The following is a 115,343-nucleotide window of genomic DNA, read 5'->3' as shown; positions in this document are numbered from 1 at the left end:
ATCCTTGGGAAGCGGGCGTTGGATATGATCCCGAAGGGACAGCCCTACGATTTTGCCTGCGACCTGTTCGGTCAGCTCCTCTCGCAGGGAGAGCGGCTGGCTGTTTATGAAACGGATGGCTACTGGTGCGACATCGGGGACACCGACAGCTATATGCAGTGCCAATATGACATCCTGCAGGGGAGGGTGCGCCTGGAGGGGGGCATGAAGCCGGGCTCCATCCGCCCACAAGGGCGTTACGAAGCGGCGGGAGAAATCTATTTCGGCGCGGGCGCCGCCGTCGGGGAGGGCGCCGTCATCAGCGGCCCCTGCGTGGTTGGGGAGGGCGCCGTAATCGGTGCCGGGGCCGTGGTCGAGGGCGGCGTCCTGCTAAAGAACGCCAGGATCGGCGAACGCGCGAAGCTCGAGGGGGCGCTGCTCTGCCGGGGTGCCGCGATCAAAGCCGGGGGCCATGCCGCCCCGGGCAGCGTGGTCGGCCCGGACGGGGTGATCGGCCGGGATGCCCGGCTGCTGCCCGGGCGCCGGGTCTGGCCCGGCCGGCGGGTGGCCGACGGGGTCATCCAGGCGGGCGACCTCATCGGCCAGAGCGGGAAGGAAACCTTTTTCGACGACGAAGGGCTGACCGGGGAGATCGGGGTCGAGCTGACCCCCGAGCTGCTGGCGCGACTGGGCTGCGCCGTGGGCACCCTCGCGAAGCGCGGCGCCGTCGCCGTGGCCTGCTGCGAGGGGAAGGGGATGGCGGCGCTCAAGGGCGCGCTGGCTGCGGGGATCCTTTCCACCGGGTCGCGGGTGCTCGACTTCGGCTGCGTCTGGCGCTCCCTCTTTGACTTTTCGGCTTCCTTCACAGCCTGCCCGCTCGGGGTTTACCTCGCGCCGGGAACGGTGCAGGTGGTGGAGGACGGCGCGCTCGGCTGCTGCCGCTCGACCGAGCGTAAGCTCGAAACGCTCCTTTCGCGCGGGGAGTTCCTGCGCGCCCCGGCCGAGGGCTACGGCGAGGCGATGGAGATGCAGGGGATACAGGCCCTCTACTGCTGCGAACTGCTGCGCCATGCGCCGCTGGGGCTCCATGGGTTCTGCGCCCGGGTCAAGAGCGCCAACCGCCAACTCGAAACACTTTTGCGCGGCACGCTGGAAAGGCTCGGCTGCGACACCGGCAGCGGGCCGCTGCTGACGGTGGACCCGTCCGGACGGTCGCTGAAAATCGAGGACGGCGAAGCCGGGGAGCTCGGGGAAGAACATCTGCTCGCGCTGACGGCCCTCACCGAATTCCTCGACCAACATGATATTGCGGTTTCCTCCGATGCGCCGTATATCCTAGAGGAAATGGCCAAAGAATATCATTGTAAGGTTTACCGCTATTACGCCTGCCCGGTGGGACAGGCGGACGGGGAAGCCAGAACGCTGGCCGCTTCCCAGCCCTATTTGCGGGATGCGCTGATGATGGCGGTGCGGCTGCTTGGCTGCTGCAAGCGCAGCGGCCGCACGCTCATCGAGCTCGCCCGGCAGCTGCCCCCCTTCGAGACGGCGCGCTCGGAGTTGCAGACAGAATATTCCCCCGCGCGGCTGATGGGCAGCTTTTTGAAGGAATGCGGGGGAGAGGCCGCCGAGGGGATCCGGGTGGCGCATCCGTTGGGGATGGCGCTGGTACGCCCGAGCAAGCGGGGAGACCGCATCCGGGTCTTCGCCCAGAGTGTCAGCGCCGAAGCGAGCCGGGAGCTTTGCGAGGACATCCTCGAGCGCCTGCGCCGCCTGCAGGAGACACAAGGGTTGACAGAAAAATAAAACAGAGATACAATAATAAATTAGTAGTATTTTCCTGATTATACTATTCGGTTCAGAATATATAATAGAGCTCCATTTCCCGGTGCGGAAATAATACAGTCTGTAGACCATCATACGACTACAATCTTCCACAATCCTGCGGACTGACAGCATGAAACGGCAGAAAAGAAAACAGTGATTCACGCTTTGCGCTCACTCCATCCGGTATACGGACGGGGCGGGTCCGGTTATTGGCGTGAAAAAACATGGGAGGAATCATCGAGTGGCAGAAAATGAAAAGAATCAATCCGCGCGCGCCCCGGCGGCAAAGGGCGGGCAGGGCCGCGCTGCGCGCCCGGCCGAGAATACAAATGGTATAAAACAAAAGGCGCCCGCCGCGCAAAAGCGTCCCTCCGGCACTGCGCAAAAGCAGAACGGCAATAAATCCCAGCCCCAGGCCGGGAAGAAGAAGCCGCAGGAAGCGGCGCAGAAGACCGCGCAGGCTCAGAAAACTGAGCATACGCAGAAGGCTTCGCAAAAGAACCAACAGCCGAAGCAGTCCCGGGGACGCCAGAAGCAGCCCAGCCCGGTCGCCGCGCAGGAGCTTGCGCTCAAGCAGCGCCGCGCCCAGAAGCCGCAAAAGCAGCAGCAAAACCTGGTGCGCAAGACCCCGGTGAGAATCATTTCGCTGGGCGGGCTCAATGAAATCGGCAAGAACATGACGGTGATCGAGTGCGCCAACGACATGTTCCTCATCGATTGCGGGCTCGCCTTCCCGGACGACGACATGCTGGGCGTGGACATCGTCATTCCTGATTTTACTTACATCGAGCGCAACATCGACAAGCTGCGCGGGGTGGTGCTCACCCACGGGCATGAGGATCACATCGGCGCGCTGCCCTATTTCCTGGCGCAGTTCAAGGTGCCGGTCTACGGCACCCGCCTGACGCTGGGCCTGGTCGAGGGCAAGCTCAAGGAGCACAACCTGGTCGGCAAGGTACAGCTCAATGTGGTCAAGCCCCGGCAGACGGTCAAGATGGGCTGCATGTCGGTGGAGTTCATCCACGTCAACCATTCGATCCCCGACGCCTGCGCGCTGGCGGTGCACACCCCGGCGGGGGTGCTCATCCACACTGGGGACTTCAAGGTGGACTATACCCCGATCGAAAACGATATCATCGACCTGCCCCGCTTCGGCGAGCTCGGGAACAAGGGCGTCCTGTTGCTGCTGGGCGAGTCCACCAACGCCGAGCGCCCGGGCAGCACCAAGAGCGAGCGCAGCGTGGGGAATTCGTTCGACACCCTGTTCCAGCAGGCGGCCAACCACAGGATCATCATTGCGACCTTCGCCTCCAACGTGCACCGGGTCCAGCAGATCATGGACGCGGCGCAGAAGTACGGCAAGAAGGTGGCGGTCTCGGGGCGCAGCATGGTAAATGTTGTGACCAAGGCCATCGAGCTCGGATACCTCACCGTGCCGAAGGGGCTGCTCGTGGAGATCGAGAACATCCGCAGCTATGCGGACGGCCAGCTGGTCATCGTGACCACCGGCTCGCAGGGCGAGCCGATGAGCGCTCTGACCCGCATGGCGATGGGGGATCACCGGCAGGTGACCGTCACTCCGAACGACTTTATCATCATTTCGGCCAACCCCATCCCCGGTAATGAAAAGCTGGTGGGGCGGGTGGTCAACGAGCTGATGAAGCTCGGCGCCAAGGTGATCTATGAAAAAATGTACGAGGTGCACGTTTCGGGGCACGCCTGCCAGGACGAGCTGAGGCTGATCCACTCCCTGACCCGGCCGCGCTTTTTCATGCCGGTGCACGGCGAGTATAAGCACCTCTCCAAGCACGCCGACCTGGCGGTGGACATGGGGATGGACCGCAAGAACATCATCATTTCGGACATCGGAAAGATCGTGGAGACCGACGGGGTGGACTTCAAAATCGTCGGCACCGTGCCCGCGGGCGCGGTGATGGTGGACGGGCTGGGCGTCGGGGACGTTGGGAGCATCGTGCTGCGGGACCGCAAGCATCTGGCCCAGGACGGACTCATCGTGGTGGTGACCACCATCGACTCGGCCACCGGCACGGTGGTGGCCGGCCCGGACATCGTCTCGCGCGGGTTCGTCTATGTGCGGGAGGCCGAGGACCTGATGAACGAGGCCAACAAGGTGGTCAAGAAGACGCTGGAGAGCTGCACCTCGGGCGGGGTGCGCGAGTGGGGGAACATCAAGCAGATGGTGCGCGACGACCTGAGCCGCTTCCTCTTCAACAGAACCAAGCGCAGCCCGATGATCCTGCCGATCATCCAGGAGATATAAAAACAGGAAATGGCAAGCCCGCCGCCGGGCGTATCTCCCGGCGGCGGGCTTTTCTTTTCCGGGAAGAAAAACTGTAGAAATTGGGGCTGTTCTCGGGGGCGAAAATATGGTATACTCTACTATATGATTGTACATATGTGTTTTGTCTTATGCGCCGGATATACGGCTTGCAAAGGGGGGCAAAAATGAAAACCTATTCCAGACTGTTTCGGCCTCTGATTCTGATCCTTCTGGCGGCGCTGATCGTCTTCTTCGCCATGGGCGCCTTCGCCAGCCGGACGCTGCTCGTCACCGGGGGCGCGCTGCTCGTGGCCTGCGTGGTATTCACGATCGGCTATTCCATCTATATCAACTACCGGCTGCGCTCCTTTTCTCTGAATGTGAGCAGCATCCTTTCCACCGCCCAGTCCGAGGCGCTGATCAATTTTCCCATGCCGGTCATCGTCACGCTGGACAACGGCGAGATCCTTTGGTGCAACAAGCTCTGCCAGAAGACCATCTTCACCGATGCCGAGGTCTATGGCAGGAATATCTCCGAGGTCTTCGGCGGGATGAGCTTCCACGGAGAGACCCAGGCGGACATCCCGCTGACCTATAAGGACAAGAAATACAGCGGCTTCATCGCCCGCGCCGAGCACGGCGAGACGGCGGTCAACGTCCTCTATCTGGTGGACGACACCGACTTGAAGTTTTATAAGGAGCGCTACTTGCAAAAGCGCGCCACCATCATGCTGATCATGATCGACAACTATGAGGAAATTTTGCAGAACGCCCGCGAGCATGACCGCTCGCAGGTGCTCCCGGCGATCGAGTACGCGATCGAGGATTATATGAAGCAGTACCACGCGGTGCTCTGCCGGATCGAGCGGGATAAATTCCTCGCGGTGGTGGAGGAGAACTATATGCAGGAGATCATCTCCTCGCGCTTCTCCCTGCTCGACGAGGTGCGCAAGATCGAGATTGCCGACCGTGTGCCCGCCACCCTTTCGATCGGCGCCGGGCTGCATGCCGGCTCGCTCGAGGACGGGGAAAACATGGCCCAGCAGGCATTGGATATGTCCCTCGGGCGCGGGGGCGACCAGGCCGCCATCAAGACCCAGAACGGCTATGAGTTTTACGGCGGCGTCTCTAAGGGGATCGAGAAGCGCACCAAGGTCAAGACCCGGATTGTCGCCAACGCCCTGGCTGAGCTGATCCAGAGCAGCAGCGACGTGATCGTGATGGGCCACCGCTTCGCCGACCTGGACTGCGTCGGTTCGGCGGTCGGGATGTGCCGGGCCGTCCAGTTGCTGGGCAAGCAGGCGTGCGTGGCGATCAACCAGGAGCGCAACCTCGCAAAGCCGCTGGTCGCAAAACTTACGGCCGACGGGCTGGGCGAGCTGTTCCGCGACCCCGACGAGTTGCTCGAGAAGGTCACCAAGGAGACCCTGCTCATCGTGGTGGACGTGCACAGCAAGCATTTTCTCGAGTCGGGCGAGCTCTACCGCAAGTGCAAGTCGGTGGTGGTGATCGACCATCACCGCAAGATGGTGGACTACATCGACAACGCGGTGATCTTTTATCACGAGCCCTACGCCTCCTCGGCCTCCGAGATGGTGACCGAGCTGGTACAGTACTTCGATATGAACAAGAAGCTCGGGCGCAGCGAGGCGGAGGCGCTCCTGTCGGGGATCATGCTGGACACCAAGAACTTCGTGATGAAGGCGGGAGTGCGTACCTTTGAGGCGGCGGCCTACCTCAAACGCCTGGGCGCGGACACGGTGGAGGTGCGCAAGCTCTTCTCCTCCCCGATGGAGGACTATCAGCGCAAGGCGCGGCTGGTCTCCTCGGCGACCGTCTACCGTCGCTGCGCGATCGCCATGTCGGTCGGTTTCGTGGAGGACATCAAGCTGGTCGCCCCGCAGGCGGCGGACGAACTGCTGTCGATCAGCGACGTGGACGCCTCGTTCGTTATTTTTGAAAATGGCTCCACCGTGGAGATTTCCGCCCGCTCGATGGGGGCGCTCAACGTCCAGGTGGTGATGGAGGCCCTCGGCGGGGGCGGGCATCTCAACATGGCGGCCTGCCAGCTGCCGGAGGCGGACATCGAGGACGCCCACCAGAGGCTGCTCGCGGCGATCGACGATTATTTTGACAACCTCAATCAGAAATAAGTTCAAAACACGAGAAAGGATGACTCCAATGAAGGTAGTACTCAAAGCGGATGTGCACGGCTCGGGCAAGAAGGGCGACGTTGTAAACGTGGCGGACGGCTACGCCAGGAATTTCCTGATCAAGAAGGGCCTCGCGGTGGAAGCAAGCGCCCAGGCGCTCAACGATATTAAAAACGCCAAGCTCGCGCAGGAGCACCACCAGCAGGAGCTGCACGATGCGGCCGAGGCGACGGCCAAGAAGCTGAATGAAAAGACCGTCAAGCTCACCGCCAAGGCGGGCGCGGGCGGCAAGCTCTTCGGCTCGATCACCGCCAAGGAGATCGCCGCCGAGATCGAAAAGGTCTACGGCGAGAAGGTGGACAAGAAGAAAATTTCGCTGGAAAGCGAGATCAAGGGCTTCGGCACCTTTACCGCCGAAATCAAGCTCCATCCCGGGATCAGCGCGAAGGTCTATGTGGTGGTCAGCGAGGAATAATCAAAAAAACGGGCAGGACGGTGAAAGCAATTGGAAACAGCGGTATTCGATAGTGACCTGATCTCCTCCGAGCTTCCCTATTCGGCAGAGGCGGAGCAGTCGGTGCTGGGCGCCATGCTCATCGAACCGAGCTGCATCTCCACCGTGCTGCAATACATCACCTCGCCCGAATGCTTCTACCGCCCGCAGCACAGGGAGCTCTTCTCCATCATGCTGCAGATGTTCACGGTGGGGGAGAACATCGACTTCATCACGGTGCTGGAGAAGGCGCGCGCCCAGAGCGTGTTCGCCTCGGAGGAGGATGCCAAGGTCTATCTCACCCAGCTCGTGCAGATCGTGCCCTCCATCTCGAACGTGGAGAGCTACGCGGTGATTGTGCAGGAAAAATACTATGTGCGCAGCCTGATGTACGCCGCCAAGGACGTCATCGGGATGGCCCGCGACCCGCAGGTGGATGCCAAGACCCTGCTGGACAACGCCGAGCATAAGATTTTCAGCATCCGCCAGGGGCGCGAGGCCTCGGGATTGGTGCCGATCGAGGAGGTCATCCTGGCGACCTACGACCAGCTGCAGCGGTTGTCGGGGGATGAGAAGGACGAATATACCGGCACCCCCAGCGGCTATTCCCAGCTGGACGCGATCACCACCGGGCTCAACAAGTCCGACCTGATCCTGCTGGCGGCCCGCCCGGCGATGGGCAAGACCGCCTTTGCGCTGAACATCGCCACCAACGTGGCGGCGCGCGCCAAGAAGCCGGTGGCCATCTTCTCGCTGGAAATGAGCCGCGAGCAGCTGGTGATGCGCGTCCTCTCGAGCGAGGCGAGCATCCAGTCGCAGCTGCTGCGCACCGGCTCGCTCTCCTCCTCGGACTGGGAGCGGCTGGCCCTCTCGGCGCAGATGCTCTCCTCCTCGCCGATCTATATCGACGATACGCCGGGCATCACGGTGGCCGAGATGAAGGCCAAGCTGCGCCGGGTGCGGGACCTCGGGCTGGTGGTCATCGACTATTTGCAGCTGATGTCCTCGGGGCGGCGGATCGACAACCGCGTGCAGGAGGTCTCGGAGATCACCCGCTCGCTCAAGATCATGGCCAAGGAGCTCAATGTGCCGATCATCACCCTGTCCCAGCTCTCCCGCGGACCGGACTCCCGTTCGGATCACAGGCCCATGCTCTCCGACCTGCGCGAATCCGGGTCGATCGAGCAGGACGCGGACATCGTGATGTTCCTCTACCGCGACGCCTACTATGACCGGGACAGCACGGAGCAGAACGTGGCCGAGTGTATCGTGGCCAAGAACCGCCACGGCGAGACGGATACCGTCCAACTCGGCTGGGAGGGGCAGTTCACCCGATTCACGACCCTGGAGCGTTTTCGCAATGAACCATGACCTGACCCTTTGCCGCAAGGCATTTGAGACGATAGAATCCTATGATATGTTAAAACGGGGCGACAACGTGGTGCTCGGATTGTCGGGCGGCGCGGATTCTGTCGCCCTGCTCGATTTTCTCTGCTCCCTGCGCCAGGAGTGGGGGCTCGTGGTCCATGCCTGCCATATCAATCATGGAATCCGCGGGCAGGAAGCGGACCGGGACCAGGCCTTCTGTGAGGAATTGTGTCAAAAATATACTGTTAAGCTATATTGCTTTACAGAGGATATCCCCGCTCTGGCGGTCGCTTGCGGCCGCTCGCAGGAGGAAGTGGCGCGGGAGTGCCGTTACCGGCATTTTGAGGCGCTGGCCGATGAGCTCGGTGCGAAGGCCGCGACCGCGCACACCCTTTCGGACAGCGTGGAGACGGTGGTCCTGAACCTCGCGCGGGGGAGCGCGCTTGGGGGGCTCTGCGGGATTCCGCCGGTGCGGTGCGCGGTTGTGCGCCCCCTGATCGCGGTCACCCGCGAAGAGGTCGAGGATTACTGCGCGCGCCGGGGGCTGTCCTATGTGACCGACTCGACCAACGAAACCGACGACTACACCCGCAATTTTATCCGCCACCATCTGGTGCCCGGACTGCTAAGGGTCAATCCCGGGGCGCAGCGGGCCGTCGGCTCGATGAGCGAGGTGCTGCGCGAGCAGCGGGATTACCTCGAGAGACAGGCGGCGCTGGCGCTGCAAAGAGCGGAGCGGGGAGAGGGATACGACGTCGCCTCCCTTTCAAGCGAGCATATCGCGCTGCAAAGGCTGGCCGTCAGCGCGCTGCTGCGCGGGCAGGGCGTACAGGTGGACCGGGCGCTGGTGGAGCGGGTCCTCGCGGCGTTCGGGGTAGAGAGAGCGGTGCTGCAGCTGCGCCGCGGCCTGTATCTTTGCCTGGAGCGGGGGCTGCTTTTTTTCAGGGAGGGCCGGCCCGCTAAGGAAGAGGAATCCTTTTGCCAACCTTTTGAGGCAGAAAAAGTAATAGTATTTCAGGGGAAAACCTACCGCTTTTTATGTTACGATTATGAACAATTTAAAAATATTGAAAATAATGACAAAAGCCTCTTAAAAAACTGCATTGATTATGATAGAATAAAAGTCAATGCAGTTTTGAGGACGCGCAGGGCCGGGGACCGTTTTTCCCATCCCGGCCGGGGTTGGACCAAAACGCTCAAGAAGCTCTTTAACGAATACCATGTCCCGCCGCCCGAGCGCGGCCGGCGCCTGGTTTTGGCCGACGAAGAGGGCGTGCTGTGGGTCGAGGGCTTCGGGGCGGACCGCCGGGGGGCCGTAACCGGACTGACCGGCCGGGTTTTGCAGGTTGTGATCACCCCCTGCGAGGGCGCAGGAACGATAGAGAAAAAAGGCGGGGAATGCGATGAGGGAAGATATTTTAAAGGTACTGATCACCGAGCAGGAGTTGAAAAATAAGATTGCGCAGCTCGGTGCGCAGATTTCCAGGGACTACGCGGACAAAAACCTCCTGATGGTCAGCGTGCTCAAAGGCTCGGTCATTTTTATGGCTGACCTCATGCGGGCCATCACCATCCATGCGCGGGTCGATTTCATGGCCGTTTCGAGCTACGGCTCGGGGGTAAAAACCAGCGGCGTGGTTAAAATAGTCAAGGATTTGGACCTCCCGCTCGACGGGTATGACATCCTGATTGTCGAGGACATTCTCGACAGCGGCAAGACCCTCGATTACCTGATCGATATTCTCAACCAGCGCAATCCGAAGAGCATCAAGATTGCGACGCTGCTCGACAAGCCCGAGCGGCGCGAAGTGAATATCAAGCCGGATTATTCGGGCTTTGTGGTGCCGGACGAGTTCGTGGTCGGCTATGGGCTGGACTACGCCGAAAAGTACCGCAACCTACCCTTCGTGGGGGTGCTTAAGCCCGAAGTTTATAGTCATTGACAAAGCATTCGTCTCATTTTCAGAATTAGCAGGACAGGAGTGAACCCTATTGGCAAATAAGCGACCGAAGGGGATTAGCGTTTACCTCATCATGCTGGCATCCCTCATGCTGATTGCAATGTTCATGTTCTCGATGAACAACAGCAGCGTGAGTATCCAGTATCCGCAGGTGCTGCGCCTTTTCGACGAGCACCGCGTTTCGCGCTATTCCCTGGACTTCACCAACGGAGAGATGGAGCTGGCGGTGAAGATCAAGCCCTCTGAAATGCAATCCATGCTGGGCCAAAACGCCGCCGGCCTCACGGTCGGGAATTCCAATGAGCAGGCCCTTGCGGGCGGCCTGTTCGGAATGTTCGGCAGCGGCGGCACAAACAACCCGCAGCGCCCCGGCGGCAGCGCGCCGGACGCCGAACAGGAGATGACCCTGTCCTACCGTTTGCCGAGCATCACGCTCTTTTTGGAGCATGTCGACCCTGTCCAGTATGAAAAGGAATATAACGAGCTCAATCCGGACAACCCGCTGGTGTGGAACTGGACCCCGCCCAAGGGCGAATCCCTCTTCACCCTGCTGCTGCCGACCCTTCTCATCATCGGTGTGATGATGGTCTTCTACTGGCTGATGATGCGCCAGGCGGGCGGCGGCGGAAAGATGATGAGCTTCAGCAAGGCAAAGGTCAAGTCCCCGGACGACAGCCGCAAGGTCACCTTCGACGATGTGGCGGGCGCGGACGAGGAGAAGGCTGAGCTGGTTGAAATCGTGGAATTCCTCAAGAACCCGAGCAAGTTCAATATGCTCGGCGCGCGCATCCCGAAAGGCGTTCTGCTCATGGGCCCGCCCGGAACCGGTAAAACGCTGCTCGCCCGCGCGGTCGCGGGGGAGGCGGGGGTGCCCTTCTTCTCGATTTCCGGTTCCGACTTCGTCGAGATGTTCGTCGGCGTGGGCGCGTCCCGTGTGCGCGACCTGTTCGACAATGCCAAGAAAAACGCGCCGAGCATCGTCTTCATCGACGAGATCGATGCCGTCGGGCGGCACCGCGGCGCGGGTCTCGGCGGCGGACACGACGAGCGCGAGCAGACGCTAAACCAATTGCTCGTCGAGATGGACGGCTTCGGCGCCAACAGTGGGGTCATCATCATTGCCGCGACCAACCGCCGCGACATCCTCGACCCGGCGCTGCTGCGCCCCGGGCGGTTCGATCGGCAGATCGTGGTCGGCTATCCGGACGTCAAGGGCCGCGAGGAAATCCTCAGGGTGCACACCCGCGGCAAGCCCATCGGGCCGGATGTGGATTTACGCACCATCGCCAAGACCACCGTCGGCTTCACCGGCGCGGATCTGGAGAACCTGGTCAACGAGGCCGCTTTGATGGCGGCGCGTTCCAGCCGCAAGGCGATCACCATGGAGGACATCGAGATGGCGACCATCAAGGTGGTGGCCGGGCCCGAGAAGCGTTCCCATGTGGTCAGCGAGAAGGATAAGCGCCTGACCGCCTTCCATGAGGCGGGACACGCGGTGACCACCTATTATTGCGAAACCCAGAAGAAGGTGCACGAGGTTTCGATCATCCCGCGCGGGATGGCGGGCGGCTACACCATGTCGCTGCCTGAGGAGGACACCAGCTACAACACCAAGCATGAGATGGAGGAGGAGATCGTCACCCTCCTCGCCGGGCGGATGGCTGAAAAGCTGGTGCTCGACGACATCTCCACCGGCGCATCCAACGACATCGAGCGCGCCACCAAGATCGCCCGCGCGATGGTGACCCGCTACGGCTTCAGCGAGCGGCTCGGACCGATCGTTTACGGCCAGGACGAGGAAGAGGTCTTCCTGGGGATGGACATCAACCATACCCGCAACTACTCCGAGACGGTGGCCGCCGAGATCGACGAGGAAATCCGTGCCATCATCGACACCGCCTATGACAAGGCCGAGGAGATCCTCACCGAGCACCGCGACCAGCTCGACCGGGTGGCCAACTTCCTCTTCGAATATGAGAAGGTGGACGCCGAGGGCTTCGAGAAGCTGATGAAGGGCGATGAGAGCGTCTACGGCGAGTATGAGCAAAAGCTCAAGGAGCGCGAGGAACAGGAGCGCCGCCGCAAGAAGGAGCAGGAGGAACAGGCCCGCCAGCGTGAGCAGCGCCGCCGCGAGGAAGAGGAGCTGCGCCGCCAGCGCGAGAGCATGAATGGCGCGCCTGGCAACGCCTATGTGGAGTATCCTCCTAAGCCCGAGCCGCCGCGCGACCCGAAGAGCCCGCCTCCCGCGGATGAGATGTATCCCCCGGTACGCAAGGAGATGCCCAAGGAAAATCCCTCCCAGGACGAGAGCGTAAAACCCGAGCCGCCCGTGGACGAGAAGCGGGACGACGGGACAGACAATAAATAACAAGCTGGCGGCCACCGCAGTCATTGCGGTGGCCGCCTTTTACGGGACCGCCGCGAAGCCTTCAATACTTTGAAAAGTGCGTAGGATCAATTTCCAGCTTGAAAAAAGGCGCGCCCGGATAATGGGCGCGCCTTTCCATTTTGGTCGGATTGTGATAGAATAGCCAATGAAATGTAGAGAACCGGGAAAGGGGATGAGAGGATGCTGCACCTGCTGCTCGGCCGTTCGGGCACCGGCAAAACGAGCGAAATCTACCGCCGGATTGCGCAGAGCGTTGCAAAGGGAAAACCGGTCGTCCTGCTCGTCCCCGAGCAGTTCTCCTTCGAGAGCGAGCGCGCCCTGTGCGCTCTGCTGGGCGAGCGCGAGGCGCTGAGCGTCCAGGTGCTCAGCTTCACCCGGCTCTGCCACAAAATTTTCTACCGCTACGGCAAGGTCGCCGGGAACTACATCGACCGCCCGGCGAAGTACCTGCTGATGAGCCTCGCCGTCGCCCAGGTACAGGAGGAGCTGAGCGTCTACCGCACCCAGGCGGCGCGCACCTCCTTTGTGCCGGTGGCGCTGGATATGGTGGGGGAGTTTAAAAATGCCGGCGCCTCGCCCGACGACGTACTGCGCGCCGGGCGGGAAAGCGAAAACGAGCGGCTGGGGCGGAAGCTCTACGAGATCGGGCTGATCTACCAGGCCTATCAGGCGATCGTCGAGCGCAGCTTCTGCGACCCGGCGGACGATATTTCCCGGGCAATCGGGCTCTGCCGGGGCAGGGGGTTCTTTGTGGGGAGCGATGTTTATATCGACTCCTTCACCGCCTTCATGGCGCCTGAGTTTCAGATGATCGAGCAGATCATGGCCGAATGCGACGAGCTGACCGTCACCGCCTGCTGTGACACCCTCTACGATGAGACAGGCGGCAGCGGCCTCTTTTCCAGCGCCAACGAGACCCTGCGCCGGCTGATGGCGGCGGCCAGGCGGGCGGGCTGTCCTGTCGCCTCGCCCGAGTACCTGTCGCAGCAGCACAGGGCGCAGTCCGGGGCTTTACGCCATCTCGAGCGGGAATACCTGCGCGGCGGCGCGCGCTTTACGGGCGCGCAGCAGGAGGTGTGCGCAATCGCCTGTGGCGATATTTACGACGAGATCGAAACGGTGGCGCGCCAGATCGCCGACCTCACGCTCGAACGGGGATACCGCTACCGCGAGATCGCTCTGATCGCACGGGACCTGTCGTCCTACAGCGACATCATCCTGGACACCTTTGCACGCTACCGCATCCCGGTCTATCTCGACCGGCGCGAGGAGGTCGAGAGCTTCGAGCTGGTCAACCTGATCCTCTCGGCCCTGCTGGCCGTACGGGGCGGGCTGGACAGCACCGAACTGATTGCCTTGAGCAAGATCCCGCTGCTGGGCTTCCCGGAGGAGGACACCTTCGAGCTGGAAAACTACTGCTTCATCTGGGACGTGCGCGGGCGGCTGTGGCAGAACCCCTTCCAGAACAACCCCGACGGGATGGGGGAGACGATGAGCGAGGAGCAGGCGGCGCGCCTGGGGCGGATCGAAGCGGTCCGCCAGGGGCTGATGGGTCCGCTGCTGCAGCTGCGCGAGGCGCTGCGCGAGCCGACCGGGAAGGTCTTTGCACAGGCGGTCTACCAGTACCTGTGCGAAAGCGGCGCGCTTGGGCGGCTGGAGGAAAGCTGCGGTATTGCCAAGGAGGAGGAATACGTCCAGTACCAGTCCGAGCTCTACGGGCAGGTGATCGACATCCTCGACCGTTTTTACGAGCTGCTGGGCGATGAGAGGATCTCCAAGCCCCGCCTGATTGAGCTCTTCCGTCTGGCGGTTCAGTCCTGCGACGTGGGCAAGCTGCCCCAAACGCTCGACCAAGTGATCGTCGGCACGGCGGACCGCATCCGTCCGAGCGGGATACGCGCCACCTTCGTCATCGGAGCGGTGGAGGGGGAGTTCCCCATCCGCTTCCAGAGCTCGGGGCTTTTCAGCGACCGCGAGCGCGAGCAGATCAAGCGCAGCGGGGTCGGGATCAACACCGCCAAGAACGAGCTGAACGCCCTCGAGCGCTTTTACAGCTACTTTGCACTGACCACCCCCAGCGAGCGGCTGACCGTCAGCTATCCCACCCGCTCGGTCTCGGGCGAGGAGAAGCGCGAATCGGTGATGGTGCGCGCCATCACTGGGATGTTCGAGGGGAGCCTCCTCTCCTCTGCCGGCCTGGACCCCGTCCGGGGGCTGAGCGGGCGGGAGAACGCCTTCGCGCTGCTCTGCTCCCGGTACGGGCAGGACAGCGTCCTTGCAGCCAGCCTGCAGGAGTTTTTCTCCGGCGGGGAGGAGCTGCCCCGCCTGCGGCGGGCCGTCCGATCTGTAAAGGATAAAAACTTTACAATTGAGGAACGGGCGGTCGCCACCGGCCTGTTCGGCACCACCCAGGCGCTTTCGCCCTCCCGGCTCGAGCGCTACTATGGCTGCGCCTTCGCCTACTTCTGCGACGGGGGGCTGAAGCTGCACCGCCGGCGCAAGGTGGAGTTTTCCCCCTTGGAGTCGGGCTCCCTGATCCATTATGTGCTGGAATATATGGTGAAAAAGTATGCGGCCGGCGGGGAGGCGCTGCCGAAGGAAAAGGAGCTGCGCGCCGAAATCTGCGCCCTGATCGACGACTACCTCAGCGAACGGATCCAGGACACGGGCAGTGTGGATTCCCGTTTCCGCTATCTTTATACCCGGCTGGTCAACACCCTTTGCCGGCTGGTGCGCCGCCTGTGCGAGGAGTTTTCTCAAAGCCGCTTTCGCCCCTACGCCTTCGAGCTGCCGATCTCCGCGGATGCGGCGAACAAGCCGGTCGTGCTGCAGACCCCCGGGGGAAACACCGTTTTCGTGCAGGGGATCGTGGACCGGGTCGACCTGCTCCAAGATCAAAAGGGCAAGTACCTGCGGGTGGTGGATTACAAGTCGGGCGCCAAGACCTTTGCGCTCACCGACGTTTATTACGGGCTCAACATGCAGATGCTCATCTACCTCTTCGCCCTCTCGCAGAACGGCGAGCAGCCCCTGCGCGGAGCCTTCCCGGCGGGGGTGCTCTACATGCCCGCGCGGGAGGGGGTGCTCTCGGTCGAGCGGGGGACCCCGCCCGAGCAGATCGCCGCCGAGCGGGCCAAGGGATACAAGATGAACGGCCTGCTTATCGACAACATTTCGGTTCTCTGCGATATGGAGGAGGGCCTTTCCGGGCTGTTCATCCCCGCCAAGCTCAACCGCGACGGGTCGCTTGACAAGACCTCCAAGGTGGCGGGGCTCGAGGAGTTCGGGCGGCTTTGCCGGCATATCAACCGCCTTGTCTGCCAGATGGCGGACCGCCTGATCGAGGGCAAGGTGGGCGCGCTGCCCGCCAGCGGCCTGGGGTACGACCCCTGCCGGTACTGTGACTATAAGACGATCTGCCGCCGCGAGGCGCAGGGGGCGAAGCGCAACTTGCAGGAGATGAGCCGGCAGGAGCTCATGGAGGAGCTGAAAAGGGAGGAGGAGAGCGCCGTTGGCCAATGTACGCTGGACTGAGCAGCAGCTGCAGGCGATCACGGCCAGGGGCGGGAGCGTGCTGGTCTCGGCCGCCGCGGGCAGCGGGAAGACCGCCGTACTTTCCGAGCGGGTGATCCGCCTGATCGCGGACCGGGAAAACCCGACCCCTGCCGACCGGCTGCTGATCGTCACCTTTTCCAACGCCGCCGCCGCCGAGATGAAGGAGCGAATCGCCAAGAAGCTCGAGGAGCTCGTTGAGCAAAACCCTGCTGACAGCTATCTCACATCACAGCAGCTGGCGCTGCAGAACGCCACCATCGGCACCATCCACGCCTTCTGCCTGCAGCTGATCCGCACCAACTTCCAGCAGCTTTCGCTCTCGGCCAGCCTGCGCATTGCCGATGAGAGGGAGCTCCAGCTTCTGCGCCGTGAGGTGCTTTCCGGGCTCGTGGGGGAGTACTACGAGGAAAATGATCCGCTCTTTTTGCAGACGGTCGAGCTGCTCTCGGCCGCGCGCAGCGACGAGCAGCTCTTTAAAACCGTGCTGCGGCTCTACGATTTCACCCGTTCGCACCCGTTCTGCGAGCGGTGGCTGCAAAGCAAGCTGGCCCTTTACCGGGAGGAGCTGCCGATTGAGCGGACCGTCTGGGGCGAGGAGATTTTGCGCTACGCCGAAGGGGCGGTGCGCTTTCTCTGCCAGGAGCTGGACGGCGCGATCGATTTGATCAAAGAGGATGACAAGCTCTCGTGCGCCTATCTTGAAGCCTATCAAAGCGACCTGAGCTATGCCGGCCCGCTGCTCACAGCGCTGCAAAACCGGGATTGGGACGGCGCTTATTTGGCGCTGCGCGCCTTTACATTCATCAAACTGCGCCCGCTGCGCGGCTACGAGGACGAGGAGCGCAAGGCGCGCATCAAGGCCGTGCGCGATGCTGAGAAGGACCTCATCGAGCGGCTGCGAAAGCGCCTGCTCTGCGTCGACAGCGTGCAGGCGCGGGAGGATATCCGCGACCTGCGCCCGAAAATCGCCTTGTTGTTCGGGATGGTGGAGCAGTTTTCCCACCGCTTTGAGGAGCGCAAGCGGGAGCGGCAGATGGTGGATTTCAGCGACCTTGAGCAGTACGCCATCCGGCTGCTCTGCCGGCAGGACGAGGCGGGAGGAGTCACCCCGACCGAGCTCGCGAGGGAGCTGCAGGGGGAGTACGATTATATCCTGCTCGACGAGTATCAGGATACCAACGAGGCGCAGGAGATGATCTTCTCTGCCATCCAGAAAGGGGACAACCTCTTTATGGTGGGGGACGTCAAGCAGAGCATCTATGGCTTTCGCCAGGCGGACCCGAAAATTTTCATGCGCAAAAAGGATGGCTACGGCTACTACGACGGGGAGCACTATCCCGCCAAGATCATACTCGGGGCGAACTTCCGCTCCCGGAGTGAAATCTGCGAGGGGATCAATGACCTGTTTTTTGCGCTCATGAGCCGCCGGGTCGGGCAGATCGACTACGACGAGGACGAGCGGCTGGTCCCGCTGGGTGGCTTCCCGCAAAGCCCCCGGGCCGGTATTTCGCTGGAGCTGCTGGACATGAGCGAGAGCGAGGAGCAGGCCGCCGAGAGCGAGGCGCGCTACGTCGCCGCCCGGATCGCCGGGATGCTTCGGGACCGCGAGCAGGTCAGCGACCACGGCGCCATGCGCCCGGTTCGCCCGGGAGACATCGGGATCCTGCTGCGCTCGCCGAGGGGGAAGGCCGAGCTCTACCTGCGCGAGCTGGCGGCCCTCGGGATCCCCGCCTTCTGCGGCGCGCAGAGCACCTATCTGCAGACGCTGGAGGTCGGGACCGTCCTCTCGATCCTGCGCGCTACCAACAATCCTTTGAACGACATCCCCCTGGTCGCGGCGATGATGTCTCCGGTCTATGCCTTCAGTGCTGGCGAGGTGGCGAAAATCCGCCTCTACCAAAAGGGCAAGCCCTATTACCTCGCGCTGTTGGAGGGACAGCGCCAGGGGGATGAGAGATGCAAGGGCTTCCTCAACGATCTGCGCGATTTTCGCCGGATGGCCGCCGGGCACAGCACGGCGCGCCTGCTGCGCTATATCTACCAGCGCACCGCCCTGCCCGAGCTCGTCGGGGCGCTGGACAATCCCGAGGGGCGGCTTGCCAACCTCAATCTGCTGATCGGATATGCCAGGACCTATGAGAATGCGGGTTACCGCACCCTCTCGCAGTTCTTGCGCTTTTTGGAGGAGGTGGAGAGCGCGGGGGACGATCTCTCGCCCGCCAACCTCAGCGCGGGGAGGAGCGATGCGGTACAGATCATGAGCATCCACCGCTCCAAGGGGCTGGAATTCCCGGTGGTCTTCCTCTGCGACTGCGCCAAGCGTTTCAATAAGGAGGACCTGCGTCAAAACGTGCTGCTGCACAGCGAATTGGGCTTCGCCTGTGTGCGCCGGGACTATGAGACCATGAGCCAGTACACCACGGTCCCCCTCGAAGCGGTGAGGCTCGCGGTGGAGCGGGAGCTGGCGAGCGAGGAGATGCGCGTGCTCTACGTCGCGCTCACCCGCGCCAAGGAGCGCCTGATCCTCACCGGCGCTCTGGACCGCCTGCAAAGGAAGCTCGGCGGCCTCTACGTTTCGCCCAAGGAGGACGGGCGGCTGCCCGAGCATGCCGTCGCCGCCGGACAGAGTTACCTGGAATGGATTTTGATGGTCGTGCTCAGCCACCCGGACGGCGTGCCGCTGCGGGAGTACGCTTCGCTCCCCGCCGGCCGGCTGCTGCCCGCTAAAGGGCGCTTCTCCTGCCGGATCACCTCGGCCCCCGAGGCGGCGGCGCAGGAGGAAGCCACCTATCGGGAACCGGTGCTCACCGCCGAGCCGGACCGGCGGCTGGTGGAGCAAATTCGCAAAAACGTTGCGCGAAGCTACCGCTATCAGGGAGCCACCCTCGTTCCGACCAAGGTTGCGGTGACCGCCATCACCGAGGGGGCCGAAAAGGGGGAGGCGGGGAAGAGCTACCTGTTCTCGAAGCAGCCGCGCTTCATCACCCACGAGCGGCTCACCGCCGCCATGAAGGGCGACGCCTTCCACAAATACATGCTCTTTGCCGACCACGCGGCGGCGAGCGTCGATCCCGGGGCCGAGATCAAGAGGCTGGTGGACGAGGGCTTCCTCTCGTGCGACGAGGGCGCGGCGCTCGAGCGGCGGCAGGTGGCGGCGTTTTACCGCTCCCCGCTTTATGGGCGCATGGAGCGCGCGCAAAGGGTGGAGCGGGAATTCCGCTTCATGACCCAGCTCGGCGCCGAAAAGCTCGCCCCGCTGATCCCGCAGATCGGGGAGGAGCGGGTGACGGTGCAGGGCATCTGCGACCTGGTGCTCTTCGAGGAGGACGGCGCGCTGATCGTGGACTATAAGACCGACCGCGTCAGGGAGCCGCAGGCGCTGCTGGAGCGCTACCGGGGGCAGATTTTGCTCTACGCAGAAATTTTGGAAAAGATTTTGCGTCAGAGCGTGAAGGGGTGCATCCTCTACTCGACCGTACTCTCCCAGGAGATCGAGGTGCCGATGGCGGGATCACAGAAAAATGAGGCTTGACAAACCGTCCTGCGGCTGATATGATATTTAGGAACAATAAAGAAGAACGGGTTTCTGTTCTCACCTGTGCGTTTATTCTGCGCACACGGTCAATACTTGTTTTCGCTCCGAAGCTGCGGGGCGGAATATGGATTGCCGTAAAGCGTGAGCGAAATTTCGTTCACGCTTTATTTGATGTACGGCCCGTCTCGGGCCGCCTGGGCAGAGCAGGGAGGGAATCCCTCCCGCAACACAGTGGCTTTGGAGGTGTTTTACCATTAGCAAAAAAGAGATGCAGATCAATGAAGAGATCAGGGAAAAGGAAGTTAGGCTCCTGGGACCAGACAGCGAACCGATCGGTTTTATGTCCTCGAAGGAGGCGTTGGAGCTGGCCATTCAGAAGAACCTTGATCTGGTCATGATCGCGCCCGCGGCGACGCCGCCTGTCTGCCGGATCATGGATTACGGCAAGTACCGTTTTGAGCAGGCGAAGCGTGACAAAGAGGCAAAGAAGAAACAGAAGGTCATCGAGATCAAAGAGGTTCGGATGTCTCTGAATATCGACGTGCACGACTTCGACGTCAAGGTGAACCAGGCGAAGAAATTCATGCAGGGCGGCGACAGGGTCAAGGTATCGATCCGGTTCCGCGGCCGCGAGCTCGCCCACACCAACCTTGGCAACGGCGTCATGGAACGTTTCGCGCAGGCATGCAGCGAATTTGGTAATGTGGAAAAGCCGCCGAAGATGGAAGGCCGGAGCATGGTCATGTTCATGACCTCGAAGCCCCCGGCAAAACCCGTCAAGTAAACAATGAAATGGAGGATTATAGATCATGCCGAAACTGAAAACCCACACCGGAGCGAAAAAGCGCTTTAAGGTCACCAAAAACGGAAAGATCAAACGTGCCCACGCCTATAAGTCCCACCTTCTCAACGGCCACGGCAAGGACACCAAGCGCAAGAGAGGCCTGAGAAAAGCGGCCTATGCCGACAAGACCAACGTTGGCGCGATCAAGCTGCTGATCCCTTATAAGTAAACTTTAAAACAACCACGTTAACGGAGGTATAGATTTATGGCACGTGTAAAGGGCGCGTTGATGACCCGTAAAAGAAGAAAGAAAGTTTTAAAGCTCGCGAAGGGCTATTACGGCGGCAAGAGCAGACTGTTTAAGACCGCCAAGGAAGCCGTCATGAAGTCCGGCCAGTACGCTTACATCGGCCGCAGACAGAAGAAGCGCGACTTCCGCCGCCTGTGGATCACCCGCATTTCCGCCGGGTGCAAGATGAACGGCATGAACTATTCCACCTTCATGAACGGCCTCAAAAAGGCTGGGATCACTCTCAACCGCAAGATGCTCTCTGAGATCGCGATCCACGACGAGGCTGCCTTCACCGCCCTCGTTGAGAAGGCAAAGGCCGCTCTCTAATAGACAAAAACGCCCGTGTCTGATCTGGAGCACGGGCGCTTTTCCATATTTTGCCGATTCCGAAAATGACACGAAAGGGGAGGGCCGCCACGCTGCGCGAAATCACCTCGTCGTCCAACGAAATTTGCAAGCAGGTAAAAAAGCTGCTCTCCTCCCGCGGCTATCGCCGTGACAGCGGGCGCTTCGTCACCGAGGGGAAGCGGCTCTTTTCCGATGCGCTCGCGAGCGGGCTGCAGCCTTTGGAGCTGCTGCTCTCTTCCGGGCTTTCGCCCGATGAGCGGCTGGAGTACGCTTCCTGCTGCGAGCGGGCCTATCTGCTGCCGCAATCGCTGATGACCTCCCTTTCGGACACCCGCACTCCCCAGGGGGTGATGGCCGTCTTCCCGCTGCCGAAGCCCTCCGCCGCCCCTGTGCTGGAGGGGGACAAGCTGTTGATCCTCGTCTCGCTGCAGGATCCCGGCAACGTGGGCACCATCCTGCGCACCGCCGAGGCGTTCGGGATCGGGCGTGTCATCCTCTCGGCGGACTGCCCGGACCTGTATTCCCCCAAGCTCCTGCGCGCCACCATGGGCGGGGTTTTCCGGCTGCCGATCACGGTCACGCCGGATGTCCCCGGGGTGATCGGCGCGCTGCGCGCGCAGGGGGTGCGGGTCCTGGCCGCCGCGCTGCGGGAGGGCGCGTTGCCCCTGGATGAACTCGATCTGCGCGGACGGGTCTGCGCCATTGTGGGCAACGAGGGAAACGGGCTGCCGGATGAGATCATCGGGCTTTGCTCCGGCGCCGCCATCATCCCGATGAAGGGGGCCGCTGAGTCCCTCAACGCCGCCATGGCGGCGGGGATATTCCTCTGGGAAATGACAAAAAACGACTGACTTTTCTTTGACATCTGAGGTTGATCATGACAGAATACGAGCACGAGGTCTACTGGATCTGGCTGCAGAGCGTGCTGGGCTGCGGAAGCCACCGCACCAATATGCTGCTGCGGCGCTATAGCGGCGCCCGCGAAATCTATGAGCTGGATGAGGCAGAGCGCAGGGAGAGCCGCAACTTTACTCCCGATGAGATTGAAAAGCTGCGCGCCGCGCCCATCGGGAAGGCGCAGGCGGTTTATGAACGCTGCCATGCCCTCGGCTGCCGGGTGGTTACCCCCGAGGACGAGCTGTATCCCGAGCGGCTGCGCGATATCTACGCCATGCCCATCGTCCTCTACGTCAGGGGCGATATCGCGGGGCTCAGTAAACAGTTCGCCATCTCGATGGTGGGCACCCGGAATTGTACCGGCTATGGTCTCAGCGCGGCGAGGATGCTCGCCGGCCAGCTCGCGCGCTTCGGAGTGGTGGTCGTCAGCGGCATGGCCCTGGGGATCGACACCGCCTGCCACCAGAGCGCGATGGACCATAAGGGGAAGACCGTCGCAATCCTCGGCAGCGGGATCGACGTGCCCTACCCGCGGGACAATGAGAAGATGATGGTCCGCCTTTGCCGGGAACACGCGGTGCTCACCGAGTATCCGCCCGGGACCGCGCCTGTCGGCGCGCACTTCCCGGTGCGCAACCGGCTGATCGCGGGGCTGTCCCTCGGCACGGTGGTGGTCGAGGGGGACGAGCGCAGCGGCGCCATGATCACCGCCTCCCATGCGCTCGACCAGGGCAAGGACGTCTTCGCCGTGCCGGGAAGGATCGATGACAGACAATCCGCCGGCCCGCTGAAACTCATCAAACAGGGCGCGAAGCCGGTCACCTGCGCGGGGGACATCCTGTGCGAATACGAGCATCTCTATCCCGAACAGCTGCGCAGGCTCTATCAGATCGAGATGGAGAAGTACGAGGATAAAAAGCCCAAGGGGAAGGTGCAAGTGGAGGAAAACCCGGAGCCTGCCCGTCCGCGTCCCGAGCCGCCCGGGGAGCTCGACGAAACCCAGCGCATGGTCTATGAGCGGCTGGGGAGCGCGGCCCAAAGCGTACAGGAGCTCTCGGCGGCCACCGGCCTGTCGGTGCCAAAGCTCCTGCCCATACTCACCGAGATGGAGCTCATGGGCGCGATCGAGAACCGCTCGATGAACCGCTACGCCCTCCCAGAGGGGAAATGACCAAATTGTAAAAAAACGTAAATAATCCGTCCGCCTCTTGCATAAAGAGCGGCGGCGGCATACAATAAATACAAAATGCCCGGACGGGGGCGCTTTGGTCCCCGCATCCGTCAGCAAATATTAAATACAGGTGATGTGCATGTCCAAATTGGTGATCGTCGAGTCGCCCGCAAAGGCCAAGACGATTCAGAAATACTTAGGAAAAGATTATAACGTGATCGCCTCGATGGGGCATATCCGCGACCTGCCCAAGAGCACCATCGGCGTGGATATCGAAAATCACTTCAAGCCCAAATACATCAACATCAAGGGGAAGGAGGCGCTCATCAAGGAGCTCAAGAGCGCCGCCAAGAAGAGCGACACCATCTATCTGGCCACCGACCCGGACCGTGAGGGCGAGGCGATCAGCTGGCATTTGGCGAACCTTCTGTCCCTGGATACCCAGGAGCCCAACCGGGTGACCTTCAACGAGATCACCAAGACCGGGGTCAAGAGCGGGATGGAGCATCCCCGCCAGATTGATCAGAACCTGGTCGACGCGCAGCAGGCGCGGCGGATTCTGGACCGGATCGTGGGCTACAAGATCAGCCCCTTCCTCTGGAAAAAGGTCAAAAGCGGCCTTTCCGCCGGGCGGGTGCAGTCGGTCGCGGTGCGCCTGATCGTTGACCGGGAGGAGGAAATCCGCGCCTTCAAGGTGGAGGAATACTGGTCGATCGACGCGAAGCTCCTGCCCAAGGGCAGCCGCAAGGCGTTCGACTCGAAGCTCCACTCCTATCAGGGCAAGAAGGTCGACATCAAGACTGAGGAGCAGGCAAAGGGGATCGTGGGGGACCTGTCCGCCTGCGACTTTGCGGTGGAATCGGTCAAAAAAGGGGTGCGCAAGAAGTCGCCCGCCCCGCCGTTCACCACCTCCACCTTGCAGCAGGACGCCTCGCGCAAACTGGGCTTCCAGGCGCGGCGCACCATGAAGGCCGCGCAGGAGCTCTACGAGGGCGTCGAGGTCGAGGGGCAGGGCGCGATCGGTCTGATCACCTACATGCGTACCGACTCGCTGCGCGTCTCCCAGGAGGCCCAGGACGCCGCCGAGGCGTTCATCCGCGGGCGGTATGGGGAAAACTATCTGCCCGGCTCCCGCCGGGTCTACAAGTCCAAGAAGGGCGCGCAGGACGGGCACGAGGCGATCCGCCCGTCGGTGCCCTCGATCACCCCCGAGCAGGTCAAGTCCTCGCTGACGGGGGACCAGTATAAGCTGTATAAGCTGGTCTGGGAGCGTTTCATCGCCAGCCAGATGGCCACCTGCCTGCTGGACACCGTTTCGGTGGACATCTCGGCGGGGGATTACCTCTTCAAGTCCTCCGGCTATACCGTGAAGTTCGCGGGCTACACCGTGCTTTACGAGGAGAGCCGCGACGAGGAGGAGGAGAAGAGCGGCGGCATGCTGCCCGAGCTCAAGGCGCACGACCCGCTGGGGGTCAAGGAAATCACCCCCAACCAGCACTTCACCCAGCCGCCCGCGCGCTTCACCGAGGCGTCGCTGATCAAGACGCTGGAGGAAAACGGGATCGGCCGCCCGAGCACCTACGCCCCGACCATCACCACCATCCTCTCGCGCAATTATGTCGAGCGCGAGCAGAAGAGCCTTCGGCCCACCGCGCTCGGCGAGATCATCACCAAGGTGATGTGCGAGCAGTTCGAGGACATCGTGGACGCCGACTTCACCGCCAAGATGGAGCAGCAGCTCGACGACGTGGAGGAGGGGAAGACCGACTGGGTCAATACGCTGGAGAAATTCTACGGAGGCTTCAGCAAGACGCTGGAGCGCGCCGAAAAGAATATGGACGGCACCCGGATTAAGGTGCCGGACGAGGAGACCGACGTGGTGTGCGAGAAGTGCGGGCGCAAGATGGTCATCAAGACCGGGCGCTTCGGCAAGTTCCTCGCCTGCCCGGGCTATCCCGAATGCAAGAACACCAAGAAGATCGTCAAGGAGACCGGCGGGGTCTGCCCACTGTGCGGCGGCCGGGTGCTGGAAAAGAAGAGCAAGAACGGCAAGGTCTATTTCGGCTGCGAGCATAACCCGAAGTGCGGCTTCATGACCTGGGACACCCCCCTGACCGAGACCTGCCCCAAGTGCGGCAGCACCCTCTACCGCAAGAAGGGCAAGGCCGGCAAGATTTACTGCCAGAAGCCGGAATGCGGCTACGAGAGGGAGGTCAAAAAGAGTGACGACTGAGGTCCATGTCGTCGGAGCGGGGCTGGCGGGCAGCGAGGCTGCCTGGCGGCTCGCCCAGGACGGGGTGAGGCTGCGCCTGCATGAGATGAAGCCGCAGAAATTTTCTCCCGCCCACTCCTATCCCGGCTTCGCCGAGCTGGTGTGCTCCAACTCCCTCAAGGCCAGCCGGCTGGGGTCGGCGGCCGGGCTGCTCAAGGAGGAGATGCGCGTCCTCGGCTCGCTGACCATGGAGGCGGCGCAAAGCTGCGCCGTCTCGGCCGGCGGGGCGCTCGCGGTGGACCGTACCCAGTTTTCCGATTATATCACCGCCAAGCTGCGCGCCCACCCGAACATTGAAATCTGCGAGGGGGAGGTGCGGGAGATCCCGCAGGGCTTCGCCGTCATCGCCAGCGGGCCGCTGACCAGCGACGCGCTCGCCGCGCAGATCGGAAAGCTCTGCGGGAAGGAATACCTCTCCTTTTACGACGCGGCGGCGCCGATCGTCGCCTTTGATTCGATCGATCTTGATAAGGTCTTCTTCGCCGCGCGGTACGACCGGGGCGAGGCGGACTACATCAACTGCCCGATGGATAAGGAGCAGTACCTGCGCTTTCATCATGAGCTGGTAAACGCCGAAAGCGCGCCGCTGCACGACTTCGACGACGCGGGCAGGCGGGTCTACGAGGGCTGCATGCCCATCGAGGTGCTCGCGAAGAGGGGGGAGGACGCCATCCGCTTCGGACCCTTAAAGCCGGTCGGGCTGCGCGACCCGCGCACCGGCCACCGCCCCTGGGCGGTGGTGCAGCTGCGCAAGGAGAACGCCTGCGGGACGATGTATAACCTGGTGGGCTTTCAGACCAACCTGAAATTCCCCGAGCAAAAACGGGTCTTTTCGTTGATCCCGGGGCTTCAGAATGCCAGCTTCCTGCGCTATGGGGTGATGCACCGCAACACCTTCCTCGACTCCCCGAAGCTTTTGGACAGCACCTTCTGCCTGAAAAGCGACAACCGGATCTACTTCGCCGGGCAGATGACCGGGGTGGAGGGGTATATCGAATCGGCCATGTCGGGGCTGCTGTGCGGGATAAACCTGTCGCGCAGGCTGCGCGGGCAGCAGCCCGTCATCCTGCCGCCCGACACCATGATGGGGGCGCTGAGCCGCTATGTCGCCGCCCCGAACGACGACTTCCAGCCGATGGGCTGCAACATGGGGCTGCTGCCGCCCTGGCCCGAGCGCATCCGGGACAAGCAGGCGCGCTACACCGCCGTCGCCGAGCGGGCGATGGAGAGCCTGCGCCGCTTTATGGCGGAGAACCAGATTTAAGTTATCCCTTTCTCCTTCCCGCTGCATAGGCGGCGAGGAAAGAAGGCAATACTTCCGGTATCCGGAAAGAGAGCTTTTGATTTCCGAAGAAAGGACGGTCCTATTCTTGAGAATTGTAGTAGACGCCTTTGGCGGCGACAATGCGCCGCTGGAGGTACTGCGCGGCTGCGCCATGGCGGTGAGCGAGTACCAAGACATTGAGATCACGCTCACCGGGGACGAGGAAAAGATTCGCTCCTGCGCGGCCCAAAACCAAATCCCGCTTGAAAAAATCACGGTCCGGCACGCGCCCACCGTCATCCCGGTGGAGGAGGAGCCCAGCGAGATCCGCCGCAAATATGCCGACTGCTCGATGGCCGTGGGGCTCGGCCTGCTCGCCTCCGGCGAGGGCGATGCCTTCGTATCGGCCGGCAGCACCGGCGCTCTGGTGATGGGCGCCTCGCTCTTCGTCAAAAGGATCAAGGGGATCAAGCGCGCGGCAATCGGCACCATCATGCCCACCATGCAGGGGCTTTACCTGCTGCTCGACGGCGGGGCGAACGCCGAGTGCCGGCCCGAGATGCTCCTGCAGTTCGCCATCATGGGCAGCGCCTATATGGAATCGGTGCAGGGGGTCAAGAACCCGAAGGTGGGGCTGGTCAATATCGGGGCCGAGCCCAATAAGGGGACCGACCTGCAATATGAGGCGTACCACCTGCTGCAGGACGCGCCGATCAACTTCACCGGCAACGTCGAGCCGCGGGACATCCCGGCGGGCGTGTGCGACGTGGTGGTCGCCGACGGCTTCACCGGCAACGTGGTGTTAAAGCTCACCGAAGGGGTGGCCCTCAGCTTTGCCGGGGAGATCAAGCGGATGTTTTATAAGAATCTCAAGACGAAGATTGCCGGTCTGCTCATGAGCAGCGAGGTCGCGGCCTTCAAGGGGAAGATGGACTATGCCGAGCACGGCGGCGCCCCGCTGATGGGGATTGCGAAGCCGGTGATCAAGGCGCACGGCAGCTCGAATGCCAAGGCCTTTAAGAACGCCATCCGCCAGGCGCGTGACTACGCGCAAAACGACGTCATCCATAAAATTGAGCGTTCGGTCGCGCAGATCCGGCAGCGGGAAAAGCAGTCGGTATAAGGGGGAGGGGAATCGTCCATGGCACAGATCGAAGCACTGGAAAAGCAGATCGGATATACCTTTCAGAATAAATCCCTGATCGAAACGGCGCTGACCCATTCCTCCTATGCCAACGAGATGAAGCACGGGACCAAGTACAACGAGCGGCTGGAATTTTTGGGGGACGCGGTCCTCTCGATCATCGTGTCCGACTATCTCTTCAACAAGTTCCATCTGCCGGAGGGGGAGCTGACCAAGCTGCGCGCCTCCCTGGTCTGCGAAAAGACGCTGCACCTCTTCGCGCAGCACATTGCGCTGGGGGACTACCTGCGATTGGGGCGCGGCGAAGAGATGACCGGCGGGCGGGAGCGCCCCTCGATCTGCGCGGACGCCTTTGAAGCGGTGATCGCCGCGATCTATCTCGACGGCGGGATCGAGGCGGCGCGCTCGTTCGTGCTGCCCTTTGCGGTCGGAATGCTCGAGGAGCACGCTACCCCCTTTAAGGACTATAAGACCCTCTTGCAGGAGATCATCCAGCAGAACCCGGAGGAGAAGCTGCAATATGTGTTGGTCGAGGAGAGCGGCCCGGACCACGACAAGCGCTTCGTGGTGGAGGTACACCTCAACAGCAACGTCATCGGCCAGGGAGTCGGCCGCAGCAAAAAGGAAGCGGAGCAGCAGGCCGCCCAGAAGGCGCTGGAGCTCATGGGCGAATGAGGCACCGAAACATCGCATTCTTCGTGCCGCACCTGGGCTGCAAGCACCAATGCAGCTTTTGCGACCAGCGCGCCATCTCGGGACAGCAGGCGGGGATAGAGCCCCTCGAGGTGGAGCGCACGCTACATAGGGCGTTTACTGAGATCAGCGAGCGCCAGGAGACCGAGATCGCCTTTTTCGGCGGCAGCTTTACCGCCATCGAGCGCGGGGATATGCTGGCGCTGCTGGAGGCGGCGCAGCCCTTTTTGAGCGAGGGCGGCTTTGCCGGAATCCGCATTTCCACCCGCCCGGACGCGATAGACCGCTCTGTGCTGGAGCTGCTGCGGGAATACGGCGTCAGCGCCATCGAGCTCGGGGCGCAGAGCATGGACGAGCGGGTGCTTTCCCTCAACGGACGGGGGCACACCGCGGGGGCGGTGCGGGAGGCTTCGGCGCTCATCCGGGAATACGGTTTTTCCCTGGGGCTGCAGATGATGACCGGCCTCTACGGGGACTCTGACGAGGGCGCATGGCGCACCGCGAGGGAGCTCGCGGCCCTGGGCCCTGACACGGTGCGCATCTACCCTACGGTGGTGCTCGAGGGCACCCGCCTGGCCGGGCTTTACCGGCAGGGGGTCTACCATCCGCCGGGGGTGGAGGAGACCATCCCCCTCTGCGCCGGGCTGCTCGAGTTCTTTGAACGGCAGGATATCCGGGTGATCCGCCTCGGGCTGCACGCGAGCCGGGACGTGGAGGAGCGCCTTGTCGCCGGGGCCTATCATCCGGCGCTGCGCGAGCTGTGCGAGGGGGAGCTTTGCTTTGGAAGGCTTTGGGATACACTGAAAGGTGATCCGCCGGGCCGGTATGAGGTATGGGTCCACCCTGGCATGCACTCCAAAATGACCGGGCAAAAGAGATGCAATCTTGTGCGCCTTGGCGCGCTTGGATATGATATAATGATAAGGTCGGACCGGCGGCTTTCGCCAGGGGAATTTCAGGTAAGGCCCGCCGAAGAATCCAGATAGAAAGGAGAGACGCTGTGTGCAGCTAAAGGCTTTGGACATCAACGGTTTCAAGTCCTTCCCCGACCGGGTACAGCTTCAGTTCGACTGCGGGATCACCGCCGTGGTGGGCCCCAACGGGAGCGGGAAAAGCAACATTGCGGACGCCGTACGTTGGGTGCTCGGCGAGCAGTCCGGCAAGACGCTGCGTTCGGGAAAGATGGAAGACGTCATCTTTTCGGGCACCCAGCAGCGCAAGCCGATGGGCTATGCCAGCGTCTCGCTGATCATCGACAATGTCGACCGCAGCCTTGCATTCGACTGTGACGAGGTCACCATCAACCGCAAGCTCTACCGCTCGGGAGAGAGCGAGTACCGGATCAACGGCGCCTCGGTGCGCCTCAAGGATGTGCACGAGCTCTTTATGGACACCGGGCTCGGGCGTGACGGCTATTCGATCATCGGGCAGGGCAGGATCGCCGAAATCGTCAGCGCCAAGAGCACCCAGCGGCGGGAAATCTTCGAGGAGGCCGCGGGGATCAGCAAATACCGCTACCGCAAGGAGCAGGCGCAGAAGCGGCTGGAAGCCGCGCAGGAGAACCTTTTAAGGCTCAAGGACATCATTTTGGAGCTGGAGGGCCGGGTGGAGCCCCTGCGGCAGCAGTCCCAGAAGGCGCAGGAGTATCTGGGCCTGGCCGAACGCAAGCGGGCCTTGGAAATCTCGGTATGGATGATGACGATTGAGCGTTCAAAGGAGCTGTTGCGCGCCCAGGAGGACAAGCTCATCCTGGCGCAAGGCGACCATGAGGACCTGCAGCGCCGTCTTTCTGAGCTCGAGCAGGGGATCCAGGATACCTACGACGAGATCGCGAAATGCAACATTGAAACCGAGCAAAAGCGCGATGAGATCACGGCGCTCAGCGCCCGGATCGGGGAGCTCGGCTCCCAGATCGCGGTCAGCAGCAACGACATCGAGCACAATAAGGAGAATATCCTGCGCCTGCGCACCACCATCGAGGCGCAGAGCCGCAGCCACGCCCAGATCGAGGAGCAGCTGCAGATGATCGGCGGGGAGGAGCGCAAAAAGCAGGAGGAGCTGGGGACAATCGAGGCGCAGGATGCCGCCCTTCGCGAGCAGCTGCTCACGCTCGAGCGAAAAAACGGCGAGCTGCTGCGCGAGCAAAACGACCTGTCCTCCCAGCGTGCAGAGGTGCAGCGCAGCCTGTCGGCTGAACAGCTGAAAATCGCCACCTCCAACACCATGCTCGAACAGCTGCGCCAAAACGCCGAGGGGATCGACGAGCGCGCACAGCAAAACGAGGCGCAGATTGCCGAGCTGCGCGACCAGCTGGCCCAGGTTGGGGGCCTGCTCGAAGGGATCGACGAGCAGCTCGTTTCCAGCCAGAACATGAAAAAGGGCTATCTCATCAAACATAAGTCCGCTTCTGAGCGGCTCCAGTCGCTGCAGCAGGAGCAGCAGGCCCTGCAGGCCGAGCAGCGGGGCCATCTGCAAAAGGCCAAGCTGATCGAGGACATGGAACACAATATGGAGGGGTTCCAGAGCAGCGTCAAGTACATTATGAACCAGGCCCGCAGCGGGAATCTTGGGGGGATCGAGGGGCCGGTGAGCAAGCTGATCTCGGTCGAGAGCCGGTATGCCGCTGCCGTCGAGGTCGCCCTGGCGGGGGCCATGCAGAATATCGTGGTCGTTTCGGACGCGGCGGCCAAGTACGCCATCGCGGCGCTGAAAAACGCGCGCGCCGGACGGGCCACCTTCCTGCCGATGTCCACCATCCGTCCGCGTTCGCTGGAGGAGCGGGGGCTGGAGCGCTGCGAGGGCTTTGTCGCGCTGGCCTGCGACCTGGTCAAAAGCGAGGAAAAGTACGAGGGGATCGTCAAAAACTTGCTCGGGCGGATCGCGGTGGCCGAGGACTTGGACAGTGCCATCGCCATCGCCAAGAGCTACCGGTACCGCTTCAAGATCGTCACTCTGGACGGGCAGGTGGTCAATCCCGGCGGCTCGATGACCGGCGGCTCAATGGTGCAAAACGCCGGGCTGCTCAGCCGGGCCGGGGAGATCGCGCGGCTGCGCGAGCTGGCCGGCAAGGTCGGCGCGCAGCTTGAAGAGAAGGACCATCAGATCAAGGCCGCCGGCGAGGAAGCGGCGAAGCTGAGCGCCCAGCTCGTGGGGATCGACGCGGACATCAAGACCATGAGCGAGGACAAGATCCGCTACGAGGGCGAGCAAAAACGGCTGGATATGGCGCTGCAGTCTTCCCTCGCCCAGCAGGAGGACGCCAGGAAGAGGACCCTGGAAATCCGCCAGAAGCTCGAGGCACTCACCAAGGAGAGCACCTCGAGCGAGGATGTGATCCAAAAGCTGCGTGAGCTGGAGCGCTCGCTTGAGGAAAAGCTGTCCGGTGTGCAGGGCCGTGCGGCGGACGCCGCGCAGGAGATTGCGAAGGTCGGCGCCGAGAGCTCGGCGTGCGGGCTGCAGGCGCTGACGGTGCGCAAGGACCTCGAAGCCCTGCAAAGCCAGAAGGAGCAGCTGCAAAGCCAGCAAAGCGAGCGGGCCGGACAGGCGCAGGATTTAAAAGAGCAGATCGCGGCGCTGGAGCAAAGGAACGGGGAGATCAAGGCTTCCATCCTGCAGCGCCAGTCCCAGAGCGAGGCGTTGGGCTCACAGGTCGAAGGCTGCAACGGGGAGATCGCAAAGCTTTCGCAGCGCAAGACCGAGCTCGAGCAGAAGGCCGCCCAGAGCCGCCAAGCCGAGCGGGAGCTGCACGCGCGGGGGGAGACGCTCGCGCGGGAGCTCGCCAAGCTCGAGGAGCGAAAGATCGCCATCCAGTCGGAGTACGATTCGATTATCACCAAGCTCTACGACGAATATGAGCTCACGCTGAGCATGGCGCAGGAGCTGGCCGCCCCCATCGAGGATATGAATGCCGCGAACCGGGAGCTCGCCTCCCTGCGCTCCAGGATCAAGGCGCTGGGCAGTATAAACGTCGCGGCCATCGAGGAATATAAAGAGGTCAGCGAGCGCTATACCTTCATGAAGGGCCAGGTGGACGACATCGAGCGCTCCAAGGAGGAGCTGCACCGGCTCATTCGCGACCTGACGCGGGACATGAAGGAAATCTTCATCGACAACTTCCAGAAGATCGACCACCACTTCGGCAAGATTTTCGTCGAGCTCTTCGGCGGCGGCAACGCCAAGCTGATCCTGACCGACCCCGAGGATGTGCTCGAGTCGGGGATCGAAATCTATGTGCAGCCGCCGGGCAAGATCATCAAGAGCCTGCAATCCCTTTCGGGCGGCGAGCAGGCGTTCGTGGCCATCGCGATCTACTTCGCGATTTTGAAGGTGCATCCGTCGCCGTTCTGCCTGCTCGATGAGATCGAGGCGGCGCTCGACGACGTCAACGTGGTGAAATACGCCAGCTACCTGCGCCGCCTGGTCGGCAAGACGCAGTTTATCGCCATCACCCACCGGCGGGGCACCATGGAGGAGGCGGACGTCCTCTACGGGGTCACCATGCAGGAGGAGGGCGTTTCCAAGCTCCTGCGCCTCGGGGTGTCCGAGCTGGAGAGCAAGCTGGGGATGAAGCAGTAATCGGGAAAAGGAGCAAGGCCAATTGGGACTGTTTAAAAAGATCAGTGAGGGACTGAAAAAGACCCGCGACTCGATGATGAACGCCATCGACCAGGTCGCCAATTCCTTCACCAAAATTGACGAGGAGCTCATTGAGGAGCTCGAGGAAATCCTCATCATGGGTGACGTCGGCATGGCCACCGCCGGTGAAATCTGCCAGAAGCTGCGCGCACGGATCAAAGAGAGTGGCACCACCGACCCGCAGCAGGTCAAGGGGCTCTTAAAGGAGATCATCTCCGAGATGCTCGCCGGGGACTATTCGCTGAATATTGAAAACACCCCGGCGGTGATCCTGGTGATCGGAGTCAATGGGGTGGGAAAGACCACCACCATCGGCAAGCTGGCCGCCAGCCTCAAGGCGCAGGGCAAAAAGGTCCTGCTCGCGGCGGCCGACACCTTCCGCGCGGCGGCCATCCAGCAGCTTGAGGTCTGGGCCGGGCGCGCCGGGGTGGAGATCGTCAAGCACAGCGAGGGGGCGGACCCCGCCGCGGTGATCTTCGACGCGATCTCGGCTGGGAAGGCGCGCGGGGTGGATGTGATCCTCTGCGATACGGCGGGCCGGCTGCACAACAAAAAGCATTTGATGGACGAGCTGAGCAAAATTTCGCGGGTCATCGAGCGGGAGCTGCCCGGCTCCTCCAAGGAGGAGCTGCTGGTGCTCGACGCCACCACCGGCCAGAACGCCATCAGCCAGGCGCGCAACTTCAAGGAGGCCACGGGGCTGAGCGGGATCGTACTCACCAAGCTCGACGGCACCGCCAAGGGCGGGGTGGTCATCGGGATCAAGCAGGAGCTGGGCATCCCGGTCAAATACATCGGGGTCGGGGAACAGCTGGACGATCTGCGCCCCTTTGATCCCGTCCAGTTTACCGCCGCCCTGTTCGGCGAGGAGGAAATCGCCTGAACGTAAACTTTTAGACAAGGAGTCGTTGTTCCTATGATGAAGCTCGTTGCGGCCACCAACAATCAAAAGAAGCTGCGGGAGATTTCCCGCATCCTCGCCCCCATGGGCTTTGGGGTGCTCTCGCTAAAAGACATCGGCCTCGAGATCGAGGTGGAAGAGGACGCCGATTCCTTCGCGGGAAACGCTCGGCTCAAGGCGCAGGCGGTCTTCGAGCGCTGCAATCTGCCCACCGTGGCGGACGATTCGGGGCTCTGCGTCGAGGCGCTCGGCGGCGCGCCGGGGGTCTATTCGGCGCGATATGGCGGCCCGGGGCTAAACGATCAGGAGCGCACGTCGAGGCTGCTCGATGAGATGAAGGACGTTCCCGAGGATAAGCGGGGCGCAAAGTTCGTCAGCGCTATCTGCTGCATTCTGGACCGCAGCACCATGCTGGAATGCTCGGGCGAGTGCTGCGGCTCGATCGGCTTTGCCTCTGCCGGGGAGGGCGGCTTTGGCTATGATCCCGTCTTTCTGGTGGACGGCAAGAGCTATTCCGAGCTCAGCGCCGAGGAAAAGGACGCCATCAGCCACCGCGGAAGGGCGCTGCGCAATCTGCGCGAGCTGCTGCGCGGGTACCTGAACGACTGAGACACATTCAACATTTACAGGAGGCAAGCAACGTGCTCAATTCAAAACAACGCGCCAAGCTGCGCGCGGCGGCAAACGATATCGAAACGATCCTGCAGATCGGCAAGGGCGGGGTAAACGAAATGGTGGTCCGCCAGGCGGACACTGCCCTAAATGCCCGGGAGCTGATCAAGCTGAAGGTCCTGGAAAACGCCCCCGTCTCCTCCCGTGAGGCGGCCGACGAGCTCGCCGGCCGGATAGGCGCGGACGTGGTACAGGTCATCGGCACCAAGGCGGTCTTGTTCCGCCAGAACAAAAAAGATTCAAAATTTGACATCTAGGGCCACTGTTTTTATAATAGATATCATTCCATAGTCTTTGCTTTCGACCTAAAATGGGGGATAATTTTGAAAAAAATCGCAATCTTCGGCGGGGCATTCAATCCCATCCACAATGGGCATATCCACCTCGCAATGACCTTTCAGGTGCGGGTGAAGTTCGACGAGCTGCTCCTTATCCCGTCGCGCATCTCGCCGCACAAGGACTCGGGCGCCCTGATCGGCGGCGAGCACCGGCTGCGCATGTGCCAGCTGGTAGCATCGCATTATGAGGGCTTTACCGCCAGCGATATGGAGCTGCGCCGGGACGGGAAGAGCTTCACCATCGATACGGTGCAGCAGCTTCGGGAGGCCTATCCCGGGGACAAGCTCTATATGATCGTCGGCAGCGACATGTTCCTCTCGCTGGACAGCTGGCACTGCTCGAACGAGCTGATGAAGAAGGTCACCGTCTGCGCCGCCGCGCGGGAGGAAGGGGAGTACGAGAGGCTGATCAAAAAGCAGCTAGAGCTCGATACGATGGGGATGAAGTCGATCATCTGCGAGATCGACGCGCTCCCCGTTTCCTCGACCATGCTGCGCGAGCGGCTGCAGCGCGGGCTGCCGGTATCGGACTACCTGCCCGATTATATCGAGCGGTACATTGAGGAGAACCTTCTCTATGCCGGATAAGATCGCGCCGGGTGGGGCTGCTGGCCGCTTCGCGCCCGGACAGGACGAGCATTCCCTGGAAAGCCTGCTGCGCGGCAGGCTTTCCAAGGGCCGGTACCGGCATTCCCTCAACGTCGCCGGGCGGGCGGCGGAGCTGGCGCGGCTGCACGGGGCCGACGTCGAAAAGGCCCGTTTCGCGGGGCTTATGCACGACGTCTGCAAGGATATGCCCAAAAAAGAACAGCTTTCGCTGATCGCAAAAGGCGGTATAGTCCTCTCATCCGAGGTGCTCGCTTCGCCCCAGCTTTATCACGCCATTGCGGGAAGCGTTTATCTGCGCGACGCATTAAAGGTGCAGGATCAAGAGATACTAGATGCAGTTCGTTATCACACGACCGGCCGGGCGGGGATGAGCCTGCTCGAAGAGGTGGTCTACCTGGCGGACCTGACCAGCGCGGAGCGGGACTACCCGGATGCACAGTACACCCGCGAACTCGCCGATAGGGACGTCGCTAAGGCTATGCTCTATTCCTTTCAGTTTATCATCCGGGAGCTGGCCGAGGGGCAAAAGCCGCTGTGCCGGGAGACCATCGACGGCTACAACTACTATGTAAGGCGTTTACGTGCGCAAAGTGCGGGGGAGGCACGTTCTTGAAAAATACGTTTGCTAAAATTGCAGTAACCCTGGCGCTCATCCTGCTGACCGTGGCGGTTGGCATAGTGGCGCTGGAGAATCAGAATAAGATAAGCCGTAGTACCAAAAAGGTCACCTCCTCCCAGCAGGAGCTGCTGGACAACGTCAAGCAGGAGACCGAGGTGATCAACGTCCTCGCCGTTGGGGTGGACTACTCCCAGAAGCTGACCGACGTGATCATGTACGTGCGCTACGACCCGAACGCCTCGAAGGCGTGGGTCCTTTCGATCCCGCGGGACACCTATCTTGGGGACGAGTATCCGACGGGGAAGATCAACAACGTCTATAAGACCAAAGGGGAGATCCAGGACCTCTGCGACGAGGTGGAGGAGCGCTTCTTGCTGCCCGTAGATTACTATGCCACCATCACGCTCGAGTCGCTCGGGAAGATCGTGGACCAGATCGGCGGCGTGCCGATCAACATCCCCAAGGACCTCTATGAAAACGGGCAGCTGGTGCTGCCGGGCGGCGAGCAGGTCCTGGACGGGGATGCGGCGCAGAAGTTCGTGCGCGCGCGCAAGGCCTATGTGGACTCCGATCTCGGCCGGATCAACGCCCAGCATGACTTTTTGATCGCGGCGATGAAGCAGCTGCAATCCCTGGGGAAGATGGAGATGCTCGAGCTGGTGCTCGATAATTTCGACGCCGTGCAGACCAACATCCCCATCTCCAAGATGATCTCGATCGCTTCGAGCGCCTTCACCATCCAGGAGGAGGACATCGAGATGTTCACCGTGCCGGGAGTGGGAAAGATGAATTACTCCTACGCGGTCTATGAGGTGGACACCACCGCCCTGGCTGATATTCTCAATGAAAACTTCTTCACCAATCCGGTGGAGCCGCAGGAGCTCGACTTCCCACCCATCCCGCCGCAGCCCGAGCCGGTCTCGAGCAGCGAGGAGGAAGAAGACGAGGACGGTGAGAGCGGGGAGAACGAGGAGGAGGAATACGTCCTCGGCGACCCGATCTATCCCGACCCGCGGGACTACAGCGCATTTTCGGACGGGGATTATGACAAGTGGTTCGAACGCAATACCATCTATCCCAAGATCCCCAAGAGCTCGAAAAAAAGCAGCTCGAATGAGGAAGAGGAATTCGAGGGCGGCTCGTCCAAAAAGGGCAATGTGAAATCCTCCTCCGAAGAGGAGGAGGGCGTCGTCGGAAATGTTTTCGGCGAGTAATTCTGGTCCATGCTGACTATATACACCCGCTTGCAGGCGCGGCAGGCGGGAGGGAATCAAAGCGCCATGGAAAGGGGAATGACTGCGTGACTTCTTTGGAGCTGGGCCGCGAGGCGGCAAGACTGCTCGATCAAAAAAAGGCAAGGGACATCCGCATGCTGGAAATCAAGAACATTTCCACGCTGGGGGATTATTTCGTGGTGGCCTCGGGTACTTCGACCACGCAGGTCAAGGCGATGGCCGACGAGGTGGAATTCCAGCTCAAGGAGAAGGGGATCTACCCGAAAAGGGTGGAGGGCTACCAGTCCGCCGCCTGGATCGTGCTGGACTACTATGATGTGATCGTCCATGTGTTCTGCGAGGAGACGCGGCAGTTTTATTCCCTCGAGCGGCTGTGGACCGATGCGCCCCAGGTGGATCTTTCCGACATATTGGATCCCGAGCAAGAGGATGACAAATAATCACGAAGAGGTGTCAGGATTGAAATACGATTTTTCGCAGATCGAAAAGAAGTGGCAGGATATTTGGGCGAAAAACCATACCTTTGCGGCGACCAATGATTTTTCAAAGCCCAAATACTACGCTCTGGTGGAGTTCCCGTACCCCTCCGGGCAGGGGCTGCACGTGGGGCATCCCCGCTCCTATACGGCGATGGACATCGTGGCCCGCAAGCGCCGTATGCAGGGGTACAACGTGCTCTACCCGATGGGGTGGGACGCCTTCGGCCTGCCGACCGAAAACTTCGCGATCAAGAACCACATCCATCCCGAGGTGGTGACCAAGAACAACGTCGCCCGCTTCAAGGCGCAGCTGCAGGGGCTGGGGCTCTCCTTTGACTGGGACAGAGAGATCAACACGACCGATCCGGACTATTACAAGTGGACCCAGTGGATTTTCCTGCAGCTCTTTAAAAAGGGGCTGGCCTATAAGAAGGAAATGAGCGTCAACTGGTGCACCGGGTGCAAGGTGGTGCTGGCCAACGAGGAGGTCGTGGGCGGCGTCTGCGAGCGCTGCGGCAGCGAGGTGGTGCACAAGGTCAAGAGCCAGTGGATGTTAAAAATCACCGAATATGCCCAGCGCCTGATCGACGACCTTGATCTTGTCGACTACATAGACAGGGTTAAAGTTTCGCAGAAGAACTGGATCGGCCGCTCCACAGGCGCCGAGGTGCTCTTCGACACCACCGCAGGAGACGTGCTCAAGATCTATACCACCCGGCCCGACACCCTCTTTGGCGCGACCTATATGGTCATCTCGCCCGAGCACCCCTATCTCGAGCGCTGGAAGGACAAGATCAAAAACTACGACGCCGTGCGCGCATACTGTTCCGATGCGGCCAAGAAGTCCGACTTCGAGCGCACCGAGCTCGTCAAGGACAAGACCGGCGTCAAGCTCGAGGGCGTGATGGGCCTGAACCCGGTGAACGATACCGAGATTCCGATCTTCGTCTCGGACTACGTGCTGATGTCCTACGGCACCGGCGCGATCATGGCGGTGCCCGCCCACGACGAGCGCGACTGGGACTTTGCCAAGAAGTTTAGTCTCCCGATCATCGAGGTGGTCAAGGGCGGCGACGTGCAGCAGGCGGCCTATACCGACTGTGACAGCGGGGTGATGGTCAATTCCGGCATCCTCGACGGGCTGTCGGTGGACGAGGCCAAAAAGAAGATCACCGCCTGGCTCGAGGAGCATAAAAAGGGCTATCCCAAGGTAAACTATAAGCTGCGCGACTGGGTCTTCTCACGCCAGCGCTATTGGGGCGAGCCGATCCCGGTGGTCTATTGCGAGCACTGCGGCGGCTATGTCCCGCTGCCCGAGAGCGAGCTGCCGCTGCGCCTGCCCGAGGTGGCCTCCTACGAGCCCACCGACAACGGGGAATCCCCGCTCGCCGCGATGGACGAGTGGGTCAATGTGAAATGCCCGCACTGCGGGGGACCCGCCAAGCGCGAGACCGACACCATGCCCCAGTGGGCGGGGTCGAGCTGGTATTTCCTGCGCTACTGCGACCCGCACAACGATAAAGAGCTCGCCAGCCGCGAGGCGCTGGAGTACTGGCTGCCGGTGGACTGGTACAACGGCGGGATGGAGCACACCACCCTGCATCTGCTCTATTCGCGCTTCTGGCACAAGTTCCTCTATGACATCGGGGTGGTTTCCACGCCCGAGCCGTATCAGAAGCGGACCAGCCATGGGATGATCCTGGGTGAAAACGGGGAGAAGATGTCCAAGAGCCGGGGGAATGTCGTTAACCCGGACGACATCGTGCGCGAATACGGCGCGGACACCCTGCGGCTCTATGAGATGTTCATCGGCGACTTTGAAAAGAGCGCGCCTTGGTCCTCGGCATCCATCAAGGGCTGTAAGCGCTTTTTGGAGCGGATCTGGAACCTGCAGGACGTGCTCGTCGAGGGTGAAGAGTATTCCCCCGAGCTCGAGAGCGCCATGCACAAGACCATCAAAAAGGTGACCGAGGACATCGAGAGCCTGAAGTTCAACACCGCGATCGCGGCGATGATGGGCCTGCTCAACGAGATTTCCGAGCGCCGGCAGGTCACAAGGGGGGAATATAAGTCCCTGCTGATCCTGCTCAACCCCTTCGCCCCGCACATCACCGAGGAAATCTGGGAACAGCAGAAGTTCGGCGGCATGTTAAACATGCAGGACTGGCCGGAGTTTGACGAGGAAAAATGCAAGGACGAGACGGTGGAGATCGCCGTGCAGGTCAACGGCAAGATCAAATGCCGCCTCGGCGTCCCGGTGGACATCTCGAATGAGGAGGCCATCGCCCTGGCGAAGGCCGAGCCGGCGGTGCAGGCCGCCTGCGCGGGGAAGAGCTTTGTCAAGGAAATTTACGTCAAGGGGAAGCTCGTCAACCTGGTGGTAAAATAAGAGTAAGCGGATACCTCTTGACAGTGGTCTGTGATCTATTGTATAATATGTTTTGTTACTAATGCGCGATTGCGCCAATGGTACCATATCTCCTGCTTTAGGGCGTAGAGGAGGGAAGTGTAGAAATGGCAGAAATACGTGTGAAGGACAATGAGTCTCTCGACAGCGCTCTTCGCAGATTTAAGAAGCAGTGCGCGCGTTCCGGCGTTCTGGCCGAGGTCCGTAAGAGAGAGCATTACGAAAAGCCTTCTGTTCGTCGTAAGAAGAAGAGCGAGGCTGCTCGTAAGCGTAAATTCAAATAATCGGATTTTGAAGGTCCATTGAATTTATTGTGACAGGAAAGCAGGCGTTTGCCTGCTTTTTTGTTTTGCCGGATGTTAACAGACCGTTTCTGGTTTTTTCACAGGCAGTATGCTATAATGGCCACAGACTGGCCGGAATGGTTTTATGGCATGGGTCATAAAAACAAAAAATAATGAAAGGGGGCCGGAGCGTGTTCTATCCCGATTACCGATTCAAAAAAATCAGCGACATCCGCCCGGACTTCCTGCTCGGGCGCGGTCTGCGCTTCCTGGTGCTGGATGTGGACAACACTTTGACCACCCACGGCCACCCCGTTCCCGCAAAGGGAGTGCTGGAATGGCTGCAGGAAATGAGCCAGGCGGGAATCCAGTCCGTGATCCTTTCAAACAACAATGCAAAACGGGTGGAGCCGTTTGCCGGGAAGCTGGGCCTGCCCTATATCGCGGACGGGCGAAAGCCGCTGTGCAGCGGCTATGAGCGCTGCCTCAACCTGCTTCACTGCCGCAAGGAGGAGATGGCCGCCATTGGGGACCAGCTCTTTACCGATATTCTGGGGGCCCGGCGCTTCGGGATCGCTTCGATCCTGGTGGACCCGATCCAGGCGGAGGATTTCTGGCTTTTTAAGTGCAAGCGCACGTTGGAAAACGGCCTGTTATGCTATTATAAAAAACAGGGGAGGTCGGGCTATGACGGCTAAATTCGGACCGGCTGGGAATTCCCAGAGCTTCCAGTCGATGGGCTACAATCACACCATCCAGGTGCCGGAGTACATCCTAAAAATGGGGCTGGACGCCTACGAATACCAGTGTGGACATGGGGTGCGCATTGGGGAAGAAAAGGCCGCCGAATTCGGCGAAAAATGCCGCGGGGCGGGGATTACCCTCTCTTTGCATTCGCCCTATTATATCTCCCTTTCCAGCGTGGAGGAGAGCACCCGGCAAAGAAGCGTCGGGTACATCCTCGAGGCCGCCGTCGCCGCCAGTGCGATGGGCGCCGAAAGGGTGGTGGTCCATTCGGGCTCCTGCTCCAAGATCAGCCGCGGGGAAGCGCTGGTCCTGGCGAAGGATACGCTGCAAAAGGCCCTGCTTGCGATGGACGAGCAAGGACTCGGCCATGTGCGGCTCTGCCCCGAGACGATGGGCAAGATCAATCAGCTGGGCACCCTCGAAGAAGTGCTCGAGCTCTGCTCGCTCGACGAGCGGCTGCTGCCCACGGTGGATTTCGGGCACCTCAATGCCCGCACCCTGGGGTCGATCAAGGGAAAAGCACAGTACGCGGCCATCCTGGACGCGATCGGCGACCGGCTTGGGGAAGAGCGGCAGAAGAGCTTTCACGCCCACTTCTCGAAGATCGAATACACCGAGCGGGGCGGGGAGAAGCAGCACCTCACCTTTGCCGACACCCTGTTCGGCCCGCAGTATGAGCCGCTGATGGAGCTGATTGCAAAGCGTTCGCTCGCCCCGACCTTTATCTGCGAGTCCGCCGGGACCCAGGCGGAGGACGCCAAAGCCATGAAGGACTGCTATCACGCCCTTCTATCCTAAATGAAGGAATGATCATATTTATGAAGAAAATTTTGGTGATTCACGGGCCGAATATCAACCTGACCGGCGTGCGGCAGACCGACATCTACGGCCGGGAGGGGATCGAGAGCATCAACCGCCAGATCGTATCCCGTGCGCAGGAATGCTCGTTCGAGTGCGAGGTGTTCCAGTCGAACCACGAGGGGGCCATCATCGACAAGCTGCACGAGGCGCGGGAGACCTGCGACGGGGTGGTGATCAACGCCGGGGCCTACACCCATTACAGCTACGCCATCCGGGATGCGATCGCGCTGCTGACCATCCCCTGCGTGGAGGTCCACCTCTCGAACGTCTACGCGCGCGACGAGTTCCGCGCAAAGTCGGTGATCGCGCCGGTCTGTGCCGGGTCGATCGCGGGCTTCGGAAAATACAGCTATCTTCTGGCGGTGTCCGCTTTGCAAAGTTTAATCCAGTAATGATTGCCCAATTATAGACAGGGGCATGATTTTCCCGAGAAAGGAATGGTCATCATGATGAGCAAACTTGAAACGTTAATGAGCCGTCTGCCACAGGACGTCGATGCGGTGATCCTTAACAGCGAGCACAACCGCCTGTATTACACCGGACTCGCTTCGAGTGCGGGGACGCTCTTGGTTCTGCGGGAGAAGGCATATTTTATCATCGACTTCCGCTACATCGAGGTCGCCAAAAAGAAGGCGCAGGGATGCGAGGTCCTGCTGCAGCAAAAGCTCGGTGAGCAGCTGCGGCAGCTGACGGGGAAGCACGGGGTCAAGCGGATCGCGCTGGAGAGTGAAAACTGCTCGGTAAAGGAGTACACCTCCTTTTGCCGCATGCTGCCGGAGTGCGAGATCCTGACCGACGATAGGGTCAATGCAGTCATCACCGAGCAGCGGATGATCAAGGACGAGCACGAGCTCTCCCTGATCCGCCAGGCGCAGGAGCTGACCGACCGCAGCTTCGAGTATATCCTCGACTATATTAGTCCCGGCAAGACCGAGCGGGAAATCGCCCTGGAGTTGGAATTTTATTCCCGCAAAATCGGCTCGGAGGGCCCGTCCTTCGAGTTTATCGTGGTATCGGGGCCCAATTCCTCCCTGCCGCACGGCGTGCCCGGCGAGCGGGTGGTGCAAAACGGAGATTTCATCACCATGGATTACGGCTGCCTGATCGAAGGCTACCACTCCGACATGACCCGCACCATAGCGGTGGGGGAGCCCTCGGACGACATGAAGGCGGTCTATGACAAGGTGCTCGAGGCCAATTTGAAGGCGATCGATGCGATCAAGGCGGGCGAGCCCTGCAACAAGATCGACGCGGTGGCCCGCGACCTGATCGCGGCGGCCGGCTACGGCGACTGCTTCGGGCACGGGCTCGGGCACAGCCTGGGTGTGCAGATCCATGAGGACCCGCGCTTTAACCCGACCGACGAGACCGTTTGCGTGCCTGGGATGATGATGACGGTGGAGCCGGGGATTTACCTCGAAGGGCGGTTCGGCTGCCGGATTGAGGACACGGTCTATATCACCGAAAACGGCTGTATCGATATTACCAAATCTCCCAAGGAACTGATTGTCCTGTAAAAATGTATAAAACCCTTGCAAAAATTAGAAAATTAAGATAAACTATTAATGTTTACAGGGTATTACAATTTGAATACGCATGGAGGTTTAATTCTATGGTATCAGCAGGCGATTTCAGAAACGGCGTTACGTTTGAGATGGACGGAAACGTTGTTCAGATTATCGAGTTCCAGCACGTCAAGCCCGGCAAGGGCGCCGCGTTCGTGCGCACCAAAATCCGCAATGTGATCACCGGGGCGGTGACGGAAAGGACCTTTAACCCCACCGATAAGTTCCCGACCGCTTTTGTTGAGCGCAAGGAGATGCAGTACCTCTACAACGACAGCGGGCTGTACTACTTCATGGACAACGAGACCTATGAGAACATCCCGATCAACGAGTCGGTCCTGGGCGACAACTTCAAGTTCGTCAAGGAGAACACCGACGTCAAGATCCTTTCCTATAAGGGCAACGTGTTCGGCGTGGAGCCGCCCTTCTTTGTGGAGCTCGAGGTCACCGAGACCGAGCCCGGCGTGAGAGGGGATACCGCCACCAACGTCACCAAGCCCGCTACCCTGGAAACCGGGGCGGAAATCCGGGTGCCCATCTTCATCAATGAGGGCGACGTGATCCGGATCGACACCCGTACCGGCGAGTATATGGAGCGCGCATAACCCAATTTTGGTTTGGTTTGGATAAAAATGAATAAGGAGGTTGGATCATGACCATTACCGAAAAGGTCGCATACCTGCGCGGGCTGAGCGAGGGGATGTCGATCGACGAGAAGAGCAACGAGGGCAGACTTTTAAAGGCGATCATCGACGTGCTCGATGATATGGCATTCAGCATAGCGGACGTCGAGGACGGTCTCGACGAGGTCTGTGAGCAGCTTGAGGCTGTGGACGAGGACCTGGACACCCTGGAGCAGGACTTCTACGGCGACGAGGATTACGACGACGAGGACGAGGAGCTCTACGAGGTCACCTGTCCGAGCTGCGGCGAAGAGATCTGCATGGACTACGACATGCTCTGCGAGGGCGAGATCGAGTGCCCGAGCTGTGGGCAGCACCTCGAGTTCGATATCGAAGACTGCGAGTCCTGCGACTGTGGCTGCGAAGGCTGTGCCGAAGAGAAAGAGTAATTGATAGTATTTTCACAAAAAACAGTGAGCAATCTGCTCACTGTTTTTTGCTGGCAGGTGTTCTTTCCCCGCCTTGACACCGGTGGATCAGACCCGTTATAATCGGTATTGGTATTGCCGGCCGATTTTGCTGGAGGAAGGAAGGGGACGCTTTGCCCAGAGGACGCAAAATCATCACGGCGGCAGCCGCTGTGATGGCTGCGGCGCTGGTGATCGGCGCCTCGGTCATCTCCTGGCGGCGCGGCCGTTCCTATCAGACCACCGCCTTTTTGATGGATACCTTTGTGAGTATCAAGTTTTACGGCGATAGGGCCCAAGAGGCGGCGGAAGCCTTGGTCACCCACTTACAGCAGTATGAGGAGAACATCTCCCTCTACCGGGAGCAGAGCCCCATAGCCCGGCTGAACGCCGCGGCGGGGAAGGAACCGGTCGAGATGGACGAGGAGACCTTCGGGCTGCTGCAGCGGGCGAAGGAATACAGCCTCCTTTCACAGCACACCTTTGACATCACCGTTGCGCCGCTCTCTCTGCTCTGGGGGGTGACCTCACAGCATCCGCGGGTGCCGGGGCGGGAAGAGATCGAAAGCGCCCTGCCGCTGATCGATGCGGGCGACCTGGTCCTGGACGGGCAGGCGAAAACGGCCATGCTGCGCCGGGAGGGCCAGGCGGTGGACCTGGGCGGGATCGCGAAGGGCGCCGCCTGCGAGTTGGTCTTTTCGGTGATGGACGAATATGGGATCGAAAACGGCTACGCCTCCCTGGGCGGGAACATGGCGGTGCGCGGGCGTTATCCGGACAGCGGGAAGGACTTCCTCTTCGGGATACGCGACCCGCGGGGGGAGGGCAGCGAGTATATCGCCACCCTGCCGCTGCGGGGATTGACCATGGCCACCACCGGGGACTACGAGCGGTATTTCGAGCGGGACGGCGTGCGCTACCACCATGTACTGGACCCCCGCACCGGGTATCCGGCGCGGGGCGGGTTGATCTCGGTTTCGGTTGTTTCCGAGGATGGGGCGCTGGCGGACTTCCTCTCCACCGCGCTCTTCGTCGCGGGGAAGGAAGAGACGCTGCGTCAGATGGACAGCGAGGACTATTCGGTGATCGCCGTGGACGAGGCGCTTAATGTCTACGTCTCCGAGAGGCTGTACGGGTCTCTCACGCCCAACAGCGGGAAGGACCAGTACCAATTTCACTATATCGGGGAAGGGACGAGGGAATGAAGCGGGATCAAAGCCGGGTGCGCACCGTCGCGCTTATGGGGATGCTTTTCTCGCTGGCGATGACGCTGAGCTTCTTCGAGTCCTTCCTGGCGGGGCTGATGGCCCTGCCGCCCGGGATCAAGCCGGGGCTGTCCAACATCGTGGTGATCTTCGCCATGCTTTCCCTCGGCCGCCGGGAGGCGTTCCTGCTGGCGCTGCTCAAGGCGGGATTCGTCCTGCTGACCAGGGGCGCTGTCGCCTCGCTGCTCAGTCTCAGCGGCGGGCTGCTCTCGGTCGCCGTGATGGCGCTGCTCGCCGGCAGTGCCTGTGTAACCGTCGGCTGCCGGCTTCTGAGCGTGCTGGGCGGCGTTTCCCACAACACAGCGCAGCTCGCCGTGGCGGCGCTGCTGATTGGCAATCACTATCTGCTTTACTATCTGCCGGTGCTTCTCTTGGCCGGTATTCTGACAGGGCTTCTGACCGGAAGTATCTATCTTTCTTTGGAGCCCTATCTCAAGCGTTTGTTCGATCGGCCGCAGCGGCGGCCCATCCGATAAATAACAGGGAGGTTTCAGCGAAGTGGCTTTGTTCCAAAGTAAGCACCTGAGCGGCGTACATGCGCCGCATTACAAGAATACGGCAGAGCTGCCGCCCGTGCGCATGCCGGTTCCGGGGAAGGTCTACATCTCAATGCAGCAGCACATGGGCGCGCCCTGCCAGCCCCTGGTCAAGAAGGGCGACTCGGTAAAGGTCGGCCAGCTGATCGGGGAGAGCACCGCCTTCATGAGCGCGCCGGTCCATTCCAGCGTCTCGGGGCAGGTGGTGGAGCTCGGGGAGATCATCAACGTCAACTCGTCCCGCGCGACCTGCGTGGTGGTCGAGACCGACGGTGAGCAGACGGTACACGAGTCGGTCCGCCCGCCCGAGGTAAACGACACCGCCTCCTTCCTGGAAGCGGTCAAGGCTTCGGGGTTGGTGGGCCTCGGCGGCGCCGGCTTCCCGACCTTCATCAAGCTCAATCCCAAGAACGTCGACGAGGTCGACACCCTGGTGGTCAACGGCGCGGAGTGCGAGCCCTACATCACCACCGACTTCCGCACCATGATGGACGACACCGACAATCTTTTTACGGGGATCGCCCTGATCAAGAAATACCTCACCATCCAGAACGTCTACATCGGGGTGGAGAAGAACAAGCCCCAGGCGATCGAGCTGCTGCAAAAGCGCTGCGAAACGCTGGAAGGGTACCATGTGGTGGCCTTGGACGACAAGTACCCCAAGGGGGCCGAGAAGGTCATCGCCTATGAGACCTGCGGGCGGGTCATCCCGGAAGGGAAGCTGCCCAGCGACGTGGGGATCATCGTCTCGAACGTCACGTCGGTCGCCTTCATCGCCAAGTACATAAAGACCGGCATGCCCCTGATTGAAAAGAACCTGACGGTGGACGGCTCGGCCGTGGCCGAGCCCAAGAACGTCACCGCCCTGATCGGCACGACCTATGAGGATGTGATCGGCTTCTGCGGCGGCTACAAGAGCGAGCCGAAGCTTTTGATCATGGGCGGGCCGATGATGGGGCTGAGCGTCTACAGCGACCAATACCCGGTGGTCAAGAACAACAACGCCGTGCTCGCGTTCGACAGCGTGGACGCTGAAAACCTCAAGGAGACCGCCTGCATCCGCTGCGGGAGGTGTATCCGCGCCTGCCCGTATCACCTCATGCCCGCCAGCTTCGAGGCGGCTTATAAGGCGCACGACCTGGAAACACTGAAAAAGCTCAAGGTCAACCTCTGCATGGAGTGCGGCTGCTGCTCCTATATTTGCCCGGCGCGCAGGCCGCTGGTGATGGTCAACCGGCTGAGCAAAAAGCTGCTGCTCGCCGAACAGAAAAAGACGGGAGGGAAGTAAGGAATGGCTGAAAAACTGATTGTCAAATCGTCCCCTCATATCAAGTCCCCCGTGAACACGCAGCGGATCATGCTCGACGTGATCATCGCCATGGTCCCGGCGCTGCTCTGCTCCGTCTTCATCTTCGGCTTTCGCGCGTTGCTGCTGACGGTGGTCTGCGTCTTCTCCTGCGTGGTCTTCGAGTATGCCTCCCGGGCGCTGATGAAGCGGGAGAATACCATTTCCGATCTCAGCGCGGTGGTGACCGGCATGCTGCTGGCCTTCAACCTCCCGGTGACCTTTCCCTTCTGGATCGCGGTGATCGGCTCCTTCTTCGCCATCGTGATCGTCAAGCAGCTTTTCGGCGGGATAGGGCAGAACTTCGTCAACCCCGCCATCGCGGCGCGCGTCTTTCTGCTGATCTCGTTCGCCACGCCGATGACCGATTGGGTCATCCCCAAGCTCACCAACGATGGGATCGCGCTGGTTTCGGGCGCAACCCCGCTGCCCCTGCTCGCCCAGGGGAAAATGCTCATGATGCCGCCCTACCATTACATGCTCTTCGGCCTGCGGGGCGGATGCCTGGGCGAGACCGCCATTCTGGCGCTGCTGCTCGGCGGCCTCTACCTGATCGTGCGCGGGGTCATCACCCCCACCATCCCGGTGGTCTACCTGGGCACGGTGGCCGTGCTCTCCCTCCTCTTCGGGGTGGACCCCATCTTCCATCTGCTCTCGGGCGGCGTGGTGCTCGGCGCCTTCTTCATGGCGACCGACTATACCACCTCCCCGGCGACCGAGCGGGGGAAGGTCATCTTCGCCTTGGGCTGCGGGCTGATCACCATGCTCATCCGGGTGTTCGGCAGTTATCCTGAGGGCGCGTCCTTCTCCATTCTCTTCATGAACATCCTGGTCCCGCACATCAACAACCTCACCCGCCTCACCCCCTTCGCCGCGGTGAAGGCGCAAAAGAAAAACAAAGCAAAGGAGGGGCAGGCATGAAGCTCGTGAAGGATTTTGTTCTGCCCACCGCGGTGCTGACCATCATCTGTCTGGTGGTCTCCGCCGCCCTGAGCGTGACCTATGGGATCACCAATCCCATCATTGAGGAAAACAGCCGCCGCCAGGCGCAGGAGGCCCTGATGGAGGTCCTGCCCGAGGCCGACTCCTTTACGGAGACCACCGACGCGCTGCCCGAAGGGGTCTTAAAGCTCTATACCGCCCAGAACGGGGTGGGGAAGGTGGTCCAGACCTCGGTGAGCGGCTACGGCGGCGCGGTGGTCGTGATGACCGGTGTCAAGACCGATGGCACCGTTTCCGGGGTCAAGGTGCTCCAGAACAGCGAGACCCAGGGGCTCGGAAGCCGGGTCATGGGCTCGGAGTACACCGCCCAGTTCTTTGGGGTCAGCGACCCCGAGCAGGTGGAGTCCATCTCCGGCTCGACCGTTTCTTCCAATGCGCTGAAGAATTCCATCCGTCTCGCCATCGAGACCAGCCAGTCGGGAAAGGAGTGAGGGAAGAATGGCAACGATGAAAAACTTTACTAAGGGAATCATCAAGGAGAACCCCGTTCTGGTCCTGCTGCTCGGCACCTGCCCGACGCTGGCGGTCACCACCATGGCGCAAAACGGGATCGGCATGGGCGTCGCCGCGACGCTGGTGCTGCTTGGCTCCAACGTGGTGATCTCCCTGCTCAAAAAGGTGATCCCCGACAAGGTGCGCATCCCCTGCTATATCGTCATTGTCGCGGGTTTCGTGACCATTGTGCAGTTCCTGGTCAAGGCCTACGCGCCGGCCATCGACAGCGCGCTGGGAATCTTCCTGCCGCTGATCGTGGTCAACTGCATCATCCTCGGGCGCGCCGAGATGTTCGCCAGCAAAAACGGCGTGCTCGATTCCGCGCTGGATGCGCTGGGCATGGGACTGGGCTTCACCATCGCGCTGTTGATGATCGGTTCGATCCGCGAAATCCTGGGCGCGGGCACCTGGTTCGGGCTGCAGGTCCTGCCCGAGTCGGTCAGCCCGATCGCGATGTTCTCCCTGCCGCCGGGAGGCTTTTTGACCTTCGGCTTTGTGGTGGCCCTTGCCAACTGGATTTCCAAGGGTAAAATCCTTAGGCGCAAGGCGGCCGGATGCGCCGGGTGTCCCTCGGCATCCGCCTGCCAGAAGGCTTCGGAAGGGGGCTGTGCACAATGAACGAACTGATTATTATCCTGTTCAGCTCAATCCTGGTCAACAACGTTGTCCTGGTGCAGTTCCTCGGCATCTGCCCCTTCCTGGGCGTCTCCAAGAAGCTGGATTCCGCGGTCGGCATGAGCCTGGCGGTCACCTTCGTGCTCTGCCTGGCCACCGCGGTCACCTGGCCGATCTACACCTATCTGCTGGAGCCCAACGGCCTTGCCTACATGCAGACGGTCGCGTTTATCCTGGTCATCGCCGCGCTGGTCCAGCTCGTCGAAATCATCCTCAAGCGCTATATCCCCGCGCTGCATAAGTCGCTGGGCGTCTACCTGCCGCTGATCACCACCAACTGCGCGGTGCTCGGCGTCACCATCCTGAACATCGACAACGGCTATTCCTTTGCCCAGTCGATGGTGCACGCCTTCGGGATCGGCGTCGGCTTCCTGCTCGCGATGGTGCTCTTCTCCGGGGTGCGCCAGCGGGTCGAGAGCGCCAATCTGCCCCACTTCTTCAAGGGGATGCCTTCCGTGTTGATCGCGGCCTCGCTGGTGTCGCTTTCGTTCATGGGATTTTCCGGCGTCGTCGAAGGAATATTCGGTTAAGGAGGATTCACACGAATGGAAGTTTATATCTTACCGGTCGCGATCGTCGCGGGGCTCGGGTTGCTGCTCGGGCTGGTGCTCTCCTTTGCCTCCAAGTTCTTTGCCGTGCAGCAGGATGAGACGGTCGCCAACCTGCGCGAAGCGCTCCCGGGCGTCAATTGCGGTTCCTGCGGCTTTGCGGGATGCGAGGAGTATGCCGCCAAGATGGCCTCTGGGGAGGCGGCGACCAACCTGTGCACCCCCGGCGGCGCCGAGGTGGCCAAGAAGTGCAGCGAAATTCTCGGCGTCGGCTTCACCGACGTCGAGCAGCAGGTCGCCCAGGTGCACTGCTGCGGCACGCTGGAAACCTCCCAGTACGTCATGGAGTACATGGGGCTCAAGACCTGCGCGGCCTGCAACTCCTTCTATCAGGGGCGGCGCAGCTGCTCGCACGGCTGCCTTGGCTTCGGCGACTGCACCAGGGTCTGCCAGTATGACGCCATCCACGTCGAAAACGGGGTGGCGGTGGTCGACCCTGAGAAGTGCACCGGCTGCGGCATGTGCGCGAGAGAATGCCCGGACCATCTGATCCAGATCGTCCCGGCGCGCGCCAAGGTCTACGTCGCCTGCACCAGCACCGACAAGGGCGCCTATACCCGCAAGGTCTGCAAAAACGGCTGTATCGGCTGCATGAAGTGCCAGAAAACTTGTGAGTATGAGGCCATCAAGGTCGAGGACAATCTCGCGCGGATCGACCCGCAGAAATGTACCGGCTGCGGCGCATGCATAGAGGTCTGCCCGGTCGGCGTCATCCGCCGTCAGGGAGAATAAGGGATACATAGGAAAAGCCCCCGGAAGCAACGCTTCCGGGGGCTTTTTAGACGGGTTCTTATCGTTTGCCGATCTTGTCCGCGACATACAGGCCGTTGGCCGCCGCCTGGGAGAGGGAACGGGTGAAGCCCGCGCCATCGCCCACCGCATAGATTTCCTTGCAGCCCTGCAGCTCGAAGTCCTCCGACTGGGGACGGGCGGAGTAGTACTTACATTCGATCCCGTAGAGCAGGGTATCGTAGTTCGAGGTGCCGGGGGAGACAGAATCCAGCGCATGCAGGGTCTCGATGATGTTGTCCAGCTGGCGCTTGGGCATGCACAGGCTCAAATCCCCCGGGACGGCGCTGAGCGTCGGGACAGTGGTGGACTGCCGCAGGCGGCTCTCGTCGGTTCTGCGGCCGTTTTCGAGGTCTCCCAGGCGCTGTACCAGCACGCTGCCGCCGCTGATGAGGTTGGCCAGGCTCGCCACATGCCGCGCATATTCGATCGGCCGCTCGAAGGGCTGGGTGAAGCGGATGGTGGAGAGCAGGGCGAAGTTGGAGTTGTGGGTCTTGCGGCTCTCCTCGCGGTAGCTGTGCCCGTTGACGGTGAGCACCCCGCCGGTGTTCTCAGTGACCACGCTGCCCCGGTCGTTGAAGCAGAACATCCGGGTGGTGTCGCCGTACTGCTTGGAGCGGTACCAGATTTTCGGCTCGTATATCTTTTTGGAGAAATCCTCCCAGATCACGCTGGGCAGCTCGACGCGCACCCCCACGTCCACCTGGTTGTTGGTGAGGCTGATCCCGTTCTTTTCACACCAGTCGGAGAAAAAGCGGCTGCCCACCCGTCCGACGGCGAAGATGATGTGCTGCGCCTTGACGGCGCCCTCGCCGTCCCGGCCGGCGTAGCGGATGGTGTGGCTCTCCCGCTCCACGTCGGTCACAGCGGTGTTGGTGGCGATCTCACAGCGCTCGCCGAGCGCCACGATCAGCCGGCGCATCGTCTCAAAGTTCGAGTCGGTGCCCAGGTGCTTGAGCTGCGCCTGGCTCATGTGCAGGTCGTTTTGGATACAGAGCTTTTTGAGCTCGTTGTTGGGCTGGAAGCGCTCGGTGGTGGCCCCGAAGGAGACCAGGATCCGATCCGCCTGTTCGATGTAGTCGAGCACCGTGTCATCCGGCAAAAACTCGGTCAGCCAGCCGCCGTACTCGGTGGAGATGACGTATTTCCCGTCCGAGAAGGCGCCGGCTCCCGCCAGCCCCTCCATGATGGCGCAGGAAGGGCACTTCACGCAGCTGGATACCTTCTTGGTCACGATGGGGCAGGTGCGTTTCTCGATCGGGTTGCCCTTTTCCAGCAGGCAGACGCTCAGGGAAGGATTCGCTTCGCAGAGGCGCCAGGCGGCCATCAGCCCGCCGATTCCGCCCCCGATGATTGCCACGTCATAGCTTTGTTTTTTCAGCATGATATAGACTCCTATTTCGTTTCTTGATCGTCCCGGCTCAAGATCCGGGTATAGATGGTGCACAGGTAGTTGGCCAAGTTCTGAGCGCCCGAATTTTTGACCGACTGGCGCACCGAGGCCTTGAGCAGCTGCAACTCCTCCTCGCTCATGGCGCGCACCCGCCGCAGCTCGGCGGCCATCTCCTTGGCGTCGTGGAAGACAAAGCCGTTGAGCCCCTCCTTGACCTGGTCCTGGTTGAGCTCGTCGTACCGCTGGAGCACCGGGAGGCCGGCGGCCATCCCCTCGAGCATCGAAATCGAGTTGGTGTCCGAGAGGGAGGCGGTGACGTACACATCGCCCGAGGCGATATAGGGCGGCAGGTCGGTGTGCTCCACCTTGCCGGTGAAGGTCACCATCCCGGCGATCCCGAGTTCCTGCGCCTGGTTTTCCAGCTCCCCGCGCACCGGGCCGTCCCCGATCACCACAAGATGGAGATGGTCATCCGGACGGATCTCTTTCGCCCAAAAGTCGAGCAGCACATCCACGCTCTTTTCCCGTCCGAGCCGGCCGACAAAGATGGCGATGGTGTCGTCCATTGGGATATGATAGCGCTCACGAAAGGCGCGCTTGTCCTCCTCGGTGATCTGCTCGGGGGAGAAGATGTCCAGCTCCACCGGATTCGGGATGACGTTGACCAGCTTGTCGAGCCCCGTCTCCTTGACATAGGCCTGACATTTGGCCGAGGGGCCTGTCACCTCGTTGGCGGTCTTGGCAAAAATTTTGAAGTATTTGTGGGAGATCCGGCGGGTGATCCCGACCAGCGGCCGGGGCGCGACGTAGTAGATATACTCGTCGTACATGGTGTGCAGGGTGTAAACCAGGGGCACATGCAGGATCTTGGCGATGCCGATCCCGGAAAGCCCGATTCCAAATTCGTTGTGGATGTGGATGATATCGGGATCGAAGTCCTCCACAAAGTGCAGCCGGGTGCGGCTGACGGCCGGAGCCAGGTCGAACCCGTAAAAGCGCTTGCTCGCCTTGTGGGCGGGGCAGTAGAGCACGTTGTCCTTGATATAATGCTTCCTGGTTTTGGAGTTGGCGGTCACCACCAGCACGGTATGGCCCATTGCCTCCAGCCCCTCTTTGAGCGCTTTGACGTGGGTGACGACCCCGTTGACGTGCGGCAGATAGGTTTCGGTGAATAAAGCGACTCGCATTTCGTTCCTCCCTCCGGCGCTGAGGGCGCCAATTTCTGCCCATACACCAAAAATGATGAGCATTCAAAACTCATCACCATAGGTTTGTTCAGCTTTCGATGTTTCCTTACTTATTATACCATGGTTTTTTCATTTTTCAATTGAATAAGCCGGTGTTCTACGGTATAATTATATAGATAGTTTGCCCCCGCTTTCATGGGCATAGGGGGCTGGGACATCATAGGAAAGAGGCCCGTTTGCCGGGCGGTGGTTCCCGGCAGGGAATGGAGGTACAAATGAGCATTACCTATTCGGTCTCTCTGGAAAAGCTGATGAAGGAATTCGGCCTTCAGGTATTCTATATTCCATGCGAGCCCAAGGACATTGCGATCACCTCGGCCGACGTCAACCGGCCGGGACTACAGCTGAGCGGCTTCTTCGACTTCTTCGACCGCAGCCGGATCCAGATCATCGGCAAAAGCGAGATCGCCTATCTCGAGCAGATCGGCAAGGAACGGCTGCGGGAGAGCTGCGACAAGTTTTTCTCCTACAAGCCTCCGGTGGTGATCGTTTCGCGCGCGCTCGACGCGTTTCCTGAAATGATTGAGGCGGCGAAGAAGTACGAGGTGCCGCTGCTCGGGGTCAACGAGGGGACCTCCGCCTTTATGTCGGGGCTGATTTCGATCCTCAACGTCGAGCTGGCACCCCGGCAAACCTGCCACGGGGTGCTCGTCGAGGTCTATGGCGAGGGGATCCTGCTGCTCGGCGAGAGCGGGGTCGGCAAGAGCGAGACCGCCATCGAGCTGGTCAAGCGCGGGCACCGGCTGATCGCCGACGACGCGGTGGAGATCCGCCGGGTCTCCAACCGCACCCTGGTGGGCACCTCGCCGGAAAACATCCGGCACTTTGTCGAGCTGCGCGGCGTCGGGATCATCAATGCGCGGCGCATCTTCGGTATGGGTGCGGTCAAGATGACCGAAAAGATCGATATGATCATCCAGCTCGAGCCCTGGGACAAGAAGAAGGTCTACGACAGGATGGGCATGGAGAGCGAATACACCGAAATCCTGGGCATCTCGGTCACCTCCACCACCATTCCCGTCAAGCCGGGGCGCAACCTGGCCATCATCATCGAGGTGGCGGCGATGAACAACCGCCAGAAGAAGATGGGCTACAACGCGGCGCAGGAGCTGCTGGAAAAGGTCGGGATGGCCGACCCGGAGGACAGCACCGACGTCAGCATGTGGGACGCCTTTTAAGTGGGACAATCTATAGAAAGCGGGATACGATTTTGATTCATACCATTGCGGATACGCATACCCATACCGTGGTTTCAGGGCATGCCTACAGCACCCTGACGGAAAACCTCAAGGCGGCGAGCGAGCGGGGGCTGCGTTTTTTGGGCAGCACCGAGCACACCGGCCTTATGCCACACGCGGCGCACGAATATTATTTCACCAACATGGGCGTCGTACCGGACGAGCTGTTTGGCGTTCACCTGCTGCGCGGCTGCGAGGTGAATATCATTGGGAACGATGGAGAGCTCGATGTCAGCGATAAAATCCTCTCCAAGCTGGAGTGGGTGATCGCCTCCATGCATATCCCGGTCTACCAGCCGAGCGATTTTGACGGGCACACCAGCGCCTGGATGGGGGTGCTCAAGAACCCGCAGGTCGACGTGCTGGGCCATCCCGGCGACGGGCGGTACGTCTTCGACTATGAGACGGTTATCAAGGCCTGCGGGGAGTACGGCAAGATTGTGGAAATCAACTCCCACTCCTTCGGTAACCGGCCGGGGAGCACGGAAAACTGTAGGACCATCGCGCTGCTTTGCAAAAAATACGGCATCCCGGTGGTGGTCAACTCGGACGCGCACTTCTGGGCCTCGATCGGGGAGCACACCAATGCGCTGCGCATGCTCGAAGAGATCGACTTCCCCGAGGAGCTGATCGTCAACGCCGATTACCGGCGGTTCGCCGACCTGATCACCGAAAAGACCGGCCGCATCTTTGAATAAGCAAAAAGGGAGAACGACCACATGAAAACATATCTGGGCGTGGACCTGGGCGGGACCAACATAGCGGTCGGTGTGGTGACTGAAGACTATGAGATCATCGGGCGGGGAAAGCTGCCGACCAAGGCGCCCCGCGACCCCGGGGCGATTATGGACGACATCCGGCGCGCCTGCGCTCTGGCGCTGGACGACGCGGGGCTGACGTTTTCCGACGTAGAATGGGTCGGCGTCGGCTGCCCGGGGATCATCAATAGGCAGAAGGATGCCATCATCCTCTCGAACAACCTCGACTTCCACAACACCCCGGTGCTGCGGCTGCTCAAGAAGCGCTTCCCGGAGAAGGTATTCCTCGAGGGGGACCTCAACTGTGCGGCCTTCGGGGAGGTCCTCTGCGGCGGGGCGAAGGGCTACCGCGACGTGGTGTTGGTCACCATCGGGACCGGGATCGGCGGCTCGATCATCCTGGACGGCAAGATCCGCGGGATGGAGCATGTTGGGATCGAGCCGGGGCACATCGGGATGGCCTACGACGGGCTGCCCTGCGGCTGCGGACGCCGTGGATGCATCGAAATGTACTGCTCCGCCACCGCCCTGATCCGCCAGACGAGAGAGCAGATGGAGCGCTACCCGGAGTCGGTGATGTGGCGGCTCTGCGGCGGCGACCCCGCCAAGGCAACCGGACGCACCTCCTTCGATGGGATGCGCGCCGGGGACCCGGCCGCAGCCGAGGTGGTGCGGCAGTATTGCGACTACCTGGGCTATGCCGTCACCACCTACATCAGCATGCTTCAGCCCGAGCTGGTGCTCATCGGCGGCGGGCTCTGCAAGGAGGGGGACACCCTGCTCGAGCCGGTGCGCAAATACTGCCGTACCCATTCGCTGATCGGCGATAAGGCCAAGGAGGCCGATATCAAGGCGGCCACCCTCGGCAACGACGCGGGGATCATCGGCGCCGCATTTTTGGGCACCCTATAAGCATATACTGCTAAAAAACGGCTTTTGGCCCGGCCGGGCCAAAAGCCGTATATGCCGGGCGTTGGACCCGGCCTGATATGGAGGTAATCATGCCGAGCCAATACGCCGATATTATCGCGCTCTGCGAGCGGGAAGGCTGCGCCTTCCGGGAAAACGAGCCCATGTTAAACCACACCAGCTTCAAAATCGGAGGGCCCGCGGACCTGTTTTTGATCCCTAGCTCCCTGGCGCAGCTCGAACGGCTGCTTCCCGCCATCAGGCAGGAGGGCTGTCCGCTGTCCATCATCGGGCGGGGGAGCAACCTGCTGGTTTCTGATAACGGGGTGCGCGGTGTGGTGCTGGCGCTGACCGGCAGCTTGGGTGAGATGGAGCAAACAGAGGACGGCGTCATCCTCTGCCAGGCAGGTGCGAGCCTCGACAGGCTGTGCCGCTTCGCTCTCGAAAAGAGGCTGACCGGCCTGGAGTTCGCCTTCGGCATCCCCGGGAGCGTGGGCGGGGCGGTCTATATGAATGCCGGGGCCTATGGCGGGGAGATCAAGGATGTCATCCGCTCGGCGAGCCACATTGATAAAGATGGAAAGCTATCTGCCTTTACAGCAGATGAGCTTGATTTATCCTACCGCCACAGCCGGTATACTGGTGAGGATGCCTGTATCGTCAGCGCGGCCTTTGCCCTCATGCCCGGCGATCCTGAAGCGATCGGGGCGCGCATGGAGGAGCTCAAGGCGCGCCGGCGGCAAAAGCAGCCGCTGGAGTACCCGAGCGCGGGAAGCACCTTTAAGCGCCCGCAGGGGAGCTATGCCTCCGCGCTGATCGACCAATGCGGCCTCAAGGGCTACCGGGTCGGCGGGGCGATGGTCAGCGAAAAGCACGCGGGGTTTCTGATCAACTACGACCACGCCAGCTGCGCCGAAATGCTGGCCCTGATTGAAGACGTCAAGCGGATCGTAAAGGAAAGAACCGGCTACTCCCTCGAATGCGAGGTCAAAATGCTGGGAATTTAAAGCCAAAGGAAGGAATGGGGGAGCCTTGTCTTTTTCGTCCTCGCTGAAAAAAGAAATTTGTCAAAACCGTCCTTTTATCTACCCAAAGAAACGGGCGGTCTGTTTTGGAATGCTGCTCTTCGGACGTAATTTTGAAGAGGGGACCATCTGCCTGCATACCGAAAACCGGCAGGTGGCAAAGCTGTATTCCAGCCTGATCTACCAGCTGGTGGAGATCCGCACCTCTATTACCGTCACCGAGCAGATCACCCGGGACGAGCGCAAGCTTTTCATCGTCACGGTGGATTCGCTCGAAGACCGCAGGGCGGTGCAGCAGTATTTTGCCCCGCTCTACCAGAAGTTTTTGGAGTGCGACCCCGGGCAGGAACGGGACCTCGAGTTTCTGCATGGGGTGCTCTGCGGGGCGTTTTTGAGCTGCGCAAACATCTCCGACCCGCAAAAGAGCTATCATCTTGAGTTCGTCGCCCACCATGCGCTGGCAGACCAATCACTGGGCGTGCTGCTGCAAAAGCTCTCCATCCGCTATAACCACACCACCCGCAAGGGAGCGCGGCTGCTCTACGTCAAGTCCAGCGAGGCGATCGAGGACGTCCTCACCATGCTGGGTGCGGGGAACACCGCACTGGAAGTGATGAATGTCAAAATCTATAAGGACATGCGCAACAAGGTCAACCGGATCACCAACTGCGAAACGGCCAACATCGACAAGACGGTGACGGCTGCCGCGGCCCAGATCGGGAAAATCCGGCTGATCGAGCGGCAGGTCGGGATCGAATCCCTCCCGCCGGGGCTGCGGGAGGTGGCGCGGCTGCGGCTGCAAAACCCGGACATGCCCCTCTCCGAGCTGGCGCAGGCGCTCCATCCGCCGCTCTCCCGCTCGGGGGTCAACTACCGGCTGCGGCAGCTGTGCGCCATGGCGGACGAGCTGCAAAACAAGAGATAGAAAGGAAGGCGCCCATGAAGGATTTCGTCCATCTGCATCTACATACCGAATACAGCCTGCTCGACGGCGCCTGCCGAATCGAGAGGCTGATCGACCGGGTGGCCGGCCTCGGCCAGAAGGCGGTCGCCATCACCGACCACGGCGTGATGTACGGCGTGATCGATTTTTATAGGGCCGCCAAGAAACGGGGGATCAAGCCGATCATCGGGTGCGAGGTCTACGTTGCGCCCCGCACCCGGCATGATAAGGTACATAAGCTCGATAGTTCCCCCTATCATTTGGTCCTGCTGTGCGAGAACAACACCGGGTACCAAAACTTGATCGAGATCGTCTCCCGCGGCTTTACCGAGGGCTTTTATTCCAAGCCCCGGGTGGACCGCGAGCTGCTGAGCGCCCACCATGAGGGGCTGATCTGCCTGTCGGCCTGTCTGGCCGGGGAGATTCCCCGCCGGCTGACCGAGGGGGATTACCAGGCGGCGCTGGAGGCCGGGACCTTTTACCGGGATACCTTCGGGAAGGACAACTACTTCATCGAAATCCAGGACCATGGCATCCGGGAGCAGAAGATGATCCTCCCGCAGCTGGGCCGCCTCGCAAAGGAGCTCGGCGTGGGTCTCGTCGCGACCAACGACTGCCACTATATCGAAAAAGAGGATGCGCGCATGCAGAAGATCCTCATCTGCATCCAGACCAACCACACGGTGGATGAGGACAACGAGATGGCCTTCGAGACCGAGGAATTCTACGTCAAGAGCGGGGAGGAGATGGACGAGCTCTTTTCCTCCTTCGGAGGGGCGCTGGAGAACACCGTCAGGATCGCCGAGCGCTGCGAGGTGGAGTTCGAGTTCGGCAAGCATAAGCTGCCTTACTTCAAGGCTCCGGAGGGGGAGACCAACCGGGAGTATTTCCGGCGGCTCTGCTTCGAGGGGCTGCACCGGCACTACGGCGAGCAGCCCGACCCGGCGGTGCAGGAGCGGCTGGAATACGAGCTTTCGGTGATCGAGGGGATGGGGTACATCGACTATTACCTCATCGTCTTCGACTTCATCAACTTTGCGCGGCAGAATGGGATACCGGTGGGTCCGGGCCGCGGCTCGGGCGCCGGGAGCCTGGCGGCCTATTGTATCGGCATCACCGGGATCGACCCGATCCAGTACAACCTCCTCTTCGAGCGCTTTCTCAATCCCGAGCGGGTGAGCATGCCCGACTTTGACATCGACTTTTGCTACGAGCGGCGGCAGGAGGTCATCGACTATGTGGTGCGCCGCTATTCGAGCGACAACGTCGCCCAGATCATCACCTTCGGAACCATGGCCGCCAAGGCGGCGGTGCGGGACGTCGGCCGGGTGCTGGGGATGAGCTACCAGGCGGTGGACGAGGTGGCCAAGGCCATCCCGGGGGAGCTCAACATCACGCTGGATAAAGCCCTGCGCAGCTCTTCCACCCTGCGGGGGATGTACGAGCAGGACAGCGCGGTGCACGAGCTGATCGACGTGGCGCGCAAGATCGAAGGGATGCCCCGCCATGCCTCGACCCACGCGGCCGGGGTGGTCATCACCCGCGACCCGGTGATGAGCTATGTGCCGCTGGCCAAGAACGACGAGGCGGTGGTCACCCAGTTCACCATGACCACCCTCGAGGAGCTCGGGCTGCTCAAGATGGATTTCCTCGGGCTGCGCAACCTCACGGTCATCAGCAAGGCGCAGGAGATGATCCGCCGGCACACCCCGGATTTCGACATGGAAAAGATCGACTTGCAGGACAAGGGCGTCTTTGAAATGCTCTCCACCGGGGATGCGGTGGGGGTATTCCAGTTTGAATCGGCGGGCATGCGCCAGGTGATGGCGCAGCTCAAGCCCACCGCCATCGAGGATTTGATCGCGGTCATTTCCCTCTACCGTCCGGGGCCGATGGAATCGATCCCGCGCTACATCGAAAACCGCCATCATCCGGAAAAGGTCACCTACGACACCCCGCTGCTCGAGCCCATCCTCAATGTAACCTATGGATGCATCGTCTACCAGGAGCAGGTCATGCAGATCTGCCGGGCGCTCGCGGGCTATTCCTACGGGCGCGCCGATCTGGTGCGCCGGGCGATGAGCAAAAAGAAGCACGATGTAATGGTCAAGGAGCGCCAGGCCTTCGTCTACGGCGCCAAGCGGGAGGACGGCAGCGTCGAATGTGTGGGCGCCATCGGCAACGGGGTGGACGAAAGGATCGCCAACAAAATTTTCGATGAGATGGTCTCCTTCGCCTCCTACGCCTTCAACAAGTCCCACGCGGCCGCCTACGCCATGGTCGCCTATCAGACGGCCTACCTCAAATACCACTATCCGAAGGAGTATTTCGCGGCGCTGCTGACGAGCATCCTCGACAACACCGACAAGGTGGTGGAGTACATCCACCAAATCCAGAAGATGGGGATACGCCTGCTGCCCCCCCACGTCAACGAGAGTATGGAGGGCTTCACCGCGACCGACGAGGGGATCCGCTTCGGGCTGCTGGCGATCAAGAACGTCGGCAGGGGGCTGATCGGCGCCATGCTGCAAAGCCGGGAGAAAAACGGGCCTTTTAAGGATTTCATCGATTTTTGCGAGCGGATGTTCGGGCGGGAGCTCAACCGGCGCACGCTGGAAAACCTCATCAAGAGCGGGGCGCTGGACCATCTCGGCTACAACCGCAACGAGATGCTCTCCGCACTGGAAAACGTGCTGGCCAACATCGAGCTGACCCAGAAGAACAACATCTCCGGGCAGCTCAACATGTTCGAGGACCTGGGGATGGAGACCACCTCCCGCTACCAGCTTCCAAAACGGGAGGAGTTCGATCCGTCGGTGCTGCTCAATATGGAGAAGGAGACCACCGGCCTCTTCATTTCGGGGCACCCCCTCTCGAAGTATGAGGACCTCGCGCGCGCCGCCGGGGCGGTGCAGATCAGGGACATCATCCAGTCGGACGAGCACACGGTGCCGCCCGAGCTGCTGCAAGGGGCCGTGACCATCCTGTGCGTCATCTCGTCGCGCAAGCTCAAGACCACCAAGAACAGCCAGACCATGGCCTTTGTGGGGATCGAGGACATGACAGGGCGGATCGAGATGATCGTCTTTCCCAAGGCGTTTGCCCAGTGTATGCCGCTGCTGCGGGAGGGGGCGATCGTCGCGGTGCGCGGGAAGGTTTCGCTGCGCGAGGACGAGGACAGCAAGCTGATGTGCGACGAGGTGCTGCTGCCCGACCAGCTGAAGCCCGCCGCACCGGCCAAACGGCCCGCTCCGCCCCGCGAGGAAGGGAAAATGCCCGCTTCCGAAAAGGGCGGGCTCTACCTGCGCGTACCCTCCAAGCTGGACAGCCGCTTCGAGGAGGTCTGCAAGGTCCTCTCACAAAGCGGCGGGAGCTGTCCGGTTTACATCTATTTTAACGACGTTAAAAAACTTACCCTGGTGCCCAAGGGGATGTACGTCAGCTGCACCCCGGCGCTCCAGCAGCGGATCGCCGGGATTATCGGGGAAGAGAACACGAAATTTGTGAATTAACGAATTTCGTTAATAAATCGGCAAAGTAACGGTTGATTTAACCGGTGACTTTGTTATATAATGGGTGGTAGCGAATTTTAGCCTATTTTCAAATGAGTTCAATACATAGGAGGTACTTATGGAAAAGACAGGTGCTAAGAAAATTGGCGTTCTCACCAGCGGCGGCGATGCGCCGGGTATGAACGCGGGAATCCGCGCGGTTGTGCGCTGCGCGATTGCCAAGGGGATGGAAGTCGTAGGCGTTCACCACGGCTACAACGGCCTGATCAACGGCGACATCGAGCAGATGGACGTGCGCAGCGTGTCCGAGATCCTCCACCGCGGCGGCACAATGCTCTACACCGCCAGATGCCTCGAGTTCAAGGAGCAGGCCGGCATCCTGAAGGGCAAGGAAACCTGCGAGAAGATGGGGATCGACGGCCTGGTCGTCATCGGCGGCGACGGTTCCTTCCGCGGCGCGCGCGACCTGTCCCTGGCGGGGATCCCGACGGTGGGCATCCCGGGCACCATCGACAACGATATTTCCTGCTCGGACTTCAGCATCGGCTTTGACACCGCGCTGAACACCGCGGTCGAGGCGGTGGACCGTCTGAGAGATACCTCTCAATCCCACGACCGCTGCTCGGTGGTCGAGATCATGGGCCACGGCGCCGGCCACCTCACCCTGGATACCGGTATCGCCTGCGGCGCCTGCGCGATCTGGGTCAACGAGGTCGACTTCGACGTGGACCGCGACATCATCCAGAAGATCAAATCCACCGCCTCCAACGGCAAGCACCATTTCATCGTTGCGGTGGGCGAGGGGATCACCGACGTGCACGCGCTGGCCAAGGAGATCGAGACGAAAACCGGCGTTGAGACCCGCGCGACCGTGCTTGGGCATATTCAGCGCGGCGGCACCCCGACGGCCCGCGACCGCGTGCTCGCCACCAAGCTGGGCGTTCATGCCGTGGAGCTGCTGGAGAAGGGGATCGGCAACCGCGTCGTCGTCATCAAGGGCAACACTGTCGTGGACTACGACATTCTGGAGGCCCTGCAGATGAAGAAGGGGATCGACAAGAAGCTCTTTGAGGATGCCAAGCTCATCAACATCTAAGCGATTTAACACCTTTTTGATAGGCGGCTGGCTTCAGCCGCCTATCGTTTATCCCGGGACCGTTTATTAAGGAGGAAATCTAGTCCATGAAAAAGCAGAAGTACACCGTCCCCAGGGTAGCGCTGTCCACCATCGGCTCGGTCCTCATCGCCATGATCTTTTGCGGGATCGTCACCTTTTCGATCGGCATGATCTTCAAGAGCACGCTCTGGAAGATCGTCATGCAGCTGCTTAATCTCTTGATCTTCGTACCCATCGTCTATTCTCCCAGCTGGTACTGCGGGGACCGGGACAGCAACTCGGCCGCCTTTGGGCACGGGCAGATCGATCCGCTCAAGGGCCTCAAAATCGGCCTTTTCGCCATGATCCCCTTTGCGCTCATGCCGGTGGTGCTGGTGCTTATCAAGCTCGCCATCCTGCCGGGAGACGTCGGAGTGCTCGCCGGGTCGATCTTCAGGATCCTCAACATCCATATGCTCTTTACCATCAACGCGCTGTTGGAGCCCGGCATTGCGCCCGAGCAGATGTCGTGGCTGTCGATCGTCGCCATCTGGCTGCTGCCGCTGGTGATTCCGGCCGTGACCTCCTTTGCCTATCACCTGGGGATCAAGCACATTTCGATCAGCGACAAGATCATCTTTGTCAAAAAGGACCAGAAGAAGAAACACTGAAAGTCATATCCAAAACCCCCGGCCGCATAACATAAAGGGAGATTCGTTATGTTGGGAGGGTGTTTATGCGCCGGTTTCGGTTTCGTGCCGTGTTTCTGCTGCTGGCCTGCTATGTTGCGGTGATCTCCTTTGCCATCTCCCGTATGGGGGATTCCCTGATGGTGGGCGGGGCGCTCGAGGCGGATCCGCTGGTCATCATCGACGCCGGGCACGGCGGCTTTGACGGGGGAGCGGAAGGGCTTGGCGGCATTGTGGAAAAGGACGTCAACCTTCCCATCGCGCTCAAGCTGCGCGACCTGCTGCGGGCGGAGGGCTTTCGGGTGATCATGACGCGGGAGAGCGACGTGTCCACCTGCGATGAGGGCCTCGGCAGCATTTCGGAGAAGAAGACCAGCGACATCATGAACCGGTACGAAATCCTCAAAGAGAATCCGGACGCCATTTATATTGGGATCCATCAGAACAAATTTCCTGAAAGCTCCTCCTTCGGCGCGCAGATGTTCTACGGCCCACAGTCCGAGCAGAGCGAAATCCTGGCGGGGATTTTGCAGCAGAACTTTCGCGAACTGCTCCAGCCGGAAAACAAGCGGGAGCCCAAGAAGGCGGAGAACAACATTTTCCTGCTCTACCACGCCCCCATCCCGGCGGTGCTCATCGAGTGCGGGTTCGTCTCGAACCCCGGGGATGCGGCGAAGCTGGTCGACGAGAGCTATCAAAACAAGCTGGCCTATGTAATTTCCGGCTCCCTGCTGCAATACATTGAGCAGGGGTATTACCCCCAGGTGGAGCCCGAGCTTTAAACCCAGATAAGGACGTGAAAACATGGCGAAGCCCAAGACGGTATATGTGTGCAGCCAGTGCGGCAACGAGACCGCCAAATGGTATGGAAAATGTCCCGACTGTGGGGCGTGGAACAGCATGGAGGAGACCGTGCGCCAGCCCGAGATCGAGGTCGCGAAAAAGCACAGCCAGGTACACACCGACTACTCCGGCGCCATCGAGGTGGTCACCATCCAGGACATCGTGGCGGACGAGGAGTCCCGCCATAAGACCTCGATTAAGGAGTTGGACCGGGTGATGGGCGGCGGGATCGTGCGCGGCTCGGTCACCCTGCTCAGTGGCGATCCGGGGATCGGGAAATCGACCCTGCTGCTGCAGATGTGCCAGCCGCTGTGCCAGTCGCTGCGGGTGCTGTATGTATCGGGCGAGGAGAGCGCCAAGCAGATCAAGCTGCGCGCCCGCCGCCTGGGCGTCGATTCGCCCAACCTGCTTGTGGCGGCGGTCACCCAGGTGGGGGCGATCCTGGGAATTATCGAAAAGCACAACCCCGACGTGGTAATGATCGACTCGATCCAGACCATCTACCTGCCCACGCTCAATTCCTCGGCCGGCACCGTGACCCAGATCCGGGAGTGCACCCAGCTGCTGATGACCTGTGCCAAGAGCCGGGAATTCCCGCTCTTTCTGGTGGGGCACGTCAATAAGGACGGGGCGATCGCCGGGCCGAAGGTGATGGAGCATATGGTGGATACCGTGCTCTATTTCGAGGGGGAGCGGCATCTGGCGTTTCGCATCCTGCGCGCGGTGAAGAACCGCTTCGGCTCGACCAACGAGATCGGGGTCTTCAAGATGGGGACCATGGGGCTTGAGGAGGTGGGGAACCCCTCGTTCGAGATGATTTCCGGCCGTCCGCAGGATGTTTCGGGAAGCTGTATCGCCTGCGTGATGGAGGGCTCCCGCCCCATCCTGGCCGAGGTGCAGGCGCTGGTCTGCAAAAGCGGCTTCGGCACGCCGCGGCGGATGTCCACCGGCTTCGACTTTGGGCGCAGCGCGCTGATCATCGCGGTGCTGGAGAAGCGCTGCGGCTACTTTTTCGGCAACCTCGACGCTTACATCAATGTGGTGGGCGGCCTGCGGCTGGACGAGCCCGCCGCCGACCTGCCGGTGGCGATGGCGCTGATCTCCAATCTGATCGACAAACCGATCCCCTACGACTTTGCCGCCTTCGGCGAGATCGGCCTGACCGGCGAGCTGCGTTCGGTTTCCCATGTCGACCTGCGGGTGAACGAGGCCTACCGGCTGGGCTTTCGGCGCTTCGTCATCCCACGCACCGCCATGGGCCAGCTCGGCGAGCTGCCCTCAGACATCCGGCTGATCCCCGCTTCGAATCTGCGCAGCGCCTTTTCCAGCGTCTTTGAGGGGTAGGGGCGAAAAGAAGCTGCATTCCTTTTCCTGAACGCTCACCGGCTCGGAAATACCCTCCAGGGCGCAGTAGCCCTCCCGCTGGTGCCGGCAGTGCTTGCTGCATGGGACAAGGTTCATATTTGGCCATTCCTTTCCAACCTGCATTCGTGCGTCATTTCTATAGTGTGTTTTCTTATGACGCGGTTATGCACAACAATTTGTTTTCCTCTGGAACATAAATACCTTCTGTTTTGACACAATAATCAGAGAGTTTCTCGCGGATTAACGGGTCAATGCAGGAGGTTTTCGTTTGAAAGGTTACTTTCAAACACAGAGTTTTGTGGCAATTTCGCGCGGCGTAACCGGCACAAAACGTCCAGAAAGGAATGGTTTTTTAAATGCGACTGAAGGTACTTACATTGACGGGTGCCCTATTGCTGCTGTTTGCGACGGCGTTCCTGCCCGGCGCCGTCCTGTCAGGCGTCAAACAGGCCGACTATCTGCGCGCCGGGATACAGGTCTGGGCGCAGGAAACCAGCTGCACCGGCGTGGTGGAGCAGCCGGTTAGGAAGCAGGTCTTTTTGAGCACGCCGGTGATTGCGGACAGCGTACTGGTTTCGGTCGGGGACCAGGTGGAGGAAGGGGAGGTACTCGCCACCATCGACACCGGGATGACCAAGGACGTCCTCTCCCAGTCGGTGATGGTCAAGAAGGAAGCCTCCACCCAGCAGGAGACGCCCGACCTCGGCGAAGTGGAGAAGGTGGCCTCCCTCTACGGGATTTCCGTCTCCCAGCTCATCCCGCTGCTGGGCGGCGGGGAGGCCTCCCAGGCGATCGAAGCGGTCTATGAAGCGCCTCAAACGGTGGCGGTGCCGCAGATGCTCCTCTCGCCCATGAACGGTACGGTGACCGATGTCGCCATGCAGAGCGATGTGCTTACCCAGGCGACGGGACCGGTCTTCACCATCGCGGACAGCTCCCGCTTTACCGTGCGCGCGCAGGTCAGCGAAAACCAGATCGGGGGGATCGAACCGGGGGACGAGGCACTGATCAGCGGGCCCGCCTTCGGCGGGCAGGAATACCATGGGGTGGTGGAATCGGTCGCTCCCACCGCCAAGCGTACTCAAACCGCACTCAGCGAGCAGGCCACGGTGGACGTCGTCATCTCGGTGCTCGATCCGGACGAGCGGCTCAAAAGCGGCTGCTCCGCCACTGCCGAGATCATCTCCCAGCACGCCCAGGAACTGCTCACCCTGCCCTATGAGGCGATCAACCAAGATGAGGAGAACCATGAATATGTGCTGGTGTATCAGGGGGGACGGGCCGAAAAGCGGGTGGTAACCACCGGACAGGAGCTCAGCGACAGTGTGCAGATCACCGCCGGGCTGGGGGAGCAGGAGGTTGTCCTCCTGCCGCAGGAGCCCCTTTCGGAGGGCCGCGCCGTGCGGCTGAGGGAGGAAGTAGTGCGTGATTGATTACATCAGGTGTAGCCTTCGCTCCCTCGGGCGCAAGAAGCTGCGCACCCTGCTCACCATCGTTTCCATTGCCATCGGCGTTGCCTCGGTGGTGCTCATCTCCTCGATCGGCAACATCGGCCGGCAGACCATCAACCAAGAGCTGAGCAGCTTAGGGCTGGATGGCATCACCATCGGCAAGGCGCGCAAGGACGCCGTCTCCCCCCTGCGCGGGGAGGAGCTTGCGGCCATCCGCGACTCCAAGGGGGTCCTCAAGGCGACCGGCCTCAACTTTTCCTATACCGATCTTTATATGCGCTCCCTGGTGGCGCAGGGGGTGGTCTTCGGGATCGATGAGGACACCGACAGCTTTATCTCTCTCGAACCGCTCTATGGGCGCACCATCGGGCGGTGGGACCTGCGCGCGGCGGCGCGGGTCTGCGTGGTGGATCAGAACGTCGCCACCGCCTTCTATAAGCGGGAAAATATCGTGGGCAAGACGATCTGCCTGTCTCTGGGCGGGGTCAAGGAGAATTTCACCGTCGTCGGGGTGGTGCGCTCGGGCGGGAACATCCTGCAGGGGCTGATGAGCAGCTACATCCCTTCCTTCGTCTACATTCCGGGCAGCACCATGCAGCAGATCACCGGGCAGACGGATTACGACCAGGTCGCCGTCAAGCTTGAACCGGGCCGTTCGGCACAGCAGACGGGGGAACAGATCATCCGCTCCCTCGAGGCGCGCAGTCATATCAAAAACGGCTACCGGGCTCAAAATATCGCGCAGCAGAAGGATACCCTCAATAACCTTTTGGAAATTGTCACCCTGGTCCTTTCCCTGATCGCGGGGGTATCGCTGGTGGTGGCGGGGTTGGGGATCATGACGGTAATGCTCGTCTCGGTCAACGAGCGCACCCACGAAATCGGGATCAAAAAGGCCATCGGCGCCCGGCGGCCGATCATCCTGCTGGAATTCTTAGTCGAGGCATTTACCATTACCCTGCTCGGGAGTATAATAGGAGCGGCCCTCGGAATCGGGATGGTGACGGCAGGCTGCGCCCTGCTGCAGGTGGAGACCACCATCAGCCTGCCGCTCGTGTTCTGCTGCATTCTCTTTTCCGTCCTGGTGGGGGTGATTTTCGGCGTCTATCCGGCCTCGATCGCGGCGAAGCTGCGCCCGGTGGACGCACTGAGGAGTATATGAGCCCTTATGACGACAGAGTTTCCGGCACGGCCGCACCTGCCCGGAGGGCGGGTCACCCTCGCGGCCGTGTCGGGGGAATACCCGCAGGTAATCCGGGCGCTGCACACCCTTGGAATCGAGACGGTCGCTCTTGGACGCAGCCCGCGGCTGCCCGGTCCGGTGGCATATCATGCCGACATGCGGCTCTTCCATCTGGGCGGGGACGAAATCATCGCCGAGCGGGGAGACGGGCCTCTTTGCGACCGGCTGAGGGAGCATGGCTTCCGGGTCTATCCGTCTTCCCGGGAACCCGGCGGCAGCTACCCGCACGATGTCCCGCTCAACTGCCTGATGCTCGGCGGCCGCCTGTTTGGGCGGCTTGACGCTGCGGAACCAAGAATCCTCGATTTTTGCCGGCGGGAAGGCCGAAAACTTATTGATGTGCGGCAGGGATACGCCAAGTGCTCGGTCGCGCCGCTCACCGCCTCGGCCGCCATAACGGCGGACCGGGGTCTTTGGCGCGCGCTGCAAGGGGAGGGGATCGAAACGCTGCTCCTGTCTCCCGGCGGGGTTCAGCTCGCAGGCTATGATTGCGGTTTCATCGGCGGATGCTGCTTCCTGGCTGAGCCGGACCTGCTCTGTTTTTTCGGAGACCTCGGCCGCCATCCCGAGGGGAAGGAAATCCGGAATTTTTGTAAAATATATGGCATTTCCGTTCGCTCGCTCTTTTCAGGGCCATTGTTGGATGTTGGTTCGGTAATTCCACTAAAATGCGAATCGTGATTGTGAAAATTTGTTGTATTTTGTCGAATTTATTGCTATAATGATTCCGACATAATTTATGGGGGATCACTATGACAAAATGCTTCTTCCAACTTCTTTTTACTTTCTTATTGCTGTTTGTAACCTTCTTTACAGCTTCCGCCCAGCAAACTGTCGTCGATCATCCGGCCGACAGCCAGCTAAGCCCTGTACTGGATTTTATAACGATTGAAAACGGCCCGCCTGTTAGCGGGCTGGACTTTGACAGCTATTATCAACTGAACACGCCGGGCCTTTATCGTGGCACCGTCACCTATCATATCGAAGACGTCAGCAAAGTGTCCGTCCTGGCGCTCTCCCGCAACGGCAGCTTCGCATCCATCTATCAAAGCGGGCTGATCCGCGGCTACAATTCCTCCAACCTGGGCAGCGACCCTTTCCGCCTGAGCTTGCAACCCGATAATGACCTGCTGCTCGCGATCGGCAATTTCGGGACTTTCTGCTGCTATCTCAATCAATACAGCTTCGCCTTCGGCCGGGTGGAGCTCGACGCTTCCAAGGAGGTTTTTCCTTACGGGGTGAACATCCTGTATTCGTCGGACGGAAGCCGCTTTACCTCCACCCAAGGGAAGTTTTCAATCAAGGAAACGGTCGGCTCCGGGCGGTACGTTTACCTGGAGGAATACTCCGCTCCCGTTCCAAAAAGCGCGCAGTTTATCCGGCTTGAGGTGATGAATGCGCCCTACCTCACCGCGCCGGACGGAAGCAAGTCGAGGAATACCGAATCGCTGCTCGCCGTGCTGCAAACTACCTTTTTGATCGAACCGGACGAACCCTCCAGCTCCTCGTCGGATTCGTCCGAGGAAAGCAGTTCCTCAAGCTCATCCAGCAGTTCTTCGAGCCCGTCGGGCGATGACAGCTCGTCAACCTCATCGAGTTCTTCCGAAAGTCCCGGGTCTGATGTAAGCTCTTCGTCCTCCGAACCAGGCGACTCAAGCGGGGAGGATGGGCCCAACATTATTTATCCCTCCGGTTCGTCCGGCGGCAGAGAGAGTTCGTCCAGAACGCGCTCCTACAACAACAAAGTGCATCTTGCGCCAAATGTTCCGAAATCAGAAGAGAGTGCGGGCCGCACCGGTACGGGAGGCGGGAGCGTAAGGCGCAGCTCTTCCGCGGCGGGCGCCGCTGCGCCGGCCGCGGGGGACTCCTATGTGATGTCCAATTCCTCCTCCGATGCCCCGTCCGAGGTTACGCTCGGGGAATCCACCCCGTCCGCTTCCTCCTCCAGCGAGGAGGAAAGGGAGGAACTGGACATCACGAAAGGGGTCAAAGATTCCAACGACGTCATCGAAAATCCCGGCGCAATGGAGATATTCTTTGTCACGATTTACGCTGTCGGCTCTGTCGCCCTCTTCGGAGGCTTCGTCGTCCCGAAGCTGCTGCAGCAAATCCGTTTGAAGGGGCAGGGCAGAAAAAAGAAATGATTTTTACGGGCCATAGATCATTTATCTATGGCCCGTAAGTTTTCATTTTATAGGGGGCTGCCTTTTTTGATAAAAATGAGCTTGCACTTTTGTGCAAATTAATATATATTATAATAGTAGTCTTATGGGTTTGAAAGGCCCAGGTTCGGGAGGATTGTAGATGACGGTTGCTCAGAAAAACCTCTGCATGGGCTGTATGTCCCAGAAGGATTATGACGGCCCCTGTAAAAAATGTGGATACCAGGATAAATCCACCTACAACGTCGACTATCTACCGCCGGAGACGGTGCTGAGCGGGCGTTACCTTGTGGGCAAACTCCTCTCCTCCAACGGGGAGAGCGCGGTTTATATCGGCTATGACCTGGAAACGGACAGCAAGGTCTGGGTGCGGGAACTCATGCCTTATGACCTGGTATCGCGCAACCACTCCACGCTCCAGCTGCGTCCGATCAAGGGATGCGAAACCAAATACAAGGGGATCGTCGCCGAGTTCGAGGATCTCTTTAAAACCCTGCAAAACCTGAATATCAAGGGTACCAGCCAGGTGCTGGACGTCTTTAGCGAACACAGCACCATCTATGTGGCTTTCCGTTACATCAACAGCATGACCCTCGGCGAAATTCTTAACCGCTGCGGCGGCGAAATCAAATGGGCCAACTGCAAAAAGACCTTCATGCATCTGCTCAACACCGTTTCGTTGGTGCACAAGAAGGGGCTGATCCACGCTGGGATCAGCCCGCAGACCATCCTGATCGACGAAAAGGGGACGCCCTATCTCACCTGCTTTGCTATCAACGAGGCGCGCAGCGACAACAGCGACATCAGCTGCGAGCTCTTTGACGGCTACAGCGCGCCCGAGCAGTACGACAGCAAGCACTGGTACGGGGAGTGGACCGATGTCTATGCGCTGGCAGCTGTGCTGTACCGCACCGTCACCGGGACCATGCCGCCCAATTCCCAGGGGCGCAAGCTCAACGACAATTTGGTCGACGCCATTGAGCTGGATGAAAACATCCCGGAAAATGTCTCCGAGGCCATCCACGACGCCATGCGGCTGTCCACCGACAAGCGGACCAAAACGGTGGATGGTTTTACCTCGCGCCTGCTCGATTGCACCTCCTCCAATACCGCCATCTATAACGCGGATATGGTGGACGATGTGCAAAAGCGGCTGCTCAACCTTTCGGAAGAGCCGGAAGGGGAGCCGCAGGTCCCGATAAAAGCCGAGGATGTCCCCCTCAGCCGCAAGGAGCGCAAGGCCCTCAAAAAGGCGGAGAGGCAGGAGGTCCATAAGAAACGTCACCGGCGCAACACCTTTCTGACCGTCTTTATCCCGATGGTGCTGACCACCATTGTACTCGGCGTGGTTATCTGGCTGTTCATCTCCTACAAATATGAGGAGATCCACCAAGGTGTTGCAAACTATGTTTCAAACGGAGACACCTCCAGTGATTCCTCCAGCGCCTCGGCCAGTTCCGCAGTGGAAGAGGCCGGCGGCGTGCCCAATTTTGTCGGGCAGTACATCGACATCATTACCTCGAACACCGATTATAACGCCCGGTTCGAGTTTTCCATCGTCCACGAATACAACGACCTTTTTCCGGAAGGAGTGGTCTATGACCAGTCCCCGGCAGCAAACACCCCAATGCTCAATAAAGGCACCATCATCCTGTCGGTCAGCAAGGGCTCCAAGACTGTAAAGCTCCCGAACCTTACAGGGAGCACCGTCGATTTGGCCATCCAGACCCTGACCGATATGGAGCTGAAATACAAGGTGATCTACGTCATCAAGGACGAGTATGTGGAAGGGCAGGTCGCTTATACCGAACCGGCGGCGGATACGGTGGTCAATATCGGCGACGAGGTTTTGATCTTTACCAAGCAGACCGCCGGCGTGAGCTCCTCGGGGGACGAAGACGAGGAAAAGGAATCTTCTTCCAGTGGTAAATCGAGCAGCAGCTCCAAGGCTTCCTCCAAATCTAAAAAATCAAGCTCTCAAGAATCGAGCCAGGTAGAGCCGCATTTTGCATCCAAAGACTAAAATAAACCCCCGGCACGGATTCCCGTGCCGGGGGTTTTTAATGTCTGACGGCGTCTCTGTTTCTATAGGGCCGCCGCCTTATCTTTTTTGGGTTTCGCTTTCTTCTGAGCCTTTTGCAGCTCGGCAAAATGGTCGCAGCAGGCGTTGAGCACGCATCGATCGCACTGCGGCCGGTTGGCCACGCAGACCGCCCGTCCATGGAGGACCAGCCGGTGGCAGAAATCGCCCGAACGGTCCAGCGGCAGAATCTCCCGCAGTTGCATCTCCACCTTATATGGGTCCTTGCCCTTGGAGAGCCCGAGCAGGTTGGTGATCCGGATACAGTGGGTATCGCAGACCACCGAATCCTTGCCGTAAATGTCGCCAACCACCAGATTGGCCGTCTTGCGGCCCACGCCGGGGAGCTTGACCAGCTCCTCGATGGTGTCCGGCACCTGGCCCTGGTAGACGTCGCGCAGCATGATCGCCATATTTTTGAGGTCCCGTGCCTTGGTCTTATACAGCCCGCAGGGATGGACAATCCGCTCGAGCTCCTCAAGATCCGCCTCGGCAAAGTCGTCGATGGTCTTATATTTTTGGAATAATTCCTTGGTCACGATATTGACCCTCGCATCGGTACACTGCGCCGACAGCCGGGTGGACATCAAAAGCTCGTGCGGCTTTTCCATATCGTGCTCCAGCGAGCAGATGGCATCCGGATACGCCTGTTCCAGCAAATCCACCGCCATCAGCGCTTTCTTTTGCAGCTTATTCATCCTCATGCTCCTTTTTCTTATTCTGTTCCAGCGCCTGCAGAGCCCTCTGGCGCTCAGTTTTGATCTTCACGTTGGCCAGCGGGGACAGGGAAGCCGCCCGTTCGATCTGCTTGTCCGAAACATGGGTGTATATCTCCGTGGTGGACAGATTGGAATGCCCCAGAATCTCCTTGAGCGCCCGGATGTCAACCCCGCCGTGCTGGTACATCAGGGTGGCCGCCGTATGCCGCAGCTTATGCGGAGAGTAGCCCTTGCCGTCCAGGTCCGAGACGGCGAGGCCGCTTTGTACAATCTGCTCGACCCGGCGCGGTGTGATCCGCCGCCCCTGGCCCGAGACGAACAGGGCGTTCGGCTCCTTTTTGGAGGGCTTGCGTACCTTGATGTACTGTTTTAAGGCGTTCAGGCAGGCATCGTTCAGATAGACCACCCGCTCCTTGTTGCCCTTGCCCAGCAGCCGCAGCGAATTGTCCCGGATGTCCTGCACGTCAATCCCGCACAGCTCGCTCAGGCGCATACCGCAGTTTAAGAACAGAGTAATGATGCAATAATCCCGCTCATAGTTTTTCCCCTCCGGAAGATTGACCAAAAGCTCCAAACTTTCCTCAAGGGTCAGATACCGCGGCATCGCCCGTCTGGTGGAAGGCATTTCCAAATCCTTCATGGGATTTTCTTCCAAAAACTGTGTTTTGGTCGTGATGTACTTATAGAACGAGCGCAGTGCCGAAACCTTGCGCGCACGGGTATTGGCGTTGTTTTTTCGTTCGGAGAGGGTATAGTTGAGATAAGCGTAAACATCCGAGAGCGTCACCGAACAGATCACATTGTTGGAAAGCCCTGTGATGTCGATCTCATCGAGCGAAAGCCCGGGATCACTGTGAAGAATCTTTACAAACATAATATAACGCAAAAAGAGCCGCAGGTCAACGTGATAAGCCTCGACCGTTTTTTGGGATCGTCCGCGGATGGTCTGCATATAAAAGAGAAAGTCCCGCAACAACTGCGGGCAGTCCGCAAATGCCTGATTGGACATCATGTCGCCTCCTTGCCGTTTTTGATTCCCTCTATTTCGCTAAATTTTTCTTTAGCGAAATTATATCATATTTTTTTCCTCCTGTCAAACCTCTCTTCCCCCAAACAACCACAATATTGCCGGGCACAGGCGAAGCCATGAAAAAAGCGCGGAGCTGCAAATGCAGCCCGCGCGCTACTGAATCTTACGCAAAATCTTTGGCCTAAACCAACTGGTATAGACATAGGTCAGGTTGGTAATGGCGAAATCATATATAATAAACATAATATTGCCGAGCAAAATCAAAACCAGCAACGAATACTGCCCAAACATCCCGGTTTCCTCAAGTACCTCGTCAATGCCCATAATATAAATCAGGATGGCATAACAGCCGATCACTGAGGCGTTAAAGATCAAAAACTTGACCAGATATTCAATCAGCCGCGGCCGGAGCTGCTCCAGCTTTGACTTGATAATCGGATAATATCCGAAAAAGCCGACAAAGAGAAAGGCCGCCTCTTTTACCGGCACGATGATCAGCGACAGGATTGAGACTGCCACATAGACCAGCGTGGCCGTCGGGCGCCCGTTTTCAAATACCACCGCGATCAGCACGATCCCCGCCAGTGCCGGAAAGGCAAATTGCGTAAAAGGGAACATGCAGGTCATGAACATCAAAAACAGGCAGAGCGAGGCGCAGATGCCGCCCATGGCGACCTGGGTGCTCTTTTTCACCTGTGTCCCCTCCCCTGTCTTCCACCGTCAGCAGCAGCGGATCAAATCGCCGCCCATGCACTCGCAACAGCAGTCCGCACAGATCAGCCCGGAACACATGTCGCAGGCGCTGCAGCCGCCCGCCATGTTTCCCGGTTGGCGGTAGGGCCCCTGCTCGGTGCCGGGACGCCCGGTCTGACGCTGCCACATCAGGTTGTTATAGGCCGCAGTGTACTCCGGGTTGTTCGGATTCATCCGGCAGGCCTGCGCGAAGTGGTTAAACGCCTCGTCCAGCCAGCCGCGGGAATAGAAAACGCTGCCCTTGAGAAAATACCATTCGGCGTCCCGATTGGCCGACGGTACGCCGCCCAGCAGCTCCTCCGCCTCCACCAGGCGGTTCTGGTTGATCAGCCTGCGCACATCCGAAAAGGCGCCGGACGTGCCGCCGGAGCGGGCGGAACCGCTGTTACGACGCATTTTCATAATGCTGTCGTACGCTTCATTGACCTCTTTCATCTTTTCCGACGCCAGGTCGGCCAGCGGATTATTCTGATAGCTGTCCGGATGATATTTTCTCGCCAGCTCCCGGTAAGCCTCCTTGATCTGCTCGTCGGTCGCATTGGGCGATACTCCTAATACCTTGTATGGATCGGTCATTGATTCTTCCCCTTCTGCCAGATTTACACACCTGTATCTTTTTCTGCCTCGGGGCCGCTGGCCAGCGTCTGCACGGTGGCCTTGAGCCCCAGATTGATCACATTGGATAATATCCCCTCATAGCGGCGCAGCCGCAAAAGATCGAAGGATTTGACAATCTCCCCCATCGTGAGGTTGAGCGAGAAGACGGCTTCCTCCCTGAGTCTGTCCAGCGGCAGGCCGTTTGGCGCGCCGCTGCGCAGCACAAAGGGGTTGTAGCGCTTTTTTGCAATGTCCTCCCCGATGTCGTCGAGCGCATCGCACAGGTACACCCAACGCCCGAGCAGATACCCTAGGCGGGAAAGCACGCGGCGCTCCCCTTCCTCCTGTGAGAGTTCTTCAAAAAGAAAGGCCAGGCAATTTGCAGTCGGCTCGCTTGCCCGGTCGACACTATCACAATTATTTTGCTCAAGAGCGGCCTGATCTTTCATCTGCTCACCAATTCGCCGATCAAGCTTTGGATATTCGGCCGCCGCCTTTTTTCGCGCACGGCGCGCAAAGGGCAGCGCCAGGCGGTAAAGCAGCTTTTGGGGATACCGTTCATCCTGGATATTATCCAGAATTTTATAGTAGTAGATGAGCATCGCCACCGAAGCGCTGTAATGCAGGCTTTGGCAGCTGACGCAGCAGGGCTTCTTTTTGAGCGGGTTATACAGGCAGTTTTCGGTCTTGAACTGCGGGCTTTCGTCTCCCAGCGCCATGTCCAGCAGCGCCAGGAAGGTGAAGTCATAGCTGAGCGTCAGCCTCGCAAAGGGGCCGTAGGAATGCGAGAGCTGTTTGCAAAGCCCACAATAGATCGCCTTGTAGGTATCGAATTCACAGATACGAAGCTGCGGCTTCCACGGTTTGATATATCCGAACACCCGGCAAACACACCCTTGCATTGATCGACCGATCACGGTCTAAACAAATATTATTTTACATCACTCTGCACTCTTTTTGATTAACAAAGTGTAAATATCAGGGAAACAGTATGAGCGGCCTCATAAGAGTACGCCGCCTGGCTATTCCACAGTAATTTTGATCCGGTCGCTCAGATCGCTCCCGTCGGTGGTGCTCACCGTGATGACGGCGGTGCCCTCCCCGCGCGCCCGGACCTTCCCGCTTGAGGAGACGGTCGCCACTTCCTCGTCGTCCGACTCATATTCCAGCTCGGCATCGTCCTCCAGGGAGGATGGCGTGATCTCCACCTCGATCTGGTAGGTGTCCCCTTCCTCGAGGGTCACGCGCGACTCGGTGATCTCGATGTCCTCGATCTCCTCATCATTGTCATCGTCCTCGTCGTCGGAAACCACCTCGACCTTGCACTTCTTGGTGTAATCCCCGTCCCGGGTGGTCACCGTGACGGTGGCGCTGCCCTCGCTGACAGCCTTCAGCTTCCCGCTCGAAGAGACGGTGACGACATCCTCATCGTCCGATTCCCACTCCACCCGGGTATCTTCGGCGTCCGAAGGCTTCACCTGCGCCTCGAGGCGGTAAGTCTCGCCTATCTTGAGCTTGACGCTGGATTTACTCAGAGACACTCCGCTCACCGAACCATCGCCCGAGCCGCTGCTCTCATCTTCTTCCTCGTCTTCGTCGATCGGGTCGTCGTTCCCGCCCGATATCCCGGTGCTGATGGTTTTGACATAGGAAGCGACCGAATCCGCAATTGCCTCGGCCACCTTGTCCTGGTAAGAGGATTTGGTAAGCTTTTTGTATTCGCTCTTGTTGCTCAAAAAGCCGCACTCGATGAGGACCGAAGCGAACCGGCTGTCGGTGGTCACCCAATAGCGCGCCTGTTTGGCGCCGCGGTTGTCGGTATCCAGCGCATTGGATACCTGTTTGGACGAGATGCTTGCGAGCGTCTGCCCGAAGGGATAGAAGTAATAGACCTCGCTGCCGGTGGCCGAGGTGTTCACCGAGGAATTGGAATGGATGCTGATATAGATGTTCGCATCGTAGGCCCTGGCCGCCTCCAGGCGCTGATTGAGGGTGAGATAGGGGTCGGTCTTGATCAGCTTGACCTCGGCCCCCTTATCCGCCAGCGCCTCGGCGGTCTTCTCGGCGATGACCGCGTTGATCTCCGCCTCGCTCACGTCCGGATAGTAGCCGGCAGTCCCCTTGTCCTTGCCGCCGTGCCCCGGGTCGATGGCGATCCGCACGTTCGAGATCGAGGTCGGCGGGTTGGTCAGGCGCAGTACCAGCTTGTCCCCCTTGTAATAGGAGTGGTATCCCAGGAAGGAGCCCGACTGGGTGAAGCCCAGGGAAAGGGTGCCCTCCGACCAGTCGGCCGAACGGATGACCGGGTTGTCCGAGACCTTCTGCGACTTGGGGGTCGAGGAGGTGTATTTGAAGTCAAATTTGATCCCGCTGCTGGAATAACTGACCGTATAAGGCACCGGTTGCTGGGTATCCAGCGTGACATAGGTGTACCGCTTGTCGCTGGTAATCTTCATCGACTCGATCACATTTCCGGTGGACAGTTCGCCGGAGGTTTTGTTGATGTCGTCGGCATAGACGCGCACACCGGACTGGAGCTTATAATATTTATAGGTGTCGTCCCCGTTTTTATAGGTGATCATCTCGCCCACCGTATAGTCCTTGGTCCCCTTGGGCAGCGGAAAATAGGCTGGATCGGTCTCGTTGCCCAGCTTGTCCGGCGGGAAGGTCTTGGCCGCCTCGGCGGTCACAACGATCAGATCCCCATCCCCGGCGGCGACCACCGGGTTGATCGAGATCGAGGCCCCCTCCTTGCTGTCCGAAATCCCCTGCCACTGGCCGGAAATTTTAAGCATTCCGAGATTCTGCTTCTCCCCGGTGGCGGCGGGCACGGTGTACTCCCCGACGAATTTGACGTAGGAGCTGTCCTCGTCGGTGCTGTCGTCGATCGAGGTGTCCTTGCTCATTGGGATCGAGGCTCCGCCCAGCGATGCCGACACCGCCGCATCCTCGTAGGCCAATGCGGTGATCTGCAGCTTCATCCCGCCTTCGAGCGCCACGCTGCCTGTGGGGGATACCTCCTTGATGATCTGCACATTGCGGGTGATTTTAAAGACCTGGCTCTTGCCCTTGTGCTCGAAGGTGAAGGTGTTGAGCCCCGGCTCGAGGTCCTGGGTGGTGGTGAAGTATCCGTTTTCATCGGTGTCCAGCACCTCGCCGTTGACGCTGACCTCGAAGTTCGGGTCGGATGCACCGCGGAAGACCATCACCGGCTCGAAGGTGGAAAAATCCATCTGGTCCGGCTTGGTGACGGCCAGCTCGGTCAGGACATGGTCGACGTTGACCTCGTGCTTGAAGAGCTTGATGAGCAGGTCGGTGCTGGTCTGGGGGTTCTCGATGAGACGGGAGAGACTGTTGAAAATCCCGCCCTCGTAGGCCTCGCACTCCTGGGCATAGATCACCTGCTGGGCGATCTCGTCAGGCGAGGAGAAGCCCGGTGCGTCGGTGCAGACCTTGTCCTCAGGATAAATGACATAGAGCGGCAGGCCGCCAGACTGCGCCACCTTGGACCACCACTGCGCGACCTCCTGGAAGGGCTCGGTCCCGCTGTCGGTATAGCCGCCCGGGCGCAGGGCGACGAAATCGGCCAGCTTTTCGGTGACGAATTTTTTGGTGTCGGCGTTCCCGCCGCTGAGCGCGGTAAACTGGGCCGCAGTCTGGGTGCCCTCCGGCTCGGCGGCGGCGTTCTCCCACACCCCGTCCACCACGATCCCGACCTGGGTGCCCTTGGCGCTCTCCCGGATCGCGCCGCTGACCGCCGTAAAGAGCGCCTCGCTGTAGGAACGCATATATTCCCGGTAGCCGATCCCGGCCCCGGATTTTATGTAACCGGCATAAGAATCCGGCAGCGTCTCGTTGTAATAGCTGTCGACCAGGATCCCGTCGAGCTGGTACTTGTCCGCAAATTTGGCGGCGTTTTCGGCGGCGAAGTCGATCACCCCGGTGTCCACGCTCTCCTGCCGCACAGCGTTTCCGCCCTGGTCGATGGTGCTCGCCTCGTAGACGGCGTAGACGTACATATCCTGCTCGCGCGCCTTGTCCACGATGGTCTGCAGAATGTCGATCTCGTTGGTGGCCGGCTGCATCTCCCCGGTCTGGTAGATGGCCTTCCCATCACCATAGGGCAGCGCCACCACCGCGTTCATGGTCAGGGCTTTCGCCGACTCGAGCGCTTTGGCGATCCCCTCTTCGATTGCCTGCGCGCCGCCGCTGGTGGGATAATCCACCCCCGGCGTGAGATAGACCGCGCGCATCTCGTCCGGGACGTTATAATGGATGTTCTCCTCTTTATTTTCGTCTTTTTCCTCTTCCTCCCCGAGCGCGGGGTCGAAGGACTCCCCGTTGGAGCTCGAGCTTTCCTCTTCCTCGGAGGAGCTGCCCTCCCCGGCGCTTTCGTCTTCGGAGTCGGATTCCTCCTGGGAGGGCTCGTCCGATTCTTCCTTAGAAGAGGGCGCAGCAAACTGCGGCCCCTGCACGGCGGAGCCGCCCTCCTCCCGCGGGCTTTCTGCCTGCGAGGAGGAAGAGGAAGCGCCTACGGGGGCCGCAAAGGGAAAAAGGTCCCGCGCAAAGAACGACAATGCGCCGATGAGACCGGTCATGACGAGAAATATAAGTACGATGATGACGGTGAACAGGGTCTTATTTCTGAAAAAGCGCTCCAAGCCGTTCTCTCACCCTTTCCTGCATTTGATTCGGTCAAAGAACCTTACTGCATGAGCGCCTTCAAATTGGAAAGCTCCTGCGCCACCTGCCCGCTCACCGCCGCATCCGGGGCGAACAGGGAGGCGTAGCGGTACATGGCGAAACCCCCGTAGCTCTCCTGTTCCCGGCTGGCTTCTACCATCTTGCACAGCAGATCACGAGTGCCGATCCATTCGTTCGAGCCGCTGCCCGCCCACTGGTCCTGGAGCCCCAGCTTATACGGGGCGATCCCGATATACAGCTTGACGGAATCGGATTTCACCATCCGGTCCCACTCTTCCACCGTACGCTGGAAGGGGGCGGATTCGTTTTCAAAGCCAAAGTAGACCTGCGGGCAGATATAGTCCACATAGCCCTCGTTGGCCAGCCACTTGGCCACGTCGATAAACTGCTTGTTGTAATTGTTCTCGTTGTTGCCCTGGGGCGATATGCCAAAAACGGCGCTGCTCTTCGTTTCCTTGACCGCCCGGTAGACCTGCTGCACCAGCGTATTGACGTTCTCCCGCCGCCAGTTGCTCAGCGAGAGCTCCCCTCCTTCTGCCTTGTAGCGGTCATAGGAATCCTGGTCGAAAGCCGCCTCGGTGGTGGGATAGAAATAGTCGTCGAAGTGGATACCCTCCACTTCATAATTGAGCAGGATTTCCCGCACCCCGTTTACGATCAGCTCACGCGCCTTCTCACTCGCGGGATTGTAATAGAGGCCGCCCGAGAAGGACACGACGTCGTCGCTGCCCTCGCTTTGCCACTTCTGCGCCTGGTTCTCCGAGCTCAGCGGCTTGTCGTTGCCGCTCGCGCGCACCCGGTAGGGGTTGATCCAGGCTTCGATGCGAAGCGCGCGCGCGTGGGCCTCCTCGATCATCACCTGCAGCGGATCGAAGCCGGGGTCCTGCCCTTCGGCGCCGCTGGCGACATAGGACCAGGGGAAATAGTCGGAATCATAGAGCGCATCGCCGTTCGGGCGCACCTGCACAAAGACGGTGTTGAAGCCGGCGTCCGCAACCTCGCCGAAGGCGCCGGAGATATTCTGGCGGAACTGCTCTTCACCGAGGCCCTTCAGCATGGTTTCAAATTCGAGATAGGAGAACCAGACGGCGCGCACCTCGTCCGGGCTCTGCACAGCGGGTTTTGTCTGAGTGGCGGCCGTCTCGGTCACACCGCTCTCCTCTTCTTCCCCGTCCTCATCGGCCTGCTGCGAGCCGGAGGATTCCTCCCTGCTCTCGTCTCCGAGGCCGGGGTCCTCGTCCGCCGGCGGGTTTTCCGCCGGATATTCGGTCTCGGCCAGCGCCGGGCTGACTATGGTAACGGTTTCGCTGGCCGTCTGATAAGGCGTCTCGTCAGCGGGCTTCGTCGCACAAGATGTCATGGCCAGGATCAGCCCGGCCGAAAGAAGAGTGGTGAGAAGTCTGCGCATGGGTTACCTCCGATTACAATTTACAATTACAATATCTGATACGGCTTGTCTTTTTTCGCGTGATGTCCTGTCAAATCCGCATAAAAATACAGCATAATTTTACACCATAGCGCCCGCCAGGTCAATCTTTTTGTCATTCCAATGCTGCCCTCCTGTTATTTTATGATGCACCGCTTGGCGCTTAGAACCCCGCACAAACAAAAGGGGCGTCCGGTGTGACGGGGATTCCCATCACACCGGACGCCCGGGGGCACCGATATTCCCTATGTAATATTAGTGCCCGTCGCCCGAAAAATTGAGCCCGAAGCTGACGCCCAACGCTTGGTTCACCTTGGTCATCGAGCCGTCGTCCAGCCTGCCCATTTTTTCTTTGAGCCTTCTTTTGTCGATCGTCCTCACCTGTTCGAGCAGGACAACGGAATCCCGGGAGAGGCCGCAGTCCGGCGAATTGAGCTCGATGTGGGTCGGCAGCTTGGACTTCTCCTTCTGGGAAGTGATGGCCGCCGCAATCACGGTGGGGCTGAATTTATTACCAACGTCGTTTTGAACTATCAATACAGGCCTGACGCCACCCTGTTCGGAACCCACTACCGGGCTGAGGTCCGCATAGTAGATTTCTCCTCTTTTGACAGTCACGTCTATCACGCTCCGCCTTTCGTGTTATTTTGAACTATCTATAGCATGGTCGCAAATCAAAAAGATTATTCAAGCCGGTCAAATTGATTGACCGCCCGGAAGGGCGCAGCGCCTGCCCTCCCACTTTCATCATATTACCGGCAAAGCGGATTTGACAGCAAAGCGCCCGGCCGAGGACAGCTCTCGGCCGGGCGCTTTGCTTCTTTATGTAGTGGGGGCGCTGTCAAACACCGCCTGAAACTCCAGATTATCGATGGTTATTTGGATGGGTAAAAATTTTCCCTGACCGTCCCGGTCGACCACCAATTCCATCTTGCCATAGTCGGTCTGCAGGTCGATTTGATAGGGGGCCTTCCCGGAGGGGATTTTAAACGAGAGGCCGTTGGCGGTGTCCAGGGCAAATTTCAGCAGCCCCGGCACCGAGGTCTTCGGCAGCACCTGGCGGTCTACCGCAAAGCGGATCCCTTCATATTCGGTGCGGTACTCCTCCGGCGCGGTCTCCAGCGTCAGGCCCGACAGGTTCCCCGGCTGTTCCAGCGTGAGGGCCAGCTCCCCGTCCAGCGTGCGGGTCATCCTCCCCTTTAGCTCCAGTCCGGAATAATGCAGCTGCAGTGCACACTCCATCTGCTCGGGCAGCCCGACAGTCCCGCTCTTTTCCAAAGCGCCCCTTTGCGCGCACCCCGCAAAGAGTATGGCCAGAGCGCCCAGCAGAATCAGTCCCCTCGTTTTCAGTTTGCGCATAGAGTACTCCCCTCACAGAACAGGCCCTCAGCGGCCGTTTCTGATGAAAATTTCGGGAAGATCGTCCAGCAGGTCGGGCGGCTGCATACAGTAGCGGGACATCCGGCGGGCAGTCAGGTCCGCCGCGGCCCCATGCAGATAGACCCCGCAAGCCGCGGCCCAGAGCGGATCGAGCCCCTGAGCGAGCAGGGAACCGATCATCCCGCTGAGGATGTCGCCGCTGCCGCCCTTGGCAAGGCCGCTGTTCCCGCTGGTGTTTTCCAGCAGCTGCCCGTCGGGCGAGGCGATCAGGGTGTGCGGGCCTTTGAGCACCACCCAGACGCCGTAATCCTTTGCCAGCGTGCGCGCGGCCCCTTCGCGGTCCCGGTGGACCGCCTCGATCGTACTGCGGCACAGCCGGGCCATCTCGCCCTCGTGCGGGGTCAAAATCACCTTTGTCGGCGCTTCCCGTAGTATATCTATGCCGCGCGCCAGTGCGTTTATGCCATCGGCGTCCAGCACCAACGGGCCCTCAAAATGCAGAAGCACCCCGCGCACCAGGGCTTCGGTGTCCGCGTCCAGCCCCAATCCGCAGCCGAGCACCATCGCGCCGTATCCGGCGGCCTCGCGCAGGACGGTCTGCGCCGCCGAGCGGGAGATGCGCCCCTCGGCGTTTTCGGGCAGTACGCTCAGGGTCGGGGTGATCAGGTGGTGGGATATGTTGTCGCACACCTCGGGCGTGGAGGCGAGGGAGACATAGCCGCAGCCGCTGCGCAGCGCACCCATAGTCGCCAGTACCGCCGCGCCGCGGAAGCTGCGGCTCCCGGCGACGAGATAGAGCTTCCCGGCGCTCCCCTTGTGCAGGTCGTCCGCTTTCGGCGGAATATGCGAAAAAACGGTTTTTTCATCCAGCAGCGTGCGCATTTCGATCCTCCTCCATCACCACCACGGCGGTGGCATACCGCCGGCAATGGCTGATACTTACCGAAAAAGAGCGCCCGGCCGCTTTTTCCCTGGCTCTTCCCTCCAGCAGCAGGTAAGGCTTCCCACATTCGTCCCGCAGCACCGAGACCTCGCTGAGAGAGAAGCCCCGCACCCCGGTGCCCAGGGCCTTGGAGAAGGCCTCCTTGGCACAGTAATTCCCGGCGGCGGACTGGGCCCGGAAATTCTTTTCCCTGAGCCACTCGATTTCCGCATGAGAAAAGACCCTCGTTAAAAAACGAGGGTTCTTTAAGGATTTTTCCATCCTTTCGATCTCTAAAATGTCGGTGCCGACCGCGATCATTGCGCCGTCCTCTTGACAAAGACCTCGAAGGCAAGCTGGCGGGGAAGGTACTTCTTCATGTTTTCGAGCATGGCCTCGCTCGCATTGAAGACCAGCAGGGTACGCCCGAGCTTGGCGTGGTTGAAGACCGCGTACCATACTTCGGGGTCTTCGGGATTGCTGCAAACCATCAGCTTGGTCTGATAGGTCTTGTTCTGGTGCTCGGCCGCCTTATACTTGCCCAGCTCCTCGAAGGAGGAGCATTTGACAGAGACCAGGCGCTTGCGCTTGCGCTGGGCGATGATCTTGTCCACATCGATGTCGCCGTTGGTCAGCACATACTCGAACTCCACGTTCATCGCGGTGACGAGATACCACATCCCATAGACCGCTCCTGCGATGGCCAGGTACCCGAACATCGAGAAGAAGCCGAGTAGGGGCGAGAGGAAGAAGAGCGCGAACACCAGTGCGATCCCGGTCAGGATAATCAAAACTTTCAGCAGAAGGTCCCGCGGGGTAGAACGTTTTTTGATTAAATACTCCATAAATGTATCGGACATAGCAAATAACCTCCACTTGTCTGTTAAGGTTTAGTATAACATAGAAAAAGAGCCCGTTCAATTACTTTTCTTCTTGCACCCGCCCAAATTTTGTGCTAAAATATTGTCCAACAGCGATAAACACGTTGACTGGGAGAGTAGGACACCCCTCCCCTTTTCAGAGAGGCGCGGCAGTGCTGAAAGCCGCCCAGGGGGATCTGTCTCGAAGTTCACCCACGAGTGGCGCGGCTCAACGGACAATGGTTTCAGTAGGCCGCGACGGTTCGCCCCGTTACAGGACGGCGGGAGTGTCGGCTCCCGGCAAAGTGTTTGCCCCTCCGGGCAAAAAAGCGGGTGGTACCGCGGAAGACGCTTATATGCGGTCTTTCGTCCCTCTATAAGGGATGAAGGGCCGTTTTTTCGTATATTCCCAATCTTAAATATCCGGCTAAATGAAACACAGAAAGGAAGAATTGTCCTCATGAAACAGGCAATTGAAAACATCCGCAACCTTGCACACGAGGCGCTGGAAAGCTCGCAGAGCCTCAAGGAGATCGACGAGATCCGGGTGCGCTTTCTCGGGAAAAAGGGGGAGCTGACCAACATCCTGAAACAGATGGGCTCCCTCTCGGCCGAGGAGCGGCCGGTGATCGGCCAGCTGGCCAACGAAATCCGCGCCAAGATCGAAACCGAGATCACCTCCCGCATCTCCCAGCTTAAGGAACAGGAGCTGGAGCGCCGTCTGCGCGAGGAGCGCCTGGACGTCACCCTGCCCAGCACCCGCCATCCGCTGGGCAAGCAGCACCCCATCAACCAGGTGCTCGACGAGGTGAAGGACATCTTCCTCGGAATGGGCTTCTCGATCACCGAGGGCCCCGAGGTGGAGACCGACTACTACAACTTCGAGGCGCTCAACCTCCCGAAGGACCACCCGGCGCGGGACACCCAGGACACCTTCTATATTTCTGACAATATCCTGCTGCGCACCCAGACCTCCCCGGTGCAGATCCGGGTGATGGAGCGGCAAAAGCCCCCCGTGCGGGTGATCGTGCCCGGCCGGGTCTTCCGCTCGGACGCGGTGGACGCCACCCACTCCCCCATCTTCCACCAGATCGAGGGCCTGGTGGTGGACAAGGGGGTCACCATGGCCGACCTCAAGGGGACCTTAGAAATCTTCGTCAAGGAGCTTTACGGCCCTGAGACGGTGGTGCGCTTTCGGCCCCACCACTTCCCGTTCACCGAGCCCTCCGCCGAGATGGACATCATGTGCTTCGAGTGCCAGGGCAAGGGGTGCAGCCTGTGCAAGGGCGAGGGCTGGATCGAAATCCTCGGCTGCGGCATGGTCCATCCGAAGGTGCTGCAAAACGTCGGGATCGACCCGGACGAGTACAGCGGCTTCGCCTTCGGGATGGGACTCGAGCGGATCGTGATGCGCCGTTACAACATCAAGGACCTGCGCCTGTTCTATGAAAACGACGTGCGGTTCCTCGGGCAGTTCTAGTCTAAAGGGATAAGGAAAGGAAGAACGAACATGAATTTATCAATGAAGTGGCTTTCCGATTATGTGAAAATAGACGCGCCGATCCACGATTTCTGCGAAGCGATGACCATGTCCGGTTCCAAGGTCGAGGGATATACCGTCGAAGGCAGCGAGATTTCCAGGGTCGTCGTGGGCAAGGTCCTCTCGGTCGAAAAACATCCGAACGCCGATTCGCTGGTGGTCTGTATGCTCGACGTGGCCCAGGAGCAGCCCATCCAGATCGTGACGGGCGCCGACAACGTCGTGCCCGGCGCCCTGGTGCCGGTCGCGCTCGACGGCTCCACCCTGCCCCACGGTGTCAAAATCCGCAAGGGCAAGCTACGCGGCGAGCTCTCCAACGGCATGATGTGCTCGCTGCCCGAGCTGGCGCTGACCCTGCACGACTTCCCCTACGGCACGGAAGAGGGTATTTTCCTGCTGGGCGAGGACTGCGAGGGCAAGCCGGGGGACGACATCCGTCCGGTGATCGGCCTCGACGACACCTGCGTCGAGTTCGAGATCACCTCCAACCGTCCGGACTGCCTGTCGGTGCTGGGACTTGCCAGAGAGGCCGCCGCGACCTACAAGGTGCCCTTCGTGGCCCCGCAGCCGAAGGTGCAGAAGGAAACGGACGACATCAAAAACCTTCTCAGCGTCGAAGTGCAAAGCCCGGAGCTCTGCCCCCGCTACGTGGCGCGCATGGTCAAGAATGTCAAGATCGGGCCCTCCCCGCGCTGGATGCGCGAGCGGCTGCGCGCAAGCGGCGTGCGTCCGATCAACAACATCGTGGACATCACCAACTACGTCATGCTCGAATACGGCCAGCCGATGCATGCCTTCGATTACAAGTACGTCAAGGACGGCAAGATCATCGCGCGTAACGCCCGCCCCGGCGAGACGCTGACCACCCTGGACGGGATCGAACGCAAGCTGGACGAGCAGATGCTGGTCATCGCCGACAGCGAAAAGCCCTCGGCCGTCGCCGGCGTGATGGGCGGCGAGTACAGCGGGATCGCAGACGACACCGAGATGATCGTCTTCGAGTCCGCCTGCTTCAAGGGCAGCTCGATCCGCACCACCTCCAAAAAGCTGGGGCTGCGCACCGAAAGCTCCTCCCGGTTCGAGAAGGGGCTCGACCCCGAGACCTGTATCCCGGCCGTACAGCGCGCCTGCGAGCTGGTCGAGCTGCTGGGCGCCGGAGAGGTCGTCGGGGGAATGATCGACGTGGACAACGCCGACCACACGCCGCGCACTCTGCCGCTGACCCCCGAGTGGATCAACGAGTTCCTCGGAATCGAGATTCCCACCGGCGAGATGGAAAACATCCTGCGCGCCATCGACTTCAAGGTGGAAAACGGTGTCATCACCGTCCCCTCCTTCCGGGCCGACATCGAGACCAAAGCGGACGTGGCCGAGGAAATCGCGCGCTTTTATGGGTATAATAATATTCCGACCACCACGCTGCGCGGCAGCGCGCAGGGCCACCTCACCGAGCGTCAGAAGTTTGAGGGCGTCGTCTCCCGCACCCTGCTCGCCCAGGGGCTCAGCGAAATCATCACCTATTCCTTCATCAGCCCGAAGTATTACGACAAGATCTGCCTGCCGGCACAGTGCAAAGAGCGCGATTCTTTGAAGATCCTCAACCCCCTGGGCGAGGACACCAGTGTCATGCGCACCACCACCCTGCCCTCGATGCTCGAGACCCTCTCGCGCAACTACAACAATCGCAACCAGTCCGCGCTCCTCTTCGAGATCGGCACCGAGTACACCCCCACCGGCGACGATCAGCTTCCGGTCGAAAAGAAGCAGATCACCCTGGGGTGCTACCAGGACGGCTACGACTTCTTCGCCATCAAGGGCGCCGTCGAAACACTGCTGGAGGCGCTGGACGTCAAGGATTACGATTTCGTCCAGAAGGAGGACGATCCCTCCTTCCATCCCGGGCGCTGCGCCGAAATCCTGGTCGGCGGGCAGGTCTGCGGCGTGATCGGCGAGGTGCATCCCCGCGTCTGCCTCAACTATGAGATCGGCACCCGGGTCTATGCGGCCAAGCTGGACGTGGACCTGCTGTACGAAAACCGCGACCACGAAAAAACCTTCGTGCCGCTGCCCAAGTTCCCCGCCTCCAGCCGCGACCTCGCGCTGATCTGTGACGAGGGCATGCCGGTGGCGACGCTGGAAAAGACGATCCGCGCCTCGGTCGGAGGCGTTTTGGAGAGTGTGAAGCTCTTCGACGTCTACCAGGGCGCCCAGATCGAAAAGGGCAAGAAGAGCGTGGCCTACTCCATTTCAATGCGCGCGCAGGACCGCACCCTCACCGACGAGGAAGCCGACGCCGCCGTCAAGCGCACCCTCAAGGCGCTCTCCCAGCTGGGCGTCACTTTACGCGCATAAGCTCCCAGGGCTTGTTCACAGAACGTTTACTTGAAAAAAATGCTGATTTGATGTATCCTAACACTGTGAGGTGATGGTCATGCATGAGCCAACCATATCGTTTTCCATCCATGAGGACAAGGAAAAACAGGTCAAGGAAATCCTGACCACCGTATACGATGCCCTGCGGCAAAAGGGATACAATCCGATCAACCAGATCGTGGGATACATCCTCTCCGAGGATCCGACCTATATCACGACCTATAATAATGCGCGCAGCCTGATCCGGCGGATCGACCGGGACGAGCTGCTGCAGCTCCTGGTCAAATCCTATCTCGACGATTAACAGGCAGAAGGGCTCTCCTGAACGGAGAGCCCTTCTTTTGGACCGGATAAGTGGTTGTAATATTTCCCATACTATGATATAATAATAACTTAGGCATACACCTATCCGCAATCACGGATCGTTTGGAATAACAGGAGGTCGGTATCAATGGCACAAACCAAAGAGAAATCGCAGATGATGACGTATAAGGGCAAGCCGCTGGTGCGCTGCGGGAACACCATCTACTATGGCAGCATGGCGGACCGGTACGTGGCGCTGCTCCAAGTCCTCTCCACCACCGAATTGGACGGCGTGCAGATGGCGGGCAGCGTTTCGGTGCAGCTCCTCTCCACCAACCCCAACCACGGCCCGAAGGAGCGGATCGTCAAAAAGACCGAAAAAAACGGACTCTATAACGCGCTCAATATCGCCTCCATCTGGCTGGCCCGGTATCTCGAAGAGAAATAATGGATATTTAAAGAGGACCGCGGGGAATCCCCGCGGTCCTCTTTTTTTGTATTTCCTATTGCGGCTGCGCTTCACCGGACTGCGGCTCTTCCGGATCCCCCGCCGCTTCGTCCGGGGCGCAGTCGAACTCCTTGGTCGGCTGCGGCTGCGGCGCCGTCTGCTGGTAACGGTGTCCATACTCGATCAAATACCGCGCGTAGAGCGCGCAGGAGCTCATATAATAGGGCGCGACATAAAAGAACGGCACGATCAACACACAGGCGAGAAACCATCCCAAAAAGGTCAGATCGAAGAAGAACAGCTCGGTCTTGCGTCCCCGCATAAAATATACAGATTGTTTAATGGCCTGCCGTGCCGTACACTCCCCACCGCTGTAAAGATACCGCGCCAGGAAATAGCGCTTGAGGAAAATCCAGGAAAAGATCGCGCTGACGATCAGGAGTACCACCCCGGCGATCAGGAGCATCGATCCCACCAGGGTAGCGGCCGGACCGCCCATGGCTTCCCCAAATTCCCCGGTGACCAGGAAGGACCCCAACCCCACGATCACGACGGGGACCAGCGTAAAGAGGAAGGTATAAAGAAAGGAGCGGAGCGTAAGATTGAGCTCCAGCCAGAAGGAACCAAAATACTGCCGGAAGCTGGAGAAGAACTCGAACAGGTCGAACACGTCGCTCCCCTCCTGCCCCATCAGCCGATAGAACCAGCGGGCCGCGCCGACCATCAGGGGGGAAAAGAGGATCAGCTGAAGCAGCAGCGAAGCGCCCACCACCGCGGGCGAGGAGACGTAGCCCCAACCCCGCAGAATACCCGGCAGCGCCAGCGTGGAGGAGAGCAGCTCGATTACCGTGTTGGCCATCATCACGAGGACGATGTAGAGCAGCACAATGCAAAAGAGGATAATTGTGACGGTCAGCGTCTTGACAAAATTCTGGGAGACCGCTTTCTTGGCGTTGGACTTAATCTTGCTACGGACACTCATTGTGAATCACTTCCTATGTTTGTTCGGAAAACGGTACCGTGTTTATTTTTCGAGCGCGCGGCGCACTTCGTTGGCGACGAAGTCACCCAGCTCCCCGGTGGTGGCGGTTTCCAATCCGGTGCGGGTGCCGAACACCTCGGTAATGTAACCGCCCAGGCTGTGTGCGGGCTCCTCCTCGGCCGGCATCAGGTCGGGAGTGCGCAGGACGCTGAGCGATTCCTCGACCGCCGCCTCGATCACCTTGGCGTGCATGGTCATCTGGAAGGTGTGCTTGAGCATCATGGCCACCGACAGAATGGTCGCCAAGGGGTTTGCGATCCCCTTGCCCGCGATATCCGGCGCCGAGCCGTGGATCGGCTCATAGAGCCCGAAGCCCGAGCCGCCCAGGCTCGCGGAGGGCAGCATACCGATCGAGCCGGTCAGCATGGCCGCCTCGTCCGAGAGGATGTCTCCGAAGAGGTTTCCAGTGACGATAACGTCGAACTGGCCGGGATTGTTGACCAACTGCATCGAAGCGTTGTCCACATAAAGGTTACTCAATTCGATGTCCGGATATTCCTTTGCACCGATCCGGGCGACCACCGAACGGAAGAGCTGCGAGGTCTCAAGCACGTTCGCCTTGTCCACACAGGTCACCTTGCGGTGGCGCTTGGCCGCCGCGTCGAAGGCCGCGCGGGCGATCCGCTCGATCTCATGCTCGCTGTAGCGCATTTCATCATAGGAGGACTGCTCGCCGTTAATCTGCTCGCTGCCCTTCTTGCCGAAGTAGATCCCTCCCGTGAGCTCGCGCACCACCAACAGGTCCACGCCCGACTGGACGATACTGTCCTTTAAGGGAGAATTGGAGCAGAGCTCGGGGAATATGCGCGCCGGGCGCAGGTTTGCGAAGAGCCCCAGCTCGGAACGGATCCGCAGAAGCCCCTTTTCCGGGCGCTTGTCGGTCGGCAGGGCATCCCACTTCGGGCCGCCCACCGCGCCCAGGAGCACCGCGTCCGAAGATTTGCAGCTGTCGATGGTCTCCTGCGGCAGCGGGTCGCCGGTCTTGTCGATTGCTACACCGCCGATGGGCTGCTCGTCGAGCGTCAGGTTGATGTTTTCGCATTCGCAGACCACCTTGAGGACCTTGATTGCCTCATCGACAATTTCCGGCCCGATCCCGTCGCCCTTGAGCACTGTGATTTTCATATCCATTTTCTCTTCCTCCTACTATGTATCCTTCACTATAATGCCATCTTCACATTGCCGGTTGGTGATGAAAATGAGACCAACCTGTGAATATTTTCTAACAATCTAATATTCGATTCCCGCGCGGGCCGTGATCCCTTTTTGATAGGGGTGCTTGACGGCCTGCATGTCGCTGATGTAGTCGGCGAGCTCGCAGAGTTTTTGCCCGGGGTTCCGGCCGGTGAGCACCGCTTCGGTGGTGGGGGAACGGCTTTCCAGCGCCCGCAAGAGCTCCTCCTCGCCGATGATCCCGTGCCCCACCGCGTCGAGCACCTCGTCGAGCGCCACCAGCCCGTATTCCCCGCTCTGCAGCGCACGCTCCGCGCGCTCGAACAGGGCGCGGCAGGAACGGCAGCACTCGCTGTACTCCTCCTCATCCATCGACTTGATGAACTTCTTGACCGGGTCGGTACGCTCCACCTGGACCCCGAGCCGGCGCAGCGGCTCCACCTCGGCGGAGGGCTGCCCCTTTAGGAACTGGGCGAAGAGCACCTGCCGTCCGGTGCCGCGCATGCGTACGCACAGCCCGACCGCGGCCGTGGTCTTCCCCTTCCCGCTTCCGATATAAAGATGAATCAGGCCCTTTTTTTCGTTCATGCCTTCTCCCCCGGCTTTGTAAAACGCAGCGTATCCATCTGCACCTCGTCCTGGCTGAGCCCGTAGGGCAGCGGCGCATAGACCTCAAAGGCGCGGTCGCGCATCCAGAACTGCGGCGTCATCAGGATGGTGTAGCCCTTGCCGTTGTCCACCGCCCATTGGGAGATCTCGCACTTGGGCAGCCCCATGCCGTAAAGCAGGTTCATAATGACGCCGCCGTGGGTGATTAGCGCCACCGAGCCGAGCTGCTCGTCCATCATCTTTTTGAAGAGCCGGCTGATCCCCACGCTGATCCGCTTGGTCAGATCCAGGCCGCTCTCGCCGCCGGGCGGAGGATTTTGCATCCCGCTTTCCAGCCATTTGGAAAAATGCTCGTCGTGCTGCAGCTCTTCGATCCCCTTCCCCTCAAACGCGCCAAAGTCCAGCTCGACGAAATCCTCCCATTTCTCGGTGTAGAGATCGGGATAAAGGATGTCCGCCGTCTGCAAACAGCGCTTTAGGGGGCTGCTCACCACCATCTGGGCAGAGGGATACTCATATTTGTTTTTGAGTTTTTTGAGCTCTTCTATGCCCTCTTCACAGAGTGGAAGATCGGTGCGCCCGATGTATTTTCCCCCGACATTTCCCGTTGTCAGGCCGTGACGGATCAAATGTATCTTATAAGTTAACAAAAAATCACCTATCTATTAACATATTTCGACCAAAATTCTTGAGATTCCCAAAGAAGCACTTTACAAACCGTCCGCCCTGTAATATAATCGGATATACGCAGAGTAAATTTTTATTGCTGAGCACGGTGAAGCAATAAAATGGCCTTGGCCGTAGACCGGCCATCAGGATTGTAAGAAACAGCCTGCGGCTGTTTCTTACAGCGGCAGACCGCCCTCAGGGAATGAGGGCTTCTTTTCGCCATAAAGACACCCGGGCTCCGGGCGGCGGCATTTCGTTGGATGGGGGTAGCGTCTCGCTATGAACACCGATTTCCCGAGGGTATTGACTCTGATCCGCAAGGAACGGGGCATTTCCCAAAAACAGGCGGCGGCAGATCTGGGGATTTCCCAGGCGCTGCTCTCGCACTATGAAAAAGGAATACGGGAGTGCGGGCTTCTTTTCCTCTCCCGCTGCGCCGACTATTACCAGGTGTCCTGCGACTACCTGCTCGGGCGCTCCCCCGACCGGACCGGAACCCAGCTCACCGTCGAGGACATCCCCGAGCCGGACAGCGCCGGAAAGGAGAATACCTGGGGCTCGTCCAAGGCGGGAATCCTGCCGGTGCTCAATAAAAAGCTGATCGCCAACTCCCTCAATATCCTCTTTGACCTGCTGGACAAGTCAAAGAACAAGCAGCTCATCACCGAGGTTTCATCCTTTTTGATGTTGGCCGTTTACCGGATGTTTAGGGTGGTCCATTCCGCCAACCCGAAAAACCAATCGGCCATGTTCTCGATCCCCAAGCCCCTGGCCACCCACTTTGCAGACGCCTCGATGCAGATGTGCGAGGCGCGGGCCTCGGCCATCGCCAGCGGGGACACGGTGGACAGCCTCGAAGCGATCAGGGATACCGAGCCGCTCTACATGACCACCGAGAACATCGCCAAGGAATACCCGCTCTTCTCCTCTTCCCTGCTCAACCTGATTCAGAACTCGGAAAAGAAGATCGGCTACAAGGCTTCCAAGCGATAAACTGCTGTTAACCATCATACCATTTTTAAGGGAAAAAATAAAGATTATCTTGTGATTTTTCTGAAAGCGCGCACGGTATAGATCGTGCGCGCTTTTCTCAACCTGTAATTATACGGCGGAGCAGGGTTTTCATTTGACATTGGGAGGCTGTTGTTATAAGATAGAAACTGTATGATTATGGCCTGAAAAAGGCTGGAAAGGAGAAGGCAGATGAGACGTATAACCGCTTTGGCCCTATCCCTTCTCATACTTCTGCTCTCCTCCTGCTCCTTCATCCAGCCGACCATCGAAGAGCTGATGAAGCCGCCCAAGCTCTCACAGCAGCAGATGGAGGTGGACGCCGCCCTCAAGGCGGCGCTGGGCACCAATTCGATCAAGCTCAAATATCCCCTTTCGGGCGATTACCGCTCGGCCTACGTCTTTTATGACATTGACTCGGACGGCGTGGAAGAGGCGATCGTTTTCTACCAGCCCTCGCTGGACGAGTCCGGCACGCGGATCAACATCCTGGATTATCAGGAGGGCGCCTGGACCTCGGTCTATGACGTGCCGGGCGAGGACAGCGCAGAGGTGGATTACATCTCCTTTGAGAACATCGTCTCCAAGGATTATAAAAATATCATCATCGGCTGGCAGCCGCAGAACTCCAAGGACAAGCTGATTTCGATCTATGCCTATGAGGATCAGGAGCTACGGGGCGTTTTCGACGACAAATACAACCTCTCGGTGGTCCAGGACTATAACGGCGACGGCCTGATGGACCTGCTGCTGATCTCATTGCGGCGCAGCACCGTCTCCCTGGTCACCAGACGGGAGGATGCCATCCGCTCGGTGGACCGCATCGACATCAGCCAGGACATCCGGGAGGTGATCCAGGTGCTCAGCGGCAGGCTCGCCGACGGCAGGCAGGCCGTTTACCTGGACGTCTATCTCGACGGGGCGAACTACGCCACCGAAATCATCGCGGTGGAGGACGACGCCCTCGTCCCGCTCATCGACATCTCCAAGGTTTACAGCTCGGTGGAGGACGAGGCGAGCGAGGAGGAGCTGCTCAACTTCGAGCGCACCCAGCGGTATGAGCGGATTTTAAGCCAAGACGTCAACGGCGACGGGATTATCGACGTGCCCTCCAGCGCCCCCATGCTCGGCTATGAGGAGCTGGACGAGAGCGAGCAAATGTTCCTGACCACCTACAGCGACCTGCGCGGCGGAGTCTTGGAGCCGGTCATACAGGCCAGCGTCAACGTCGAGGCCGGGTACCTGCTGCGCTTCCCTGACGAATGGCTGGACAGCGTGAGTGTGGTGGCCGAAACCGAGGTCAACCAGTGGCGCTACATCAAATTTTTGGGTACGCTCAACGACCGTTCGTCCGAGCTGCTGCGGATCAGCCGGGTGTCCAAGAACGACTATCAGGACCGGTTCGAGACCGACCCGGTTTCCCTGGCCCAGAAGGGCATCTATCAATACCTCGGGTATCTCCCGCTGGCGGGAGACCGGGAGCTTTCCATCACCAGAACAGAGCTGCAGCAGATGTTCTCGCTGCTATGAAAGGTAGGTAGCTAGCGCTATGAAAAAGATTTTGGTAGTAGAAGACGAGGATACCATCCGCGAGTTTGTGGTCATCAACCTGCAGCGCGCCGGCTATGAGGTGACCGACGTGCCCAACGGCGAAGAGGCGCTGAAAGTTTTCGAGGAGCGCAGCGGCGATTTCGACGTGGCGCTGCTGGACATCATGATGCCCGGGATCAACGGCTTCGAGGTCTGCAAGGAAATCCGCAAGAAGAGCAGCTCGATCGGGATCATCCTCCTCTCGGCCAAGAGTCAGGAGATGGACAAGGTCAGCGGCCTGATGATGGGGGCGGACGACTATGTCACCAAGCCCTTCAGCCCCTCCGAGCTGGTCGCGCGCGTGGACGCCATCCACCGCCGGGTGACCATGTCCAAGGACCGCGAGGAGGACAGCGAGGTGCTCTCCTCCGGGCCGTTCGTCTTGAACCTCAAGAGCCGCAGCCTCAAGAAGAGCGGCAGGGACATCGACCTGACCCAGGTGGAATTCCAGATCATGGAATTTTTCCTCAGGAACCCCGAGGTCGCCCTCGAGCGGCAGGAGATCCTCAACAAGGTCTGGGGCGAGAACTATTTCGGAGACATCAAGATTGTGGATGTCAACATCCGCCGGCTGCGCATGAAGATTGAGGATCAGCCCTCCGACCCCAAGCACCTGGTCACCGTCTGGGGGCTGGGCTATAAGTGGCTGCCCTGACCCTTTCCCCCGTTCCCCATTGTATGATCCGACTTGGAGGTGAACCGCCTTGGCTGTCAACCGAATTACCAAACGCTGGCTGCTCAACAGCTTCGGCATCATCCTCTTTATCCTGATCGCCATTGTGATTGTCTCCTCGTTTGCGATCCGCACCTACTTTTATAACAGTGTGCAGCAGGAGATCAATTCACGCTCGAACGTTATCTCCACCCTGCTCGAGAACGCCTCGATCGATTCCTCCTCCGATTTTTCGACCGAGGTGCGCAGCATTGTCGAAGACTTCGAGTATAAGAATATCATGGAGCTGATGGCCATCAGCCCGGAGGGCAAGGTGATCATCACCTCGAGCGGTTTTGCGCCCTCGGATGAGCTGTACATGCCCGACTTTAACCTCGCGATGGAATCCAGCGACAGCTACGGCTATTACCGCGGGGTGATCAATTCGGAAAATGTGCTGGCGGTCACCGTCCTTTCCAGTATCGCCTCGGACGAGATCGCGGCCATGCGCTACGTCGTCTCCCTCGAGCTGGTGGACGCGCAGATCGTGATTTATATCGCGGTCATCACCCTCATCTGCGTGGGAATCCTGCTCTTCGTCATCACCACCAGCTCCTACTTCATCAATTCGATCGTGCGCCCGGTGGGCAAGGTGGGCGAAACCGCCCGCAAGATCGCCCAGGGCGACTTCAACGTGCGGCTGAAAAAGCAAAATGACGACGAAATCGGCGATTTGTGCGTGGCCATCAACGACATGGCCGAGGAGCTCAGCCAGTCCGAAAAGATGAAAAACGACTTCATTTCCTCGGTTTCCCATGAGCTGCGCACCCCTCTGACCGCCATCAAGGGCTGGGCGGAGACCCTTTCCACCGATATGGCCCCCGACCCCGGGCTCACCCAGAAGGGGATGCACGTCATCATCAGCGAAACCGAGCGCCTCTCTCAGATGGTGGAGGAGCTGCTTGACTTCTCGAGGATCCAGAGCGGACGCTTCAAGATGGTGATGGCCAAGCTCGACATCATCGCCGAGCTCTCGGATGCGGTGCTGATGTTCACCGAGCGGATCAAGCGGGAAAACATGTCCCTGCTCTACGACGAACCGGATTACATCGTCATGGTCGAGGGCGACCGCAACCGTCTGCGCCAGGTATTCGTCAATATCATCGACAATGCCATCAAGTATTCCAACGCCGGAGATTCCATCACCATCACGGTGCGCCGCGCGCCCGGGAAGGTGGTTATCGCCGTGGCGGATACCGGCTGCGGGATCAGCGAGCAGGACCTGCCAAAGGTGAAATCAAAGTTTTACAAGGCCAACTCCACCCGGCGCGGGTCCGGGATCGGGCTGGCGGTGGCGGACGAGATCATCGCCCAGCATGGCGGCACGCTGGAGCTGGACAGCGAGGAGTCGGTGGGGACCACCGTTACAATTACGATACCGACCGTTGATAGTCTGTAAATAATTATCGTATATAATAAGGATTTGTCTGAAACGATAGATTCGGGAAGGTTTGGTGCAATTTTGGAAGAAAAGAGCTGTTTTAGAACCTCGATCGGCGGGCAGGCCGTGATTGAGGGGGTCATGATGCGCAACGACTCCGCAACCACCGGCATCGACAAGTTTTCTCTCGCTGTGCGTAAGTCCGATGGGGAGATCGAGCTCGAGGTATGGGAGAATAGCAAACCGAAACGCTGGTACCGCCGCACCCCCTTTGTGCGGGGTATTTTCAATTTTATCAGCATGCTCCGGGTGGGCTACAAAACGCTGATGCGTTCGGCCGATCTGGCGGGCTTTGAGGAGGAGCCCTCGGCCTTTGAAAAAAGATTGCAGGAGAAGCTCGGGGACAAGTTCTCCACCCTCTTCAACGCTGTCGTGCTGGTACTGGGGCTTCTGCTGGCCGTCGGGCTGTTCATGGTGCTTCCGGCGAGTGTAAGCTACCTGCTCAAAGGGGTGATTCACTCCACCATGCTGCTGACCATCCTCGAAGGGGTGCTCAAGATTGCCATCTTTATCTGCTACCTCGCGGCGGTCTCCCACATGCAGGAGATCAAACGGGTCTTTCAGTACCACGGCGCCGAGCATAAAACGATCTTTTGCTATGAGCACGGCGAGGAGCTGACGGTGGAGAACGTCAAAAAGTATCCCCGTTTCCATCCTCGGTGCGGCACCAGCTTTCTCCTCATCGTGCTGGTCCTCTCGATCATCGTCTTCTCGGTGATCACCTGGAACAGCCTTCCGGTGCGCATCGCGCTTAAGCTCCTGCTGCTGCCGGTGGTGGTGGGCATCTCCTATGAGGTGATCAAATTTGCCGGCCGGCATGACAACCTCTTCACCCGGATTATTTCAAAGCCCGGTCTCTGGCTGCAGCGCTTCACCACCAACGAGCCGGACGACAGCCAGATCGAGGTGGGGATCGCCGCCATGAAGGCGGTCATCCCCGAAAGCCGCGCCGATGCCGAGTATTAAAGAGCTGATCGACGAGGGCTCCGCGCTTTTGGCGCAAAGCGGCGTGGACTCCCCCCGCTTTGACGCGACTCAGCTTCTGCTGCATTGTCTTGGGGTCGACTCCCCCGCTGAGTTGTTCCTCGCTCCCCCGCCCTCGCCGGAACAGCAGGCGCGCTACCGCGTGTTGCTGCGCCGGCGCGCCGGGCGCGAGCCGCTGCAGTATCTGCTGGGCTTCTGGGAGTTCTATGGGCGGCGCTTCCATGTCCGGGAGGGAGTGCTCATTCCCCGCCCGGATACCGAGCTGCTCATCGACCTTTCACTGCAATTTTTCCCGCCAGGCGCCGCGCCGCAAATCCTCGATTTGTGCAGCGGCAGCGGCGCGATCGCCGTCACCCTCGCGCTGGAGCGCCCGGACGCCGCGGTGGACGCGCTCGAGCTCTCAACCGACGCGCTGGAGGTGCTTCGGGAGAACATCGCCCTGCACGGCGCGCCGGTGGGAGTGATCGGGGACGACGTCATTACCTATCATCCCTCCCATCCCTACGATATGATCGTCTCGAACCCCCCTTATATCTCCGGGCAGGAGTATGCGCTTCTCCAGCCCGAGGTGCTCTGCGAGCCCAGGATGGCCTTGCTCGCGCCGCAGGACGGGATGTACTTTTATGAGGCGATTATCTGCCGCTACCGGGAATGCCTAAAGCCGGGCGGCCGGCTGTTGCTGGAAGCCGGAAGCACGCAGGCGCAAAGGATCGCCGCCCTGCTCCGGCAAAACGGCTACAAGGAGATCGAAATCCACCGGGACCTCGCTAAAATCGAACGGGCCGTCTGTGCAATATGGAATTCTTAAGAAAGGCAGGCCCTGTTAAGTGAAACCACTTAACGGGGCCTGCCTTTGGCTTTATGATACCATTTTCAGCGGGAAATACAGGTGATCGTACCGATAAAGCTGCCGTCCGTCTTTTGATAGCTCTCCAGCGAAATGTCCCGAAAGCGGCTGACGCTGTCCAGCGCCTGGGAGAACTGTACGAGCTGCTCTTCTTTTTGGGCGGTACAGTGAACCAGCAGGTTGCGCCCGGAAAACTCAAATTGGGTGATCTCCACCTTGGGCGGCAGAATGGAGATGATCTCGAAGAAGGTGGAGGCGTCGTCCTCCCGGGGGAAGAACTCAAAGCGGATCACCGCATCCGCCAGCGCGGATACATAATGCGAGGCGATGGCGTGCGTCTCTTCGTCCGAAATCATCTTGACCACCAGGCCCCGGTCCTCCACGGCGCGGTTGAAGAGCTCGATCCGGTAGTTCTTCTGCAGCTGCAAGCACCAATTCCCGAGCCCTGTGCCGCAGAGATAAAAGGCCAGCGCCAACGTCAGCGCCAACAACGTCGAAGCGGCGGCGCGCAGGACCGAATCCGGTTGCAGTTTACTCAGCTTTTGCATATCGCGCTCCCCTTTTTCCTAAAATCCGAGGTACTCCTCCAAAGTAATCCCCCGCTCCATGATCTCCTTTGCGTGCTCCCTCCCGACATACCGGTAGTGCCAGGGCTCGTAGGTGATCCCGGTCACAGCCTCCTTGTCCTCGGGATAGCGCAGGATGAAGCCAAAATCCGCCGCATTTTCGATCAGCCAGCGGTAGGCGGGATAACGGCTGAAGGGCGTGTTGAGGTACCCGCCGTAATCCTCGTAGTATTCGTTGTCCACCACATCCAGCGCGAGGCCGGTGTTATGCTCGCTGGTACCGGGCGGCGCGATCCAGCGCTGCGCCTCGCGCACCGCCTCCTCATATTCCAGACCGCTTTCTAGCAGCGCCTCCACCTTTCCCGTAAAGAGCTCCTCGCTGCGCGCGAAGGAGCGGTAGGTCGAGATCAGCCGCAGCTCGATTCCATCCTGCCAAGCGGCGCCGAGCATATCCTCCAAATCCTTGGCGGCGCGCTCGTCAAAGAGGAAGTCTTCCTCCACTTCCTGCAGCTGTACCGGATACTCCTCACTGAGCGGATGCTCCCGGCTGACCAACACCAGACGCCAGTCCTCCTCTTGGGGCGTGACGGCCGCCTCCGAAGATGACAAGGGCGGCTCTTCCTCCAGAGGCTCCTCTTTTGAGGAAGGCTGTGCCTCCTGCGACGATTCGTTCGATTCCTCCGGATTCCCCTGCCAAATCTTAGAAAAAGTGGGGCTCATCAGCAGCAAAGCCGCCGCAATCAGGAGCACCACCAGCCCGACAAGCCAGATTTTTTTCATACATGCATTCCCAACTGTAACATAAGCTATCCGCTGTCACAATCAAAAGCTGTCGGAAGTATGTAAAAAAATCCAGCTGGGAGACTTAGAGCTCCCCGCTTAGGCAGAGGATGGCGGCCAGGGCCGCCAGAGGCGCCGTCTCGCAGCGCAGAATCCGGCTGCCGAGCGAGAGTACCTGCGCGCCCGCCTGCTTTAAAAGCTCGGCCTCCCCGGGATCAAAGCCCCCCTCGCTCCCCACAATGACGGCGAGCTTCTTTATCCCGTCGAGCTTCATGGAGCCGAGGAGCCGCTGGGCCTGCTCGTAAAACAGGAAGGTTTGTGAAAAGCCCTCCATCCGTACCAAAAGATTGTCGAGGGTGATAAGCTCCCCCACCTGCGGGACGATCCCCCGCCCGCACTGCTTGGCCGCTTCAAGGGCAATTTTCGCATAGCGCTGCCGCTTTTTTTCAAACCCCTTCTGATCCGGCCGGGCCACGCAGCGCCGGGTGAGCAGCGGCACGATCTCCGTAGTGCCGAGCTCGACCGCCTTTTGCACGATGGTGTCCATCTTCTCTCCCTTGCACAGCGCCTGGAAGAGGGTTATCTTAATTTTAGGCTCCCCCGGCGATGGTAAGCTGCCGGACAGGCGCACCGTCACCAATTCGGGCGTGATCTGCTCAAGCGTTCCGGGGTAGTCGGTGCCCTCCCCGTCGCAGACCGTCAGCTCCTCGCCGTGGCGCATGCGCAGTGAGAGAGCAATATGCGAGGCGTCCGGCCCCTCGATCTGAGCCAAATCCCCGGTGATAGTATGGGTAAAAAATCTGGGCATAAATCCTCCCAAAAGAAAATTACAAATTAGAGACGCACCAGCAGCGCGATCCAGTCGCTGTCCTCCAGCCGCCGCTGCACGTGTAGCCCCTCGCGCGCCAGCGCCTGCTGCACGTCCTCCTCGCGCGGGGCGATGATCCCCGACAAGAGCAACGCGCCATGGGGCTTCATGCACGCCTTCAGGGTTCCGAGCATGGCGATGATCACGTCCGCCACGATATTGGCGCACACGATCTCATACTGCCGCGCACAGACCTTTTCACGCAGGGAGCCGCTCCGGTTGACATCGCCGCAGAAGGTCTGCACCCGGTCTAAAACCCGGTTCTGGGCAAAGTTTTCCCGGGCAATGCGCACCGAATTCTCATCAATATCCACCGCCGTGACCCCCTTTGCCCCCAGCAGCGCCGCCGCGATCCCCAGTATCCCACTGCCGCAGCCCATGTCCAGGACCTCTTCCCCGCCGCGCACCACCTCCTCGAGCAGCTCGAGGCAAAGGCGGGTGGTGTAGTGCGTCCCGGTGCCGAAGCTGGCGGAGGGGTCGATCTCCAGGACTTTGCGCCCCTCTGCCAGCTGCAGGGGAAGCTCCTCCCAGGTCGGTTTGATCACAAGGCCTTTCCCGACCGGGATGGGCTTAAAGTACTGTTTCCAGTTGTTGGCCCAGTCCTCCTCGTTGACGTTCTGCGTGCTCACCGCCAAACGTCCGTAGGCACCGGGCGCATCCTCACGGCGCATCCGGTCCATTTCCTGGGAAATCAGGGTATACATCTCGCTGCCCTGTGCGTTATCGGGCAGATAGACGGTAAGGTTGGTCTCACATTCGCGCAGGTAGTCGAGGCTCTCGTCCACATAATCCCAATAAGGGGTCTCGGCCTCCAAAAAGTCGCTGAAATCCTGCGAATCTTCAACCACAATCCCGCTCACCCCGATCCCGAGCAGGACTCCGGTCACCGGCTCGATCCCCTCATGGGTGGTGTATATCTTCGTTTCAATCCAGTCCATATCTGCTCCCCTGCCGCAGAATCTGCGGCCTGCGCGCTTTTGGCGGCGCGCGGCGCCAAATTTTCAGTTGCTGAATAGTAAAAAATAGCTTTTTTAATAGAGCCCGACCCGCGCAGGCGTGTCGGAATGCATAAAAGTATCGGTGGAATAGGCAAAGAGCACCTCGTCGTAGCTGCCAAAATCCTGCTCGCTGAGCTGCTGCGGCGTGATCTGCCCCAGATCGATCAGGGTGACCTGCTGATAGCCGCAGGCGAGAAAAGGCAGGACGGAGAGCATCTGCTTATCCCCAAAGACCAACAGGCTTTTCTGGGCACGCTGCTTCTGGCGGATGTCCACCACCGGGGACAACCCGCCGAGAAAGACGTCCATCGGCCGGCCAAGCGCCAACAGATGCTCGGGGTACAGGGTCTCATACCGCCGCGTTTTTTCAGAGTAATGGGTGACGGTGAACTCCTTTCCCCCGCCCGAATAGGGGTAGATGCTCAGCACATCGGGATCGACGTTCTTACATTCCACCCGGTCGTAAAGCTCCCCGTAGTATTCGCCGAGATACTTGATCTCGAAGCGGTCCAGGCTCAGCGGCGCGTTGCCCATCCGTCTGGTCAGCATATCGTAGACCAGGTACCCGCCCTGCGGGGTGAGCAGGGATTCGGTGTTGTAATAGATATACTGGTCACTGTGCTCGAATAGGGTGGAATAGACATCCACACAGGAGAGCTTCCCGGCAAAATTGTTGTAGACATTTTCAATGAACCGCTTCTGATTATAGATGTCCGCAAATTTGGGAATCTCACTTTGCAGCACCGCGCTGGCGGTTGGGATCAGCATGGCATAGGACGGACGGCCCAGCCGGTCGGTAAAATCGAGGATGGCGTCCATATTCTTCTGCACGGTCTTGCTGTTGGGCGGCTGGACGTTTTCGATCAGACGGCTGCCGGTGATGAAGACGTTGTCCTGCTCGCGTTCCCCGAGCAGGTAGCGCAGGTTGATCTTGGCCGCCTTGAGGGTGCGCGCGAGCGGCACCGCCTTTTTGAGATACCCCTCGGTCGTGGCGAGCAACCCGTCGATCGAAGAGGGCGCCGCCTCCCCCTGCGGGAGAAAGGCAATCCCCAGAAGGTTGCCGCGCACCACACAGGAGACAGAAAGCGTGATCAGGATCAAAAGCATCATAACGGCGGATATTCGCTTGGAGACCATAGGCGGCACCCCCTATCTAAAAAACTGTAATCAGATGATAAACATGACCGAGACCACCAGCAGCCCGACGTTAAAGAATACGGACAGGATGTTGGCGGCCGCAGGCGCTCTTCTTTTGAGCAGGGCGCTCAGCTTGGGCAGCAGCGCGAAGCTGAGCACCAGCCCGAGCAACAACACCCAATAGCTTTGCGAGAGGATATAGACGATCTTGTCGTTCACCAAGCGCTCCTGGTGAAAGCTGAATAGGTTTTTCAGCAGCTGCCAGCTCCCGGCCGGGGTCCCCTTGGCGGGAAGGCAAAAGGAGACAAGCAGCGCCGCATAGGTGTAAACACGCCCGAAAACGGCGGGCAGACGGCGCAGCAGGCGGCCGTAGAGATACCGCTCCCCCAGCATGAATAAAGCCAGCACGCCGCCGAAGAGCAGCAGATTGGGCGAAAAGGAAAACCATACGCCGAAGAGCAGCATGTAAAGCAGGGTGTTGAAGCAATCGGACACCACACCGTACCGCCCGCCGCCCAGCGGCCGGTAGACATACCGCCGCAGGTACTCCACCAGGGTGGTATTAAAATGATTGACGAATTCCCGCACCGAACTGCTGTGCAGGGGGTAAGAAAAATTGCGCGGCAGCTTAAAGCAAAAAATCTGCCCCAGTCCCCTGGCCACATCGCAGTAGGCGCTCAGGGTAAAATAGATTCCCAGCACGAGGGAGAGCAGCAAAAGCCAGGAGGACAGGGTGGTCGCGCTCGCGCGCGAGGCGTCCACCTGCGCGACCTTGCGGTAGGTGAGCAGCAGATTATCCGCCAAAACGACCTTCTTGGCAATCCCCTGGATGAGCAGCACCAGCCCGGTCGAAATGGAGGAGAGGGAGAGCTGCTTTTTCCTCAGCTGCGGGCGGATGAGGGAATACTTGACATACGGCCCGACGAAGATCTTGCCGAAAAAGCAGTTGTAGAGCAGGAAATTGCACAGGCTGCGCTCATAGGGCGCCTCGCCCCGGTATAAATCCACCACATACCCGGTCGCCGAAAGGGTGTAAACCAATATCCCCACCGGCATGGAATAGCCCTCCAGCTGGCTGCGCACCATGCAAAACAAAATCAGTGAAACCGATTTGAGGACCGATAAAAACAGGGCCGTGCGCGTGACCCTGCTATTTCCCTGGTGGTAACGGATCAGCGAGGCCATCATGTAATCGAAGACCACCGAGGCCGCCATCACCAGAAGCTCCAGCGGGCCCAGTGCCGCATAGAACAGCAGGGATAGCCCCAGCAGGGTATAATTTTTGAAGCGGTTCGGGGTGCCGTAATAGAGCAGCAGACCCGCCGGCAGAAAGACCAGCAGGAACGTCATGCTGAAAAATGTCACGGCCTTCCCTCCTCAATCCAGTTCCTTCAAAATTTCTTTCAGTTCCCCGGCAGTGTACTGCGCCCCCAGCACCCCAACCATCGAGTTTGGCGCCATATTTTCCGGCAGCCCGAGCCGGTGCAGCAGCTTTCTGCGTTTTGCCGCGCTGTCCATCCCGCCGGAGAGCCCGAGCTCATACAGGTCGAGCTTGGTGAGCCTCTCCCCTTCCTGCGCTGTCTGCTCTTCGTCCTCGAAGAGCACACCCGCGCGGCGCAGCACGTCGATCAGCACGCCGGCGTCGATCCCCTCCACCCCGAGCTTGCCCTCCTTGGAGGGGACGGCCTTGCGCTTCTCCTTGCCGTAGACGTCGGGGATATAGGCGTTGATGATCCGCTCCTGCGGGATTGCTCCCTTGAGATAACTGCGGATCCGGAAGCCCGCCACGTCTGAGTCGGTCAGGATAATGATCCCCTTTTCCTTCGCCAGGGTGCGGATCATTTCAAGGCGCTTGTGGTCACGGAAGATGTCGAACCCCCCGGTCGTAATGATCACCCCGTCCAGGAAGGAGGCGAGCTTGCTCTTGTCGTATCTCCCCTCCACGATCAGCGGGCGGTCGAGTTTGAGGCGTTTCACCGGCCCGCCTCCTTCGGCGGATTTTTTAAAAACAGGGCCGTCACCGTCTGCTCGAGCACCGTACGCCCGTCGCATTGGGAGGATTTAAGGCGGATATCCGCCCTGGACAGGGTCTCGAGCGCATGATCAAGGTACCAGTCGGAGAGCTTCCTTTGGTCCCGCAGGGCGTTGTCAATCGCGAAGGTGCGCTTGCCGTAGCCAAAGTCGGCGGCGATCTCGGAGGAGCGTTTGCCCTCCTGCGTGGCGATCCGCGCCCGGTAGAGGTCGACAAAATTTTGCGACAGGGTGCCCAGGATGCTTTCGGTCGGATAGCGCAGATAACATAGGTCGCCCAAGATTTTCATCGCCAGGTCGTAGTCGTCCCGCAGGATGGCCCGCGAGAGCCCGTAGATGTTGTCCTCCGCCTTCTGGACCGTCAGCAGTCCGACGTCCTCCGGGGTGATCTCGCCCTCCCAATTCTTATAAGCGCAGAGCTTTTGCACCTCGCCTTTGAGCGCCATGATATCCCGGCCGCAGGAGGCGAGCAGCTGCTTTGCCGCCGCCGGGACGATCGTACATCCGCCCTGCTGCGCCTCGCTCTTGATCAGCTTCTGCAAATCCCCCTCGGTGCGCTCCTTGAGATGGAGCACGCTGCCCAACTTGTCAAAGAGTTTAATCACCTTTTTGGATTTTTCGTCCCGTTTGTCGTCAAAGCAGCCGCTCTTCTCCAAAAATACGACCCGGCAGTCCTCATAAACCTGACCCAGCAGCCCCTCGAGCTGTTTATAAAGCTCGGCACCAAAGCCCTTGGGGTCCACGTTGTATACCAATACGGTGCGCCAATCGGCCATCATGGGCGGGGCCGACAGCACGTCCGAAAGGCCCTGCAAATCCAGCTGCTCAAAATCGAAGCAGAAGTCGTTGAAGGAGGAAAACGCCTCGTTCGCACTCTTGGTCAGCCTAGAACAAACCTGCTGCTTGAGATATTCCTCGCTGCCGTAGATCAGCGCCGGACAGCGCAGGCTCTTATCCTTGATCGCCTGTGCGATGGCCCGCTCCTCCTGATAAATCACGCCTGCTTCCCCTCCTGCTTTTTTCTTATCGTATAGGTGGTAACGCTGTCGCCGTCGTAGGCGATCTTCATCTTGGGATTGACCACCCGTTCCTTGACGAGCGTCCAGCCCCGGATAATGCCCTGCGTACCGTAATCATTATTCATTATAACACAGTTTTGGTTGGTTTTTAAGAGTTTTGCACCGTTGACATCGATTTCGCACGCACAGCCGCAGGAACAGGGGATCAGATTGAGCTTGACCCCGCCGAGCAAACGGATGGTCCCCTCCCCGTTGACCATGAGCGTTTCGGCTCCACGCGCGTACTTTAACAGGTGCTCGGTAAACTGCCCCGAGGTGGGCATTGCCACCAGCCGCGCCGGCGTCTCCTGCAGGACGCCGATTGCCCCAATGGCGGCGTCGTTATCCATGCTGGTGCTGACCGCCGCTTCCAGCTCATTGATCCCCCTCGCACGCAGATAGGAGCTGATGGCCCGGCCGCCATAGGCCGACTGGGGAAAACCGACCATCGCTGCCTTCCCGTCGCTGATCACCAGAACGCTGTCCACATCGGCGAAGGAAACGATATCCACCGTACCCCGGCGCAGCAGCCAGGCCGAGGCGACCCCAAAGACGAGTACCGCCGCCGCAAGCACGGTGCAAAGCCGCTTGGTGCGCTTCGAGGCGCCGAGGGCCACCAGCAGGATCGCCACAATATAGAAAATCACCAGCAAAAATTGCAGGAAGTCGTACCGCACCGGCATGGTCGAAAATGGGAGCGAGGCGAAGAAATGGGTCAGCAGCAGGATCATGCGCACCAGCAGCGCAGTGAAGGCCGAGATGATTTGGGCGATGAAACCGAGCAGCGGCAGCGCGCCAAACAGCAGTGCGAGGGCCTGGCACCAGAGCAGCAGCATCGCTAGCGGCATAACGAGGGTGGAAGCGATTGGCGCGATCAGCGAAAAGGAATCGAAGTAGTAGAGCATGACCGGCAGCGTAAAGACGTAGGCAGCGAGCGATACGCAAAACGCGTGGACGACCAGCCGGGTGAAGCGGGACTCCACATCCGCTTTTTCCTTTTTGCCCTCCCCTTCCTCCGCATATCCGAGCCTTTTCAGGAAGAATCCACTCAGGCGCGGGGCAAGCAGGATGATCCCCACCGTGGCGGCAAAGGAGAGCAAAAAGCTGATGTTGAGCGCACTGTAGGGATTGATGAAGCAGATGAGCAGCATGGCAAATCCCAGGGCATTGAGCGCGTCGTACCGTTTGCTGAAAATCTGGGCGAACAGGCAGAGGAACATCATCAGCCCGGCGCGCAGCACCGAAGAGCTGAAACCGCAGACCGCCATAAAGAGCAGCAAAAATGGCATGCAAAGGAAGCTGGCAAGCTTGCGGCGCAGCTTCATCGCCCGGAATATCCCGCCCAGCAGCGCGCAGAACAGGGAAACGTGGAAGCCGGAGACGGCCATCAGATGGACCAGGCCGGAATCTTTAAAATCCAGCTCGACCGTCCGGTCCAGATAGCTCTTGTCCCCAATCATCATGGCATTGACGACGCTCGCCTCCTGGGAGGGCAGCAGCTTGCGGTTCTGGGCGGTCAGGTATTCCCGCAGCGCACTGACATAGTATCCCACCGTCCTGGGCGCCTGATCCCGGTCGACCGCTTCGATTTTCCCGTGGAAGGTGCCGAAGAGCAGAAGCCGGTCCGCCAGATAGCGGTAGCGGTATTTTCCCTCCAGCTTTGGGTTGTAAAGCGAGACGTAGCCCCTGAGGACGTCGTTCACATCGGCCGAAAGAGATGTAAAGCTATATACCATTACATTTGCCTTGACCGGTTTCGCGCTGTCCTGGAGCGGGATCACCGCTTCCAGGCGGTAACGCGAATTGCCCGAACCATGCTCAATTTCGGTCACCCGGCCCTCGAGATAGACGGTCTTATCCGCCAAATCCGAAACCGGACGCAGCCACATGTTATTCTGCAACAAAACGACAGCCGCCGCCACGGCCCCCGTAAAGAGGACCGCAGCGACGGCGGCTCTGTACTTTTTGACCACCAGCAGGGAGAGGCCGCCCGCGAGAAGCAGCACGATCCCCACCGAGAAGGCAAAGTTATCTCCGAAGACAAGGGCGGCCGCACTGGACAAAAAGAAGGATAGCCCAATTACAAACAGCGGTCGCTTCATATGTTGTCACTCCTATTTGTCGTCGGTAAACAGAGGGAGCGGAGCCAGGAAAAGGATATCCTCGCGCTCGCTGGCCTCCCCTTCGGCCAGGACGGCGGCCTTGCCGGCCACGGTGCCTCCGGCGATCTCGACCAGCCCCTCGAGCGATTCGAGCGAACGCCCGGTGCTGATCACGTCGTCCACGATCAGAACCCGCTTGCCCTTGAGGTAGCCCAGCGCGTCCGCGTCCAGATACATCTTCTGGGGAGCGGCGGTGGTGATGGATTTGACGTTTACTTCAATGGGGTCGCGCATATAGAGCTTGACGCTTTTGCGCGCGAGGATGTATTGCTTCCCCGACTGGCGGGACATTTCATAGGCCAGCGGGATCCCCTTGCTTTCGGCGGTGAGCAGCACGTCGAACGCGGGAGCCTTCTTTAAGAGCTCCTCAGCGCAGCGCACCGTCATCTCCACATCCGAAAACATGATGAACGCCGCGATATAGAGCCCGTCGTTCACCTTGCAGATCGGAAGCTCCCTTGTCAGTCCCGCAACTTGCAGAGTATATGTTTTTGGCATAGCCCATTCTCCTTTAACGTTAGTTTGAAGCCCTCAGCAATCAGCCTGGCGGCCAGGCAAGGCGCCGTTTGGCCAGCACATGGAAGTGCAGATGCCCCACCGTCTGACCGCCGTCGTCCCCGCAGTTGTTGACGATCCTATAGCCGTTGTCGAGGTCGAGGTGCTTGGCGATCTTGACGATCACCTCGAAGATGTGGGAGACGATCGAGCTGTTCGAGTTATCAAGCTCGTTGGTGCTGCCGATGTGCTCCTTGGGGATCACCAAAAAGTGCACCGGTGCCTGGGGGGCCGCATCGTAGAAGGCGAGCACCCGCTCATCCTCATAGATGCGGTTGGAAGGGATCTCCCCCGCCGCTATCTTGCAGAAAATGCAGTCGTCCATATTGTCCTCCTAGTCACTGGAGCATACGTCCAATTATTTTTTCATCATGCCGCGGATCATGTCCGGAATCTTGGCGACCGCCTCGTCGATCTCGAATATCTTGGTGGCGCCGCCCATCGCACAATCGGGGCGTCCGCCGCCCGAGCCGCCGACCAGGGAGGTGATCTCCTTGACCAGCTTGCCGGCGTGCAGGCCCTTCTTGATCGCCTCCTGGGAGACGCCGACGGCCACGCTCGCCTTTTTGTCGTCGTTGACCGAATAGAGGACCGCGACCAGGTCGCTCTCCTGCTCCTTGGCCTTGTCGATCATGCTGCGCAGGATGTCGGGCGCGACGCCCACCATCCCCGCGACGACCAGGCTGGTCCCTTCGACCTTGACCGCTCCCTCAAGCAGCTCCTTGATCTTGCCCGAGGCGAGCTTACCTTCCAGCTCGGCGATCTTCCGGTCCTTTTCTTTGCCCTCGCTGACAAGCGCCTGGAGCTTTTGCGGCAGCTCGGAGATATTCCCCAATTTGAGGGCCGCGGCGCACTGCGAAAGCTCGGCCTGCGCCTCGCGCAGCAGCTCGAACACCCCGAAGCCGGTTGTCGCCTCGATCCGGCGCACCCCGGCCGCGACCGAGGATTCGCTGATGATCTTGAACATCCCGATCATCGCCGTATTGCCCACATGGGTGCCGCCGCACAGCTCGATCGAGGTGTCGCCCATGTTGACCACCCGCACAACGTCGGCATATTTCTCGCCGAAGAGGGCCATCGCGCCACACTTTTTGGCCTCGTCGATAGGCATCTCGCGTACTGCGACCGGCAGCGAGGAGAGGATCAGGGTATTGACGATTTCCTCAACCTCGTCCAGCTGCTCGCGGCTCATCGCCTCGAAGTGGGAGAAGTCGAACCGGCAACGGGTGTCGCTGACCATCGAGCCGGCCTGGTGGACGTGCTCGCCCAGCACGCGGCGCAGGGCGAACTGCAGCAGGTGGCAGGCGGAATGGTTCTTGCGGATGGCGTCCCGGCGTGCGGTGTCGATTTGGGCCGTGACGGCGTCGCCCAGCGAGAGGGAGCCGGACTTCATCCTGCCGATGTGCATAAAGTACTTGGTAGCCGATTTTTTGCAGTCAAAAACCTCGAACACGCTGTCCCCCAGCGTGATGGTCCCGGTGTCCCCGATCTGGCCGCCGCTCTCGGCATAGAAGGGAGTACGATCCAGCACCAGCACGGCCTCCTGGCCCTCGAGCACTTTGTCGGCCTTCTGGTCCCCGGCGACGATCGCCATGATCTTCGCCTCGGTTGTCTCTTCTTCATAGCCGGTGAATTCCTGCGGGAAGCTCAGGTCGGCCAGCAGGTCCCCGCTCCAGGCCGAGCCCTCCATGCTCTCCCGTGCCCGACGGGCACGCTCGCGCTGCTGCTGCATGAGGCGCTCGAACTGCTCCTCGTCGATCTCGATCCCCTTCTCCTGGATGATCTCACGGGTCAAATCGATCGGGAAACCAAAGGTGTCATAGAGCTTGAAAGCCTCCTCGCCCGAAAGGATGCGCGCCTTGGGGTCCTCCATGCCGCTGTCAATTTTGTCGATCATCTCGAACAGCAGGTCCATTCCCTGGTCGAGCGTCTTCATGAAGCGCTCCTCCTCCGCCGCGATCACCTTGGTAATGTACTCGGCGTGCTCGCGCAGCTCGGGGTAGGCGTTCTCGTTTTCTTTGATCACCGTGCGGGCCACCTCGTGCAGGAAGGGATGATCGATCCCCAGCAACTTCCCGTGGCGGGCGGCGCGGCGCAGCAGGCGGCGCAGCACATAGCCGCGCCCCTCGTTTTCAGGCAGGATTCCGTCGCCCACCATGAAGGTGGTGCTGCGGATGTGGTCGGTGATGACCCGCAGCGACACGTCGGTCTTTTGATCCCTGCCGTACTCGACACCGGCAATTTTGGAGATGTGCTTCATGATATTCTGCACGGTGTCCACCTCAAAGAGGTTTTCCACCCCCTGCATGACGCAGGCGAGGCGCTCGAGGCCCATGCCGGTGTCGATGTTCGGATGGTCCAGCGGGGTATAGTTGCCCTGCCCATCCGAATCGAACTGGCTGAAGACGATGTTCCAGATTTCCACGTACCGGTCGCAGTCGCAGCCGACCGCACACTCGGGGCGCCCGCACCCCTTGCCGGGGCCGCGGTCAAAATAAATTTCGGAGCAGGGGCCGCAGGGACCGGTACCGTGCTCCCAGAAGTTGTCCTCCTTGCCCAGGTGGACCATGTGGTCAGCCTGGACGCCGATCTCCTTAGTCCAGATATTATAAGCCTCATCGTCGTCCTCATAGACCGAGACGTGCAGCTTGTCCTTGGGGATCCCCAGCACCTCGGTGAAGAACTCCCACGCCCAGGCGATCGCCTCGCGCTTGAAGTAGTCCCCGAAGGAAAAGTTGCCCAGCATTTCAAAATAGGTACCGTGGCGCGCGGTCTTGCCGACCCGCTCGATGTCCGGGGTGCGAATGCACTTCTGGCAGGTGGTGACCCGCTTGTTGGGCGGGGTCTCCAGCCCCAGGAAGAACTTTTTCATCGGCGCCATGCCGGAATTGATGAGCAGCAGAGAGGCGTCGTCCTTCGGCACGAGCGGGAAGCTCGGCAGGCGGGTATGCCTCTTGCTCTCAAAAAAGGAGAGAAACTTTTCTCTCAGGTCGTTGACTCCTGTCCATTCCATGTTTTATGCTCCTCCCAAAATTGCTCTCAAGACAGAATAAAAGGCTATCATCCCTCAAAAACAGGGACGATAGCCTGATTAGACAAGCTTACCGTGGTACCACCCGGATTGCGGCACAGCCTCCCATGCCGCCGCTCAAAAGCTCCTTAACGCGGAGCGCACGCCACGGCTCGTCGCCGCGAGGCTCGGGAGATGGCCCGCAGGCTTTGTGCACAGACACCTTTCAGCCGAGGGTGCCCTCTCTTTCTTGCGGCAAAGCGGCCTGCTTCTTCCCGTCACAGCCTTTTCCTTATCAGGTAAGCGCATCATCACTTACCTTAAGGAATTATAGACCCAAAACGCGCCGCTGTCAAGCCGACAATTCCCGATTCTTTTTGAGCCCTTCCAGGATTTCGAGAATTTTGAAGCGGGGCTCATATTGCGGATTGCCCGAGGCCACTGGATCGCTTTCCAGCTGCGCGAGGTCCTCGATGTCCGCCGCTGCGGGAACACAGATGGGCGGATAGAGCACGCACCACCAGTTGTGCCCCTGCGCTTCCCCAATGGTGATCCGCACCGCGTCGTAGTCTCCGGCGGGCATGGTGATGGTGCCGTAGCTGCGCGTTTCAAAATGCATGTTGATCAGCTTCGCCTGCACCGGATAGTCGTAGCCATTCCCCTGGATCACCCGCCGCGCGATCTCCTCGGCCCTGGGCAGCAGCATCTGGGCCGTATGCTCCGCCTCGTCGCGGTCTCTACTCTGGGAAAGCTCTTCGCCGAGCTCGCGCAGGATCGCGTCCCGCACCTCGAGCTTGATCTGCTGGTCGAACGCTTCGTCGGAATTGGCCAGGATGTGCAGGCGCAGCACCTGCCCCTGGAGCCTGTCGCTCTGCGCGGCAAAGGCCGCGATGGAGCTCAGCAAAAGTGCCAGCAGCAGTCCGCCCAGAAGTGAAATCTCAATCTTTTTAAGCCCAAACATATGTAAAAACCGTCCTTTTTCCTTGATACCACAAGGTTGGACGGTTTTTATGCCTCTTATACGAAATATTCTATTTTTTTCCATCCACGGCCCGCGCGCCGTAAGGCACCGGCCGGGTGATAAAGACCGCATCGGCATGGGTCAACAGCTTGCGGTGGGCGTGGCGCACGGCGCGCTTGTTGTCAAAAAGCCCGATCACCGCGCTGCCGCTGCCGGTCATCACAGCGCCCAGGGCGCCGCATTGGAGCATAATGCTCTTATACAGTCCGACCTGGGGCAGCTCGCAGACCTCCTCGAGGACGTTATACATTTCATGCCCGAGATCGGGCAGGTTCCCGGAGAGGATGGTCGCCATCATCTGCTCGGTGTTCGGATGGAGCCTCTTCCCCGCCCGGTCGTACCGCCTGAAGCTGTCGGGCGTGGAAATCCCGGTATCCGGCTTGGCGATCAGGATAAAGCACCCGGGCAGGGCCGGCAGGTCGGTGAAGATATCGCCCACCCCCTCGCAGAGCATGGTGCCCCCGCGCAGGCAAAACGGCACGTCCGCCCCGACGCGCACCCCCAGCGCGC

The 115,343-nt window shown here is 60.0% G+C and carries 101 protein-coding genes and 1 other annotated feature (2 of these 102 running past the window's edge); of the genes, 69 read left to right on the top strand and 32 right to left on the bottom strand.

Going from position 1 to position 115,343, the window contains the following annotated elements; translation table 11 throughout:
* From EDD78_RS04195 to EDD78_RS03980, 44 genes are all read left to right on the top strand, one after another.
* A protein-coding gene (locus tag EDD78_RS04195; RefSeq protein ID WP_132084071.1) for a sugar phosphate nucleotidyltransferase crosses the window boundary here: on the top strand, positions 1–1,782 show its 3' portion. Its footprint begins 519 nt before the window's first position; the window shows 1,782 of its 2,301 coding nt (coding positions 520–2,301); its start codon lies beyond the left edge, outside the window; the stop codon is at positions 1,780–1,782.
* 262 nt (positions 1,783–2,044) lie between these two features.
* Entirely contained in the window at positions 2,045–4,084 is a 2,040-nt protein-coding gene (locus EDD78_RS04190) for an RNase J family beta-CASP ribonuclease (protein WP_079699244.1), read from the top strand.
* A gap of 185 nt (positions 4,085–4,269) precedes the next feature.
* Entirely contained in the window at positions 4,270–6,237 is a 1,968-nt protein-coding gene (locus EDD78_RS04185; RefSeq protein ID WP_165873102.1) for a DHH family phosphoesterase, read from the top strand.
* Positions 6,238–6,265: 28 nt separating this feature from the next.
* Positions 6,266–6,712, top strand: a complete 447-nt coding sequence (rplI, locus tag EDD78_RS04180) for a 50S ribosomal protein L9 (protein ID WP_079699246.1) — start codon at positions 6,266–6,268, stop codon at positions 6,710–6,712.
* Positions 6,713–6,742: 30 nt separating this feature from the next.
* On the top strand, positions 6,743–8,101 hold the full coding sequence (gene dnaB, locus EDD78_RS04175) for a replicative DNA helicase (protein WP_242942157.1): 1,359 nt from the start codon (positions 6,743–6,745) through the stop codon (positions 8,099–8,101).
* Entirely contained in the window at positions 8,091–9,554 is a 1,464-nt protein-coding gene (gene tilS / locus EDD78_RS04170) for a tRNA lysidine(34) synthetase TilS (RefSeq protein ID WP_132084069.1), read from the top strand. The genes dnaB and tilS overlap by 11 nt, the downstream gene beginning before the upstream one ends.
* Positions 9,502–10,041 (top strand): hypoxanthine phosphoribosyltransferase, encoded by a 540-nt coding sequence (gene hpt / locus EDD78_RS04165; RefSeq protein ID WP_079699248.1) that lies wholly within the window; start codon positions 9,502–9,504, stop codon positions 10,039–10,041. The genes tilS and hpt overlap by 53 nt, the downstream gene beginning before the upstream one ends.
* Before the next feature lie 124 nt (positions 10,042–10,165).
* The gene (gene ftsH, locus EDD78_RS04160) at positions 10,166–12,427 is read left to right on the top strand and encodes an ATP-dependent zinc metalloprotease FtsH (protein ID WP_434059179.1); all 2,262 of its coding nucleotides are present in this window, start codon (positions 10,166–10,168) and stop codon (positions 12,425–12,427) included.
* 201 nt (positions 12,428–12,628) lie between these two features.
* Positions 12,629–15,982 (top strand): PD-(D/E)XK nuclease family protein, encoded by a 3,354-nt coding sequence (locus EDD78_RS04155; RefSeq protein WP_132084068.1) that lies wholly within the window; start codon positions 12,629–12,631, stop codon positions 15,980–15,982.
* Positions 15,960–19,535 (top strand): helicase-exonuclease AddAB subunit AddA, encoded by a 3,576-nt coding sequence (gene addA / locus EDD78_RS04150; RefSeq protein ID WP_132084067.1) that lies wholly within the window; start codon positions 15,960–15,962, stop codon positions 19,533–19,535. The genes EDD78_RS04155 and addA overlap by 23 nt, the downstream gene beginning before the upstream one ends.
* 271 nt (positions 19,536–19,806) lie before the next feature.
* Positions 19,807–20,322, top strand: a complete 516-nt coding sequence (gene infC / locus EDD78_RS04145; RefSeq protein WP_079699251.1) for a translation initiation factor IF-3 — start codon at positions 19,807–19,809, stop codon at positions 20,320–20,322.
* 25 nt (positions 20,323–20,347) lie between these two features.
* Entirely contained in the window at positions 20,348–20,551 is a 204-nt protein-coding gene (gene rpmI / locus EDD78_RS04140; protein WP_079699252.1) for a 50S ribosomal protein L35, read from the top strand.
* Between the two features lie 36 nt (positions 20,552–20,587).
* The gene (gene rplT / locus EDD78_RS04135) at positions 20,588–20,941 is read left to right on the top strand and encodes a 50S ribosomal protein L20 (RefSeq protein WP_079699253.1); all 354 of its coding nucleotides are present in this window, start codon (positions 20,588–20,590) and stop codon (positions 20,939–20,941) included.
* A 50-nt stretch (positions 20,942–20,991) separates the two neighbouring features.
* Positions 20,992–21,813: a TrmH family RNA methyltransferase gene (locus EDD78_RS04130; protein ID WP_165873101.1), complete on the top strand. Its 822-nt coding sequence runs from the start codon at positions 20,992–20,994 to the stop codon at positions 21,811–21,813.
* Between the two features lie 26 nt (positions 21,814–21,839).
* On the top strand, positions 21,840–23,030 hold the full coding sequence (dprA, locus tag EDD78_RS04125; protein ID WP_165873100.1) for a DNA-processing protein DprA: 1,191 nt from the start codon (positions 21,840–21,842) through the stop codon (positions 23,028–23,030).
* Between the two features lie 139 nt (positions 23,031–23,169).
* Entirely contained in the window at positions 23,170–25,263 is a 2,094-nt protein-coding gene (topA, locus tag EDD78_RS04120) for a type I DNA topoisomerase (RefSeq protein WP_079699256.1), read from the top strand.
* A complete protein-coding gene (gene trmFO, locus EDD78_RS04115) occupies positions 25,253–26,566 on the top strand; it encodes a methylenetetrahydrofolate--tRNA-(uracil(54)-C(5))-methyltransferase (FADH(2)-oxidizing) TrmFO (protein ID WP_132084064.1) in 1,314 nt (437 codons plus the stop codon). The genes topA and trmFO overlap by 11 nt, the downstream gene beginning before the upstream one ends.
* Before the next feature lie 106 nt (positions 26,567–26,672).
* Positions 26,673–27,689, top strand: coding sequence for a phosphate acyltransferase PlsX (gene plsX, locus EDD78_RS04110; protein WP_132084063.1), 1,017 nt, complete (start codon positions 26,673–26,675; stop codon positions 27,687–27,689).
* Positions 27,690–27,707: 18 nt separating this feature from the next.
* Complete coding sequence (rnc, locus tag EDD78_RS04105; protein WP_079699259.1) at positions 27,708–28,385, top strand: ribonuclease III; 678 nt, start codon at positions 27,708–27,710, stop codon at positions 28,383–28,385.
* Positions 28,382–29,389, top strand: coding sequence for an elongator complex protein 3 (locus EDD78_RS04100; protein WP_132084062.1), 1,008 nt, complete (start codon positions 28,382–28,384; stop codon positions 29,387–29,389). The genes rnc and EDD78_RS04100 overlap by 4 nt, the downstream gene beginning before the upstream one ends.
* Positions 29,390–29,405: 16 nt before the next feature.
* Positions 29,406–32,978, top strand: a complete 3,573-nt coding sequence (gene smc / locus EDD78_RS04095; protein WP_132084061.1) for a chromosome segregation protein SMC — start codon at positions 29,406–29,408, stop codon at positions 32,976–32,978.
* A gap of 22 nt (positions 32,979–33,000) precedes the next feature.
* Positions 33,001–33,921 carry a signal recognition particle-docking protein FtsY gene (gene ftsY / locus EDD78_RS04090; RefSeq protein WP_079699263.1) on the top strand — a complete coding sequence of 307 codons (921 nt, stop codon included), beginning with the start codon at positions 33,001–33,003 and terminating at the stop codon, positions 33,919–33,921.
* Between the two features lie 33 nt (positions 33,922–33,954).
* The gene (gene rdgB / locus EDD78_RS04085; RefSeq protein ID WP_350308574.1) at positions 33,955–34,548 is read left to right on the top strand and encodes an RdgB/HAM1 family non-canonical purine NTP pyrophosphatase; all 594 of its coding nucleotides are present in this window, start codon (positions 33,955–33,957) and stop codon (positions 34,546–34,548) included.
* 32 nt (positions 34,549–34,580) lie between these two features.
* The gene (locus EDD78_RS04080; RefSeq protein WP_132084060.1) at positions 34,581–34,868 is read left to right on the top strand and encodes a YhbY family RNA-binding protein; all 288 of its coding nucleotides are present in this window, start codon (positions 34,581–34,583) and stop codon (positions 34,866–34,868) included.
* A gap of 66 nt (positions 34,869–34,934) precedes the next feature.
* Entirely contained in the window at positions 34,935–35,537 is a 603-nt protein-coding gene (gene nadD, locus EDD78_RS04075; protein ID WP_165873099.1) for a nicotinate (nicotinamide) nucleotide adenylyltransferase, read from the top strand.
* On the top strand, positions 35,527–36,171 hold the full coding sequence (gene yqeK / locus EDD78_RS04070) for a bis(5'-nucleosyl)-tetraphosphatase (symmetrical) YqeK (RefSeq protein WP_132084058.1): 645 nt from the start codon (positions 35,527–35,529) through the stop codon (positions 36,169–36,171). The genes nadD and yqeK overlap by 11 nt, the downstream gene beginning before the upstream one ends.
* Positions 36,168–37,391, top strand: a complete 1,224-nt coding sequence (locus tag EDD78_RS04065) for an LCP family protein (RefSeq protein WP_079699267.1) — start codon at positions 36,168–36,170, stop codon at positions 37,389–37,391. Before yqeK ends, EDD78_RS04065 begins: the two co-directional genes overlap by 4 nt.
* 86 nt (positions 37,392–37,477) lie before the next feature.
* Positions 37,478–37,852: a ribosome silencing factor gene (rsfS, locus tag EDD78_RS04060; RefSeq protein WP_079699268.1), complete on the top strand. Its 375-nt coding sequence runs from the start codon at positions 37,478–37,480 to the stop codon at positions 37,850–37,852.
* Between the two features lie 19 nt (positions 37,853–37,871).
* Positions 37,872–40,280 (top strand): leucine--tRNA ligase, encoded by a 2,409-nt coding sequence (gene leuS, locus EDD78_RS04055; RefSeq protein ID WP_132084057.1) that lies wholly within the window; start codon positions 37,872–37,874, stop codon positions 40,278–40,280.
* 125 nt (positions 40,281–40,405) lie between these two features.
* Positions 40,406–40,582 carry a 30S ribosomal protein S21 gene (rpsU, locus tag EDD78_RS04050; RefSeq protein WP_079699270.1) on the top strand — a complete coding sequence of 59 codons (177 nt, stop codon included), beginning with the start codon at positions 40,406–40,408 and terminating at the stop codon, positions 40,580–40,582.
* Positions 40,583–40,773: 191 nt separating this feature from the next.
* Positions 40,774–41,280, top strand: a complete 507-nt coding sequence (locus EDD78_RS04045) for a YqeG family HAD IIIA-type phosphatase (RefSeq protein ID WP_165873098.1) — start codon at positions 40,774–40,776, stop codon at positions 41,278–41,280.
* Positions 41,270–42,127: a TIM barrel protein gene (locus EDD78_RS04040; protein WP_132084055.1), complete on the top strand. Its 858-nt coding sequence runs from the start codon at positions 41,270–41,272 to the stop codon at positions 42,125–42,127. Before EDD78_RS04045 ends, EDD78_RS04040 begins: the two co-directional genes overlap by 11 nt.
* 20 nt (positions 42,128–42,147) lie before the next feature.
* A complete protein-coding gene (gene aroQ / locus EDD78_RS04035; protein ID WP_079699274.1) occupies positions 42,148–42,582 on the top strand; it encodes a type II 3-dehydroquinate dehydratase in 435 nt (144 codons plus the stop codon).
* Positions 42,583–42,636: 54 nt separating this feature from the next.
* Positions 42,637–43,707: a M24 family metallopeptidase gene (locus EDD78_RS04030; RefSeq protein WP_132084054.1), complete on the top strand. Its 1,071-nt coding sequence runs from the start codon at positions 42,637–42,639 to the stop codon at positions 43,705–43,707.
* A 95-nt stretch (positions 43,708–43,802) separates the two neighbouring features.
* Positions 43,803–44,360, top strand: a complete 558-nt coding sequence (gene efp, locus EDD78_RS04025) for an elongation factor P (RefSeq protein WP_079699275.1) — start codon at positions 43,803–43,805, stop codon at positions 44,358–44,360.
* A gap of 47 nt (positions 44,361–44,407) precedes the next feature.
* Positions 44,408–44,827 carry a CD1247 N-terminal domain-containing protein gene (locus EDD78_RS04020; protein ID WP_079699276.1) on the top strand — a complete coding sequence of 140 codons (420 nt, stop codon included), beginning with the start codon at positions 44,408–44,410 and terminating at the stop codon, positions 44,825–44,827.
* A 152-nt stretch (positions 44,828–44,979) separates the two neighbouring features.
* On the top strand, positions 44,980–46,050 hold the full coding sequence (locus EDD78_RS04015; protein WP_132084053.1) for an FAD:protein FMN transferase: 1,071 nt from the start codon (positions 44,980–44,982) through the stop codon (positions 46,048–46,050).
* A complete protein-coding gene (locus EDD78_RS04010; protein ID WP_132084052.1) occupies positions 46,047–46,586 on the top strand; it encodes a Gx transporter family protein in 540 nt (179 codons plus the stop codon). Before EDD78_RS04015 ends, EDD78_RS04010 begins: the two co-directional genes overlap by 4 nt.
* A gap of 22 nt (positions 46,587–46,608) precedes the next feature.
* Entirely contained in the window at positions 46,609–47,934 is a 1,326-nt protein-coding gene (gene rsxC / locus EDD78_RS04005; protein ID WP_079699280.1) for an electron transport complex subunit RsxC, read from the top strand.
* A 3-nt stretch (positions 47,935–47,937) separates the two neighbouring features.
* Complete coding sequence (locus tag EDD78_RS04000) at positions 47,938–48,912, top strand: RnfABCDGE type electron transport complex subunit D (protein WP_132084051.1); 975 nt, start codon at positions 47,938–47,940, stop codon at positions 48,910–48,912.
* Entirely contained in the window at positions 48,909–49,424 is a 516-nt protein-coding gene (locus EDD78_RS03995; RefSeq protein ID WP_079699282.1) for an RnfABCDGE type electron transport complex subunit G, read from the top strand. Before EDD78_RS04000 ends, EDD78_RS03995 begins: the two co-directional genes overlap by 4 nt.
* Before the next feature lie 7 nt (positions 49,425–49,431).
* A complete protein-coding gene (rsxE, locus tag EDD78_RS03990) occupies positions 49,432–50,106 on the top strand; it encodes an electron transport complex subunit RsxE (RefSeq protein WP_079699283.1) in 675 nt (224 codons plus the stop codon).
* Complete coding sequence (gene rsxA / locus EDD78_RS03985) at positions 50,103–50,693, top strand: electron transport complex subunit RsxA (RefSeq protein ID WP_079699284.1); 591 nt, start codon at positions 50,103–50,105, stop codon at positions 50,691–50,693. Before rsxE ends, rsxA begins: the two co-directional genes overlap by 4 nt.
* 15 nt (positions 50,694–50,708) lie before the next feature.
* Positions 50,709–51,503, top strand: coding sequence for an RnfABCDGE type electron transport complex subunit B (locus tag EDD78_RS03980; RefSeq protein WP_079699286.1), 795 nt, complete (start codon positions 50,709–50,711; stop codon positions 51,501–51,503).
* Positions 51,504–51,561: 58 nt separating this feature from the next.
* On the opposite strand, the gene EDD78_RS03975 is transcribed toward EDD78_RS03980, so the two are convergent.
* Positions 51,562–52,944, bottom strand: a complete 1,383-nt coding sequence (locus EDD78_RS03975) for an NAD(P)/FAD-dependent oxidoreductase (protein ID WP_079699287.1) — start codon at positions 52,942–52,944, stop codon at positions 51,562–51,564.
* Between the two features lie 11 nt (positions 52,945–52,955).
* Positions 52,956–54,140, bottom strand: a complete 1,185-nt coding sequence (locus EDD78_RS03970; protein WP_132084050.1) for a glycosyltransferase — start codon at positions 54,138–54,140, stop codon at positions 52,956–52,958.
* 275 nt (positions 54,141–54,415) lie between these two features.
* On the opposite strand from EDD78_RS03970, the gene hprK reads away from it, so the two are divergent.
* From hprK to EDD78_RS03890, 15 genes are all read left to right on the top strand, one after another.
* On the top strand, positions 54,416–55,378 hold the full coding sequence (gene hprK, locus EDD78_RS03965) for an HPr(Ser) kinase/phosphatase (protein WP_079699289.1): 963 nt from the start codon (positions 54,416–54,418) through the stop codon (positions 55,376–55,378).
* A 32-nt stretch (positions 55,379–55,410) separates the two neighbouring features.
* Entirely contained in the window at positions 55,411–56,136 is a 726-nt protein-coding gene (locus EDD78_RS03960) for a phosphatase (RefSeq protein WP_242942158.1), read from the top strand.
* Between the two features lie 21 nt (positions 56,137–56,157).
* Positions 56,158–57,108 (top strand): ROK family protein, encoded by a 951-nt coding sequence (locus tag EDD78_RS03955; protein ID WP_132084049.1) that lies wholly within the window; start codon positions 56,158–56,160, stop codon positions 57,106–57,108.
* A gap of 89 nt (positions 57,109–57,197) precedes the next feature.
* Complete coding sequence (gene murB / locus EDD78_RS03950) at positions 57,198–58,112, top strand: UDP-N-acetylmuramate dehydrogenase (RefSeq protein ID WP_132084048.1); 915 nt, start codon at positions 57,198–57,200, stop codon at positions 58,110–58,112.
* Between the two features lie 109 nt (positions 58,113–58,221).
* Complete coding sequence (whiA, locus tag EDD78_RS03945) at positions 58,222–59,055, top strand: DNA-binding protein WhiA (RefSeq protein ID WP_132084047.1); 834 nt, start codon at positions 58,222–58,224, stop codon at positions 59,053–59,055.
* A 14-nt stretch (positions 59,056–59,069) separates the two neighbouring features.
* A complete protein-coding gene (locus tag EDD78_RS03940; protein ID WP_132084046.1) occupies positions 59,070–62,585 on the top strand; it encodes a DNA polymerase III subunit alpha in 3,516 nt (1,171 codons plus the stop codon).
* A gap of 118 nt (positions 62,586–62,703) precedes the next feature.
* On the top strand, positions 62,704–63,681 hold the full coding sequence (gene pfkA, locus EDD78_RS03935; protein WP_079699295.1) for a 6-phosphofructokinase: 978 nt from the start codon (positions 62,704–62,706) through the stop codon (positions 63,679–63,681).
* Positions 63,682–63,767: 86 nt separating this feature from the next.
* Entirely contained in the window at positions 63,768–64,352 is a 585-nt protein-coding gene (locus tag EDD78_RS03930) for a hypothetical protein (protein WP_079699297.1), read from the top strand.
* Between the two features lie 65 nt (positions 64,353–64,417).
* Complete coding sequence (locus EDD78_RS03925; protein WP_132084045.1) at positions 64,418–65,152, top strand: N-acetylmuramoyl-L-alanine amidase; 735 nt, start codon at positions 64,418–64,420, stop codon at positions 65,150–65,152.
* A 22-nt stretch (positions 65,153–65,174) separates the two neighbouring features.
* Entirely contained in the window at positions 65,175–66,557 is a 1,383-nt protein-coding gene (radA, locus tag EDD78_RS03920; protein WP_132084044.1) for a DNA repair protein RadA, read from the top strand.
* A gap of 377 nt (positions 66,558–66,934) precedes the next feature.
* Positions 66,935–68,011 carry an efflux RND transporter periplasmic adaptor subunit gene (locus EDD78_RS03910; RefSeq protein ID WP_132084043.1) on the top strand — a complete coding sequence of 359 codons (1,077 nt, stop codon included), beginning with the start codon at positions 66,935–66,937 and terminating at the stop codon, positions 68,009–68,011.
* Positions 68,004–69,191, top strand: a complete 1,188-nt coding sequence (locus tag EDD78_RS03905) for an ABC transporter permease (RefSeq protein ID WP_132084042.1) — start codon at positions 68,004–68,006, stop codon at positions 69,189–69,191. Before EDD78_RS03910 ends, EDD78_RS03905 begins: the two co-directional genes overlap by 8 nt.
* A gap of 6 nt (positions 69,192–69,197) precedes the next feature.
* On the top strand, positions 69,198–69,953 hold the full coding sequence (locus EDD78_RS03900) for a DUF6873 family GME fold protein (protein ID WP_132084040.1): 756 nt from the start codon (positions 69,198–69,200) through the stop codon (positions 69,951–69,953).
* Positions 69,954–70,024: 71 nt separating this feature from the next.
* Positions 70,025–71,416 carry a hypothetical protein gene (locus EDD78_RS14095; RefSeq protein WP_207668649.1) on the top strand — a complete coding sequence of 464 codons (1,392 nt, stop codon included), beginning with the start codon at positions 70,025–70,027 and terminating at the stop codon, positions 71,414–71,416.
* 160 nt (positions 71,417–71,576) lie between these two features.
* Positions 71,577–73,457: a PASTA domain-containing protein gene (locus EDD78_RS03890; RefSeq protein ID WP_132084037.1), complete on the top strand. Its 1,881-nt coding sequence runs from the start codon at positions 71,577–71,579 to the stop codon at positions 73,455–73,457.
* A gap of 62 nt (positions 73,458–73,519) precedes the next feature.
* Here EDD78_RS03890 and EDD78_RS03885 read toward each other — a convergent pair whose 3' ends face one another.
* The 12 genes from EDD78_RS03885 to EDD78_RS03830 all read right to left on the bottom strand — a co-directional run bounded on the left by EDD78_RS03885 (position 73,520) and on the right by EDD78_RS03830 (position 85,905).
* The gene (locus EDD78_RS03885) at positions 73,520–74,212 is read right to left on the bottom strand and encodes an endonuclease III domain-containing protein (RefSeq protein WP_132084128.1); all 693 of its coding nucleotides are present in this window, start codon (positions 74,210–74,212) and stop codon (positions 73,520–73,522) included.
* On the bottom strand, positions 74,205–75,242 hold the full coding sequence (locus EDD78_RS03880) for a tyrosine-type recombinase/integrase (RefSeq protein WP_132084035.1): 1,038 nt from the start codon (positions 75,240–75,242) through the stop codon (positions 74,205–74,207). Before EDD78_RS03880 ends, EDD78_RS03885 begins: the two co-directional genes overlap by 8 nt.
* Before the next feature lie 174 nt (positions 75,243–75,416).
* Positions 75,417–75,956 carry a hypothetical protein gene (locus EDD78_RS03875; protein ID WP_079699313.1) on the bottom strand — a complete coding sequence of 180 codons (540 nt, stop codon included), beginning with the start codon at positions 75,954–75,956 and terminating at the stop codon, positions 75,417–75,419.
* A 27-nt stretch (positions 75,957–75,983) separates the two neighbouring features.
* Positions 75,984–76,592: a J domain-containing protein gene (locus EDD78_RS03870; protein WP_079699315.1), complete on the bottom strand. Its 609-nt coding sequence runs from the start codon at positions 76,590–76,592 to the stop codon at positions 75,984–75,986.
* 23 nt (positions 76,593–76,615) lie between these two features.
* The gene (locus EDD78_RS03865; RefSeq protein ID WP_132084033.1) at positions 76,616–77,494 is read right to left on the bottom strand and encodes a DUF5685 family protein; all 879 of its coding nucleotides are present in this window, start codon (positions 77,492–77,494) and stop codon (positions 76,616–76,618) included.
* A gap of 141 nt (positions 77,495–77,635) precedes the next feature.
* Entirely contained in the window at positions 77,636–81,274 is a 3,639-nt protein-coding gene (locus EDD78_RS03860) for an N-acetylmuramoyl-L-alanine amidase (RefSeq protein ID WP_132084032.1), read from the bottom strand.
* A 44-nt stretch (positions 81,275–81,318) separates the two neighbouring features.
* On the bottom strand, positions 81,319–82,725 hold the full coding sequence (locus tag EDD78_RS03855) for a glycoside hydrolase family 10-like protein (protein WP_132084030.1): 1,407 nt from the start codon (positions 82,723–82,725) through the stop codon (positions 81,319–81,321).
* Between the two features lie 273 nt (positions 82,726–82,998).
* Positions 82,999–83,361: a type II toxin-antitoxin system PemK/MazF family toxin gene (locus tag EDD78_RS03850; protein ID WP_079700438.1), complete on the bottom strand. Its 363-nt coding sequence runs from the start codon at positions 83,359–83,361 to the stop codon at positions 82,999–83,001.
* Between the two features lie 204 nt (positions 83,362–83,565).
* Positions 83,566–84,102: a hypothetical protein gene (locus EDD78_RS03845; RefSeq protein ID WP_132084028.1), complete on the bottom strand. Its 537-nt coding sequence runs from the start codon at positions 84,100–84,102 to the stop codon at positions 83,566–83,568.
* A gap of 27 nt (positions 84,103–84,129) precedes the next feature.
* Positions 84,130–85,005, bottom strand: coding sequence for an NAD(P)H-hydrate dehydratase (locus EDD78_RS03840; protein WP_132084027.1), 876 nt, complete (start codon positions 85,003–85,005; stop codon positions 84,130–84,132).
* Entirely contained in the window at positions 84,986–85,366 is a 381-nt protein-coding gene (gene acpS, locus EDD78_RS03835) for a holo-ACP synthase (RefSeq protein ID WP_132084025.1), read from the bottom strand. Before acpS ends, EDD78_RS03840 begins: the two co-directional genes overlap by 20 nt.
* Entirely contained in the window at positions 85,363–85,905 is a 543-nt protein-coding gene (locus tag EDD78_RS03830; RefSeq protein WP_079699324.1) for a DUF6106 family protein, read from the bottom strand. The genes acpS and EDD78_RS03830 overlap by 4 nt, the downstream gene beginning before the upstream one ends.
* Before the next feature lie 116 nt (positions 85,906–86,021).
* Positions 86,022–86,282, top strand: a binding site (T-box leader).
* 83 nt (positions 86,283–86,365) lie between these two features.
* Between EDD78_RS03830 and pheS the strand changes: the two genes are divergently transcribed.
* The 4 genes from pheS (at position 86,366) to EDD78_RS03810 (ending at position 90,569) form a co-directional block, all read left to right on the top strand.
* Positions 86,366–87,385 carry a phenylalanine--tRNA ligase subunit alpha gene (gene pheS, locus EDD78_RS03825; RefSeq protein ID WP_132084023.1) on the top strand — a complete coding sequence of 340 codons (1,020 nt, stop codon included), beginning with the start codon at positions 86,366–86,368 and terminating at the stop codon, positions 87,383–87,385.
* Positions 87,386–87,415: 30 nt separating this feature from the next.
* Positions 87,416–89,797 (top strand): phenylalanine--tRNA ligase subunit beta, encoded by a 2,382-nt coding sequence (gene pheT, locus EDD78_RS03820; RefSeq protein ID WP_079699326.1) that lies wholly within the window; start codon positions 87,416–87,418, stop codon positions 89,795–89,797.
* 79 nt (positions 89,798–89,876) lie between these two features.
* Entirely contained in the window at positions 89,877–90,122 is a 246-nt protein-coding gene (locus EDD78_RS03815; protein ID WP_079699327.1) for an IreB family regulatory phosphoprotein, read from the top strand.
* A 147-nt stretch (positions 90,123–90,269) separates the two neighbouring features.
* Positions 90,270–90,569 carry a hypothetical protein gene (locus tag EDD78_RS03810; RefSeq protein WP_079699328.1) on the top strand — a complete coding sequence of 100 codons (300 nt, stop codon included), beginning with the start codon at positions 90,270–90,272 and terminating at the stop codon, positions 90,567–90,569.
* Positions 90,570–90,624: 55 nt separating this feature from the next.
* Here EDD78_RS03810 and EDD78_RS03805 read toward each other — a convergent pair whose 3' ends face one another.
* From EDD78_RS03805 to EDD78_RS03790, 4 genes are all read right to left on the bottom strand, one after another.
* Positions 90,625–91,551 carry a DUF975 family protein gene (locus tag EDD78_RS03805; RefSeq protein ID WP_132084022.1) on the bottom strand — a complete coding sequence of 309 codons (927 nt, stop codon included), beginning with the start codon at positions 91,549–91,551 and terminating at the stop codon, positions 90,625–90,627.
* A 42-nt stretch (positions 91,552–91,593) separates the two neighbouring features.
* Positions 91,594–92,742 carry a 3-isopropylmalate dehydrogenase gene (gene leuB, locus EDD78_RS03800; RefSeq protein ID WP_132084021.1) on the bottom strand — a complete coding sequence of 383 codons (1,149 nt, stop codon included), beginning with the start codon at positions 92,740–92,742 and terminating at the stop codon, positions 91,594–91,596.
* A 99-nt stretch (positions 92,743–92,841) separates the two neighbouring features.
* Positions 92,842–93,372: a cob(I)yrinic acid a,c-diamide adenosyltransferase gene (locus EDD78_RS03795; protein WP_207668648.1), complete on the bottom strand. Its 531-nt coding sequence runs from the start codon at positions 93,370–93,372 to the stop codon at positions 92,842–92,844.
* Complete coding sequence (locus tag EDD78_RS03790) at positions 93,369–94,022, bottom strand: histidine phosphatase family protein (protein WP_286170708.1); 654 nt, start codon at positions 94,020–94,022, stop codon at positions 93,369–93,371. The genes EDD78_RS03795 and EDD78_RS03790 overlap by 4 nt, the downstream gene beginning before the upstream one ends.
* Before the next feature lie 319 nt (positions 94,023–94,341).
* On the opposite strand from EDD78_RS03790, the gene EDD78_RS03785 reads away from it, so the two are divergent.
* The 6 genes from EDD78_RS03785 (at position 94,342) to prmC (ending at position 100,608) form a co-directional block, all read left to right on the top strand.
* Positions 94,342–95,055, top strand: coding sequence for a helix-turn-helix domain-containing protein (locus EDD78_RS03785; protein ID WP_079699332.1), 714 nt, complete (start codon positions 94,342–94,344; stop codon positions 95,053–95,055).
* A gap of 210 nt (positions 95,056–95,265) precedes the next feature.
* Positions 95,266–96,603 (top strand): hypothetical protein, encoded by a 1,338-nt coding sequence (locus EDD78_RS03780; protein WP_132084019.1) that lies wholly within the window; start codon positions 95,266–95,268, stop codon positions 96,601–96,603.
* Between the two features lie 19 nt (positions 96,604–96,622).
* Positions 96,623–97,318 (top strand): response regulator transcription factor, encoded by a 696-nt coding sequence (locus tag EDD78_RS03775; protein WP_079699334.1) that lies wholly within the window; start codon positions 96,623–96,625, stop codon positions 97,316–97,318.
* 49 nt (positions 97,319–97,367) lie between these two features.
* Entirely contained in the window at positions 97,368–98,774 is a 1,407-nt protein-coding gene (locus EDD78_RS03770; protein ID WP_132084017.1) for a sensor histidine kinase, read from the top strand.
* 63 nt (positions 98,775–98,837) lie between these two features.
* Entirely contained in the window at positions 98,838–99,782 is a 945-nt protein-coding gene (locus EDD78_RS03765) for a DUF1385 domain-containing protein (RefSeq protein ID WP_341455992.1), read from the top strand.
* Entirely contained in the window at positions 99,769–100,608 is an 840-nt protein-coding gene (gene prmC / locus EDD78_RS03760) for a peptide chain release factor N(5)-glutamine methyltransferase (RefSeq protein ID WP_132084016.1), read from the top strand. Before EDD78_RS03765 ends, prmC begins: the two co-directional genes overlap by 14 nt.
* A 65-nt stretch (positions 100,609–100,673) precedes the next feature.
* On the opposite strand, the gene EDD78_RS03755 is transcribed toward prmC, so the two are convergent.
* From EDD78_RS03755 to ispE, 14 genes are all read right to left on the bottom strand, one after another.
* Positions 100,674–101,195: a PilN domain-containing protein gene (locus tag EDD78_RS03755; protein WP_079699337.1), complete on the bottom strand. Its 522-nt coding sequence runs from the start codon at positions 101,193–101,195 to the stop codon at positions 100,674–100,676.
* Positions 101,196–101,213: 18 nt separating this feature from the next.
* Positions 101,214–101,993 carry a M15 family metallopeptidase gene (locus EDD78_RS03750; RefSeq protein WP_132084014.1) on the bottom strand — a complete coding sequence of 260 codons (780 nt, stop codon included), beginning with the start codon at positions 101,991–101,993 and terminating at the stop codon, positions 101,214–101,216.
* 85 nt (positions 101,994–102,078) lie between these two features.
* A complete protein-coding gene (locus EDD78_RS03745) occupies positions 102,079–102,801 on the bottom strand; it encodes a 16S rRNA (uracil(1498)-N(3))-methyltransferase (RefSeq protein ID WP_132084013.1) in 723 nt (240 codons plus the stop codon).
* Positions 102,802–102,827: 26 nt separating this feature from the next.
* Positions 102,828–103,799 (bottom strand): 50S ribosomal protein L11 methyltransferase, encoded by a 972-nt coding sequence (gene prmA / locus EDD78_RS03740; RefSeq protein WP_079699340.1) that lies wholly within the window; start codon positions 103,797–103,799, stop codon positions 102,828–102,830.
* Between the two features lie 93 nt (positions 103,800–103,892).
* Positions 103,893–104,996 (bottom strand): DHHW family protein, encoded by a 1,104-nt coding sequence (locus EDD78_RS03735; protein WP_079699341.1) that lies wholly within the window; start codon positions 104,994–104,996, stop codon positions 103,893–103,895.
* A gap of 30 nt (positions 104,997–105,026) precedes the next feature.
* A complete protein-coding gene (locus tag EDD78_RS03730) occupies positions 105,027–106,361 on the bottom strand; it encodes an MBOAT family O-acyltransferase (RefSeq protein WP_132084012.1) in 1,335 nt (444 codons plus the stop codon).
* A 12-nt stretch (positions 106,362–106,373) separates the two neighbouring features.
* Complete coding sequence (locus EDD78_RS03725; protein WP_286170704.1) at positions 106,374–106,973, bottom strand: ribonuclease M5; 600 nt, start codon at positions 106,971–106,973, stop codon at positions 106,374–106,376.
* The gene (holA, locus tag EDD78_RS03720; RefSeq protein WP_165873097.1) at positions 106,970–108,025 is read right to left on the bottom strand and encodes a DNA polymerase III subunit delta; all 1,056 of its coding nucleotides are present in this window, start codon (positions 108,023–108,025) and stop codon (positions 106,970–106,972) included. The genes EDD78_RS03725 and holA overlap by 4 nt, the downstream gene beginning before the upstream one ends.
* Positions 108,022–110,187, bottom strand: coding sequence for a ComEC/Rec2 family competence protein (locus tag EDD78_RS03715; protein WP_132084008.1), 2,166 nt, complete (start codon positions 110,185–110,187; stop codon positions 108,022–108,024). Before EDD78_RS03715 ends, holA begins: the two co-directional genes overlap by 4 nt.
* Positions 110,188–110,199: 12 nt before the next feature.
* Positions 110,200–110,745, bottom strand: a complete 546-nt coding sequence (locus EDD78_RS03710; protein ID WP_132084006.1) for a phosphoribosyltransferase family protein — start codon at positions 110,743–110,745, stop codon at positions 110,200–110,202.
* A gap of 40 nt (positions 110,746–110,785) precedes the next feature.
* Positions 110,786–111,127 (bottom strand): histidine triad nucleotide-binding protein, encoded by a 342-nt coding sequence (locus tag EDD78_RS03705; protein WP_079699347.1) that lies wholly within the window; start codon positions 111,125–111,127, stop codon positions 110,786–110,788.
* Between the two features lie 33 nt (positions 111,128–111,160).
* Entirely contained in the window at positions 111,161–113,815 is a 2,655-nt protein-coding gene (alaS, locus tag EDD78_RS03700) for an alanine--tRNA ligase (protein ID WP_132084005.1), read from the bottom strand.
* Between the two features lie 349 nt (positions 113,816–114,164).
* Positions 114,165–114,773, bottom strand: a complete 609-nt coding sequence (spoIIR, locus tag EDD78_RS03695; RefSeq protein ID WP_132084004.1) for a stage II sporulation protein R — start codon at positions 114,771–114,773, stop codon at positions 114,165–114,167.
* Between the two features lie 70 nt (positions 114,774–114,843).
* Positions 114,844–115,343, bottom strand: the 3' portion of a protein-coding gene (gene ispE / locus EDD78_RS03690) for a 4-(cytidine 5'-diphospho)-2-C-methyl-D-erythritol kinase (RefSeq protein WP_079699350.1). It continues 388 nt past the right edge of the window; 500 of the gene's 888 nt are visible here — the last part of the coding sequence; the start codon falls outside the window, past its right edge — the gene reads right to left on this strand; it ends in the stop codon at positions 114,844–114,846.

This window comes from Harryflintia acetispora (assembly GCA_004340125.1).
GTDB lineage: Bacteria > Bacillota > Clostridia > Oscillospirales > Ruminococcaceae > Harryflintia > Harryflintia acetispora.
The sequence above is the reverse complement of the archived record's forward strand: the minus strand, read 5'-3'. Positions and strand labels throughout refer to the sequence as shown.

Bases quoted from the DNA above. Each gene is read 5' to 3' on its own strand.
- EDD78_RS04185 (WP_165873102.1), top strand. From the start codon at position 4,270: ATGAAAACCTATTCCAGACTGTTTCGGCCTCTGATTCTGATCCTTCTG.
- rplI (WP_079699246.1), top strand. From the start codon at position 6,266: ATGAAGGTAGTACTCAAAGCGGATGTGCACGGCTCGGGCAAGAAGGGC.
- tilS (WP_132084069.1), top strand. From the start codon at position 8,091: ATGAACCATGACCTGACCCTTTGCCGCAAGGCATTTGAGACGATAGAA.
- hpt (WP_079699248.1), top strand. From the start codon at position 9,502: ATGAGGGAAGATATTTTAAAGGTACTGATCACCGAGCAGGAGTTGAAA.
- ftsH (WP_434059179.1), top strand. From the start codon at position 10,166: ATGTTCTCGATGAACAACAGCAGCGTGAGTATCCAGTATCCGCAGGTG.
- EDD78_RS04155 (WP_132084068.1), top strand. From the start codon at position 12,629: ATGCTGCACCTGCTGCTCGGCCGTTCGGGCACCGGCAAAACGAGCGAA.
- infC (WP_079699251.1), top strand. From the start codon at position 19,807: ATGCAGATCAATGAAGAGATCAGGGAAAAGGAAGTTAGGCTCCTGGGA.
- rpmI (WP_079699252.1), top strand. From the start codon at position 20,348: ATGCCGAAACTGAAAACCCACACCGGAGCGAAAAAGCGCTTTAAGGTC.
- rplT (WP_079699253.1), top strand. From the start codon at position 20,588: ATGGCACGTGTAAAGGGCGCGTTGATGACCCGTAAAAGAAGAAAGAAA.
- dprA (WP_165873100.1), top strand. From the start codon at position 21,840: ATGACAGAATACGAGCACGAGGTCTACTGGATCTGGCTGCAGAGCGTG.
- topA (WP_079699256.1), top strand. From the start codon at position 23,170: ATGTCCAAATTGGTGATCGTCGAGTCGCCCGCAAAGGCCAAGACGATT.
- rnc (WP_079699259.1), top strand. From the start codon at position 27,708: ATGGCACAGATCGAAGCACTGGAAAAGCAGATCGGATATACCTTTCAG.
- EDD78_RS04100 (WP_132084062.1), top strand. From the start codon at position 28,382: ATGAGGCACCGAAACATCGCATTCTTCGTGCCGCACCTGGGCTGCAAG.
- rdgB (WP_350308574.1), top strand. From the start codon at position 33,955: ATGATGAAGCTCGTTGCGGCCACCAACAATCAAAAGAAGCTGCGGGAG.
- yqeK (WP_132084058.1), top strand. From the start codon at position 35,527: ATGCCGGATAAGATCGCGCCGGGTGGGGCTGCTGGCCGCTTCGCGCCC.
- rpsU (WP_079699270.1), top strand. From the start codon at position 40,406: ATGGCAGAAATACGTGTGAAGGACAATGAGTCTCTCGACAGCGCTCTT.
- EDD78_RS04040 (WP_132084055.1), top strand. From the start codon at position 41,270: ATGACGGCTAAATTCGGACCGGCTGGGAATTCCCAGAGCTTCCAGTCG.
- aroQ (WP_079699274.1), top strand. From the start codon at position 42,148: ATGAAGAAAATTTTGGTGATTCACGGGCCGAATATCAACCTGACCGGC.
- EDD78_RS04030 (WP_132084054.1), top strand. From the start codon at position 42,637: ATGATGAGCAAACTTGAAACGTTAATGAGCCGTCTGCCACAGGACGTC.
- efp (WP_079699275.1), top strand. From the start codon at position 43,803: ATGGTATCAGCAGGCGATTTCAGAAACGGCGTTACGTTTGAGATGGAC.
- EDD78_RS04020 (WP_079699276.1), top strand. From the start codon at position 44,408: ATGACCATTACCGAAAAGGTCGCATACCTGCGCGGGCTGAGCGAGGGG.
- EDD78_RS04010 (WP_132084052.1), top strand. From the start codon at position 46,047: ATGAAGCGGGATCAAAGCCGGGTGCGCACCGTCGCGCTTATGGGGATG.
- EDD78_RS04000 (WP_132084051.1), top strand. From the start codon at position 47,938: ATGGCTGAAAAACTGATTGTCAAATCGTCCCCTCATATCAAGTCCCCC.
- EDD78_RS03995 (WP_079699282.1), top strand. From the start codon at position 48,909: ATGAAGCTCGTGAAGGATTTTGTTCTGCCCACCGCGGTGCTGACCATC.
- rsxE (WP_079699283.1), top strand. From the start codon at position 49,432: ATGGCAACGATGAAAAACTTTACTAAGGGAATCATCAAGGAGAACCCC.
- rsxA (WP_079699284.1), top strand. From the start codon at position 50,103: ATGAACGAACTGATTATTATCCTGTTCAGCTCAATCCTGGTCAACAAC.
- EDD78_RS03980 (WP_079699286.1), top strand. From the start codon at position 50,709: ATGGAAGTTTATATCTTACCGGTCGCGATCGTCGCGGGGCTCGGGTTG.
- EDD78_RS03975 (WP_079699287.1), bottom strand. From the start codon at position 52,944: ATGCTGAAAAAACAAAGCTATGACGTGGCAATCATCGGGGGCGGAATC.
- EDD78_RS03970 (WP_132084050.1), bottom strand. From the start codon at position 54,140: ATGCGAGTCGCTTTATTCACCGAAACCTATCTGCCGCACGTCAACGGG.
- hprK (WP_079699289.1), top strand. From the start codon at position 54,416: ATGAGCATTACCTATTCGGTCTCTCTGGAAAAGCTGATGAAGGAATTC.
- EDD78_RS03955 (WP_132084049.1), top strand. From the start codon at position 56,158: ATGAAAACATATCTGGGCGTGGACCTGGGCGGGACCAACATAGCGGTC.
- murB (WP_132084048.1), top strand. From the start codon at position 57,198: ATGCCGAGCCAATACGCCGATATTATCGCGCTCTGCGAGCGGGAAGGC.
- whiA (WP_132084047.1), top strand. From the start codon at position 58,222: ATGCTGCTCTTCGGACGTAATTTTGAAGAGGGGACCATCTGCCTGCAT.
- EDD78_RS03940 (WP_132084046.1), top strand. From the start codon at position 59,070: ATGAAGGATTTCGTCCATCTGCATCTACATACCGAATACAGCCTGCTC.
- pfkA (WP_079699295.1), top strand. From the start codon at position 62,704: ATGGAAAAGACAGGTGCTAAGAAAATTGGCGTTCTCACCAGCGGCGGC.
- EDD78_RS03930 (WP_079699297.1), top strand. From the start codon at position 63,768: ATGAAAAAGCAGAAGTACACCGTCCCCAGGGTAGCGCTGTCCACCATC.
- EDD78_RS03925 (WP_132084045.1), top strand. From the start codon at position 64,418: ATGCGCCGGTTTCGGTTTCGTGCCGTGTTTCTGCTGCTGGCCTGCTAT.
- radA (WP_132084044.1), top strand. From the start codon at position 65,175: ATGGCGAAGCCCAAGACGGTATATGTGTGCAGCCAGTGCGGCAACGAG.
- EDD78_RS03910 (WP_132084043.1), top strand. From the start codon at position 66,935: ATGCGACTGAAGGTACTTACATTGACGGGTGCCCTATTGCTGCTGTTT.
- EDD78_RS03900 (WP_132084040.1), top strand. From the start codon at position 69,198: ATGACGACAGAGTTTCCGGCACGGCCGCACCTGCCCGGAGGGCGGGTC.
- EDD78_RS14095 (WP_207668649.1), top strand. From the start codon at position 70,025: ATGACAAAATGCTTCTTCCAACTTCTTTTTACTTTCTTATTGCTGTTT.
- EDD78_RS03890 (WP_132084037.1), top strand. From the start codon at position 71,577: ATGACGGTTGCTCAGAAAAACCTCTGCATGGGCTGTATGTCCCAGAAG.
- EDD78_RS03885 (WP_132084128.1), bottom strand. From the start codon at position 74,212: ATGAATAAGCTGCAAAAGAAAGCGCTGATGGCGGTGGATTTGCTGGAA.
- EDD78_RS03880 (WP_132084035.1), bottom strand. From the start codon at position 75,242: ATGTCCAATCAGGCATTTGCGGACTGCCCGCAGTTGTTGCGGGACTTT.
- EDD78_RS03870 (WP_079699315.1), bottom strand. From the start codon at position 76,592: ATGACCGATCCATACAAGGTATTAGGAGTATCGCCCAATGCGACCGAC.
- EDD78_RS03855 (WP_132084030.1), bottom strand. From the start codon at position 82,725: ATGCGCAGACTTCTCACCACTCTTCTTTCGGCCGGGCTGATCCTGGCC.
- EDD78_RS03845 (WP_132084028.1), bottom strand. From the start codon at position 84,102: ATGCGCAAACTGAAAACGAGGGGACTGATTCTGCTGGGCGCTCTGGCC.
- EDD78_RS03840 (WP_132084027.1), bottom strand. From the start codon at position 85,005: ATGCGCACGCTGCTGGATGAAAAAACCGTTTTTTCGCATATTCCGCCG.
- acpS (WP_132084025.1), bottom strand. From the start codon at position 85,366: ATGATCGCGGTCGGCACCGACATTTTAGAGATCGAAAGGATGGAAAAA.
- EDD78_RS03830 (WP_079699324.1), bottom strand. From the start codon at position 85,905: ATGTCCGATACATTTATGGAGTATTTAATCAAAAAACGTTCTACCCCG.
- pheS (WP_132084023.1), top strand. From the start codon at position 86,366: ATGAAACAGGCAATTGAAAACATCCGCAACCTTGCACACGAGGCGCTG.
- pheT (WP_079699326.1), top strand. From the start codon at position 87,416: ATGAATTTATCAATGAAGTGGCTTTCCGATTATGTGAAAATAGACGCG.
- EDD78_RS03815 (WP_079699327.1), top strand. From the start codon at position 89,877: ATGCATGAGCCAACCATATCGTTTTCCATCCATGAGGACAAGGAAAAA.
- EDD78_RS03810 (WP_079699328.1), top strand. From the start codon at position 90,270: ATGGCACAAACCAAAGAGAAATCGCAGATGATGACGTATAAGGGCAAG.
- EDD78_RS03805 (WP_132084022.1), bottom strand. From the start codon at position 91,551: ATGAGTGTCCGTAGCAAGATTAAGTCCAACGCCAAGAAAGCGGTCTCC.
- leuB (WP_132084021.1), bottom strand. From the start codon at position 92,742: ATGGATATGAAAATCACAGTGCTCAAGGGCGACGGGATCGGGCCGGAA.
- EDD78_RS03795 (WP_207668648.1), bottom strand. From the start codon at position 93,372: ATGAACGAAAAAAAGGGCCTGATTCATCTTTATATCGGAAGCGGGAAG.
- EDD78_RS03785 (WP_079699332.1), top strand. From the start codon at position 94,342: ATGAACACCGATTTCCCGAGGGTATTGACTCTGATCCGCAAGGAACGG.
- EDD78_RS03780 (WP_132084019.1), top strand. From the start codon at position 95,266: ATGAGACGTATAACCGCTTTGGCCCTATCCCTTCTCATACTTCTGCTC.
- EDD78_RS03775 (WP_079699334.1), top strand. From the start codon at position 96,623: ATGAAAAAGATTTTGGTAGTAGAAGACGAGGATACCATCCGCGAGTTT.
- prmC (WP_132084016.1), top strand. From the start codon at position 99,769: ATGCCGAGTATTAAAGAGCTGATCGACGAGGGCTCCGCGCTTTTGGCG.
- EDD78_RS03755 (WP_079699337.1), bottom strand. From the start codon at position 101,195: ATGCAAAAGCTGAGTAAACTGCAACCGGATTCGGTCCTGCGCGCCGCC.
- EDD78_RS03750 (WP_132084014.1), bottom strand. From the start codon at position 101,993: ATGAAAAAAATCTGGCTTGTCGGGCTGGTGGTGCTCCTGATTGCGGCG.
- EDD78_RS03745 (WP_132084013.1), bottom strand. From the start codon at position 102,801: ATGCCCAGATTTTTTACCCATACTATCACCGGGGATTTGGCTCAGATC.
- prmA (WP_079699340.1), bottom strand. From the start codon at position 103,799: ATGGACTGGATTGAAACGAAGATATACACCACCCATGAGGGGATCGAG.
- EDD78_RS03735 (WP_079699341.1), bottom strand. From the start codon at position 104,996: ATGGTCTCCAAGCGAATATCCGCCGTTATGATGCTTTTGATCCTGATC.
- EDD78_RS03715 (WP_132084008.1), bottom strand. From the start codon at position 110,187: ATGAAGCGACCGCTGTTTGTAATTGGGCTATCCTTCTTTTTGTCCAGT.
- EDD78_RS03710 (WP_132084006.1), bottom strand. From the start codon at position 110,745: ATGCCAAAAACATATACTCTGCAAGTTGCGGGACTGACAAGGGAGCTT.
- EDD78_RS03705 (WP_079699347.1), bottom strand. From the start codon at position 111,127: ATGGACGACTGCATTTTCTGCAAGATAGCGGCGGGGGAGATCCCTTCC.
- alaS (WP_132084005.1), bottom strand. From the start codon at position 113,815: ATGGAATGGACAGGAGTCAACGACCTGAGAGAAAAGTTTCTCTCCTTT.
- spoIIR (WP_132084004.1), bottom strand. From the start codon at position 114,773: ATGTTTGGGCTTAAAAAGATTGAGATTTCACTTCTGGGCGGACTGCTG.